This window comes from Sphingobium sp. PNB (assembly GCF_019873065.1).
In the GTDB taxonomy this organism is placed as follows: domain Bacteria; phylum Pseudomonadota; class Alphaproteobacteria; order Sphingomonadales; family Sphingomonadaceae; genus Sphingobium; species Sphingobium fuliginis.
The window spans coordinates 1-81,451 of the sequence record NZ_JAINEZ010000014.1 but is presented as its reverse complement, the minus strand read 5'-3'; the positions used below and the strand labels follow the sequence as shown (position 1 = coordinate 81,451).

The 81,451-nt window shown below is 66.1% G+C and carries 70 protein-coding genes, 1 tRNA gene and 1 pseudogene; 45 read left to right on the top strand and 27 right to left on the bottom strand.

All coding sequences use genetic code 11. The features are described from left to right. Positions 1-117: 117 nt before the first annotated feature. From K7W03_RS07415 to K7W03_RS07395, 5 genes are all read right to left on the bottom strand, one after another. Positions 118-1,128, bottom strand: a complete 1,011-nt coding sequence (locus K7W03_RS07415) for an aspartate carbamoyltransferase catalytic subunit (RefSeq protein WP_226869825.1) — start codon at positions 1,126-1,128, stop codon at positions 118-120. A gap of 64 nt (positions 1,129-1,192) precedes the next feature. Then, the gene (locus tag K7W03_RS07410) at positions 1,193-2,803 is read right to left on the bottom strand and encodes a phytoene desaturase family protein (protein ID WP_222885895.1); all 1,611 of its coding nucleotides are present in this window, start codon (positions 2,801-2,803) and stop codon (positions 1,193-1,195) included. Beyond that, positions 2,800-3,972: an aromatic ring-hydroxylating oxygenase subunit alpha gene (locus tag K7W03_RS07405; RefSeq protein ID WP_413469316.1), complete on the bottom strand. Its 1,173-nt coding sequence runs from the start codon at positions 3,970-3,972 to the stop codon at positions 2,800-2,802. The genes K7W03_RS07410 and K7W03_RS07405 overlap by 4 nt, the downstream gene beginning before the upstream one ends. Positions 3,973-4,041: 69 nt before the next feature. Beyond that, positions 4,042-4,557: a phosphoribosyltransferase gene (locus tag K7W03_RS07400; RefSeq protein WP_137709699.1), complete on the bottom strand. Its 516-nt coding sequence runs from the start codon at positions 4,555-4,557 to the stop codon at positions 4,042-4,044. A 4-nt stretch (positions 4,558-4,561) separates the two neighbouring features. Further along, positions 4,562-5,551: a bile acid:sodium symporter family protein gene (locus K7W03_RS07395; protein ID WP_061936797.1), complete on the bottom strand. Its 990-nt coding sequence runs from the start codon at positions 5,549-5,551 to the stop codon at positions 4,562-4,564. A 138-nt stretch (positions 5,552-5,689) separates the two neighbouring features. Between K7W03_RS07395 and K7W03_RS07390 the strand changes: the two genes are divergently transcribed. Next, positions 5,690-6,445: an enoyl-CoA hydratase-related protein gene (locus tag K7W03_RS07390; protein WP_025550838.1), complete on the top strand. Its 756-nt coding sequence runs from the start codon at positions 5,690-5,692 to the stop codon at positions 6,443-6,445. A 154-nt stretch (positions 6,446-6,599) separates the two neighbouring features. Here the strand turns inward: K7W03_RS07390 and K7W03_RS07385 are convergent, their stop codons facing one another. From K7W03_RS07385 to K7W03_RS07375, 3 genes are all read right to left on the bottom strand, one after another. Continuing rightward, positions 6,600-7,484, bottom strand: a complete 885-nt coding sequence (locus K7W03_RS07385) for a DMT family transporter (RefSeq protein ID WP_222885894.1) — start codon at positions 7,482-7,484, stop codon at positions 6,600-6,602. 108 nt (positions 7,485-7,592) lie between these two features. Further along, the gene (locus tag K7W03_RS07380; protein ID WP_048577121.1) at positions 7,593-7,907 is read right to left on the bottom strand and encodes a hypothetical protein; all 315 of its coding nucleotides are present in this window, start codon (positions 7,905-7,907) and stop codon (positions 7,593-7,595) included. Between the two features lie 74 nt (positions 7,908-7,981). Then, positions 7,982-8,503: a MarR family winged helix-turn-helix transcriptional regulator gene (locus K7W03_RS07375; protein ID WP_025550834.1), complete on the bottom strand. Its 522-nt coding sequence runs from the start codon at positions 8,501-8,503 to the stop codon at positions 7,982-7,984. Positions 8,504-8,631: 128 nt separating this feature from the next. Between K7W03_RS07375 and K7W03_RS07370 the strand changes: the two genes are divergently transcribed. After that, positions 8,632-8,706: transfer RNA gene (locus K7W03_RS07370), tRNA-Gln, on the top strand. A 292-nt stretch (positions 8,707-8,998) separates the two neighbouring features. Here K7W03_RS07370 and K7W03_RS07365 read toward each other — a convergent pair. The 4 genes from K7W03_RS07365 to K7W03_RS07350 all read right to left on the bottom strand — a co-directional run bounded on the left by K7W03_RS07365 (position 8,999) and on the right by K7W03_RS07350 (position 14,085). Further along, entirely contained in the window at positions 8,999-10,633 is a 1,635-nt protein-coding gene (locus K7W03_RS07365) for a precorrin-6A/cobalt-precorrin-6A reductase (RefSeq protein WP_222885893.1), read from the bottom strand. After that, complete coding sequence (locus K7W03_RS07360; protein WP_222885892.1) at positions 10,630-11,046, bottom strand: thiol-disulfide oxidoreductase DCC family protein; 417 nt, start codon at positions 11,044-11,046, stop codon at positions 10,630-10,632. The genes K7W03_RS07365 and K7W03_RS07360 overlap by 4 nt, the downstream gene beginning before the upstream one ends. Then, on the bottom strand, positions 11,043-12,275 hold the full coding sequence (locus K7W03_RS07355) for an FAD-dependent oxidoreductase (protein ID WP_222885891.1): 1,233 nt from the start codon (positions 12,273-12,275) through the stop codon (positions 11,043-11,045). Before K7W03_RS07355 ends, K7W03_RS07360 begins: the two co-directional genes overlap by 4 nt. 91 nt (positions 12,276-12,366) lie before the next feature. After that, positions 12,367-14,085, bottom strand: coding sequence for a histidine kinase famiy protein (locus tag K7W03_RS07350; RefSeq protein WP_222885890.1), 1,719 nt, complete (start codon positions 14,083-14,085; stop codon positions 12,367-12,369). Positions 14,086-14,251: 166 nt separating this feature from the next. Between K7W03_RS07350 and K7W03_RS07345 the strand changes: the two genes are divergently transcribed. Next, positions 14,252-16,849: a PAS domain S-box protein gene (locus K7W03_RS07345; RefSeq protein ID WP_222885889.1), complete on the top strand. Its 2,598-nt coding sequence runs from the start codon at positions 14,252-14,254 to the stop codon at positions 16,847-16,849. A 129-nt stretch (positions 16,850-16,978) separates the two neighbouring features. On the opposite strand, the gene K7W03_RS07340 is transcribed toward K7W03_RS07345, so the two are convergent. Next, positions 16,979-18,016 (bottom strand): DUF2332 domain-containing protein, encoded by a 1,038-nt coding sequence (locus K7W03_RS07340; protein WP_222885888.1) that lies wholly within the window; start codon positions 18,014-18,016, stop codon positions 16,979-16,981. A 78-nt stretch (positions 18,017-18,094) separates the two neighbouring features. Between K7W03_RS07340 and K7W03_RS07335 the strand changes: the two genes are divergently transcribed. Then, positions 18,095-19,264 carry a citrate synthase gene (locus tag K7W03_RS07335; RefSeq protein ID WP_226869818.1) on the top strand — a complete coding sequence of 390 codons (1,170 nt, stop codon included), beginning with the start codon at positions 18,095-18,097 and terminating at the stop codon, positions 19,262-19,264. Between the two features lie 33 nt (positions 19,265-19,297). On the opposite strand, the gene nhaA is transcribed toward K7W03_RS07335, so the two are convergent. Further along, positions 19,298-20,485: a Na+/H+ antiporter NhaA gene (gene nhaA / locus K7W03_RS07330; RefSeq protein ID WP_222885886.1), complete on the bottom strand. Its 1,188-nt coding sequence runs from the start codon at positions 20,483-20,485 to the stop codon at positions 19,298-19,300. A 383-nt stretch (positions 20,486-20,868) separates the two neighbouring features. On the opposite strand from nhaA, the gene K7W03_RS07325 reads away from it, so the two are divergent. The 3 genes from K7W03_RS07325 (at position 20,869) to K7W03_RS07315 (ending at position 24,704) form a co-directional block, all read left to right on the top strand. Further along, entirely contained in the window at positions 20,869-21,387 is a 519-nt protein-coding gene (locus K7W03_RS07325; protein ID WP_222885885.1) for an RNA polymerase sigma factor, read from the top strand. A gap of 106 nt (positions 21,388-21,493) precedes the next feature. Then, positions 21,494-22,441, top strand: coding sequence for a FecR family protein (locus tag K7W03_RS07320; protein WP_222885884.1), 948 nt, complete (start codon positions 21,494-21,496; stop codon positions 22,439-22,441). Further along, entirely contained in the window at positions 22,359-24,704 is a 2,346-nt protein-coding gene (locus K7W03_RS07315; RefSeq protein ID WP_222885883.1) for a TonB-dependent receptor domain-containing protein, read from the top strand. Before K7W03_RS07320 ends, K7W03_RS07315 begins: the two co-directional genes overlap by 83 nt. A 133-nt stretch (positions 24,705-24,837) precedes the next feature. On the opposite strand, the gene K7W03_RS07310 is transcribed toward K7W03_RS07315, so the two are convergent. Beyond that, complete coding sequence (locus tag K7W03_RS07310; RefSeq protein ID WP_222885882.1) at positions 24,838-25,875, bottom strand: endonuclease/exonuclease/phosphatase family protein; 1,038 nt, start codon at positions 25,873-25,875, stop codon at positions 24,838-24,840. Positions 25,876-26,096: 221 nt separating this feature from the next. On the opposite strand from K7W03_RS07310, the gene K7W03_RS07305 reads away from it, so the two are divergent. The 9 genes from K7W03_RS07305 (at position 26,097) to K7W03_RS07265 (ending at position 35,136) form a co-directional block, all read left to right on the top strand. Next, positions 26,097-26,834, top strand: a complete 738-nt coding sequence (locus K7W03_RS07305; RefSeq protein ID WP_222885881.1) for a DUF2334 domain-containing protein — start codon at positions 26,097-26,099, stop codon at positions 26,832-26,834. 1 nt (position 26,835) lies between these two features. Next, positions 26,836-28,005: a glycosyltransferase gene (locus K7W03_RS07300; RefSeq protein WP_222885880.1), complete on the top strand. Its 1,170-nt coding sequence runs from the start codon at positions 26,836-26,838 to the stop codon at positions 28,003-28,005. Beyond that, positions 28,002-28,946, top strand: a complete 945-nt coding sequence (locus tag K7W03_RS07295; RefSeq protein ID WP_222885879.1) for a hypothetical protein — start codon at positions 28,002-28,004, stop codon at positions 28,944-28,946. The genes K7W03_RS07300 and K7W03_RS07295 overlap by 4 nt, the downstream gene beginning before the upstream one ends. Then, on the top strand, positions 28,943-29,443 hold the full coding sequence (locus tag K7W03_RS07290) for a DUF2141 domain-containing protein (RefSeq protein WP_025547235.1): 501 nt from the start codon (positions 28,943-28,945) through the stop codon (positions 29,441-29,443). Before K7W03_RS07295 ends, K7W03_RS07290 begins: the two co-directional genes overlap by 4 nt. 3 nt (positions 29,444-29,446) lie before the next feature. After that, entirely contained in the window at positions 29,447-30,619 is a 1,173-nt protein-coding gene (locus K7W03_RS07285) for a glycosyltransferase (RefSeq protein WP_025547237.1), read from the top strand. A 474-nt stretch (positions 30,620-31,093) separates the two neighbouring features. Then, the gene (locus K7W03_RS07280) at positions 31,094-31,525 is read left to right on the top strand and encodes a spore coat U domain-containing protein (protein ID WP_226869815.1); all 432 of its coding nucleotides are present in this window, start codon (positions 31,094-31,096) and stop codon (positions 31,523-31,525) included. A gap of 14 nt (positions 31,526-31,539) precedes the next feature. Continuing rightward, positions 31,540-32,277, top strand: coding sequence for a molecular chaperone (locus K7W03_RS07275; protein WP_222885878.1), 738 nt, complete (start codon positions 31,540-31,542; stop codon positions 32,275-32,277). A 13-nt stretch (positions 32,278-32,290) separates the two neighbouring features. Then, a complete protein-coding gene (locus K7W03_RS07270; RefSeq protein WP_222885877.1) occupies positions 32,291-34,666 on the top strand; it encodes a fimbria/pilus outer membrane usher protein in 2,376 nt (791 codons plus the stop codon). Then, positions 34,663-35,136 carry a spore coat U domain-containing protein gene (locus tag K7W03_RS07265; RefSeq protein WP_025547243.1) on the top strand — a complete coding sequence of 158 codons (474 nt, stop codon included), beginning with the start codon at positions 34,663-34,665 and terminating at the stop codon, positions 35,134-35,136. Before K7W03_RS07270 ends, K7W03_RS07265 begins: the two co-directional genes overlap by 4 nt. On the opposite strand, the gene K7W03_RS07260 is transcribed toward K7W03_RS07265, so the two are convergent. Further along, a complete protein-coding gene (locus K7W03_RS07260) occupies positions 35,126-36,031 on the bottom strand; it encodes a PAS domain-containing protein (protein ID WP_146001629.1) in 906 nt (301 codons plus the stop codon). The genes K7W03_RS07265 and K7W03_RS07260 overlap by 11 nt on opposite strands. Positions 36,032-36,438: 407 nt before the next feature. On the opposite strand from K7W03_RS07260, the gene K7W03_RS07255 reads away from it, so the two are divergent. Then, positions 36,439-38,328, top strand: a complete 1,890-nt coding sequence (locus tag K7W03_RS07255) for a YadA family autotransporter adhesin (protein WP_222885876.1) — start codon at positions 36,439-36,441, stop codon at positions 38,326-38,328. Beyond that, positions 38,303-39,106 (top strand): OmpA family protein, encoded by an 804-nt coding sequence (locus tag K7W03_RS07250; protein ID WP_137709313.1) that lies wholly within the window; start codon positions 38,303-38,305, stop codon positions 39,104-39,106. Before K7W03_RS07255 ends, K7W03_RS07250 begins: the two co-directional genes overlap by 26 nt. Before the next feature lie 254 nt (positions 39,107-39,360). Here K7W03_RS07250 and K7W03_RS07245 read toward each other — a convergent pair whose 3' ends face one another. Both K7W03_RS07245 and K7W03_RS07240 read right to left on the bottom strand, forming a co-directional pair. Beyond that, positions 39,361-39,693 carry a hypothetical protein gene (locus tag K7W03_RS07245; protein WP_222885875.1) on the bottom strand — a complete coding sequence of 111 codons (333 nt, stop codon included), beginning with the start codon at positions 39,691-39,693 and terminating at the stop codon, positions 39,361-39,363. An 83-nt stretch (positions 39,694-39,776) separates the two neighbouring features. Then, positions 39,777-40,460: a GntR family transcriptional regulator gene (locus tag K7W03_RS07240; RefSeq protein WP_158501015.1), complete on the bottom strand. Its 684-nt coding sequence runs from the start codon at positions 40,458-40,460 to the stop codon at positions 39,777-39,779. A gap of 399 nt (positions 40,461-40,859) precedes the next feature. Here K7W03_RS07240 and K7W03_RS07235 point away from each other — a divergent pair, with 399 nt between their 5' ends. The 5 genes from K7W03_RS07235 (at position 40,860) to K7W03_RS07215 (ending at position 47,948) form a co-directional block, all read left to right on the top strand. Then, the gene (locus tag K7W03_RS07235; RefSeq protein ID WP_222885874.1) at positions 40,860-42,119 is read left to right on the top strand and encodes an MFS transporter; all 1,260 of its coding nucleotides are present in this window, start codon (positions 40,860-40,862) and stop codon (positions 42,117-42,119) included. A gap of 11 nt (positions 42,120-42,130) precedes the next feature. Beyond that, positions 42,131-42,871: an HpcH/HpaI aldolase family protein gene (locus tag K7W03_RS07230; protein WP_158230052.1), complete on the top strand. Its 741-nt coding sequence runs from the start codon at positions 42,131-42,133 to the stop codon at positions 42,869-42,871. Between the two features lie 56 nt (positions 42,872-42,927). Next, complete coding sequence (locus K7W03_RS07225) at positions 42,928-45,183, top strand: TonB-dependent receptor (protein ID WP_222885873.1); 2,256 nt, start codon at positions 42,928-42,930, stop codon at positions 45,181-45,183. 88 nt (positions 45,184-45,271) lie between these two features. After that, complete coding sequence (locus tag K7W03_RS07220; protein ID WP_222885872.1) at positions 45,272-46,669, top strand: FAD-binding oxidoreductase; 1,398 nt, start codon at positions 45,272-45,274, stop codon at positions 46,667-46,669. A gap of 76 nt (positions 46,670-46,745) precedes the next feature. Then, positions 46,746-47,948, top strand: a complete 1,203-nt coding sequence (locus K7W03_RS07215; RefSeq protein ID WP_222885871.1) for an alpha-hydroxy acid oxidase — start codon at positions 46,746-46,748, stop codon at positions 47,946-47,948. A 102-nt stretch (positions 47,949-48,050) separates the two neighbouring features. On the opposite strand, the gene K7W03_RS07210 is transcribed toward K7W03_RS07215, so the two are convergent. Beyond that, complete coding sequence (locus K7W03_RS07210; protein ID WP_222885870.1) at positions 48,051-48,419, bottom strand: YciI family protein; 369 nt, start codon at positions 48,417-48,419, stop codon at positions 48,051-48,053. A gap of 291 nt (positions 48,420-48,710) precedes the next feature. Between K7W03_RS07210 and K7W03_RS07205 the strand changes: the two genes are divergently transcribed. Beyond that, complete coding sequence (locus tag K7W03_RS07205) at positions 48,711-49,229, top strand: CYTH domain-containing protein (protein ID WP_226869811.1); 519 nt, start codon at positions 48,711-48,713, stop codon at positions 49,227-49,229. Positions 49,230-49,271: 42 nt separating this feature from the next. Here K7W03_RS07205 and K7W03_RS07200 read toward each other — a convergent pair whose 3' ends face one another. The 5 genes from K7W03_RS07200 to K7W03_RS07180 form a co-directional block, all read right to left on the bottom strand. Further along, on the bottom strand, positions 49,272-50,612 hold the full coding sequence (locus K7W03_RS07200; protein ID WP_222885869.1) for an alkaline phosphatase family protein: 1,341 nt from the start codon (positions 50,610-50,612) through the stop codon (positions 49,272-49,274). Positions 50,613-50,616: 4 nt separating this feature from the next. Continuing rightward, complete coding sequence (locus K7W03_RS07195) at positions 50,617-52,935, bottom strand: TonB-dependent receptor (RefSeq protein ID WP_222885868.1); 2,319 nt, start codon at positions 52,933-52,935, stop codon at positions 50,617-50,619. 242 nt (positions 52,936-53,177) lie between these two features. Next, on the bottom strand, positions 53,178-53,927 hold the full coding sequence (locus tag K7W03_RS07190; protein ID WP_222885867.1) for an SDR family NAD(P)-dependent oxidoreductase: 750 nt from the start codon (positions 53,925-53,927) through the stop codon (positions 53,178-53,180). A gap of 70 nt (positions 53,928-53,997) precedes the next feature. Then, a complete protein-coding gene (locus K7W03_RS07185) occupies positions 53,998-56,247 on the bottom strand; it encodes an amylo-alpha-1,6-glucosidase (RefSeq protein WP_103000993.1) in 2,250 nt (749 codons plus the stop codon). 107 nt (positions 56,248-56,354) lie between these two features. Further along, positions 56,355-57,449, bottom strand: coding sequence for a glycosyltransferase family 4 protein (locus K7W03_RS07180; protein ID WP_025550370.1), 1,095 nt, complete (start codon positions 57,447-57,449; stop codon positions 56,355-56,357). A 287-nt stretch (positions 57,450-57,736) separates the two neighbouring features. Here K7W03_RS07180 and K7W03_RS07175 point away from each other — a divergent pair, with 287 nt between their 5' ends. The 9 genes from K7W03_RS07175 (at position 57,737) to epsC (ending at position 66,415) form a co-directional block, all read left to right on the top strand. After that, entirely contained in the window at positions 57,737-58,261 is a 525-nt protein-coding gene (locus tag K7W03_RS07175) for a hypothetical protein (protein WP_226869803.1), read from the top strand. 155 nt (positions 58,262-58,416) lie between these two features. Further along, complete coding sequence (locus K7W03_RS07170) at positions 58,417-58,869, top strand: hypothetical protein (RefSeq protein WP_222885865.1); 453 nt, start codon at positions 58,417-58,419, stop codon at positions 58,867-58,869. Then, entirely contained in the window at positions 58,866-59,576 is a 711-nt protein-coding gene (locus K7W03_RS07165) for a response regulator transcription factor (protein WP_025550376.1), read from the top strand. Before K7W03_RS07170 ends, K7W03_RS07165 begins: the two co-directional genes overlap by 4 nt. 206 nt (positions 59,577-59,782) lie before the next feature. After that, positions 59,783-60,481, top strand: coding sequence for a carbonic anhydrase (locus tag K7W03_RS07160; protein ID WP_025550378.1), 699 nt, complete (start codon positions 59,783-59,785; stop codon positions 60,479-60,481). A 4-nt stretch (positions 60,482-60,485) separates the two neighbouring features. Next, complete coding sequence (locus K7W03_RS07155) at positions 60,486-61,982, top strand: SulP family inorganic anion transporter (RefSeq protein ID WP_222885864.1); 1,497 nt, start codon at positions 60,486-60,488, stop codon at positions 61,980-61,982. Between the two features lie 297 nt (positions 61,983-62,279). Beyond that, positions 62,280-63,125 carry a TorF family putative porin gene (locus tag K7W03_RS07150; protein ID WP_025549718.1) on the top strand — a complete coding sequence of 282 codons (846 nt, stop codon included), beginning with the start codon at positions 62,280-62,282 and terminating at the stop codon, positions 63,123-63,125. A gap of 166 nt (positions 63,126-63,291) precedes the next feature. After that, positions 63,292-64,002, top strand: coding sequence for a response regulator (locus K7W03_RS07145; protein WP_025549717.1), 711 nt, complete (start codon positions 63,292-63,294; stop codon positions 64,000-64,002). Further along, the gene (locus K7W03_RS07140; protein ID WP_025549716.1) at positions 63,999-65,318 is read left to right on the top strand and encodes an ATP-binding protein; all 1,320 of its coding nucleotides are present in this window, start codon (positions 63,999-64,001) and stop codon (positions 65,316-65,318) included. The genes K7W03_RS07145 and K7W03_RS07140 overlap by 4 nt, the downstream gene beginning before the upstream one ends. Positions 65,319-65,410: 92 nt before the next feature. After that, complete coding sequence (gene epsC / locus K7W03_RS07135) at positions 65,411-66,415, top strand: serine O-acetyltransferase EpsC (RefSeq protein ID WP_222885863.1); 1,005 nt, start codon at positions 65,411-65,413, stop codon at positions 66,413-66,415. A gap of 64 nt (positions 66,416-66,479) precedes the next feature. Here epsC and K7W03_RS07130 read toward each other — a convergent pair whose 3' ends face one another. Next, a complete protein-coding gene (locus K7W03_RS07130) occupies positions 66,480-68,132 on the bottom strand; it encodes an alkaline phosphatase family protein (protein ID WP_222885862.1) in 1,653 nt (550 codons plus the stop codon). Positions 68,133-68,211: 79 nt separating this feature from the next. Between K7W03_RS07130 and K7W03_RS07125 the strand changes: the two genes are divergently transcribed. The 9 genes from K7W03_RS07125 to K7W03_RS07085 all read left to right on the top strand — a co-directional run bounded on the left by K7W03_RS07125 (position 68,212) and on the right by K7W03_RS07085 (position 78,147). Then, positions 68,212-70,245, top strand: coding sequence for a protein-disulfide reductase DsbD family protein (locus K7W03_RS07125; RefSeq protein ID WP_222885861.1), 2,034 nt, complete (start codon positions 68,212-68,214; stop codon positions 70,243-70,245). Beyond that, the gene (locus K7W03_RS07120) at positions 70,245-70,982 is read left to right on the top strand and encodes a TlyA family RNA methyltransferase (protein ID WP_025549713.1); all 738 of its coding nucleotides are present in this window, start codon (positions 70,245-70,247) and stop codon (positions 70,980-70,982) included. Before K7W03_RS07125 ends, K7W03_RS07120 begins: the two co-directional genes overlap by 1 nt. A gap of 87 nt (positions 70,983-71,069) precedes the next feature. Beyond that, positions 71,070-72,128, top strand: a complete 1,059-nt coding sequence (locus tag K7W03_RS07115) for an efflux RND transporter periplasmic adaptor subunit (RefSeq protein ID WP_061936890.1) — start codon at positions 71,070-71,072, stop codon at positions 72,126-72,128. Between the two features lie 12 nt (positions 72,129-72,140). Further along, positions 72,141-75,245, top strand: a complete 3,105-nt coding sequence (locus K7W03_RS07110) for an efflux RND transporter permease subunit (RefSeq protein WP_222885860.1) — start codon at positions 72,141-72,143, stop codon at positions 75,243-75,245. A gap of 20 nt (positions 75,246-75,265) precedes the next feature. Further along, positions 75,266-75,814, top strand: a complete 549-nt coding sequence (locus K7W03_RS07105; RefSeq protein WP_222885859.1) for a TspO/MBR family protein — start codon at positions 75,266-75,268, stop codon at positions 75,812-75,814. Positions 75,815-75,860: 46 nt separating this feature from the next. Further along, positions 75,861-76,151: an accessory factor UbiK family protein gene (locus tag K7W03_RS07100; protein ID WP_007683948.1), complete on the top strand. Its 291-nt coding sequence runs from the start codon at positions 75,861-75,863 to the stop codon at positions 76,149-76,151. A 91-nt stretch (positions 76,152-76,242) separates the two neighbouring features. Further along, on the top strand, positions 76,243-76,749 hold the full coding sequence (locus tag K7W03_RS07095; protein WP_222885858.1) for a YbjN domain-containing protein: 507 nt from the start codon (positions 76,243-76,245) through the stop codon (positions 76,747-76,749). A gap of 11 nt (positions 76,750-76,760) precedes the next feature. Continuing rightward, positions 76,761-77,573 (top strand): pyrroline-5-carboxylate reductase family protein, encoded by an 813-nt coding sequence (locus K7W03_RS07090; protein ID WP_222885857.1) that lies wholly within the window; start codon positions 76,761-76,763, stop codon positions 77,571-77,573. A gap of 70 nt (positions 77,574-77,643) precedes the next feature. Then, positions 77,644-78,147, top strand: a complete 504-nt coding sequence (locus tag K7W03_RS07085; RefSeq protein WP_048577390.1) for an asparaginase domain-containing protein — start codon at positions 77,644-77,646, stop codon at positions 78,145-78,147. A 76-nt stretch (positions 78,148-78,223) separates the two neighbouring features. Here K7W03_RS07085 and K7W03_RS07080 read toward each other — a convergent pair whose 3' ends face one another. Next, positions 78,224-78,850, bottom strand: a complete 627-nt coding sequence (locus K7W03_RS07080) for a hypothetical protein (RefSeq protein WP_222885856.1) — start codon at positions 78,848-78,850, stop codon at positions 78,224-78,226. Positions 78,851-78,954: 104 nt separating this feature from the next. After that, positions 78,955-80,400 carry a sigma-54-dependent transcriptional regulator gene (locus tag K7W03_RS07075; RefSeq protein ID WP_222885855.1) on the bottom strand — a complete coding sequence of 482 codons (1,446 nt, stop codon included), beginning with the start codon at positions 80,398-80,400 and terminating at the stop codon, positions 78,955-78,957. A gap of 169 nt (positions 80,401-80,569) precedes the next feature. Here K7W03_RS07075 and K7W03_RS07070 point away from each other — a divergent pair, with 169 nt between their 5' ends. The 3 genes and pseudogenes from K7W03_RS07070 to K7W03_RS07060 all read left to right on the top strand — a co-directional run. Then, on the top strand, positions 80,570-80,677 hold the full coding sequence (locus K7W03_RS07070; protein ID WP_226869800.1) for an aa3-type cytochrome c oxidase subunit IV: 108 nt from the start codon (positions 80,570-80,572) through the stop codon (positions 80,675-80,677). Positions 80,678-80,706: 29 nt separating this feature from the next. Further along, positions 80,707-80,976: a proton-translocating transhydrogenase family protein gene (locus K7W03_RS07065; protein ID WP_061936908.1), complete on the top strand. Its 270-nt coding sequence runs from the start codon at positions 80,707-80,709 to the stop codon at positions 80,974-80,976. Next, positions 80,976-81,451: pseudogene (locus tag K7W03_RS07060) on the top strand (NADP transhydrogenase subunit beta); the annotation flags it as partial. The gene K7W03_RS07065 and the pseudogene K7W03_RS07060, both read left to right, overlap by 1 nt.

The following is an 81,451-nucleotide window of genomic DNA, read 5'->3' as shown; positions in this document are numbered from 1 at the left end:
CCGCCCCCTTCCCCGTCATCCCCGCCTTCGCGGGGATGACGGGGAAGGGGGCGGGGATGACTGAGGAGCGGGCGGACGTGGCGAAGGAACGGGCGGGGATGACGAGAGAGGGGCTCGTCATGCCCAACCCTCCACGCCGCGCGCGCCTCTGGTCAGCACGTCCAGGCAGGCCATGCGGATGGCGACGCCCATTTCCACCTGTTCCGTAATGGCGGAGCGTTGCGGGTGATCGGCGACGACGCTGGCGATCTCCACGCCCCGGTTCATCGGGCCGGGGTGCATCACCAGCGCGTCGGGTCTGGCGATGGCCAGCCGTTCCGGCGTCAGTCCGTAGAGCATGTGATATTCGCGCGGGGAGGGGATGAAGGCGCCGTCCATCCGTTCATTCTGCAGCCGCAGCATCATGACGACGTCCGCGCCCTCCAGCCCTTCGTCCATGCGGGTGTAGGGCGTCGCGCCCAGCATCTCGACCTCCGGCGGCATCAGCGTCGGCGGGGCGACGGCGCGGACCTGCGCGCCGAGGGCCGCGAGGCAGAGCATGTTCGAGCGCGCCACCCGGCTGTGCAGCACGTCGCCGCAGATCGCGACGATCAGCCCTTCGAACCCGCCCTTGCGCCGGCGGATGGTGAGGGCGTCGAGCAGGGCCTGGGTCGGATGCTGGTGCCAGCCGTCGCCCGCGTTCAGCACCGGGCAGTCGACCTTGTCCGCGATCAGCGCGACCGCGCCCGAACTGGCGTGGCGGATGACGATCACGTCGGCGGCCATGGCGTTGAGCGTCATGGCGGTGTCGATCAGCGTTTCGCCCTTCTTCACGCTGGACTGGCCGGCATGCATGTTGACGACGTCGGCGCCCAGGCGCTTGCCCGCGATCTCGAAGGACAGCAGCGTGCGCGTGCTGTTTTCGAAAAAGGCGTTGATCTGGGTCATGCCGGCCAGCCGGTCGTCATGCTTGCGCGCGCCGCCCCGGTTGCTCCTGGCCCAATGTTCCGCCTCATCGAGGAGGAAGCGGATTTCCCATGGCTTGAGGTCCGCGATGGAGAGCAGATGCCGATGCGGGAACAGCGCCCGGCCGGTCAGGTCGCCCCCTGCAAGATCGGACTGGGTGGAGGAAACGGGGATGTCGGGCATGAGCCGACGCTTTAGGCGAGGGTGGGGAAGAGGGCAAGTATGCTCCCCTTCCTGCGGGGCAGGTTCAGCCCCGTCCGAGCCAGCGGCCCAGCAGCGCGCCGTCCTTCATCACCTCCCGCGCGGCATTGTGGCCGGGCGCGCCGGTCACGCCGCCGCCCGGATGGGTGCCCGCGCCGCACATGTAGAGGCCCTTCAGGGGTCCGCGATAGGCGCCGTGGCCCAGGACCGGGCGCGCCGCCCAGAGCTGGTCCAGGGTCATGTTGCCATGCATGATGTCGCCGCCGACCAGCCCGAATTTCCGTTCGAGGTCGAGCGGGGAGAGAATGTCCCGCGCGATCACCGATCGGGCGAAGCCGGGCGCATGGGCGTCGACCGTGGCGATGATGCGATCCGCCGCCGCCTCCCGCTCATCGTCCCAACGGCGTCCATCGGGCAGGACCGGCGCGAATTGCTGGCAGAAGAGGCTGGCCACATGGCAGCCGGCCGGGGCGAGGCTTTCGTCCACGGTCGAGGGGATCAGCATCTCCACGATCGGCTCGCGCGACCAGCCTTCGCGCTTCGCGTCCATATAGGCGCGGTCCATATAGTCGAGCGTGGGCGCGATGATGATGCCCGACTGGTGATGTTCGCCCATGCCGGGCAGGCAGGTGAAGTCGGGCAGGGACGACAGCGCGACATTCATGCGGAAGGTGCCCGACGCCGTTTTGAACCCGCGGATGCGCCTCAGGAAATCCGGCGGCAGGTCGGCGGGGTCCATCAGCCGCTCGTAGAGCAGTTTCGGCCCTACATTGGCGATGACGGCCCTGCCCATCACCTCCTCGCCGCTTTCCAGCCGGACGCCCACGGCGCGCGCGCCGTCGACCAGCACGGATGCGACCGGCGCCTCCAGGCTGATTTCCACGCCGAGGCCACGCACCACCTGCGCCATGATCCGGGTGATCGTGCCCATGCCGCCGACGCTGTGGCCCCAGGCGCCCTTCTTCCCGTTCACCTCCCCGAAGACATGGTGCAGCAGCACATAGGCGCTTCCCGGCGCGTCGGGGGAGGCATAGTTGCCCACGATCGCGTCGAAGCCGAAGGCGGCCTTCACCGCCTCACTCTCGAACCAGCCGTCGAGGAAGCCGCGTGCCGAGCGGGTGAACAGTTCCAGCACGTCGCGCTGCTGTTCCAGCGTCAGGCTGCCGATCCGCCGTCCCTGCCGGAGCGCGGCGGCGATCATCGCCAGCCCGTCGCCCGCATTGGGCGGCGCCTTCAGCGTCATGTCGCGCAGCAGGTCCGCCACCACCTCCAGCGCGTCATAATAAGCGGGGAGGGTGGCGGCGTCTTTCTGGCTGAACTTCGCGAATTCCACCTGCGTCCGCTCCAGCCCGCCGCCCAGCTTCAGATAGCGGCCGTCCGGCTGGGGGAAGAAATTGCTGATCGGCCGTTCGAGCACGCGATAGCCATGTTCGGCCAGCCGCATGTCGCTTATCACCTTGGGGTGGAGCAGGCTGACCGTGTAGCTTGCCACCGAATTGCGGAAGCCGGGGTGGAACTCCTCCGTCACGGCGGCGCCGCCCACGATGGCGCGCCGTTCCAGTATCCGCACCCGGTAGCCGGCCCGCGCCAGATAGAAGGCGCAGACCAGCCCGTTATGCCCGCCGCCGATGATGACCGCGTCATAGGCCCCGGTCATGCCGCCCGGCTCCATCCCGGGGCCGGGGCGCGATGCAGCCGCGCCTGCGGAATGATCCGCCGCATCCGCGCGCAGAAATGGCGGAGCGCGACCTCCTGCGTCGACAGGGGGCCGACGGTGAAGCTGTCCGAGGAAAGGCCCGCCTGCACCCGGTCCAGCAGGGCGCTGTCCTCCGCATTCACCCGCCGGTTGATCCGCCAGTTGAGGTAGCGGGCGGCCTTCATTTCCCGCCGCTCGTCAGGAATCGCATAGGGAATCTCCCGGATCAGCGATCGGGTGGGGGACAGCGGCAGCCACTGCATGAAGTCCACCTGGTCGGGATATATGTCGAAGGCGATATTGGGCCACAGCCTGAAATAGGTCCAAAGCCGCTGCCGCTCATCCCCCAGATGCGGTATGCGCGGCAGGAAATGCTGATAGGCCCGCTCGGACGGGTTGGAGGAGGGCTGGCTGAGGATCGGCCCGCACATCCGGTCGGCATGGGCGCCGGCTTCCACCCGATAGCCATCCCCCATCAGGCGCCGCAGTCCGGGATGCGCGACCGAAATATGCAGCCCGTCCGAATAATTGTCCCCGATGATCTTCCAGTTCACCGCGCGGGGCCGCAGCGTCATGCGCCCCATGGCCCTCAAGTCCGCGAAGCGATAGGCCGCGATCTCCTGACCATGGGGCGCCATCATCTCCGCGACGCCGGGGCCGCCGTCATCCTCCAGCCTGACGAAGAGAAAGCCGTGGAAATCCTCGACCTCCACGGCGTGGAGCCCATGGCGGGCGGGGTCGAAGTCGTAGCCGGCCTTCAGCGGCACCCCGGTCAGGCGGCCCCGGTCGTCATAGGTCCAGCCATGATAGGGGCAGGTGAGCTTCCTGGCGCAGCCCGCGGCGGCGTCCACGATCCTCGCGCCGCGATGGCGGCAGACATTGGCGAAGGCGCGGATGACGCCGTCCCCGCCCCGGATCAGGATGACGCTTTCCCCGATATAGTCCAGCGTGCGGAAATCGCCGGGAGCGGGAATGTCGCTTTCATGCGCCACGATCTGCCAGGAGGGGCGGAATATCCGGCGCAGCTCCAGCTCGAAAAATTCGGGATCGCGATAGGTCCATGCCGGCAGGCTCCATGCCGCATCCGGGTCCGCCAGTTGCCCGCCTTCCTCCACTATCCCGCGCCCCACCCCAGCCGATAGATTTTACGTATGTATAACAACCTCGTTTTTCCGGCAATGGCGGCGGTCGGACCTGTCCTAAGCCGTTCTTTCCGGCACCTCGCCCCAGTCGGCCAATATGCTGTCCCGACTGGCCACCGCCTCCCACGGAAAGACGAACCAGTCCTTCGTCGCGTCCCGGTCGATCGTTTCCGCGCGATAGTCCACCGTGGCGGCGGACCGGATATTGTCGATCAGGACCGCGAAGCGCACCCCTGCGGCGGGAGCGGCCGCCAGGGCATTGCGGACAGCATTGATCGTCCGTCCGCTGTCGTTGATGTCGTCGACGAACAGCAGCGTTTCGCCTGTCGCTGCGCGCTGCGCCAGGCCGGCCAGCAGCGCCTCTCCGAAATCGGGCAGCTTCGCCGACAGGTCGACCGACAGCATGGCGAGGCCGGTCGCATGGCTGAGATAGGTGGCGGGCACCAGGCCGCCGCGTCCGATGCCCACCAGATAATCGGGCCGCCATTGCGACGCCGCCAGGGCGCGGGCCAGCGCATCGATCTGGGCCAGGAACGCATCCATGGTGACGGGGGTCAGGATCGGCTGGCCCATCGCGTCAGCCCGCCGCCGCCAGACGGGTTTCGGCATCCGCCGCCGCGCCGTAGCGGCGGGCGAGGAAGGCGCAGGCCATCAACTGTATCTGGTGGAACAGCATGACCGGCAGCAGGATCGGCCCCACCGCGCTGGCGGGGAACAGCACCCCGGCGATGGGCACGCCCGACGCCAGGCTTTTCTTCGATCCGCAGAATTGCAGCACGATCGCGTCCTCCCGCGACAGGCCGAGCAGCCGTCCCAGCAGGAAGGTGAAGACCAGCACGACGACCAGCATGGCGATGCAGATCGCGGCCAGCAGCAGCAATTCGCCGCGCGACACCTTCTGCCACAATCCTTCCACCACCGCCGCGCTGAAGGCGGAATAGACCACCAGCAGGATCGATCCGCGATCCACCCGCCCCAGCATCGCCCTGTGCCGGCTGACGAAGCCGCCGATCCATGGCCGGGACAGGTGGCCGATGACGAAGGGCAGCAGCAGTTGCAGCACGATGTCCTCGACCGAAGAGAGCGAGATCAGGCCGCCCGTCCCGTTCTTCTCCATCGTCAGCGCGACCAGCAGCGGCGTCAGGACGATGCCCAGCAGGTTGGAGAAGGATGCGCTGACCACCGCCGCCGCGACATTGCCCCGCGCAATGGCGGTGAAGGCGATCGAGGATTGCACCGTGGAGGGCAGCAGCGTCAGGAACAGCAGCCCCGCCCGCATCGAAGGCGGGATCGCCGCCGCCTGCTGAGTCGCCAGGCCGATCAGGGGAAAGACCGCGAAGGTCGTTCCCAGGGTCGCCAGGTGCAGCTTCCAGGCCCGGGCGCCGTTCCAGATCGCCTCCCGCGACAGCTTGGCGCCGTGCAGGAAGAAAAGCAGGACGATGCCCGCATCGGCCGCCGCCCCGGCCAGGCCGGCGGCTTCCCCGCGGGCGGGCAGCAGGGAGGCGAGCGCCACCGTGCCGATCAGCAGCAGCAGGAAGGGGTCCAGTATCTCGCGCAGGCGTTGCATGGGTCGCCTTTAGGCAGGATGGACGGAAAAGGATAGACGCGCTCGTGCCGATGCGCCAACAGTCGCGACGAACCACAAGGCCCGCGACACCGGCGACATCCGTGACAAGGGCGGAAGAACAGCAAGGAGACTCCGGTCGTGAGCGAAGGGATAGCCATTGTCGAAAATCAGGGCGTCGTCGAAATCCACATCGACCGGCCGGAAAAGAAGAATGCGCTGACCGCCGACATGTACCGCACCATGACCGCCGCGCTGGCCGACGCATCCGCGCGGGACGGGATCGGCGCCGTGCTGTTCGCGGGCAAGGGCGACGCCTTCTGCGCGGGGAACGACCTTAAGGATTTCATGTCCGGTCCGCAGGGCGGGGAGGCGGCCTTCGCCTTCATCCGCGCCATCGCCGCCTTCGACAAGCCGGTGGTCGCCGCCGTGCAGGGTCTGGCCGTGGGGGTGGGGACGACCATGCTGTTCCATTGCGACCTGGTCTATGCGAGCCCCGACGTGCGGTTCATCATGCCCTTCGTCAATCTGGGGATCGTGCCGGAGGCGGGCTCCAGCCTGCTGGCGCCGGCCATATTGGGCTATGCCAAGGCGGCGTCGATGCTGCTTCTGGGCGAGCCGATGGATGCGCAGACCGCCGACCATGCGGGTTTCGTCACGGCGATCGTCCCGGCAGACGCGCTGCTGGACCATGCCCGGCAGAAGGCGGCGTTGCTGATGACCAAGCCGCCCCAGGCGCTTGCCGCCACGCGCCGGCTGATGAAGGGCGACCCGGCGGCGCTGAACCAGCGGATCGAGGAGGAGGCGCGCCTGTTCCAGCAGACGATGCAATCCGCCGAGGCGCAGGAGGCGTTCGCCGCCTTCTTCGAGAAGCGCGCGCCGGTGTTCCGCCGCTAGAGCGCGCTGCGTTAAATCCTGCGCAGGCCGCGCGCGCATCGTGCGCAAAACCGGTTCCCGCTTTTGCGCACGATGCTCCTAGCGTCCCGCTGCTGCGGCGGATTCCGCTATGGCTGCATCGGATCGGCTGCGGGTCGGCTGCTCCCGGCGCGCCCTAAGGCTTGCCGAAGCGGATTTCGCTGACGATGACGGCGGCGACCACCAGCGCGCCGCCCAGCAGGGCGCTGGCGGGCAGGCGGTCGCCCGCGATCCAGCCGATCAGGCCCGCCCAGACGGGCTCTCCGGCATAGATCAGCGTTGCACGGGTGGCCGACACGCTGCGCTGCGCCCAGTTCATCACCAGCTGGATCAGCGCCGTCATCAGGCCCAGCCCGCAGGCCGACAGCATGACGATCCAGTTGATGGGCGGGACGGCCTCTCCGGCCGGAACCATGCAGGCGAAGGCGAGCAGGGACGTCACCGCCAACTGGATGAACGTCACCCGCGCCACATCGACGCGGCCCGCCCAGAGGCTGATGAAGATGATCTCCAGCGCGATGGCGAGCGTGCTGATGAGCGTCAGCGCCTCCCCCCGGCCGAGCGACAGCCCGTCCCGCGGCGCGGCGATCAGCAGCAGGCCGGCGAAGGCCAGCGCCACGCCGACCCAGCTTGCGAGGCGCGGCCGCCTGCGCAGGACGATCCATTGCAGGATGGGGACCAGCGGCACATAGGCCGCCGTGATGAAGGCGGAGGTGCTGCTGGGGATCGTCCGCAGGCCCCAGGTCTGGAGCGTATAGCCGGTGAAGATGCCGCAGCCGATCATCGTCCCCGCCAGCCATTCCCGCCGCGTGACGCCGCGCAAGACCGGCAGGGCGAGGGGGAGGGCGATCAGGGCGGCGGTGCCGAAGCGCAGTCCGACGAAGAACAGCGGTCCGCTGTGCCGCATCGCCTGATGCACGATCAGGAAGGTGCCGCCCCACAGCAGGGTGATGCCGATCAGCGCCAGTTCCGGGCGCCCGATCATCAGCCGGGAGGGGGTTTCGGGTGCGGCGCCGTGCATGCCGTCGCTGGTGCTGCGGATGGCCGCTCAGGTCAAGCGCCGCTCCCGTCCGGTCGGCAGGGCGCGGCGTTTTTTCCGATCCTTTTCCCCAGGTCCCTTTCCGTGCCGTCAGTCGTTGCGGATGTCGTTGCCCGCGCGTTCCATCGCCGCGCCGACATCCCGCTTCGCTTCGCGCGCCTCCCGCTCCGCATCGCGGGAGGCATTGTCCATGGCCGCGCCGAGGCGGCCGGAACCTTCGTCTATCGCATTGCCCGCCTCGTCCAGGCCGCGGTCGAGCCTGTCGCCCGCCCGGTCGACCGTATTGCCGACGTCGCTGCCGATCGCGGAGCCGGCATTTTCCAGATTGTCGGCCGCCTTTTCCGAACAGGCCGATGCGCCGAGGACGGTCAGCGCCGACATGGCGGTCAGGAATGATGTGCGCATGGGTTCACCCTTATCTTGCCTTCAACAAAGAGCAGATAAGCGCCCCTGCGGCGATAAGGTTGCGTAACGATCCTTCACCGGCCGCGCAGGCCGAACACCATGGACCGGTCCTGATCGGGAATCAGCCCCTCCAGCACGCGCCAGAAGCCGGTGACGGAGCCCTGCCCCGCCTGGGCATAGGCGGCGGCCATCTTTTCCCGCAGGGCGCGGAACAGCTCCGCCTCCAGCGCGACGCCGGCCGGGCTCAGCCGCAGCAATTTCTGCCGCCGGTCGCTGGCGCCTTGCCGGGTTTCGATATAACCCTGCTCGATCAGGTCGTTGAGCACGCGGCCCAGCGACTGCTTGGTGATGGCGAGCAGGCGCAGCAGGTCCTTGACGGTCAGGTCGGGCTGGCGCGAGATGAAATAAAGGGCGCGGTGATGCGCCCGGCCCAGCCCCTGCGCGGCGAGCCCTTCGTCGATCGAGCGGGTCAGCGCGGAATAGCCGAAATAGAGCATCTCTATGCCGCGCCGGATCTCATCCTCGCGCAGGAAAAGCGGTGAAGCGGGCGCGATCTGGGATGTCGGGACGGGGGATGGGGAATGGGGCGCGGACATGCCGGTCGGTTCCAGGCTGAGAGGAAAGGGCGCGCGCATATTGGCGGTTCCGGAAAATAATGACTAGGCTTTCCTTTCGCGCAACAGGCGCTATATGGCGGTCCGCGCCGGCGATGTCCGGGCGATGCTGGGGCGTAGCCAAGCGGTAAGGCAGCGGTTTTTGGTACCGCCATGCGCAGGTTCGAATCCTGCCGCCCCAGCCACATATCCCGACATGACGACGTACTTTTGGGCCGCTCGCTGGAGCTGGCTCAAATGGCGCGGTTCCGATGCGGAAGCGATCTGCGAGGCGTTGACCCGACCCACCATGCGTTTGATCGGGGCCTGAGACGCGCGAATGGCGTTATGGCGAGCGGCATCCAAAAGCCGCATAAACAGGTCGGACACATGGCCGCACCAACCAGCTGGGCAAAGTTCATAAACCCTTGCCAACGGAGGGCCGTCCACGCAGGATCGATGTTCCAAATTGCAGCCAGTGGTCGAAAGCGTGGTCTGCTATCCGATTGTCGACGGTTCCAGCCACCCGCGATAATGGACCAGCCGCCCGATCAGGGGCAATGCGATGGGCACATCGAAATGGAAGCGCCCGCCTTCGGCCCATTCGCGGGCGGGCGAACGCGGGGCAAGCCATGTTGGCAGGGGCAGGGGACCGATCCACCAACGCCGCATGACCATGGTCAATCCCTGAGCGTCGCCGGGAAGATCGAAGGCGAAGCGGAACGGGCCGAAGCGCTCGACAAGCCAGCGGCCCCGTTGGCTGAGGTGGCTCTGAAAGCGTCGCCCTCCAAAATTGCGGGTCCAGCTTTCGCGGCCGTCGGCTTCATGGAAATGAACATGCAGGCGATGAGTACCGGCTTTGGGAAAGCCCACGATCCGCGCGATCAATGCCGCGGCCGGGTTCGACGCGCCGGTCACCGCGGCTTCGCCTGCTGCGCCGCCATCGCGAAACACATCATGAATGGCGCGCACCTCCGGGGGGAGCTGTCCGAAGCGATCACCCATAATGCGGTCATATAGGGGCGGCAGAGCAGGCAGTTCCGCCCTATCGTGCTGGATGGCCAGATTTCCGAAGGCATCGGCATAATCGCTCAGCGTCAGCGCCTCTGCGGCATCGCGGGCGCCTGCGGCTTCCTGTCCCGACAGGATGCGCGCTACGATGGGCGCCACGGACAATGTCGGTATTTCCGGGCCATCGCCCCGGTCGGCGATCAGCGTCCATCGGCGCTCGACCCGTTGGCCAGCCACGTCACCGAACAGGCGCACGATCATGGCGGAGCGATCGCTGCCCAGCGACCGGGTCAGGGATTGGAAAGGGTGAAGGAAACGCGCGAGCGGCGCGAGAGTCGTGACGAGCCGCCAACGCACCAGCCAGCTGGCGAGCCAGAGCGCCCAATTCTGGAACCGGAGTTCCGTACCCGCCCGGAAGGTGACGGCCGGGCGTCCCGCCAGCCTTTCGGGCAGAAGGGCGAGGTCGGGCACATCGACAAGCGCGACCTTGCGACCTGTGATCGCCTCCGTTCCCGCGCATCGGAACTGGACGGAACGCATCTCCTGCCATCCGAAGGCTTTCGCCCAGTGCTGACCGCGCCAGATGCGCAGGGGCTGGCCGACCTGTCCTGCTATGGCGGCGGAAACCGCCGGACCTGCCGTCGCCTTGTTGGATGCGCTGATCGCCATCTCGACCGCGCGCACCCTGTCCATGCCTTGCGCCAGATGACGCACCGCCGCGCTCGACAGCGCCGGCACGCTCGAAGCGCCGGAGAGGAGGATGACGCCTGCGGCTCTGGCGGCATCGTCCAACGCCCCGATGCCGCACACGAAATCGCGGCTGTCGGCGATGTCGACATAGTGAACCCTGGCAGCAATGCAGGCTTTGGGGATGGCATGATCCATCGCCTGAAAGGGGCCTGAGGCATCCACCACTATGTCCGGCCTATGCTCCTCCAATGCGGTGGCGATCCGACTGCGATCCAGTGCCAGCGGCATCAGGCTGGGCGCATCCCCGCAAAAGGCGCGGGCCTTGCCGACGGACCGTCCAGCGACCAGCACCTCATGCCCTGCAGCGGCGAGACGCCGCGCGATGCGCCCGCCAAAGCCGCCATAGCCGCCAAGGAGCAAGATCCGGCTCACAGGATGCGGCGTGCCTGTTCCGTTGTCGGGATCCAACAGGTCGACCGCTTCCCGAACAGCCGATAACGATGGCGCGCAATCCAGCGATAGACGGGATCGCGCAGCCAGCGCGGAACGATACGGAATGCCGCCAGCCCATTCCAGGGGCGGTCCAGACCCGCCCAAATGGCCAGCACCGCATCGCTGTCCCGCAAGGCGCGGCCATCTTCCACCACGATCAGGGTTTCCGGATTGGCCGGGTCGATCCCGAACTGGCGGTAGAGCGCGGCCCCAATGTCACCTTGCGTGGACGCGAGCCGAAAGCGACCGGCTCGGTCATGGCGCAGCACGAAAGCGGCATTGGCCGAGCAGAGCACGCACATGGCGTCGAAGACGATGATGGGGCCGTCGCTATCGCTCGACGCATCGTTCATGCAGCCTCCGCCATGGGCATCCCAACCGTCCAATCGCCATCCAGCCCCAGTGGCGGCAGGGGATTGCCGACCAGCCCGCTGACCATCGCCGCCTGTATGGCGGTGGCCGGCCAGAGCTTGGACAAGGGGCCGACCACGCGGTCGCGGATCAACGGCAGCAGACGGCTGTTCGATTGATAGACCGGGGTGAACAGTGCGGTGAGCCATTGATAGGTCAGCACATGGCGACGGCGCAGTTCGATGGCGTGCCGAATCCCTTCATCGACACCATTCTTCTTTGCTAAACCCTGGGCCAGCGCCCAGGCGTCGAGCAACGCCATGTTGGCGCCCTGTCCCAGCTGAGGGCTGGCGGAGTGCCAGGCATCGCCGATATGGACCAGCGCCGGTCCCACTGGAGCCGCAAGGGTCCGATGGGCGTAGCGGGCGAAGGTCAGTTGGTCAGCATCATGAATCTGATCGAGCAGCGGCATGCAGTCGGGCCATAGCTTGGCAACCTGCGCCTTCCATGGCGCCAGCCCGGTCTCGCGCCAATCGTCCAGCCGGTCCGCGCGGAGCGACCAGAAGAAAGCAGCCTTGGGCATCGTCGCACCGGGCGGCGTTCCGATGGGTAGGACTCCCGCCATGACGCTGGCGCGCTCGTAACGCTGTGCGAGTGCGTGGGGATCGAATGCGGCGTTCTGCGGCCAGTCGAGGCTTGCCCACAGCGCGCCATAGGCCAGTTCCCGGCCCGTGGGCGGCGCCAGCGCTGTGCGCGTGCCCAGCGCATCGACGACGAGATCATAGGGGCCACTCGTCTCTCCATCGGCAAAGCACAAGGTGCGTTTGGTTCCGACGGGTGTACTCCCGATCATGGTGCGTCCGGTATGGACGGTGATTCCCGCCTGCTGGACGGCGTCATGCAGGATCGCGAACAGGCTGGCACGATGGATGCCAATGCCGAACATTTCCCGGTGGCGAAGGGCTGCATAATGGACGTCGAGGACAATCCGCCTGCCCGCCTTGCCGAAAAGGCGATCGACCCGCGCGCCCCGCGCCCGAGCCTCCTCCAGCAATCCCAATTGAAACAAGACCGCCATGCCCGTGGGCTGGAGCATCAAGCCGGACCCGATGGGTCGAGGCGTATCGAAGCGTTCGAACAGCGTTACATGATGTCCGGCACGATGAAGCAGCAGCGCCGCTGCCAGTCCGCACGGCCCGCAGCCCGCGATCGCAATGTCCAGCCCCCGCATGGTCGCTGTCTAGCTGAGTAGACCGTCCTATCCAATAGGAGTGCCACAAGCTTTTAAATCAGCATTCTAGGGCGTGTGGGGATTCAGCCCATCACCCCTCCTTGGCGCCAAAAGGACTTTCCTCCCGCCTGACGACGGTGCGGCGTGACAGAGCCGTCCTTACGCGATCCGCCAGCTCCTCGCGGCGATAGGGCTTGCCGATCACGTCGAGCCGCGTGCCGCGCGGGATGTCGGCGACCAGATCCTCATTATAGCCCGTGGTCATAAGCACTGGCGTTTCCGGATATAGTTCGTTGAACTTCTCGACCAGTTCCAGGCCGCTCATGCCACCCGGCATGACCATATCGGTGAAGAGCAGGTCGACCTTGATATTCTGAAGCTTCAGGAGCGCTTCCTCGCCGCTTGCGACAGGAATGACCCGGTACCCGATCGCAGCCAGTTGCTCGCTCGCCAGCGCGCGGACATCGTCACTGTCTTCGACCAGCAGGATCGTCTGTCCTCCGGCTTCGCCTGAAATCGCCGGCGCTGGCATGGGCCGCACGGGGCCGGACACGACCTCTTCGGGCGGCGCGACGGGAAAGAGCAGCCGCATCGTCGTTCCCTGCCCCGGCTCGGAGTCGATTTCCAGACGGCCGAGCGACTGCTGCACAAAGCCGTGGACCATTGCCAGGCCAAGGCCGGTGCCGCGCTCCTTGCCCTTGGTGCTGAAGAACGGTTCGGTGGCGCGCTGGCGAACCTCGGCGCTCATGCCATGGCCTTCGTCGCGGATGCTCAATACGACATAATCCCCTTCGGGAAGGCCATGCGCCGCCGCGTTGCCGTTCAGCTTCCAAAGCTCGGTCGCGATCGTCACGGTGCCGCCGCCCGGCATCGCGTCGCGAGCGTTGATCAGGATGTTGAGCACCGCCATCTCAAGATGCGTGGGGTCGATCTGCACCGCCGGGAGCCGACGCTCCAGCGCGGTGACCAGCCTGATCTGCGGCCCCACGGTATTGTCGATCAGATCGCCGAATTCGTGGATCAGCTCGTTCATGTTGATCCGGCGCGGCTCGAGCCGGGTCTTGCGCGCGAAGGCAAGCAACTGGCGCGTCAGCCTCGCGCCCCGCTCCGCAGCCCGAGCAGCGTTGCTCAGCATCCGTCGTTGGGCATCGGTCAGATTGTCTCCGAGCACAATATCGAGATTGCCCGTCACCACCTGCAGCAGGTTGTTGAAATCATGCGCCAGGCCGGCAGTCAGTTGTCCGATCGCCTCCATTTTTTGCGCCTGACGAAAAGCCTGTTCAGAGGAGCGCCGACGCGTGACATCAAGCTGGCTGGCGAAGAAATAGATAAGCGTGCCGTCGTCGTCATAAACTGGCGCCACGAACACCGCGTTCCAGAAGGGACTGCCGTCGCGACGATAGTTCAGGATTTCGGTCGAAATCGCTTCCTGCGCCCTTACGGCTTCGCGAAGGGCGCGGACGGTTTCCCTGTCGGTGTCGGTCCCCTGCAGAAAACGGCAATTGCGGCCGACGACTTCGCTTTCCTCATAGCCTGTCAGATCAAGAAACGCTTTGTTGGCAAAGACGATGGGATTGTCGTCCTGGCGCGGATCGGTAAGGATCATCGGCATCCGCGTCATCTGCAAGGCAGCAAAGAACACCGTGCCGCGCTGGTCGAGCCCAGGTTCCGCCACGGTCGATCGCTTCCAGTGATGCGTCGGTCGATTGCCTGTCGGACTGTAGGAACTGGTGTCTTCCAGATCGCCGGCTGGCTCGCCGGTCGCTTCATTGGGAGTGACGGGCGCTTCTGCGCCATCCTTGTCGGCCACGGGCTACCTCAAATCAGTTTTAACACCGCAATAAATCTTCACCAGCGATCTGGTTGCCACGTATCTTCATCCGAGATCGTCAACCGGGCCTGACCATCCCGTCTGCAACCACTTCAGGCGTTTTGCGTTTGCTTCCAGCATCAGAAGAATTTTTCCCGGGGGATCGATGAAAAAGCCAGAACCGTCGCGCGCGATCAGCGCTGACGAATGGCGTCAGATCGTCGATGGCGCGGTTGGAACGGCGATCATCACCACCGATCTAGAAGGCCGGGTGACGAGTTGGAACGAGGGCGCCTTCCGGATGCTGGGCTGGACCGCCCCTGACGTTCTGGGTGAGACGCTGGAGCGCCTGTTTCCCCCCGGCGAGGGCGCCTCAGCGCTCCGACAAGAGATGACCGACGCGCTGACCGTCGGCCGTGGCGGAGGAACAGAAGGTTGGCGCATTTGCCGTGACGGATCTCAAATATGGGCCGTAGGCGAAATGTCGCCGATCCGTGATCGGGCCGGTTCCGTGGTCGGATTCACGAAGATTTTGCACGATCGCACGAAAAGCAGGGAAGCGCAGGAGGCGATATCTGAAGAGCGCCGTGCGCTCGGGATACTTAACCGGGCCGGCTCCGCCCTGGCGGCCAAGACCGATCTTCAGGAACTCGTCCAGATCGTCACTGATGCAGGCGTTGAGCTGACCGGTGCCGAATTCGGCGCCTTCTTCTACAATGTCGAGAATGAGGCGGGGGAGAGCTACATGCTCTACACCCTGTCCGGTGCACCCGCCGAGGCCTTCTCCAAATTTCCGATGCCGCGCAACACATCGGTGTTCGCCCCGACCTTCTCGGGTGAAGGGATCGTTCGGTCCGACGATATAACCAGGGATCCGCGCTACGGGCAGAATGCGCCACGCATGGGCATGCCCGAGGGACATCTGCCCGTTCGCAGCTATCTGGCCGTGCCGGTCATTTCGCGTAGCGGAGAGGTAATCGGGGGCCTGTTCTTCGGCCATGCCGATATTGGCGTCTTCGACCATCGATCGGAAAGGGGCCTGGAAGGCCTGGCGGCGGAGGCAGCCGTCGCAATCGATAATGCCAGGCTGTTTCAGGCACTCGAACGCGAGCTTACACAACGGCGGAAAGCGGAGAGCGAGCTGGCCGACAGCGAAGCGCGCTTGCGGCTGGCCACTGAAGCGGCCGAAATTGGCACCTGGGACTACCATCCCGCGTCGAACCAACTTCGGTGGGACGTTCGGTGCAAGCAACTCTTCGGTTTATCCCCGGAGGCGGCGGTCACCTACGAGGGTTCCTTCATCGCAGGAATTCATCCCGACGACCGTGAGCGCGCGGATGAGGCCGTCCAACGAGCGATCGATCCCGAGGGCTTGGGCCGCTACGACATAGAATATCGCACCATCGGTATCGAGGACGGACGGCAGCGGTGGATTTCGGCGAGCGGACGCGCGCTCTTCGATGCCGATCAGGGAACGCGGTTCGTCGGGACGGTGATTGACATTACCGAGCGGAAGGCGATCGAAGACAGGTTGCACCAGCTTAACGAGCGGCTGGAAGAGCAGGTCGAGGCCGAGATCCGCAAACGCGCTGAGGCAGAAGAGGCCCTGCGCCAGTCGCAGAAAATGGAAGCGATAGGACAACTCACCGGCGGGATCGCCCACGACTTCAATAATCTGTTGGCAGGCATCATTGGCAGCCTTGAAATCATCGAGAGGCGCCTTTCCGAAGGCCGAACCGAGGACATCGAGCGCTTCATCAACGGTGCGCAGACCTCCGCCCAGCGCGCCGCCGCGCTGACCCAGCGGCTTCTTGCCTTCTCTCGTCGCCAGACTCTCGATCCCAAACCGACCGACGTGAACCGTCTGGTCTTTGGTATGGAAGAACTCATCGCCCGCACTGTCGGCCCGGCCATCAAGGTCGAGGTTGTTGGCGCCGCAGGTCTCTGGCCAACGAGGATCGACACCGTCCAGCTCGAAAGCGCGCTCCTCAATCTCGCCATCAACGCTCGCGACGCCATGCCCGACGGCGGCAAACTGACGATCGAGACGGCAAACAAGTGGCTGGACAATCGCGCCGGGCGAGAACGCGACCTGCCACCAGGCCAGTATATTTCGGTCTGCGTCACCGACACGGGAACAGGCATACCGAAGGATATCGCCGACCGGATCTTCGATCCGTTCTTCACGACCAAGCCGATCGGTCAGGGCACGGGTCTGGGTCTTTCGATGATCCATGGTTTCGTGCGGCAGTCCGGCGGCCAGGTTCGCGTCTACAGCGAAGCGGGGCAGGGAACGACGATGTGCCTCTATCTGCCCCGCTACTCCGGCGATGTCGCGGACGATGCCGTGGCGGCGGAATCGCCGATCCCGGAAACGGGCGCCGGGGAAAGCGTGCTCGTGATCGACGACGAACCGACCGTTCGCATGCTCATAATAGAGGTGCTCGAAGAGGCTGGATATGTCGCACTCGAAGCCGAAGATGGCCCCTCAGGGTTGAAAATCCTTCAGTCCGACGTCCGGGTCGACCTGCTCATCACCGATGTCGGATTACCCGGAGGCATGAACGGCCGACAGATCGCCGACGCGGCCCGCGTCGGTCGCCCGGACCTGAAGGTGCTTTTCGTGACCGGGTTCGCGGAGAATGCCGCTGTCGGCAACGGTCATCTTGAGAGGGGCATGGAGGTTATCACCAAACCATTTGTGATGACCGAACTCGCGAACAAGATCACCGACATGATCGAACATCGGCACCTCGGCGCCTGATCGACGCCGATCTCCGGCCGCGTCGGCCAAAGGTCATCTTGAGGGGCGTGGCGTGAGATAGCTGACCGTCCCGACCTGAGGACTGAAAATTGGCGATAGCGCGTTGTTTTCGTCTGTTTGGATGGCTGATTACTGCCAGACGGCATATTCACCATGGGGATGGACGACAGCCAGCAGCCGATCGTGCCCCGGTCCCGACCATAGCCGCAGTTCGAACTGCCGCGCGGTCTCGTTCAGTTCCATCCGGAGCCAGAAGAACGGAGCATCGGCCGTCGCGGCAGCGGCATGGCTCTCCAACGTCGCAAGGATTTGCGCCTGCTCGACCGGCAGGATATATTGCCAGACCACCGAGTGGAACACGACCGTCGCGAAGCCCGTCTTAGGTGCCGCGCGCTCCACGAAACGCGCTGCATTCTCCGCCTCGACCACCAGCGAACCGCTTTGACCCAGCGCGACCGCCGCCTGCAGGCGTTCCATTCTCTCCCGCTGCTCAGCCCAGCAATAGGACAGCAGACGGGTGGCATCGGCCGTCTGCCGGATGTCGATCGGGCGACGGTCGCAGGCATGCCGCTCCGCCACGATCAAGTCCCGGTCCGGCGAGGGTGCCGCTCCTTCCCATCGGCTTGGGACAATCACGGAACTGGCCGGATCGCCCCAGATCGTCCCGCCGATCTCATAGCGAAACGCATCCCACAGGCTGTTCAGCCCCGCGCTCGCGCCCAGTTCAAAGCAGCGTAGCGGGAGCCGGGCCTCGCGCCCGATCGTCAGGAACCCGCCCAGCAGGCATGCCGAGCGCCGCACCTCATTGGTCTGCGGCTCATGTGTCAGAATGGCGGCCACCGGCCCGGCATGGTCGATCAGCACCTGCTCCGCCGTCACCCAGGCCTGCTCCGGATCCTCTGCCGCAGGCGGGTAGCAGGCTGCCAGAGCGGGCGCTTGCCCGCTCAGCACCAGATAATGCAGGCTCGCCAGCAGCCGGAGCGCGACGGCATCGCGCACCAGTCGATCGGCCGGAACCCCGCTCCAGTCCGCCAGCAGATGCGACACTATCCCGCCCGGGATGATGGCCCTGCCCGCCCGTTCCAGCACAGCCGCGCTGAACGGCGCACCCAGCGTCGCGCAGGCATGAGATTGGCGTTCAAAGGCTTCCAAAAGCGTGTTCGACATGGCGGTCTCCCGGATATTCGCTTGCCCGGAAAAGCCCCCATCGACATTGATCGGTCAATCTTGATAAATATAATCAATATGAAAGAGAGCGATTGGATATCCGCCGAGGACGCGCAGTTGCGCCTGGGCGTTCGCGCGCAGACGCTCTATGCCTATGTCAGCCGCGGGCATGTTCAGGTGCGTGCCCATCCAGCGGACGCGCGCCGCAGCTTGTATCGTGCGACCGATGTGGATGAACTCGCCGTCCGCAACGGGCGCAGCCGCAAGCTGGCGGATGTGGCGTCCGCCGCCATCGCCTGGGGCGAGCCCGTCCTGAGTTCGGCGATCACCACGGTGCGCGCCGGCCGTTTCTTCTATCGCGGCCATGATGCCGTCGGACTAGCGGAGGATCGGCCGCTCGAAGCCGTCGCTCGCCTGCTGCTCGGCGAAGACCAACCCGGCGCCGACAACATGGAGCGAACCCCACCGCCCGACCATGTCGATCTCCACCATCGCCTCTACCAGATGCTGGCGGGGCGTGCCGCGGCCTCGCCGCCGATGCTGGGGTCGAGCGACGGTATGATCGCTTCCGAAGCGGCGCTGCTGCTGGACCTCGTCGCGGATGCGGCCGCTGGCGCTGTCCTGCCTGGCCCGATCCATCAGCGGCTGGCGAACAGTTGGGGCGCCGACCCCCATGGCGCGACGGCCGACATCATCCGCCGCATGCTGATATTGGTCGCCGATCATGAATTGAACGCCTCCACTTTCGCGGCGCGCGTGACCGCATCGACCGGCGCCTCGCTGGCCGCCGCTGTCCTGTCCGGTCTTTCGACGCTTTCCGGCCCGCGCCATGGCGGCATGAGCGCCATGGCGCGGCGTTTCGCTGTGGAGGCTGAGCTGCATGGCGCGCGGGACGCTGTCCACGCGCGGCTGGTTGAGGGGCGGTCCCTGCCGGGTTTCGGCCATCCACTCTATCCGCAGGGCGACATAAGGGCGAAAGCGCTGCTCGACGGCTTCGAACTGCCCGCCTCGCTGGCGGCATTGCGGGCAGCGGCGAAGGATCTGGCCGATGTCGAACCCAATATCGACTTCGCCATGATGGCTATCTGCCTGTCCTGCGGCATGCCTGCCCAGGCGCCCTTTGCCCTGTTCGCGACAGCGCGCAGCGCAGGCTGGATCGCCCATGCCGTTGAACAAAACCGGACGGGCAAACTGATCCGGCCTCGTGCTCGCTATGTGGGACCGGAACCGCTGATCGGGTCGGATTGACGGACCGGGCCTTGGCCGCGACACGGCTGTGCTTCAAGCCTCCATGCGGTCCGGCGTGTCTCCCTTGGCGACCCGCAGCAGCAGATAGCCCAGCAAGCCGGAAAACAGGGAGCCGGCAAGGATGCCGATCTTTGCTTCGGCCTGGAGCATCGCGTCGTTCGAAAAGGCGAGAAGCGTGATGAACAGGCTCATCGTGAACCCGATCCCGCACAGAAGCGCCGTGCCCAGCATCTGGAGGCGGCCCGCATGAGCAGGCATGTCGGCCATGCCGAGCCGGATGGCGAGCATCGATGCGCCGAACACACCCACCACCTTGCCGACCAGCAGGCCTAGCCCGACGCCCAGCGTGACCGGCGCGACAAGGGCCTCCGCTCGAAGGCCGAGAAGGGGAACGCCCGCATTCACCAGCCCGAAGAGCGGCACGATCAGGAATCCCACCGGCCAGTGCAGCAGATGTTCGAGTCGATGGAGCGGGCTATGTTCCTCCAGATCCGGTTTGCCGGGCGTCCCTTGCAGCGGAATGGCGAAGGCGAGGATCACGCCCGCCAATGTCGCATGGATGCCCGAGCGCAGGACGAAGAGCCACAATAGCGTGCCGATGAGCAGATAGGGAATGAGCCGGCGCACGCCGGAACGATTGAGCGCGAACAACAGGATGGTGACAGCCGCCGCGCCGCAAAGGTCGATCAGCGAGAGTTTTGCCGTGTAGAAGAAGGCGATGATGACGACCGCGCCAAGATCGTCGATGATGGCGAGCGCCGTCAGGAAGACGCGCAAGGAAATGGGAACGCGGTTGCCCAGCAGCGCGATCACGCCCAGTGCGAAGGCGATGTCCGTCGCTGCCGGGATCGCCCATCCCCGCGCGGTCGCACCGCCGTTGAACGCCAGATAGACGAGCGCGGGCACCGCCATGCCGCCCGCCGCCGCAATGCCGGGCAATATTCGACGGGGCCAGCTGGAGAGTTGCCCGTCCATCACCTCGCGCTTGATCTCCAGCCCGACGAGCAGGAAGAAGACCGCCATCAGCCCGTCATTGACCCAGTGATGCAGGGATAATGGGCCAATCCGGCTGTGCAGCAGATGTTCATAAGCCCGACCGAGCGGTGAATTGGCGATCAGCATCGCCAGCGCGGCCGCGACCATGAGAATGATGCCGCCGGACGCCTGTCCTTTGAGAAACTGGCGCAGGGCGCTGAGCGGCTTCACACGCAAGAGGGCCATCGAGAAAACTCCCGGCAAGTCATCAGCCCGCTGGCGGCCCGACCAACGGCTATCAACCTGCCCGCCCGACAGCCGAAGCGAACACCCGTCGCCGCTATGGCAAATGCGCTCGCGGCGCACAACCATATCCCGAACTCAGGCGACGGGTCGCGGAGGATGAGGAGGGAGCATGGGACGCTTTCCTGATCCCTGAACCGGGCGCGGCAACTGAATCGACGCTGTCGCCTCTTCCGCATGCAATGGATTGTGCTCGATCAATGATGATCGGCCCAACGGTCTGCTACCCTTGCCGGGCAGGTGGGACAGAAGATTACAGCCAATTAAATTGCGCAATCCCGCTGGAGGGGCGAAGGAGGGGCATCGGATCGGAAAGGCGCCCAAGGATGGAAGGCGGGCTGGAGACTGTCTATCATAGCTGCCGCGCCGAACTGCTGCGCTTTCTGCTGGCGCGCACCGGCAGTGCGGCGGAGGCCGAGGATATTCTGCAGGACATATGGCTGCGGGTCGGTCATGGCCGAAGCGGTCCTGTCGCCAATGGGCGCGCCTATCTCTATCGGGTCGCGCAGAATCTGGTGCTGGACCGCCTGCGGGAGGCGCGGCGGCGCGCGGTGCGGGAGCAGGGTTGGATGGAGATGGCCGCCGGCGTGGACCTGCGGCATGCCGATCCCGCCGATCCGAACGCCGACGCGCTGGCGCAGATGACCGAGCGGGAGGAGGTGGCGCGGCTTGCTTCCGCGATCGCCAACCTGCCTGCCGGGGCGCGACGCGCCTTCCAGTTGCACAAGCTGGAGGGGCTGTCGCATGACGAGGTGGCGCAGCGGCTGGGGATCAGCAGGAGCGGGGTCGAGAAACATATGGCGGTCGCGATGAAATATCTGCGCCGGGCCCTGAGCGAGGACTGAGGCGGAGCGGGCATGATGGCGTCACAGCGGGACACGGGAGCATGAGCGGGAGGCGGCGCCCCGAACGGGCGGGCTTCGATGGGACCGGCTTTGGTGGGATAGGGCCATGACGGAGACGATCCTCGACCAGGCGATCGCCTGGCACCGCGCGCAGGATGACGCGGATTTCGACTGGGACGGCTTTACGCTGTGGCTGGAGGCCGATCCCGCGCATCGAACCGCGTTCGATTCCATTGCGCTGGTCGATGCCCGGATCGTCGAGCATCGTGCGACGCTGGCGGCGCTGGTGCCGCCGGTGGATATGCCGGGTCCGGCCATCGCGGCGGAGGCGCCGCGCCGGCGACGGCGGTGGGTGGGCGGTGGAGTCGCGGCGGCGCTCGCGCTTGCCGTCGCCATTCCCGCCTTGCGATCGCCCCCGCCGCAACCGGCAGACTATCGCACCGGGCCGGGGCAGGGGCGCACCATCCTGCTCAAGGACGGCTCCCGGATCGCGCTTGCCGCCTCCAGCCATTTGCGCGTGGAGGGCGCCGCGCAGGACCGGCTGGCGCTGGAGGGCAGCGCCCTGTTCGACATTCCTCACCGGCCCGGGCGGACGATGACGATCGAGGCGGGCGGGCAGCGGATCAGCGACATCGGCACGCGTTTCGACATATTGGCCGACGCCCGGACGATGCGGGTGGCCGTGGCGGAGGGCAGGATCAGCATCGCGCCGCGCGATGGCGGGGATGCGATCCCATTGCCGGCCGGGCGGCAACTGCTGGTCGATCGGGTGACGCATCGCGGCGCGACCAGCGCCGTATCGCCCGGCACCGTCGGCAGCTGGCGGCAGGGACGGCTGGTCTATGAGGCCGTGCCGCTCTCTCTGGTGGCGTCCGATCTCAGCCGCTATGCAGGGGTGCCTGTCAGGGTCGGGGCCGACGTTGCCGACCGGCCATTTTCCGGTGTGTTGATCGTGGGGGACGGATCGGGCCTTGTCGGGGAAGTCGCGCAGTTCATGGACCTTCGCACCGTGCATCAGGGCGGCGCTGTGCTGTTGCGCGCTGGCGCCCGCTAGCGTCGGGGCTGAGGAGCGGCCGATCCATGTCGAACCCGCGCCGCTGGCCGAGGCGCTGACGGCGCTGTCGAAGCAGACCGGGATAGCGATCGGCTTCGAAGGCCGCCTGCCCGGCCTTCGGTCGCGCCGCGTCGACGGGCGGATGACGGTGGAGCAGGCGCTGGCGCGGATGCTGGAGGGAACGGGGCTGGAGGCGCGGCGTCTCTCCCCCACCGCCTATCGCCTGGTGCAAGCCGCGCCGCCGGCATCGCGCCGCGACCCCGTCCGGCCAGCGCATCCGCTTCCGCCGGAGGGGTCGGTGGATATCATCGTCACCGGCACCAAGCGGGAGGAGCCTCTTGCCCGGCTGCCGATTTCGGTCGCGATCGTGCAGGCGCCCGGCGAGCAGGGCGGCGCGCTGCTTCCGGGCACAGAGGAGGTTGCGCAGCGGCTGGACGGCCTGACGCTCACCAATCTGGGACCGGGGCGCAATCGCCAGTTCATCCGCGGCGTGGCGGACAGTCCCTTCAACGGAAACAGCCAGTCGACCGTCGCCATCCTGATCAACGATGCGCGCGCCACCTATAATGCGCCCGATCCCGACCTGAAGCTGGTCGATGTCGAGCGCGTGGAACTTTTGAAGGGACCGCAGGGGTCGCTTTACGGCACCGGCACGCTGGGGGGCGTCTATCATATCGTCACGCGCCCGCCCGATGCGGGGTCGTTCGCGGCAATGGCGGGCATGGGCGCATCACTGGCCACCCACGGCGAAATGGGCGGCAGCGCGGAGGCGATGGTCAACCTGCCGGTCGTGGCGGACCGGCTGGCGTTGCGCGCCGTGGCCTATGCGGTCCGCGAGCCGGGATGGATCGACACGGCGGGCCGGGGGGATGCGAACCGGGGTGAGTTGCGCGGCGGGCGCGTGGCGTTGCGCGCGCTGGCGGGGGACTGGACCGTCGATCTCAACGGCATGGCCCAGATGCGGGACGTGGCCGACAGCCAATATGTCTATGCCCGCCATGCGTTGGAGCGGCCCGCCCAGCCTGCCGAGCCGCACGACAATGATTTTGCCCTGATGGCGCTGCGCGTCGCGGGAAAGCTGGGCGGCGCGGACCTGGTCTATGCCGGCAACTGGGTCGATCATGACGTATCGAGCACGCTGGACGCGAGCGATCTTTCCGCCTCCGCCTTCGGCATTGCTCCCCCGGCGCTTTATCTGGAGCAGCGCCGCAATCGCCTGTTCGACCAGGAAGTGCGTCTGTCGCAGACGCGGGATGACGGTCTGTCCTGGCTGGCGGGTCTCTCCTTCGTGGATGTGCGCAACCATCTTTCCGGCGTGGTCCGGGGGGTGCGGGATGAGACGGTCGGGACCGGCATACAGGGCGTGGTCGAATTTTCGGCCTTCGGCGACATGCGCATGCCGCTGACCGGGGCGCTGTCGCTCAGCGTCGGCGGCCGCCTGTTCCATTCCCGCATAGAGGAGGAGCAGGGCGCGCGCCACGCACGGATCGAGGCGTCGGTTGCGCGCAGCGGCTTTACGCCTTCGCTGGCCCTGTCCTGGCAGGCGGGCGCGCATGATTTCCTCTATGCGCGTTATGCCGGGGCGCTGCGGCCCGGAGGCCTTAGCCGGACCGGCGCCGCTTCAGCCGAGCGGTTCGAGTCCGACGAGCTGCAGACGGTCGAGATGGGCTGGCGGCATTCGGCCTCCGCCTGGCTGACTGTCAATCTCGACGCCTTCCTGACGACATGGTCGCATATGCAGTCGGATTATCTGCTGGCCGATGGGTTGATCGGTACGCGCAATGTCGGCGATGCCCGCATCCGGGGGGTCGAGGCGTCGGTGGACTGGAAACCGGCCGCCGGATGGGCGATCAGCGCCGGGCTGGTCGGGCAGAGCGCGCTGTTGACCCGCACGAACGAGGGCTTGCGGCTGGAGGACCGGCATTTGCCTGTCATTCCCGACTGGAAGGCGCGGCTGGGGGTGAACCGCCATTTCGATCTGTCCGGCTGGAGCGGCAGCATGGGCGTGAACCTTGCCTATCTCGGTCCTTCCCGTCTCAGTTTCGATCCGGGCCTCGACCGGCGGATGGGCGACTATGCGCTGGCGAATGCCGATCTGGCGCTGCGCCGGAAGGATTGGAGCATCCGGCTGTCGGGCAGCAATCTGCTGGACTGCAAGGCGGACAGCTTCGCCTTCGGCAATCCCTTCGCGCTCGCCAGGGGCACGCAATATACGCCGCTGCGGCCGCGGCAATGGGCGATCGGGTTCACGAAAAACTGGTGACCGGCCTTCGCCCTGGAGCCAATCGACATTCGGAAGATGACGAGCCGAAAAGGGTGGTTTTCCGTGACCCGGAGCGCAGCCTACTCAAAGCAGGTGAGCACCGGAAGCACGGAAAAGCGTCATTTGCAGGCCATCAGGGCTGAATGTCGATTGGCTCTAGCGCATAGGTCGCGGTACAGCCGACATGGTCTGAAAGCATGGTGCCGTCCGCCCCATGGCCGAAGGGAATGTCGATCCGGCGCAGCGTCAGAGTCATCTGCCGGCCCGACGCGAAAAACTCCCAGTCGCGGGCGCGACGTTCCGACAGGCGGGCATCGGCGGAGAAGGGCAGGTGCAACCCTTCGGCAGCGGCATAGGCATTGTCCATGGGCGTGCCGAAGCTCCAGTCCCGCGCCGCATGGTCCATAAGGTCGACGCGCCGCTCGACCGCCTGGCCTGCATTGAAATCGCCGCCGACGATCAGCGGGTCGTGAGGGTCGTGCCATTGGCGGATGAAGGCGGTGAGGCTGGCGATCTGAAGGCTGTGGGCATGGTTGGAGCGGGCATCCGGCACGTCGGAGGCGCGACGGCTGTTGAGATGCGTAGTGACTATATCGATCGGCCCGGGCTGGCCGGGAAGGCTGATCCGCACCAGCATGGCGCCCTTGTTCGCCAGGCAGTCGAACCCGGCACAGGCGAAGCGCGGAAAAGCCATGCGGTGGACGGCTACGATGGGAAAGTCGGACAGGATCTGCAGGCCGCTGCCGACATATTTGCCGATGCCCTCGCCGTGGAGCGGGCTCTCGCCGGCGACGAAGCGCTGCTCCGTGACCGCCGGTCGCGCATCGTTCGTCGTCCGGTCGTCCGGGCCGTCCGCGACATAGGCATAGCCGGCCGCCCGCCCGATCGCCCTCGCATCGTCGGTAAAGGCTTCCTGCAACAGCACGACATGGGGATTGCGTCCCTCCGCGCGCATGTCGCGCAGCGTCGTTGCGATGCGGTCGAAATCGGCTTCGCGCCCCCAGGCCAGCGGCCAGGGCAGGCCATGGACATTATAGGTCATGACCGACAGGGCGCCATCGAAGCCGATGGGGACGGGCGGCGGCGGGAGGGCGCGCGTGTCAGCCGGAGGCGCCGCCGCGATCAGTGCGGCGACGGCGATCATGCGGAAAGTCCATGTCGGAATGCGCACAGCCTCTTCTCCTGTGGCGCAACGACGATGCCGGCAGAGCAACACCGCAGTTGTCGCCGGACGATAAAAATATTCATGCAGCAACTGCGGTCCTTGGCGGCGATGGCGTCTTCCCGATGAGGGCGAAAGGCGGATATGGCGCAAATTGTCACAGGCAGGTCATCACCCGGCATCATAGCGGCGCTCGATAGGCGCAGGCGTGCTGGGGGTGTGGACCTGTCATGAAACGACTTCTTCTTTCCCTTCATGATGTTGGTCCATGTTTCGAGGGTGAAGTCGATCGCCTGCTGGATCGGCTTTCGATGCACGCCGCGCCCGGCACGCTCGCGATGCTGGTGGTGCCCAATCATTGGGGCGTGCACCCGCTGCTGCCCGGATCGCCCTTCGCGACGCGGCTGCGTGGCTGGGCGGAGGCCGGCGTCAGCATGTTCGCCCATGGATGGTTCCACAGGGACATGGCGACCCATGACAATGCCCTGGATCGGTTCAAGGCGCGGCGCATGACCGCCGGGGAGGGCGAGTTTCTGGGTCTGGACGGGGCGACCGCTGCACGGCGGATGACCGACGGCCGCGATCTGATCGAACAGGTTACGGGCCTGCCGGTGGCGGGCTTCGTCGCGCCCGCCTGGCTTTACGGCAGCCCTGCGCGCGCCGCGCTTGGCCGGTGCGGATTCGCCCTGGCGGAGGATCATATGAAGGTGTGGCATCCGCCATCGGGCAGGATATTGGCCCGTGGACCGGTCATCACCTGGGCCAGCCGCAGCCGGGCGCGCATCGCATCCTCCCTGCTGGCGGCGCGGCTGTTGCCGCCTGCCCTGCGCCATGCGCCGGTCGCGCGGGTCGCGGTGCATCCGGGCGACGCGCATGTGCCCGCCCTGCTGGACAGCATCGACCGGGTGGTGCGGCGTCTGGGGCGGACCCACCGCCCGGCGCGCTATGGCGATCTGCTGGCAGGCTGAAATGCGTATCCTGACCTTCCTCCACAGTTTCGAGCCGGGCGGCGTCGAGCGGGTCGCGTTGCGGCTGGTGCGCCGCTGGCGGGACCAGGGCATCGACGCGCCACTGTTCCTGGGGCGCGGCGATGGCGCGATGGGCGCTGAACTGGGCCATGACCTTGACCCTCATGTGCCGCGCGGGCCGGGCTTTTCCGTTGCCGGGTTCGAGACCCTGTGGATGATCATGACATTGCCGGGCTTCATCCGCCGGACGCGGCCGGACGCGATGTTCTGCGCGGGCAACAGCTATGCGGTGGTCGCCGTGGCGATGAAGCTGCTGCTGGGACGCCATTGCCCGCCCGTCCTGGCGAAGATCAGCAATGACCTGGAGCGGCGGGACATGGTCTGGCCGGTGCGTACCGCCTACCGGTTGTGGCTGCGCATCCAGGGGCGGTTCATCGATCATTTCGTCGCCATGGCGCCGGGGCTGGAGCGCGAGATTGCCGCGCTCGTCCGGCCGGGGGCCGGGGCGATCAGCATCATCCCCGATCCGGCGCTGTCGCTGGACCAGATCGACCGGCTGCGCGCCGTCCGGCGGAAGAGGGCGGGCAAGGGGCGCCGGTTCGTCGCCATCGGCCGGCTGGCGCGACAGAAGAATTTCGGGTTGATGCTGGACGCCTTCGCGCGGGCCGCGGGCCCCGACGATCGTCTGCTGATCTTCGGCGAGGGCCCGGAACGCGGCAGGCTCGCCGCGCGGTCCCGCCGGCTTGGCATTGCCGGACGCCTTTGCTTCATGGGCCATGTTCCCGATCCCGCCCTGAGGATCGGGCAGGCCGACGCCTTCCTCCTCTCGTCCGATTATGAAGGAGTTCCCGCCGTGGTGCTGGAAGCGCTGGCGGTCGGCCTGCCGGTCATCGCGACGGAGTGCAGCGCCGCGATGCGGTCCTTGTTGGGCGACGGCGCGTTGGGGAGGCTGGTGCCGGCAGGTGATCTTGCCGCCTTCGCAAGGGTTCTGGCCGACGCGCCGGGGCCCCAGCATGCCGCCGCCAGTCTGGCCCAGGCGCGGCGCTTCACGCTGGAGGCGGCCGCCCCCGCCTATCTGGAAAGCTTCGCCCGAATTGCCGCGCGACCGACTGAGGCGTTCCTCATTGCGTGTCGTCAACCCATCCCGTCCACAATGACGAGTTCCTTATGACCGGCAACAGCTCCACCGGCCTGCTTCCTCCTCCCGTCGTGCCGCTCGACCCGCCGGTGCTCGACCCCAAGCCGCTGATCCAGTCGGGCCGCAACTGGACCCGCTGGGCCGGGCCGCTGGTGTCGGTGCTGATCCTGGTCGTCGCGCTGCACCAGTTCCATGGAATCGACCCGTCCAGCCTGTGGGCGATGCTGCCCGGCAGCATCGCCTTCTGGGCGGCCTTCGCGCTTTACTATCTGGCCGGGCCGCTTTCCGAATGGGTGATCTTCCGCCGTCTCTGGGTGATCCCGGCAGACGGCTTCGCAGCGCTGCTGCGCAAGCTGGTCAGCAACGAGATACTGCTCGGCTATCTCGGCGAAGTCTATTTCTACGCCTGGGCGCGGCGCAGCGGGAAGATCACGACCGCGCCGTTCGGCGCGATCAAGGATGTGACGATCCTTTCCGCGCTGGTCGGCAACGGCGTCACATTGGTCATGGTCGCCTTCGCCGTGCCGCTGCTGGGGGCGGTGGACGCGCGGCTCAACAGTTGGGAAGTGGGCGGGTCGATCCTGTTCGTGCTGGCGACATCGCTGGTGGCGATGCTGCTGCGCAGGCGGCTGTTCACCCTGCCGCGCGCGGAATTGCGGGTCGTTGCGGGCATCCATCTGGCCCGCATCGTCGCGACCACGGTGCTGGCGGCGATGATGTGGCACATGCTGCTGCCCGACATCGAACTCAGCTGGTGGATCCTGCTCGGCACGCTGCGCCAACTGGTATCCCGCCTGCCCTTCCTGCCGAACAAGGATGTGGTGTTCGCAGGCATGGCCGCCTTCCTGATCGGGCGCGACAGCGAGATCGTGTCGGCGATGGCGCTGATGGCCTCGCTCATCCTGGTGGCGCATCTGCTGGTCGGCATGGCGCTGGGCGCGACGGGCCTCATGAAGGAGAGCGAGGCGCAATGATCGCGACGCTGCTGCTCGCCGCCGCCATCCCCTCCACCCCCGACCTTGGCAAGGCGGAGGGCCAGTGCCGGGTGGATGAAAAGGGCCCGTCCTTTCTGGTCGACGTCAACGGCCTCAAGGACCGCAAGGGACGGCTGAAGCTGGAACTGTACCCCGCGGACGACGCGGACTTCCTGGCCGACGACAATCTGCTGGTCGCGGCCGGCAAGCCCTTCCGCCGGGTGGAGGTGGCGGTCCCGGCCACCGGGCCCGTGCAGCTCTGCATCCGCGCGCCCGGTCCCGGCACCTATGCGCTCAGCCTGCTGCACGACCGCGACGCCAACCGCCGTTTCTCGCTTTCGGTCGACGGGATCGGCTTTCCCGGCAATCCGAAGCTGGGCTGGTCCAGACCGTCCGCCGCCGCCGCCAGGGCGGTCGTCGGCAGCGGCCCCGCCCATATCGGCATCATCGTCAATTATCGCCGGGGGCTGCTGTCCTTCGGCCCGGTGGAGAAATAGGCCATGCGCATCGTCGACGTCTGCGCCTTCTACGCGCCCAGCGGCGGCGGGGTGAAAACCTATGTCGAGCGCAAGCTGCGCGCCGGGGCGCTGGCCGGGCATGAGGTCATCATCCTCGCGCCGTCCGACAGCGATCGGGTGGTGGAGGCGGGCGGCGGCAGGATCGTCATGCTGCCCGCGCGCCGCTTTCCGCTGGACCGGCGCTATTCCTATTTCGACGACGAAGCGTCGCTCCATGCCATGCTCGACCGGTTGCAGCCCGATCTGGTCGAGGCATCCTCGCCCTGGGCCAGCGCGGCGATGGTGGCGCGGTGGCGGGGCGGCGCGCCGCGCGCGCTCATCATGCACGCCGATCCGCTGTCGGCCTATGCCTATCGCTGGTTCGGATCAGTGCTGAGCCGCGAGGCGATCGACCGGGGGTTCGACTGGTTCTGGCGCCACCTGCGCCGGCTGGACGAGCGGTTCGATCTGGTGGTCAGCGCCAGCGACAGCCTGTCGCGCCGGCTGGAGGCGGGACGGCTCCGGCGGGTGATGACGCTGCCCATGGGCGTCGAGCCGGGGCATTTCAGCCCCGCGCATCGGCATGAGGGGCTGCGCGCCCGCCTGCTGGAGCGCTGCGGGCTGGGGCCGGAGGCGACGCTGCTGCTGGGTGTTGGCCGTCACGCCCCGGAAAAGCGCTGGCCGATGGTGATCGATGCGGTGACGTCGGCGGGCTTTTCGACACCGGTCGGTCTGGTGCTGGTCGGTGACGGGCGGGAGAGAGGGCGGGTGCGCCGGGCGTCGGCCCATAATCCGCACATCCAGCTGCTGGCGCCGATGCATTCCCGCCCGGCGCTGGCCGAGCTGCTCGCCAGCGCCGACGCGCTCGTCCATGGCTGCGAGGCGGAGACCTTCTGCATGGTCGCGGCCGAAGCGCGCGCCAGCGGCCTGCCGGTCATCGTGCCCGACGAAGGCGGCGCGTCCGATCAGGCGCGCAGCGGCGGCGGACTGCTCTATCGCGCGGGACAGGCGGACAGTCTGGCCGGCGTGATCGCGAAATTCGCGCGCGCCGATGCAGTGACGCGGCGCCGGGCGGCGCTGGAGTCTGCGCCGGCCGTCATGACCATGGACGACCATTTCGACCGGCTGTTTGCGGCCTATGACGATATTGCAGGGGCACGACGCCATGTTGCTTGACCGACGCATCACCCGCCCCCTGCGCCCGCACATTCCCTTTCCGGCCTTTCGGAAATCGCCGCAGGATGCGGTGGAAGTCCATCCCTGCGGCCTGCGCCATCGATCGACTTGCGAGTGCTGGTCGTTCGTGGCCGCCATTCTTTGGTGGTTGTTGCGTGCCGATCGGCAACATGGGAAGCGGCCGGGACAACCCTGACCGCGGCATCAGGTCGCGCGGGAGCCAATTCCTGACATTCAAATAAAGATAATCGGTCTTCTTCGATATTTCGAAAGTTATATATCCATCCCGCAAATTGTGATCGGAAGTGAATATAATCCCCTTTGCATCGGAAACAGTAAACACTGCTAACGTTTCTCTAACCTTTCCTGCTCCAATATTGGTTCAGATCAATAGGTGTCGAAATCACCGGAGGGGGAAACGTCATGCGCAAATATTGTGCGTTGTTCCTTTTGGGTCTCTTGCCGAATGCGGCGATGGCAACGGATGCCACAACGACGATGGGCGTGTCGGCCACGGTATTGAACGTCTGCCTGGTGTCGGCGACGAACATGGCGTTTGGCAGCTATGATCCGACATCGGCGTCTCCGACCGATGCGACCAGCACGATCAATGTCACCTGCACGCCGGGCACATTGTTCAACATAGGATTGAACGCCGGAAGCGCCGTCGGAGCGACGGTATCGACCCGGAAGATGCTGAGCGGCGCCAATCCGCTCGGCTACGCGCTCTACAGCAATTCGGGACGCAGCACGAACTGGGGCAACTCGGTGGGGTCGGACACGGTCGCCCAGACCGCGTCGACGATCCTGCCGGCGGCGTTCACCGTTTATGGCCGCATCCCCGCCCAGCAGAGCGTGGCCGCCGGCAGCTACACCGACACGGTGACGATCACCGTCAGCTACTGAAGGCAGGCCCGGTCATGACAATCAGGCGGCATGGCGCAGGACTCGGACGGGTTCTGGCGGTGATGGTCGGCGCCCTGTTCTGGGGGATCGCGCCGTCGGCGAATGCGGGCGCGCTGCGCATCCTGCCGGTGCGGATCGAAATGGCGGCCGAGAAACAGTTTTGCAGCCTGACCATCGCCAATGATGACAAGGCGCCCGCGACTGTCCAGGTCAGGGGTTTTGGCTGGCGCAAGGATGCGAACGGCGTCGACCTGCTGGACCCGGACGGGGGGCCGGTCGTCAATCCCTCCATTCTCAGCATTCCCGGCGGGTCGAGCCGGCTGGTCCGGTGCAGCCTGCCGGCGCGCAGCGGGTCGCGTGAAGAGAGCTACCGCCTGATCATCGATGAATTGCCGATGGCGACGGTTGCTCCCGGTACCGTGCGGACGTTGCTTCGCATCAGCATGCCGATATTCCGCGCGCCGTCCGGCGCGGCGCCCCTGCTTCGCTGGTCGGTCGGAAAGGGCGCGGATGGACGGCGGACGCTCATTCTGTTCAACCAGGGCGACCGGCATGTCCAGGTCACGGCGATCGACATGACGCCTGCCGGAGCTGGCGGGAAAGTCACGCGGCTCGACCGTGGTTTCTACCTGCTGGCGGGCGGGCGCATCGACCTGCCGCTTGAATCCCCGGATGGCGATGCGATCAGCGGAGTGCAGGTGGAGACGGCCACTGGCCCACTCGCCGCGTCAACCGCCGTCGCCGAGCGGTGAGGGTGGATGATCGATGCCGCTCGCTGCTGCATTGTCCGGCGCAGGGCAGGCCGGCTGGCAGCCGGGCAGGGCATCGGTCCTGCTATGGCTGTCGCTGGCGCAACCGGCGGCGGCGTCCGATCTTCCGTTGGCCCTCGCGGTTCCGGTGGCGGTCGAGCCGGACGGCAGTCCGCGCCCCATGCCCGTGGGCGTCGTCATCAATGGCCAGCCCCTTGAAGAGACGGGCCTTGTCGTGCTGAGCGCGGGCCGCCTGTTCGTCCGGCAGGACATGCTGAGCCAATGGGGTTTGCGGTTGCCCGCGCCGCTTCGGCAAATGGAGGTGGGCGGCTGCGACTATGCCTTGCTGGACGGGCTGCCCGGCCTTTCGGTGAAACTCGACGGTTCGGGCGGAACCCTGCTGATCGACGCCGGGCCGTCCTTCTTCCCGACCGCCCATATCGGCCCGGAACAGCGCGGACGGCCGGTGATGGAAGCGGTGCCGGTGCAATTTGTCGGCTATGATCTGTCGGTCGCGCGCTGGGGCGGCGGCTGGGCCGCTTCCGCCCTGCTGGATGCCGGGATGTCGGGCGGCTGGGGCGTCGCCGGCATCACCGCCCTGATGCAGCAGGGCGGCGGCGGGCCGGGGGCGGTTCGTCTCGACAGCAATGTCATCCGCGATTTTCAGGATCGGCGTTTGCGGCTGGTCCTGGGCGACACATTGACGCGCGGCGCCGACTGGAACCGGCCGGTCCGGTTCGCCGGGGTGAGGCTGGGGACCGATTTTTCGTTGACGCCGGAAGCCGTCACCTATCCGGTGCCCCGGCTTTCCGGCTCCGCCGCCTTGCCCTCGGTCGTGGACCTTGCGGCGGCCAGCAGCCGCCAGAGCATGGCGGTTCAGCCCGGCGATTTCAAAATCGATTATCAGCCCGTCTTTACCGGCGCGGGCGAAGTGACGATGACGATCAGGGACGCCAATGGCGCCGCCCGCACCGTCACGCAAAGCTTCTACACCAGTCCGCGGCTGTTGCAGGAAGGGCTGGACGATTTTTCGCTGGAGGCAGGGTTTTTGCGCAGGGACTTCGGTGCGCGCAGCTTTTCCTATGGGGCTCCCTTCGCCGCCGGTTTCTGGCGGCATGGGCTGGGCCAGGGCCTGACGCTTTCCGGCCGCATGGAGGCAAGCGAGGATGGGCAGATGGCCGGGCTGGGATTTGGCGCGCTTCTGTCTTCCTGGGGCGAAATATCGTTGGCGGCGGCGGGGTCGCATGGCCGTTCGGGTGATGGTTTCCTGTGGCGCGCGCAGGTGCAGCGGATCACAGCCCGCTATTCCGTGACCGCCAGCTACATGCAGGAAGATGCGCATTTCACGCAGGTCGGGGAGGATGATCCCGTGCCCGCCGGCCGCCGGGAATGGGTCGTGGCGGGAAGCCTGGCCCTTGGCGGGCGCGGCACCATCAATGCCCATTATCTCGACAGTGAGGGCGGCCAAGGCGACCGCTTCTCCACCGGCTCCCTTTCCTATGCGGCCAGCCTGGGGGCGGCCTGGGTCACGCTGGGCGCGCGGCGGACGCGCTTTTCGGACAGCCGGACCAACGGCCTTTTCGGATCGCTGACCCTTCCCCTCGGCGCGCGGTCGAGCGCGGGCCTGTTCGTGGAGGGTGGCCGCACCGCCGCCAGCTTCAGCCGGAACCCGCCGCCGGACGCGGGGTGGGGCTATCGCTTCCTGGCGTCGCGTCAGGCGGATGCGCCGGTACAGATGGAAGGCGGCGTGACATGGCGCACGGCGGCCGGCGATGTCGATCTGTCGGCGTCGCGCATGGGGGAAATGGAAGCGATGCGGTTCCAGGCCCGCGGGGCGTTGCTGCGGGTAGGGGGGCGCATCATCGCGACACCGCAGCTCGATTACGCCTTTGCCGTGGTGGATGTGGCCGCCGATCAGGACGTGACGGTCTTCTTCGAAAACCGGCCGGTCGCGCGCAAGGCGGAACCGGGCAGGCCCGCGATCGTCACGGGGTTGCAGCCCTATGCGGCCAACCGGATCGCCATCGACCTGGATGCCCTGCCGATCGACACCGTCGTGACATCGGCGGAGCAGGTCGCGGTTCCGGGATACCGGCAGGCGGTGAGGATCGGTTTTGGGGGTGCGGCCGCTCACCCCGTCACCTTGCGGCTGGTGGACGGCGGCGGCGCGGCCATTGCGGAAGGACTGACCGTCACCATGGAAGGAGCGGCATCCGGCATTTCCGGACATGGCGGCGAAGTGTATCTGGCCGACGCGCATGAAGGGCAGGAAATCCTGCTGTCCGGCCCGGCGGTCGCCTGCCGCGCGATCGTCCCGGCCCTGCCGGGCAATGCCGGTGCGGCACGGATGGGGCCGGTACGCTGTGTGCCGGATCGGGAGGGGAAGCGATGAAAGCTGCGGGATTCGTTCTGGCCGCGCTGGCCGGCATGGGGCTGGCGACGCCGGCATGGGGCTGCACCCTGTGCAGTTGTTCGGCGTCGACGACGGGGATCGGCTTTGGCGGCTACGATCCCACTTCGCCCGCGCCCAAGGACGCCGCGGGCAGCGTGACGCTCAGTTGCACGGGCCTGGTCTCGCTGGCGGGGACCATCGACATCGCGATCAGCCCGGGCTCGTCGGGCGATGCGCTGGCGCGCCAGATGACGCAGGGTGGCGCACGGCTCAACTACAACCTCTATACAAATGCCAGCCGCACGACCGTCTGGGGAACCGGATCGTCGGGGACCGGCACGGTCACCGCCTCGTTGAACGGGCTGTTGTCCTTCAGCCAGACCGTGTCCGTTTATGGCCGCATCGCGGCGGGACAATGGCCGCAGGCGGGGGCCTATGCCGACAGCCTGATCGTCACCATCAGCTACTGATGCCGACCGGTTTCGTTCCCATCATGAAGACGCCGCCCGCCTGCCCGTCGGCGGACAAGAGCGGCGCGGCATTGACCCAGACGGTCTGGCCGTCGGGACGGCCGCCCACCAATGCCGCCGCCATGCCGAACGGTTTCCCCACGGTCAGCAACTCTTCCACGGCATCGCTGATCGTGCCGCGGTTGGAAGCCCCGAACAGGGTCGCAAATCGGGTGCCGACGACCCGGCTTTTCTCCGTTCCGACCAGCTCCGCGAGCGCGGGCGAAATATCGGTGACGATGGCCCGGACATTGAAGGTTCCGCGGGCCAGTCCGGGCAGCCGGTCGATCAGATCCTCATAGGCGGCGATCCGCGCATCCTGGGCGCGGAGGGTCACGCGATCCGCGATTTCGTCGGCAAGCACGGCAAAACCGCCCGGAAAGGCCGCAGCCTGGACGCGATGGACGAGCGGCGGCGGCCCGGCGGCGTTCTGCTCGAACGCTTCCGGAATGCCCGTGTCGCGCACGCGTTCAAGCGCCCGCAACAGGGAATGGGAGTCGGAGCCCGCCAGCATCTGCGCCAGGGGGACTCCCAGCACCTGCTTCTCGCTGACGCCAAAGCGGCGGCGGGCGGCCAGATTGATCCGGGAGAGTTTCAGATCCCGATCCGTCAGGATCACCTGCGTGGGGATCATGTCCAGCAGGATGTCCAGTTGCGTTTCCGGATGATCCGGTCCGCTGGAGCATTGCCGGCCACTGGCCAGACGCTGGAACAGGTCCGTCGCAAGGAGCGTCAGGCCGACATGGCCATGGTTCATGATATGGATGGGTTCGCCCATTGCCTGTCGGGAATGCACGGCGAAATGCCGAATCAGCGCCGTGGCCGTGACGACCTGACCGGGCGGTAAATCATCCACCGGCTTGCTCCCCTTTTCCCATCATCCCGTCAGTGTCCGCATAATGCGTACAATATCGGGCCTGTCATTAAAACGGAATCGTAACGAGTGCGCTGCCGCCGATCAAATGCTTCCTCAACCCATTGTGTTGCCGGACGAATATGGACGGGGTCGGGGAAGGGAAAAATCCGGCGGGCCGTGCCGATACATATATTGCGTAAAATTCCCTGTCTTCGCCTTCGCGCGCCCTTAGCCGTGGCGCTTCCATCTTCCGTCCGGGGACGTGGGATGCCGGGCTTGCGCTACCGCTGGACGGGCGCGTGGGGGGCACCCGTTCAGGGGACGGATCCATGAGGCGCGACGCATCGCGATATTCATCCGGGACTGCCGGAATAGCGAACCCGGCGAAGGGGCGAGGCAGGAAGGCCATGCGATGGCTGACGGGCGCTTTGCTGCTGGCAGGCGCGGGGTCGGGCGTGACCGCCCGAGCCAATGTGGTCAGCGCCTGCTCCGGCGTCAGCCTTCCCAAATCGGTGCTGACGCAGACCATCGGCGATGTCATCACGCCCGTTCTGGCGCCGGTGGAATCGACGCTGAGCATCCTGACCTTCGGATCGGTCGACCTCGGCATCAACGCCGCATTGTCCAATGCGGCGTCGGGCGCGCCGATCAATCTGAATGTGCTCGACATCAACGGCAATGCCGTCGACCTGCTCTCCGACCCGAGTTGCGAAACGACCTCCGACAGTTTCAGCCTTCTTACGCCCAGGGGCATTTCCTTTGGCGGCAACAAGATCACCGGTCTGGGTACGCCGGGTCTTGAAGCCAGCGCGGGCGAGCTGGATGCCATCGCCATCGGCAACCTCGCCAGCACGGCCACGGGCGCCTATGAGGCGGTGGCGATCGGCGCGGGGGCATCTGCCACCCACATGCGCAGCGTGGCATTGGGTGCGGGATCGGTCGCCAACGGCCTCAGCCTGAACCTGCCCGCCTATCTGGTCGGCGGCACTGCCAGCGCGGAGGTGAATATCGGCGGCCGCCGCCTGACCGGGCTCGCGGCCGGGGCGAATCCGACCGACGGCGTCAATGTCGCGCAATTGCAGGCCGTCAACGACGCGCTGGGCACCCTGGCCGGCAACGCGGTGCAATATGACGGCAGCGCGCGGTCGATGGTCACGCTGCAGGGCGCGACCGGCACCGGCATCACCAACCTCAGCGCGGGAGCGGTGAACGCCACCAGCACCGATGCGGTCAACGGCTCGCAATTGCAGGCGACGAACGACCTTGTGGCCCAGAACAGCGCGGCCATCGTCCAGCTAGGCTATGATCTTGCGATATTGAACGATCTGGCCGTCAAATATCAGGATGGGACGAAATCCTCCATCCTCCTCGGCGGCGCAGGCGGCACGGCCATCACCAATCTGGCCGCCGGCACCACGAGCAGCGACGCGGTCAACCTGTCGCAGTTGAGCAGTTCGGGGAGCGGCAGCGGCAGCGGCGGTGGCGGTGCGGCGCAGGACGCGCTGCCCTATGATCCGGCGATCCAGGCCTATAATGCCGCGCGCGGCGGCGTCGACCAGAAGATCGGCGGCGTTGCCGCAGGCGAACTGAGCGCGGCATCGGCCGAGGCGGTCAATGGCGCGCAACTCTACGCGACCAATGTGCAACTGGCCTATAATGTGACCGCCATCGCCGACCTTCAGGAAGCAAGGGCAGGGTATCTCCAGGTCAACAACAGCTCCGGCCATGCCAAGCCCGTCGCGAGCGGCGCGGACACGCTGGCCGCGGGGGCAGGCGCCGTGGCGTCCGGCAGCGGCAGCCTGGCGCTGGGCACGCAGGCGCAGGCGATTGCGCCGGGCAGCGTCGCGCTTGGCTATGCTTCTGTCGCCGACCGGGCCAATACGGTGTCGGTCGGCAGCGCTGGGGCGGAGCGGCAGATCACCCATGTCGCCGACGGCATCGCGCCGACCGACGCGGTCAATCTGCGCCAGCTGCAAGGCGGAATGGGGCAGGCGGTGGATGCCGCCAACGCCTATACGGATGTGCGCTTCAATCTGTTCGACAGCGGCCTGCGCAATTTGCGCCGCGATGCGGAGGGCGGCATCGCCGCGTCCATGGCGATGGCTGGCATACCGCAATTTTCCGAGGCCGGCGGCGGCACCCTGGGCCTGGGCGTCAGCACGTGGCAGGGGGAACATGCGGTCGCCATGGGAATATCGAAAGTGTCGGATAATGGCCGTTTCATCATGCGGGCGTCCGCAACCTATAGCAGCCGCAATCAGGGAGGCGCCAATGCCGGCATGGGCATCGCGTTCTGAAAGGCGCCGGTATCTGGCCCTGCTGGCACTGGTCCTGTGTCCGTCGCCCGCGGCGGCGGCCGAGCCGGACTTTCTGCCGGACATCGCGCCCTTGTCGGATTTCCCCGATCCCGGTCGCGCCACCCGCCGCGAGGGTGTGTTTCTGTTGCCCCAGACGCCGCGCCTGTTAACGCCCGGCATGACCAAGCGGCAGGTCTATGCCTTGCTGGGCGTGCCCCATTTCCATGAGGGTTTGATCGGTGAGCGGCGCTGGAACTATATCCTTGATTTCTATACCGGTTCTGGAACGGAATATCGGATTTGCCGCCTGCAATTGCATTGGGACCGCAGGATGCGCCTCGAAAAAATGGCCTGGAGCGACAAGGCGTGCCGGGACATGGTTTACGCGCCGCCGCAACCGCTGGCCAGCGATCCGCAACGCCCGGTTACGGTGCGGAAGCTGCCGACGCTCACGGTCTATTTCGATTTCGACAAGGCCGATGTGCGCGAAGACGCGCATCGCGAACTGACCGCATTCCTGCAGGGGAATGAGCGAAGCATCCAAAAGCTGTCGGTGACGGGTTTTACCGACAGCGCGGGGCCGGATGCCTATAATGACCGGCTGAGCCTGATGCGGGCGGATGCCGTGGCCAGGGATCTGGTGGCGATGGGGGTGCCCCTGTCGAACCTCCAGGTCTCCGGAGCGGGGGAGCGCACGCCCGCGCACCGGTCCGAGGGAGGCGCTGCCGATCCTCTCAACCGGCGGGTGCTGGTCCGCATGATGTCGAATGACGAATGATGATAAATCCCTGCGCTTCGTAGCCGGATCGCTGGCATGTCCGGCAAAGCCGGTGCGCGGGAGCGATGGTCGCTGCGTCCCGCCGAAAAGCTAGAGCCATCGACATTCAGCCCTGACGGCCTGCAAAAGAAGCTTTTCCGTGCTTCCGGTGCTCACCTACTTTGAGTAGGCTGCGCTCCGGGTCACGGAAAACCACCATTTTACCTTCGGTGGCCTTCGGCTCGGCTCGTCATCTTTCTGAATGTCGATTGGCTCTAGGCGTCAGTTGGGCCTCGCGCCGATTTCAGGGTGACGGGACGCAGGCTTTCCTTGTCCTCCGGAGCGACCGTTGCATGAATGTCGGGCCGGTAATGTTCGTCCGCGCGTTGCGATCCGTCAGGATGTTCGGGACCTTCCAGATCGACCGGACGATGTCCCACTTCGCCGGGGGCGTCGGCCTGTTGCCGATGCGCCGCGGTCTGTTCATCATGCTCCGCTGCTGAATCCCGGTTTCCGGTACCGGGCGTGGACCAGGTTGGGCGTCCGCCTTTCAAGAGTTGCCGCCCGGCCAAGGCCGCGACGCCGAGCAATGCCAAAGTCTTCAACATGACAGGTCTCCTTCGTGATGAAGGAACGCGGCGGAGGAGATAGGTTTCCCATGGCGTTCGATGCCCTTTGTTCGATCCGGCGCTCAGGTCGGGTCGTCATCGTGCAAGGGAATGATGTGATCTGCCGGGTTCATGGAAAAGAAGACATGTTCTTCCCACAGGCGCAGAAGGTCGGCGGCGCGGCCGCTTTGCTGGGCGTTCAGCAATGCCGTCAGCAATTCCTCATGCATGACCGCCTGGTCCTGCAAGACACGGCCGTGCAAATCCTCGACCGAGAGCATGGCGAACCGAATTTGATCTCTCAGTTGGTCGTAGCGTGAGATCAATCGCGGAAGTCCGGTGAGCCGGACCAGCGTCATATGGAATTCGATGTCCAGCGCGGAGATGGTTTCCACATCGGAATTGGCCTGCGCCGCCCGCATTCCATCCACCACGGCGGCTAGCGGACCGAGATCGGTCTTGCGCTGCACAAGGATGCGAATGGCCAATATCTCGTCAGCCGCCCGAAGCGCGGCCAGTTCGGGCATGTCGCCCGGCGCGGACGGAGCAACGACATAGGATCGATTATGCGCCTTCACGATCAGTCCGGATTGTTCGAGCAACCGAAGCGCTTCGCGCACGGGGGCGCGGCTGACGGCCATCCTCGTCGCGAGCACGGACTCCCGCAACGGTTGCCCGGCGAGGAATTCCCCTGACAGCAGCTTTTCCCTGATCTGGGCATATACCTCGCTGACGATCGAGCTGGTTCGAACCGCGGTGAAATTCATGTCATCAGTGCTCGCGCGTGCCATTGCCGTTCCACCGCCTTTATGACGATTTCCATCCGATCGTCTCACATTGAGGTGCTGGCTGTAAGATAAGGTCCTTGTCCTGTTCAAGGTCGAACGGCAAGCCAGGCCTCCGCCTGACAATGGACGGATCATTGTCATGTCATATGCTTACATATCGAATCGAGGAAATAGGGCTGAATCCCTCAGCTATGCTTTTCCGGCGTGCGACGGCGCCCGGCGCGGAATCAGCGCTCTTTGAGAGTAATCGATTGAAAAAAAATGATATTTTCGGGGGTTTCGGACTTCCTCTTCTCAGCATTTGAAAAAGCAAAAAACTGTCGACAGTCTACAGTTGATAAGATATGCATGCGTACAAATATAAACAGGAGGGGCGAGTTGGAGAAATCTCCGGTCGATCTCGCGGCGCGGCATATTCTGCCTACGCTGGCGCTGTGCGTTTTCGTGAATATCGTCGATCGCACCAATGTGGGCATCGCCGCCCTCAACATGCGCGCGGATATCGGCCTGTCGGCATCGGCTTACGGGATGGGGGCGGGCCTCTTCTACATCGGCTTCTTCTTCGCCGGCGTACCCGCCAACCTGCTGCTCGCCCGAATAGGCGCGCGCCGGTGGATCGCGGCCCTGCTGGTCGCCTGGGGCCTTATCGCGATTGCCACCGGGTTCATATCCGATGCCGGAAGCTTCTATGCGGTTCGTCTGGCCCTGGGCATTGCTGAAGCGGGGTTCGTGCCTGCCATCGTCTATTATCTCGCGCAATGGTTCGACCGGCGCGCAATGTCGAAGGTCATGGGGCTGATGATCGCGATGATGCCAGCGTCGCTGGCGATTGGCGCGCCGCTGACCACGGGTCTCCTGATGGCGGTGGATTGGCGCTGGCTGTTCATCATCGAAGGCGCGCCGGCGTTTCTCGTCGCCATTCTGGTGCTGAAATCGCTGCCCGAGCGCATCGACGACGCGCCCTGGCTTTCCGACGATCAGAAAAAGGCCCTGTCCGCCCGGCTGATGGCGGACGGCGCCGATCGTCAGGCCGGGTCCTGGCGGGACGCATTGACGCATCCCCAGGTGCTCCTGCTCAGCCTGCAATATTTCTGCATAGGGCTGAGCAGCCAGGCCATCATCTTCTGGTTCCCCCAGATCATCCGGTCGACCGGCATGTCGACGCTCGAGTCCGGGCTGTTCAGCACGGTGCCATGGGTGCTTGCGGCACTGCTCACGCCGCTCTGGGCCTGGCATTCAGCCTCGACCAACGAGCGTTATTGGCACGCCATCCTGCCCTGCTTGGCGTCGGGAGCGATCACGATGGCCGGCGCGCTGCTCCTTGACGACAGCGCGCTTTCCGGTTTGTGGCTGCTGTCGCTGGGCGTTGCGCTGAGTTCGATGGCGTCGGCATCCTATTGGGCCATTCCGCGGGTCCATGTCTTTGGCGCGGCAGCCGCAGCGGCGGGTGCGCTCACCAATTCTTTCGGCAATCTTGCCGGTTTCGTGGCGCCGGTCGCCGTCGGCATTTCAAAGGATATGACCGGCGAATTCAGGCTGGTGCTCATCCTGCTGGCCATGCCCGCCTTCCTCGCGGCCCTGTGTTCCACCTTTGCCGGCCGAATGGCCGACCCGGTGGACCGGCGTTCGATCCCATGAGGCTGCACCGCATGCGCGATCGATTGAGGCAGGGCGGTCTGATCGGCATGTTCATCTCCCTGCCTGCTCCCTCGCTCGTCGAATCCCTGGGCGGCATCGGCTTCGATGCGCTGGTGCTCGACGCCGAACATGCCGCGTTCGGCATTGCGGAGCTTGAGGCGCTGATCCGCGCCGCCGACGTCGCCGGTCTGCCCGCGCTGGTCCGCGTGGCGGCGATCGGTCCGGACATCGGCAGAGCCCTGGACCTGGGGGCGGCGGGCGTCATCGTGCCGCGCGTGGAAAGCGTCGCCCAGGCCGAAAGGATCGTCGCTGAAGTCCGTTTCCCGCCGGACGGCGCGCGGGGCGCTGGGGCAGTCCGCGCATGCGATTATGGGGCTTCGCTGCAGCCATATCTGGAACAGGCAAATGATCATCTGGCCGCGATCGTTCAGATCGAGACCCTGGCCGGACTGGACATGGTGGAGCAGATCGCCGCTGTTCCGGGCATCGACGGCCTGTGCATGGGACCGTTCGACCTTGCCGTGTCGATCGGCCATCCGGTGGGGTCGCCGGCGCATGCCGCCGCGATGGACCGGATCTGCCGCGCGGCGCGCGATGCAGCCATTGCCGGCATCGCCGTGTGCGCCACCGCCCGGCAGGTCCGGCATGCCCGCGATGCCGGAGCAAAGCTGGCGATCTTCGGCATGGATCGGATGTTCGCGCTTCAGGCGGCCGCGGCGGCTGCCGCTTCCATCGAGGCTAAACCCGGATAGACGCACCGAAAAAGACGCGGCCTTGCCCGCGACGAATATCAACAAGGGGAGGTATCATGACAAAAAACACGATCCACCGGACAATATTGGTCTGCGCCAGCCTGATCGCCATGCCGGCCATGGCGCAGGGGACGACCGAGGCGGAGCAAGAGGGGGCAAGCCTGGCCGACATCGTCGTCACGGCGCAACGCCGGTCGGAAAATCTGCAGAACGTCCCGATCTCGGTAACGGCCATCACGTCGGAACAGGCGATCAAGCTGGGCATCACCCAGCCGGACGTGATCGCTCAGATGGTTCCCGGCCTGCAACTGAACCACTCCGCCTGGGGCCTTACGCCGTTTCTTCGCGGGGTGGGCACCAATTCGGTCGCCATCGGCAATGAGCCTGCGGTGGCGCTGTTCGTGGACGACGTTTATCTGCCGACCGGTTCGGCTGGTGTCTTCCAGCTCAATTCGATCAGCTCGATCGAGGTTCTCAAGGGCCCTCAGGGCACCTTGTTCGGGCGGAATGCGACGGGCGGCGTGATCCACATCCGCACCAGAGACCCAAGCTTCGACCCCTCCGCCAGCGCGACCGCCAGCTATGGAAATTACGACACGATCTCTGGCCAGCTCTATGGATCGACCGGTCTTACCGACACCGTCGCGATCAATTTCGCCCTGCAGGGCATCGACCAGCGCAAGGGCTGGGGCGTCAACGGCACGACAGGGAACGAAGCCAACAGCATGTCGGGCTGGGGAGGGCGCGCCAAGCTGCTCTGGAACATGGGCGAAGAGACGTCGCTGCTGGTCGCGGGCAGCTATGACCGGCGCAGTTCCGATCAGGGGCAGCCGGGGCGCTCGATTGCAGGAACCTTTACGCGGGACGGTTACAGCGCGGATGCGGCGGGACTGGGATTCTACGACGTCATGTCCAATCTCGACACCGTGCAAAAGTCGACCACCCGGTCCCTGAGCGGCAAGTTGACGCATGATTTCGGATATGCGCGGCTCGTGCTGATAAGCGCGTTCAGCAAGACCGTCGTCGATCCCGTGGTCAGCGACAGCGACGGATCGCCCAGCCCCTTCTTCCAGACGCGCGAATTCGCCATGGGCGGGCGCACGTTCACGCAGGAAGTGCAACTGCTCTCGCCCGAAGGTTCTGCGGTCAAATGGATTTTGGGCGCCTTCTACCTGCATGACCGGTCCTTCATGGACGCGACCTATGAGGGGCAGGCGTTCGGCACCTCCAAATCGCATACCGACGCGGTTCAGCGGACCAATTCGATCGCCGGCTTCGGGCAGGTGACAACGGAAATCCTGCCGAGGACCAACCTGACGCTGGGCTTGCGCTATACTTCTGACCGCCGGTCGCTGGATGCCGTTGCCCGATTGCTGCCGGCCACGGGCGCGGCTGTCACATTCGGCCCGTTCGAGGATGCAAAGACATTCAACAGCGTGACCGGCCGGGCTTCGATCGATCATCATTTCTCCGACGATCTCATGGGCTATATTGCGTATAATCGGGGCTTCAAATCGGGCATATATAATTTTACCGGCATCGTCGCGGGCACGACCACTCTGCCCCCGCCGGTAAATCCCGAGACGCTGGATGCCTATACGATAGGTTTCAAGTCCGAATTCCTCAATCGCCGCCTGCGCGTGAATGCTGAAGCCTTCCTCTATGAATATTCAGACCTTCAGGTGCAGATCGTCCTGCCGACGGGAACGACCCTCACCAATGCGAGCAAGGCCACCATCAAGGGGATCGACTTCGAAATATCCGCGATCCCGGTCCGCAATCTGACGGTCAGCGCCTCCATCGGATTGCTGGACGGGCGGTACAAGGATTTCCGGAATGCCCCTTCCTTCTTCCTGCTGCCGCCGAACGCGCCCACGCCCTATGATCCCGCCAGATGTAGTGGACCCAATCCCTATCCCGCGGTCCAGGGTTCCGCCCCGGCGACGCAACGAAGCTGCGACGTATCGGGCAACAGGCTGATCCAGGCTCCGCCCTTCTCCAGCAATCTTCAGCTTCTCTATACGCTGCCGACCGACCTTGGGGATTTCGACCTGTCGGCATCCTGGGCGCATGGCGGCAATTATGAATATGACGTCTTCAGCAGTCCGCTGACGCGCCAGCCCAGGACGGACATCGTCAATGGATCGGTCCAGTGGACCGCGCCGGGCGGCACTTTCAACGTGCGGTTGTGGGCGAACAACCTGACGGGCGAGAAATATTACACCATCGCCACGACCGGGTCGACGGCCGGCGCCAAATATGCGGCCGCCGCACCCCGCACCTATGGCGTCACGCTGGGCGCGAACTTTTGAGGTCGAGGCGGCTTGCGGGGCAAGTTCCCGGAAGCCGCCCCTGGCGCAGTCCAGGGAAATATTCGCTGAAAGGAAGCCAATTCTCGTGATGGATCATAGGGAAGAACTTCGATCCATCGTCGGCAGGACCCATTGCTTTGCCGGGGATGAAATCGACCAGCGCTATCGAACGGACCTGCTTGGCCTCTACACCTGCTCTCCATCCTGCGTCGTCCGCCCGGGAAGCACGGGGGAGGTGGCGCGGGTGATGGAGGCGGCGCGCAAGGCACGCATCGCGGTCACCGTTCTGGGCGGCGGGACAGGGGGCGTCGGCGGCACGGCCTGCACGGATGGCGGCATCATCCTGTCGCTCGAACGGATGAACAGGATCCTTGAGATCGACGAGGATGCCATGACCATCACCGCCGAAGCCGGCGTCACTCTCCAGTCCCTGCAGGAGGCGGCCGCTGGCAAAGGCCTGCTGATGCCGCTGGACATCGGATCGCGCGGCAGCGCGACGATCGGCGGCAACATAGCGACCAATGCGGGCGGCCTCAGAACCCTGCGCTGGGGCATGATGCGCGATATGGTGCTGGGGCTGGAAGCGGTCCTTGCCGATGGCACGGTGGTGTCGAGATTGGGCAAGGTGCTGAAGGACAATGCCGGCTATGACTGGAAGCATCTCTTCATCGGCAGCGAGGGCACGCTGGCCATCGTCACCCAGGCGGTCCTGCGGTTGCGGCCGCTTCCCACGACGGCGCAGACCGCCCTGTTGGCGTTCGATACGGTCGAGCAGGCAAGCCGGCTGCTTCGCCGGTTGCAACGGGATCTGGACGGGCGGCTGTCCAGCTTCGAACTGATGTGGAGGGATTTCTTCAACGTCATCGGCCTGGCGCAATCGGCCCGCCGTCCCTTGCCCATGTCGCCGGAATATCGGCTATATGCGATAGTCGAAGCGCTGGGTTCTCACCCGGAGCGCGATCGGCAGGTGTTCGAGGAAGTCCTGTCGGCCATATTCGACGGCGGGCTCGTCCATGATGTCGTCATTGCCCAATCGGAGCGTGAAAGGCAGAATATCTGGGCCTTGCGGGAAGATCTGCTCGAACCGCTGGCGGCCCTCTCCCCTTTTGCGGGCTTCGACATCAGTCTTTCGCTGCTCGATATGGACCGGTTCATCGAACAGACCGATGCGAAAATGGGCGAGATGCTGCCGGGCGCCGTGGTCCTGCACTATGGACATGGCGGCGACGGCAACATGCATCTGATCGTGAGCCACCCCGCCTTGCATGATCCGCAGGTCATGCATGCGACCGAATGCCTGGTCTATGACGCTGTCCGTCAATATCGCGGTTCGATAGCCGCCGAACATGGCATCGGGCAGGCGAAGCTGGAATTTCTCGATCGATCGCGCTCCCGGGAGGAAATCGCGCTGATGCGGTCGCTCAAACAGGCTCTCGACCCGCTGAACCTGCTGAACCCCGGCAAGGTTTTCCCTGCCGCCGGATAAGGCCGGGCAGGTCGGCCCGGCGGCCTTCCGGCGCGGGCATGGGGACGATGCGGTCAGGCGCAGATTTGGAGATTCAATGGCGTTTCGATATGCTTGGCGGGATTTCAGCGCGCTGCAGAACATAGAGGATTACCGGAAGCGGGCGCGCCGCATCCTTCCCGACATGATCTGGACATATGTGGAAAGCGGTGCGGGAGATCATCTGACGCGGCTCGACAATGAGGCCGCCTTCACCCGCTGGAAATTGCGGCAGCGCTGTCTGACAGGACAGGCGGCGCCGTCCTTGGGCACGATCATGTGCGGCGTCGACGTCAGCCTTCCGGTCGCGCTGGCGCCGACCGGGCTGGCCGGCGCCTCGCATTGGAGCGGGGATGTCGCAGCCGCCCGCGCCGCGGAAGCGGCGGGCACCCGACTGGCGCTGAGCACGGCGTCCTGCTATTCGATCGAGGAGGTCGCGCAGGCCACGAAGAGCAACCACTGGTTTCAGCTCTATCCCTTTGCCGACCGGCCGGTGGCGTCCTGGTTGATGCGGCGCGCGAGCGATGCGGGCTATGGCGCCCTGATCGTCACCGTCGACGTGCCCGTGCCGGGAAATCGCGAAGGCGAGCGCCGAGCCGGAATAGGCATGCCTACGGTCCTTACACCCGCGCGTATTCTGGACATCGCGCGCCGGCCCCGATGGATGGCGAACGCGCTGCTGCATCGCCGCAATGTGCCGGTTCATTATGTCGAGGCAGAACGGTTGCGGTTCGACGGGGCGGCTGGGGCAAGGCAGGCTTGGCGCGCCATGCAGCAGGATCTGGGCTGGGACGACCTGCGATGGATGCGGGACCAGTGGCGGGGACGTTTCTACATCAAGGGCATTCTGGACGCCGATGACGCGGAAAAGGCGATCGATCTTGTCGGCGCCGATGGCATTGTCGTGTCCAACCATGGCGGGCGTCAGCTCGATCGGGCCATGGCGTCGATCGATGCATTGCCGGCCATTTCCGACAGGATCGGCGGTCGGTCCGAAATCTATCTGGATGGCGGGGTAAGGCGGGCGGCGGATATTGTGACGGCCCTGTGCCTTGGCGCGACCGGCGTCTTCCTGGGCCGCCCCTATCTTTACGGTTTGGCGGTGGCTGGAGAAAAGGGTGTTGGGGAGATCATCGAACTGTTGCGATCGGATTTGCATCGCACGCTCATTTTGATGGGATGCCGCTCGGTCCGCGATCTGGACCGATCCTGGATATTGAAAACAGGCGAAGAGGTTCCGCCAATCCGTCATCGCGGTTAGGGCCCGGCAGCTTCGAACCGCTCCCAGCCACGGGCCCCTGGCGCGGGGGGAGGGGATATGCGCCCTTCCCGTCGAATCCTTGACCTGTTGCCCCCCGGCATCTCAGGAAAGATCGGCCAGGTCGTAAATCGGCCGGATTTCGATCTCGCTCGGTCCCGGCATGGGGTTGGGGCAGCGCTTCGCCCAGGCCACGGCCTCTTCCATGTCCTTGACTTCCCACAGCCAGAAGCCGGCGACCAGTTCGCGGGCCTGTGCGAAAGGGCCGTCGATGACCGTCCGGTTCGGACCGTCGAAGGCGATCCGCTTGCCTTGGGAAGAGGGCGTCAGGCCGTCGGCGGCGAGCAGGATGCCGGCCTCCGCCAGTTCGTCGTTGAACCGGCCCATGGCTTCCATCGCCGCCTGAGTCTCTGGAGTCGCGACGAAACCTCGTTCGCTGTCCTCAGTGGCCTTTACGAGCACCATCACGCGCATGGCTTTTCTCCTGTCAGGGCTGGCTGTCGATACAGCCTATATGCTGCCGTTCCGTCCTGGAGCATCGTGCAGAAAAGTGGGAAAGGGGTTTCTGCCTGAAAGGATGCGGCAACGGAGACCGGGAGGACCTGCCCCCGATTTAACGCAGCGTGCCTTAGAATGTAGGAGAAAGCGCGCCGGATCAACCTATGACCGCATGGGGCGGCCGCCCTTCCATGCCGGCCGGTCCGGGAAGAGTCATTGCTCAATCGCGACGAACCGACTCCCGTTCATGTCCGACATGCGCTAAACATGGATCAGTTCGCCGGCCGCTGGCGATCCTTCGTCGGAGCGTTCATGGCAGTCGAGATCGAACGGAAATTCCTGGTCGTGAGCGATGAATGGCGGGCGATGGCGGACGCGGGGCGGGACTTGCGGCAGGGTTATGTCGCGCATGACGGCCATGCCAGCGTGCGGGTGCGCCTGTCGGCGGACGGGGCCTGGCTTACCGTCAAGAGTGCGCGGGCGGGCCTGGTCCGGGACGAGTTCGAATATGCGATACCCGCGGCGGATGCGGAGGACATGCTCGACCGGCTCTGCGTCGATACGCTGATCAGGAAGACCCGCTATCGCGTGCCGCATGATGGCAAGGTCTGGGAAGTCGACGTCTTTGCCGGGGCGGCGGAAGGGCTGGTCCTGGCGGAGGTCGAGATGCGGTCGATTGACGAACGCTTCGACCTGCCGGACTGGGTCGGGGACGAGGTGACCAGCGACCCCCGCTTCCGCAACTCCGCCATCGCGCTGATGCGGGGGTTCGAGGCGGCGGTCTGACCCAGAGGATCAGACAAGGACTCATCCGCCATTGCCGCCGGGTCAGGGGCGCAGATCGATCGCCGGCTTTTCGGCATCGGGCAGACTGGCGCCCATGATCCGCGCCAGGGTGGGGGCGATGGCCCGCATGTCGATCTGTCCCAGCTTCCGCCCGGCGGGTACGCCTTCGCCCATCAGCAGGAAGGTCGATTGCAGATTGGCCGGTCCCGGAAAATAGCCATGCATGCCCCTGATCGGGGCGGGCGCCACCAGGGGCGCGGCGGGGCCGCGGAAGATGTCGGTCACGAAGCCGGGCTGGAGATCGACGTAGAAGGCCGCCTGCGGATTGCCGCCCATGCGGGCGATCCGTTCGCGGTCGGCGATATGGGCAATGCCATGGGCGGGATCGGCGGCCAGCCTGTCGAGCAGCGCCCTGACCCGCGCGGCGAGTGCCTCATCCCCCGGCCGGGCCAGCATGATCGCGGCCGATCCGCCGGAAATCCAGGGCATGGCCAGCCAGGATGCGACCTTGCCGTCCTTGTCCAGCACGATCAGCTTTTCGTCGATAAAGGGGCGGAACAGGTTGACGGCGCTGTGCGTCGCCTGGAAGCCATGGTCGCTGACCAGCGCGATCACCGCATCGGGATGCGCCTTGCGCTCCGCCGCGACGATCCGGCCGACGATGCCGTCGATCCTTTCCAGCACGGTCTTCGCTTCGGCCGTGTCCGGGCCCTTCGCATGTTGCTCATGGTCCAGCGCGGTCAGGTAGACGGTCAGGAAACCGGGTCTGTGGCTTTCGATCAGGGCGGTGGCGAAGCGGCCGCGATTTTCATCGCCCGACAGGCTTTCATCGATCCCCATGGCATAGGGCCTGCCGGTCGCGCGTTCCAGTTCCGCCCTGAGGCCCGGCGTCGCCAGCGCATCCAGCAGCTTCACGTCGTCGGCATGGCCGGTGCGCCAGATCTGCGGCAGGTTCCAGGTCACGCCGCTGGCCGCGACGCTGACCGGCCAATGGACGTTGCCGGTGGTGAGCCCTGCCTTGGTCGCCGCTTCCCACAATGTCGGCACCCGGATGTCGGAGGCGTACCAGGTCCAGCCGCCCTGGTTGATGCCATTGGGATCGAAGCTGTTATTGGCGGTGATCCCGTGCCGCGCGGGCGCAACGCCGGTGATCAGCGTCGTATGGCTGGGGTAGGTGAGGGTGGGCAGCACCCCCGTCACGCCCGAAGCGGAGGCCCCCTCCTTCACGAAGCGGCGCAGATTGGGGATGGCAAGGCCGCGCCTGTCCGCTTCCAGCACGTCGCCCGGGCGCAGCCCGTCGATGGAGATCAGCAGGACCGGGTTCGCCAGCGCCGCGCCCGGAAGGGCGGCGAGGGCGGCGAGGAGCAGCGCGGCCTTGTTCATCGCCTTAGAATCCCGCCTTCAAGGTGGCGAAGAATTGCGAGGGAGCGCCGACCAGCAGGGTCTGCGCATCGCCGCTATTGCCGAAACCGCCCGAACCGATGGTGCTGACGTAGCGCTTGTCCAGCAGGTTGGTGGCGTTGAGCTGCAATTCCAGATTCTCGTTGAAATGATAGCCGACGCTGGCGTCCACGATCACCCGGCCCGGCACCGATTGATCGTTGGTGTAGGTGTAATAGCGGCGCGACATGTAGTTGACGCCGATCCGGCCGAACGCGCCCTCATGGTCGTAGCTGATCTCGCCCCGGGCGATATGCTTGGGGCTGTCGACGACGGTCCTGCCCTTGATCGGCGTGACGGCGCCGCTGTCGTCCACCACATCGTCGCGATAGGTGGAGTCGGTGTAGCTGTAGGAGCCATAGAGGCTGAAACCGCCGCCCAGCGCCAGCGTGCCCGCCGCTTCCACGCCGATCGCGCGGACATTGCCGACATTCTGGAGCGCCGAGGCGAAGCCCTGAATGGGGCTGCCGACCTGCACCGCGAGAAGGCGGTTGCGGAAGTTGACCAGATAGGCGCCGATCACGCCGTTGAAGATGCCGTCATGGTAGCGCAGGCCCAGTTCATAGGTGTCCGATGCTTCGGGCTTCAGCCTGCCCTTGATCGCGTCGAAGCCGGTCTGGTTGGTCGAGAAGGGACCGGTGGTCGTCGCGCTGGCGAAGGCGCGGGTCGCCTGGGTGAAGCCGCCGAAGACCTCTGCGTTTTGAGACAGTTCGACCGCGAAACCGGCATGGGGCTGGAACCAGTCCTCGGCCTTGATGCGGCCCTCCGGGAAGCTGGCCTGCACCACGGCGTCGGCCTCGTTCGTGACCTTGAACCCCTTCCAGCCCAGGTCGATCTTCACCATGCCAAGGTCGATCCTGTCCTGCACATGATATTGGATGGTGTCGGTGGTGAAGTCGAATTCCCACTGGGTCGCGAAGGGGTTCTTCGGATAGTCGCGGAAGCTGAGGCCCGGCTCGGTCCGGCTGGCGAAGGCGTAGAAGCGGCGGGCCTGGTTGAATTCGTTGTTCTCATACCAGCCGCCGACCGTGAAATTCTGGATGCCCAGCGCGAAGTCGACGCTGCCGAAGACGCCGATCCGGTCCATTTCATATTCGGTGGTGCGGACCGACATCGGCACGCCGTTGGGGCTGGGCACATAGGGCGTCGCCCACAGGCCCATGCCCTTGTTGTGGTGATAATAGCCCTTGAGCTTGAAGCTGGCCCGCTCGCCCAGTGGGGCGGCGATGCCCAGAGCGCCCAGCCAGTCCTTGCGCAGGCCGGCTGCGTCATAATAGGCGTCGTCCGCGCTGGTGACGTTGCCGGGATAGACCTGCCCGCCGGAAACGAGCGCGCCGCTATAGTCGTAGCGGCCATCGGGGAAGGGCGACCCGCCGCTGTTGCTGACCCGATCGACATCGTTCAGGCGGCTGGCATAGTCGATGGCGCGGGCATAATCGGGATAGGTGTTGTCCCAATCCCAGCCCAGCCGCCGGATCATCGACATCGACATGTCCTGATAATCCTGTTCCCGCCGGTCGGAATAGCTGAGCCAGCCGTCGACCGTCACGTCGCCGACAGGGATCACGACCTTGGCATTGCCCATATGCTGGTCCTGCGTGCCATTGCCCTTATATTTGTCGGTCGAGCCATAGGCGTAGGAGACATAGCCCCGGATGCCGTCGCGGCTGCCCAGCGCCAGACGGGCGAAGCCGCGCCAGCTTTCGTCGCTGCCATAGGTGAGGTTGCCCTGGCCGGCCAGCGCGCCGCCGGTCAGATAGTCGGCTGGATCGGCGGAGAAATGTTCGATCGTGCCGCCCAGCGCATTGGTCGCCTGGGTGCCGATGGAGCCGGCGCCCTGCGACACGCGCACGCTGCCGATATTTTCCGAGCTGATCGCGCGGGTGATGTGCAGGCCGTTGTGATTGCCATAGCTCATGTCGCCCAGCGGAATGCCGTCGAAGGTGAAGCCGAGCTGGTTCTGGCTGAAGCTGCGGATGGTGACGCGCTGCGACCATTCATAGTTGCCGAAGGGATCGGCCGACTGGAAATTGACGCTGGGCAGCTTTTCAATGGCCTTCAGCGGGTTGGTGCCGGGCGTCAGGGTGACGATGTCCTGCGCCTGGATTTCCTGAACCTGACGGGTTTCGCCCCGGCCGAAGACGATGATGTTCGCACCCTCGGCCGCCGCGTCGGCGGCGGACGGAACAGGCGCGGCTTCCTGCGCGAAGGCTGGCATGGCGGCCATGGCCGTCGAGGCCATCAGCAGGGCGGTGGCGATACGCATGTGGACTTCCCCTTTTTCCGCAATCGTGGATTGGGGGGCGCCCTAGCGGTTCAATGTTGCACTGCGATGTGGGCTGTTTGACTGGAGGGAGACGTTTTTGTGACGGGGATGTCACAATGGCGTGGCGTGATGGGCAAGTTGACGGATGAGGGAATAGGTTCCCGGCCGCGTGGACGAATTCGGAATGTCTTGCAGCCACCCGATCAATCAGTCCGGCGAGGTCATGAACATGTCCACGCTGCCTAGCCCTCGCGAGCGACCTGGAAGCCGGCCAAGGACTGGGTGACCGGCATCAGTTCGATGCGGTTGAGGTTCAGATGGGGCGGCTGGCTGGCGACCCAGAACAGGGTTTCCGCAATATCTTCCGCCGTCATCGGATTGGCGGAGCCATAGAGCGCGTCCGATGCCGCCTGGCTGCCAGTGCGGACCAGGGTGAATTCGGTTTCGACCATGCCCGGTTCGATGGACGTCACGCGGACCCCCGTGCCATGCAGGTCCGACCGCAGCCCCAGCGAGAACTGGCTGACGAACGCCTTGGTCCCGCCATAGACGTTGCCGCCCGCATAGGGATAGGTCGCCGCGACCGAGCTGATGTTGATGATCGCCCCCCTGCGCTCGATCAGGCGGGGCAGCAGCTTGTGGGTGATGGTGACGAGGCTGGTGACATTGGTGTCGATCATCTGGCGCCACTGGTCGAGATCGGCCTGCTGCGCCGGCGCCGTGCCCAATGCCAGTCCCGCATTGTTGATCAGCAGGTCGACATCGGCAAAGCCCGGAGGCAGGGCGGCCAAGGCCGCGTCGATGGCGGCTTCGTCGCGCATGTCGAAGCTGATCGCATGCACCCTGTCCGCGCCCAGTTCCTCAACCAGCGCGTCCAGCCGTTCTGCGCGGCGCCCGGTGACTATCGCCTTCCACCCGGCGGCGACGAAACGCCGCGCCGATGCGGCGCCTATGCCCGCGGTTGCTCCGGTGATCAGCGCCGTCCCTGCCATGCTTCATTCCATCCTGTCAGCCAATGGCCGGGGATGTAAGCCCATTTGCGGCAATGCCAAGCGCCATTTGTCAGGCAATGGTCACGACGCGCGCATGCCCCTTCCGGTCGAGCGGCTTCACCACCACCTTGTCGCCCATCCGGTCGAAGGCGATGTCCACCGCCGCGTCCCCTAGGCGCAGGCCGTAGAGCGTCAGCTCGTCGATGAAGCGGGGCAGGGTGGGATCGCGCAGGGCAATCTCCGCCCCCGCGACATCGAAGGTCAGGCCCAGGCTCGACTGGATCAGCGACAGGGGCGCCGCCGCGGACCAGGCCTGCGGGCTGCACGCCACGGGATAGAATGTCGGCCCCTGCGCCCGCCGCCGGGGAAAGCCGCAGAACAGTTCGGGCAGCCGCATCAGGTCGACATAGGTCGCGGCCGCGAACAGCCCCTCGAAGATCTGGGCCGCCTGCGTCCGGTAGCCATAGCGGGAAAAGCCCGCCGCGATCAGCGCATTGTCATGCGGCCAGATCGATCCGTTATGATAGCTCATCGGATTGTAGCGCGCCTCCGTCGAGGCGATGGTCCGCACGCCCCAGCCGGAAAAGGAGGCCGGCGCCATCAGCGTGTGCACCACCATGTCGGCGCGCGCCTCCTTCGCGAGGCCGGTGAACAGCACGTGCCCGGCATTGGAGGAGCGGACGCGGCACGGCCTCTTATCCCCATCCAGCGCCAGCACATAGGTGCCGATCCCGGCGTCGAAGAAGGCGGCGTCGAAACGATCGCGCAGATCGTCCGCCCGCGCGCGGTGGTTCAGCGCCCTGTCCGGATCGCCGAGGGCGGTGAAGATCGCCTCCGCCGCCCGCCACGCGCCATAGACATAGGCCTGCACCTCCGCCAGCGCGATCGGGCCGCGCGCAATGCTGCCATCGGCATGGAAGACCGAATCATGGCTGTCCTTCCATCCCTGATTGACAAGCCCCTGGTCGGTCAGCCGGCCATATTCGACGAACCCGTCGCCGTCGCGGTCGCCATGCTCGTCTATCCACCTCAGCGCAGCCTCGACATGGGGCAGGATGGAGGCGATGAAGCCGCTGTCGCCCGTTCTTTCCAGATAGGCGCCGGCCAGCATCACGAACAGAGGCGTCGAATCGATGCTGCCATAATAATGGCGGAAGGGGACTTCGCCCAGTTCCGCCATTTCGCCATGGCGCACTTCATGCAGGATCTTGCCCGGTTCGGCATCGGCGGCGGCGTCATATTCGGTTGCCTGATGCGCGGCCAGATAGCCGAGCACGCCGCGGCTGATCGCCGGGTCCAGCCACAGCGTCTCCAGCGCGGTGATGATCGCGTCGCGACCGAAGACGGTGCTGAACCAGGGAATGCCGGCATAGGGATAGGGCCCATATTCGGTGTCGGTCGACAACATCGTGATGTCGGCCACGGACCGCCGGGCCACCTCGTTGAAAAGCTGGTTGGAGGAGCGCACGGTCGCCCCGCGCGTGCGCGCCTGCTTCAGCGCCTGCATGGATTCGCGCAGCGTCTTCAGGAAATGCTTGGACAGGTCGCCCACCGGCTCGTCATCCTGCGGCTGGCAGCAGATTTGCAGATATAGCGTGCGCCGCTCGCCGGGCGGCACGGCCACCTCGAAGCGTGCGCGGCTTTCCGTCAGGATCTGGGGAGCGGGATCGAAGCGCAGCAGCGTTTCGCGCCGCTTGTCGTCGCGCCCGTCATAGCCCAGCAGCACGGACTTTGGGCCGATCACAGGTTCCCGCACGGCGCCGCGCCGCAGACGGGTCATGCCGCGTATCTCGAACAGGTCCGCGAAATCGGCGGCGAAACCGATATTCACCGCCACGGTGCGGACCTCCGTATCGAAATTGCGGATCGTGATCCGTTCATGCACCGCGCCTTCCCACAGGAAACGGGTGCGGCGCAGGTGGATGAGATCGTGTTCGACCGCCACCCGGCCGTCCCCGCCCGGAAAATCGGGATTGGTGAGGTCGCAGGTCAGCATCGCATTGTCGTCGCGAAGGCCAGAACTCAGCAGGATCGGCCGGGTGTCGTTGATGGTGAGGTAGAGGTGCGACAGATGCCGGGTGTCGCGATGATATAGTCCTTCCGGACTGCCCGGACCGGCAATCGCATCGCCGCTATGGTCGAAGACGGCGAAGCTGTCCCCATGTTTCAGCGTTCGCGGCCGCCGCTCATGCAGCGACGCCGTCGCCGGGATGAAGAATTGCGTCTGCGCCTGCGACAGCGCCTGTCCCGGATCGACGCCGTGACCGGCGTTCGGGACCGAAGGGCTGGGGTTTTCCGGCTGCAACTGGCTTGCCGTCATGCCTCTCTCCTGATGCCGGAGCGTTTTCACGACGGGTGAAAACGCTCCTGTCCTTTGATGCCGCATTTTCCGGGCTGTCGACCGTAAACGGTCCAGTTGAAAATGCCCTATCCCACGACCTGAAGTTCCGAACCTTCTCCGCGTAGCCGGCGCAGCATCGCGGCCTGCGTCCGCGCGCCGGGAAGATCATGATAAAGCTGAACATAATCGGCCGCCATCCGCTCTGCCGTGAAGCGTGCGTCAAAGGCGGCGCGCACCTGCGCGCGGTCGAGTTCGTGGAGTCGGCGAACCGCCGCGACCGCTTCATCCTCGCTCTCGACGATATAGCCCGACTGGCCATGGTCGATCACCTCGGGGACGGAGCCGCAGCGGAAGGCGACGACCGGCGTGGCGCAGGCCATGGCCTCTATCATCACCAGGCCGAAGGGTTCGGGCCAGTCGATGGGGAACAGCAGGGCGCTTGCCCGGCCCAGGAATTCGGCCTTCTGCGCCTCGTTGATCTCCCCGATATAGTGGATATTGGGATAGCGTTCGACCAGCGGCGCGATCTCCTCCTCCCAATAGGCGCGGTCCACCGCATCGATCTTCGCCGCGATCCGCAGCGGCAGTCCGGCGCGGGCGGCAATGCGGATCGCCCGGTCGGGGCGTTTTTCGGGCGAAATCCGTCCCAGAAAGGCAAGGTAGCCGTCGCTGGGGCCGGTGCGGGGCGGCAGCAGGTCGGCGGGCAGCCCGTGGTGGATCGTCCTTGCCCAGTTCACCGGCGGCATCGGCAGCCGCTGATGGTCGGAAATCGACACCAGGCTGTGATCGGGAAAGGCGCGGTAGAAGGCGGGAAGATCGGGCAGGTCCAGCCGGCCGTGCAGCGTCGTCACCGTGCGGCCGATGAAATCCTGGACCAGCGGCATGTGCAGCAGGTCGATATGGAAATGCAGCGCGTCGAATTCGTCGGCCCGGCGGCGCACGGCGTCCAGCAGGATCATGTGATAGGGGATGGGGTCGCGCACGTCGGGATTGAGCCGCAGCGCCATGTCTGTCACCGGCACCAGTTCCGCCGCGGTCACGGAGTCGCCACTGGCGAACAGCGTCACCTCATGACCCTGACGCACCAGTTCCTCCGTCAGGTAGGACACGATGCGTTCGGTACCGCCATAGAGGCGCGGCGGCACGCTTTCGGCAAGCGGAGCAATCTGTGCAATTTTCATGGTCGGGCATCCCTTCGAAGATCGCGCCGCCACCGATCCCCCGACCTGCGGTGGGCGCCCCCGTTAAAAGCGTGAAAGGCCCGCAGGTTGCATGGCGATTGCGCTTCCATGTCGGGATTTTCCGGTGGGCGGGCGTTTTTCGGCCGGTCGACGGAAAGCGCCCGTCCGCATCATTTTTCGCGCCGCTGACTTCGGACTGACATAGTCGCCGCTTAGGTGAGCGACAGCGAAAATCTGGCCGGCCGGTCTGAAGAGGGGCGACATGGCCTTGAAATATGGAGAGCAATTTGACGGTCATCACGATCGATTTCGAGGCATCGTGCCTGCCCCGGCACGGCCTGTCCTATCCCATCGAAGTCGGTATCGCCCTCAAGGGCCAGGCGCGAAGCTGGCTGATCCGGCCGCATGACGATTGGGCCGGATGGCATTGGTCGGCCGAGGCGGAGGCGCTGCACGGCCTGAGCCGCGACCGGGTGGAGCGCGAAGGCCTGCCCGTCGAAACCGTGCTGGCCGAACTGGCCGACGCCTGCGCGGGGCAGCGGATGGTGGCCGACAGCATGATCGACCAATATTGGCTGGACACGCTGGCCGACGCGGCGGGGCAGGCGACGCCCTTCCTCATCGATCATGTCTCGCTGCTGCTGGACGAGCATCGCGCGGACGAGCGGCAGATCATGGAAGCGGTCGCCCTTGCCGACTCGGTCCAGCCGCATCGCCACCGCGCGGCGAGCGATGCGCTGTGGCTGGCGTCGCTGCTGGATCATATCGCCGGCCGGACGATCCATGCCCCCGCCCTGATGCGCATGGCCTGATCCGCCCTCCCATCGGAAGACCGGGAGGATGTTCCATGCGCCTGCCGCAACCGGAAAATGCTTGAGCAACAATTTGTAACGCTCGGCAAATTTCGGAGACATTCAGTGCGCCTAAACCCTGACCGACCATGTCCGGTCGTCAGGGAGAAGGCCCCATGTTGCTCATTCTCGCATCCAGCGCGGCGGCCCTTGCCGTCGCCACGCCGATCCACAGCGCTGAAATCACCCATGCTTCGAACGCCTATCAGGCGAGTTACGAGACCGAATCGACGGTCCGCTTCCGCGAGGTCGAATCGCGCTTCGCCAACCGGCCGTCCATGCCGGTGTGCCGCTGGCAGGCCGAACTGGTCGTGAACCGGGACGTCGCGACGCAGGGCCGCACGCTGGCCGCCGTCGCCAAGCCGATCCATCGCTTTGCCCCGCTGTCGGGCAGCCATGCCGGCGGCTGCACTGCCGCGCGCGACGAGATCGAGGCGGAAGTCGCCCGCCACGCCAGCGCTCGCGCCGCCGAAGCGGTCGCCGTGGCGCAGCGGGACCGTTCGGTATTGCTGGGCGAGCTTGACGGCATTCATGCGCTGTCCGCGAAGGACGCCGTAACCGGCGGATGAGTCCACCGCTGATATTGATCGCGGAGGCCCAGCAGGATGTGCGCCATGAAGTGCGCCAGTCGCTGGAGGAAAGCGGGTTTCGGGCCCTGGCCGCCGCCTCTGCGAACGAAATCTGGAATGCCATGGACAGCATGCCCGTGGGAGCGGTCGTGCTGGACGCCGCGCTGCGTGGCCCGGACGGCATGGACCTGTGCCGCGACGTCCGGGACCGCAGCGACGTGCCGATCATCCTGGTGGGCGCCAACAGCAGCGAGGTCGACCGGGTGGTCGGGCTGGAACTGGGCGCCGACGATTATATGGCGAAGCCCTATTCGACCCGCGAACTGGCCGCCCGGCTGCGCGCGGTGCTGCGCCGTGGGCGCAACGAGCGCGCCCTTGGCGTGCGCCGCCCGGCCGAGGCGCGGTTCGAAGGATGGGTGGTGGATTCCTCCCGGCGCGAAGTTCTCGATCCCGACGGCGCGCAGGTCGATCTGACCGCCGCCGAATTTTCGTTGCTGCTCGTGTTGCTCGACCATCCGCAGGTGGTGATCGCCCGTCCGCGCCTGATGGAACTGGCCGGCGTGCGGGACGCGCCCTCGTCAGACCGCAGCGTCGACGTGCTGGTCAGCCGGCTGCGGCGCAAGCTCAGCCATGGCGGCCGGCCCGCGCCCATCGTTACGGTGCGGGGCGGCGGATATATGTTCAGCGCCGTGGTCGACCGGCGCTGAGCCGAACCGGCGCGGTCGAATGTTTCCCATCCATTACATTGATTCCGTGGGGAAATCGGACGAGCCGTCCTGTCGATCGCGCTTTCCATCGCTCAGACATATTATTTAACAAAGCCGCTGCGACGCAGCAAAAACGCTTCCCTATTGTGCATCCTCAAGGCCGGTCTGCCCCCTGACCGGCCATCAGATAAGAAGGATGCAACGACATGAACGATCTGATCGGTCGCGTCTTCAGCTTTGAAAGCCATGTCTTTCCGAACCAGAGCGCGCTTTACAACCGCCTCGCCAGCGACGGGCAGAGCCCCAAGGCGCTGATGATCTCCTGCGCGGATTCGCGCATCGTGCCGGAACATATCATGCAGGCCGATCCGGGCGACCTGTTCGTCTGCCGCAATGCCGGCAACATCGTGCCGCCCCATGCGACGCAGAATGGCGGCGTGACCTCTACGGTCGAATATGCCGTCATGGTGCTGGGCGTGCGCGACATCATCGTATGCGGCCACAGCGATTGCGGCGCGATGAAGGCGCTGTCCACCAATGCCGACCTGAGCGCCATGCCCAATGTCGCCGCCTGGCTGCGCCACAGCCATGCCGCGCAGAAGGTGTGTCGCGAAAGCTACCCCGCCGACCTCAGCGATGCGGAGAAGCTGCGCAACATGGCGCTGGAGAATGTGGTGGCGCAGCTCGCCCATCTGCGCACCCATCCCTCGGTGGCGTCGGGCATCGCCCGTGGCGAGATCGCGCTGCACGGCTGGTATGTCGACATCCATGCCGGCCAGGTTCTGGGTCTTGACGGCGAGACCGGCCGTTTCCTGCCGCTGCGCGAAGGCCAGCCGCTGCCCGTGGCGCTGCCCCATGCCAGGCGTCTGGCGGTCGACATCGCCTATGCCGAGGCCGCGGAGTAAGCTCATGCTCAAGGCATTTTTCGGCGGCACCTTCAGCCGCGACTTCACGGCGTCGATCGTCGTCTTCCTGGTGGCGATGCCGCTCTGCATGGGTATTGCCATTGCTTCCGGGGTGCCGCCGGAAAAGGGCCTGATCACCGGCATGATCGGCGGCCTGATCGTCGGCCTGCTGGCGGGTTCGCCCCTTCAGGTCAGCGGCCCGGCGGCGGGTCTTGCGGTCATCGTCTTCGAAATCGTGCAGAAACAGGGGCTGTCCGCCCTTGGGCCGATCCTGATCCTGGCCGGCGCCATTCAGGTGATCGCCGGGCTGCTGCGGGTCGGGGGCTGGTTCCGCGCGATCTCGCCCGCGGTGGTGCACGGCATGCTGGCGGGCATCGGCGTGCTGATCGTCGTCGGTCAGTTCCACGTGCTGTTCGACGACAAGCCGCTTTCCAGCGGCCTTGCCAATCTGATCGCCATGCCGGGGCAGATTTTCGGCCTCAGCAACCAGGACGCGGCCACCGCCTTCGCGGTCGGCCTTGTCACCATCGGCGGCATGCTGGGGTGGGAAAAGCTGCGTCCGGCCTCCATGAAGCTGCTTCCCGGCGCTCTGGTGGGCGTGGTGCTGGCGACGCTGGTCGCCTTCTTCCTCGGCCTTCCGGTCGCGCGCGTCGTGGTGCCGGAATCGATCGTTTCGGCCATTTCGCTGCCGGGCGACAATCTGGTCCAGCAGCTCCTGAACCCGACGATCATCACCACGGCCATCGCCATCGCCTTCATCGCCAGCGCGGAAACGCTGCTGTCGGCGGCGGCGGTCGACCGCATGCATGACGGCGTGCGCACCAATTACAACCGCGAACTCAGCGCCCAGGGCGTGGGCAACCTGCTTTGCGGCGTGGCCGGCGCGCTGCCCATGACGGGCGTCATCGTCCGCAGTTCGGCCAACGTCCAGGCCGGCGCCAGGACGCGGCTGTCGACGATCCTGCACGGCATCTGGATTCTGGGTTTCGTCGCCCTGCTTCCGTGGCTGTTGCGGGAAATCCCGATGGCGGCGCTGGCGGGCATCCTGGTGGTGACCGGCGTGCGTCTGGTCAGCGTGGACCATGTGAAGCATCTCCTCCACCGCTATGGCCCGCTGCCGGCCGTGGTCTGGGCGGCGACGCTGATCTGCGTCGTGGCGACCGACCTGCTGACCGGCGTTCTGGTCGGCATCGGCCTCTCGTTGATCGAGCTTCTGCCCCATGCCCGGCGTCTCCGCCTGGGCGTGGACGAGGAAGCACGCGACGACGCGCATGAAGTCGCGCTGCATGGCACCGCCACCTTCCTCAACCTGCCGAAGCTGTCGGCCAGGCTGGAGGCGCTTCCCGCCGGGCGGCTCGTCATCCTGAATGTCGAGCGGCTCAGCCATATCGACCATACTTGCGCGGAAATGGTCCGCGAATGGGTCGACCGCCGCCGCGGGACCGGCGCGCAGGTCGAACTGTTCGGCGCCACCGGCCGCATGCGCCACCTCGCCGCCTGATCCTTCACCCCCTCGTCAGGCGTTGAACGAACCGCCGCATCACCCTTGGGCGATGCGGCGGTTTTTCGTTAAGATGCAAACTGGAAACATAATAGAAATATTCAGAAGACTGTAAGACAATAATCGTGTTGCGGACATCACAGTGCCTTCATGTCCTTTCGCATTTGCGAAAAAGCCATTTCCCCAATTCGCCTTATCCCCATAACCTGCTCTCGATCCGCCGGTATCGAAGACGATAAGACAAGAGATCTTCGGACGGAGCGGACGCAGGACGGAACATTCTTACGTAAAAGGGGAATGTTCATGAAGTATCAGATTGCCTGTGCCGCGCTTGCGCTGCTTTCCAGCGCTCCGGCTTTCGCTCAGGAAGAGCCCGCAGGCCCCGTCACCGTCACTGGCAGCGTCGGCCTGGTTTCCGACTATCGTTTCCGCGGCGTGTCGCAGAGCGACCGTGGCATGGCCATTCAGGGCGGCATCACCGCCACGCATGAAAGCGGCTTCTATGTCGGCACCTGGGGTTCGAGCCTTGGCGGCTGGGGCCGTTTCGGCGGGGCGAACATGGAACTCGACCTGGTCGCCGGCTATTCCGCCGCGCTGGGCGAGGGCACCACGGTCGACGTCGGCCTGACCTGGTACATGTATCCGTCGGGCGCCGACAAGACCGACTTCGCCGAACCCTATGTGAAGCTGTCCCACCAGTTCGGCCCGGTCAAGGGCCTGGTCGGCGTCGCCTATGCTCCCAAGCAGGAAGCGCTCGGCAAGTGGCAGAGCAGCGCCACCAGCGGCATCGACGATCCGGGCGACAAGGAAGACAATTTCTACGTCTGGGGGGATCTGAGCGCCGCGGTTCCCAACACCCCCGTCACGCTGAAGGCCCATATGGGCTGGTCGAACGGCAATTCGGGCCTGGGGCCCAACGGCACCTCGATCGCGCCCACCGGCAAATATCTCGACTGGCTGGTCGGCGCCGACCTGGCCATTCCCGGCACGCCGCTGACCGTGGGCGTCGCCTATGTCGACACCGACATCGCCAGGGTCGAGGAAGAATATCTGCGCCCGAACTTCATGGTCAATGACAGTAAGGACTTCGGCAAGTCGATCGCGCGCAGCACGATCCTCTTCTCGCTGAGCGCCGCTTTCTGATCCCATGCGCCGGGCCCGGTTCGCCGGGCCCGGCGCATGCTTCTTTCCCGGTCGTGACAAATTGTTTCTGCTGTCGCATCCGGGCGCTTCCCGCCGGCCCTGCGGTTGACCCGGGGTCCGGCCGTCCTTATCCCGCTGTCATGCCCATAGCCGTGCCGACATTTTCATGACCGCGCCGACCATCATCCTTGTCGAAGACGACCCGCCGCTGCGCACACTGACGGCGCGGGCGCTGCAGGAGCATGGCTATCAGGTCCGTCCGGCGTCCTCCGGGCCGGAGATGTGGGTGGCGTTCGATGCCGGGCCGGTCGACCTTGTCGTGCTGGACGTCATGCTGCCGGGCACCAACGGCATCGATCTCTGCCGCCAGATCCGCCGCAAAAGCGACGTTCCCATCATCTTCATCAGCGCCAAGGGCAGCGAGACCGACCGCATCGTCGGGCTGGAGCTGGGCGCGGACGACTATCTGCCCAAGCCCTTCGGCACGCGCGAGCTGATCGCCCGCATCCGCGCCATATTGCGCCGCGTCGGCGTGGAGCGCGGGCCGGACGAGCATCGCGAGAATGAAGCGCGCTTCGACGGCTGGATCGTCAACTTCCCCCGGCGGGAACTGCGTTCGCCGACCGGCGCCATCGTCGACCTGACCGGCGCGGAGTTCGACCTGCTGGGCAGCTTCCTCAGCCATCCGCAGCGCGTCATCGCCCGCGAGCGGCTGATCGAGCTTTCGCGCACCCGCATGGGCGACAGCAGCGACCGCAGCATCGACGTGCTGGTCAGCCGCCTGCGCCGCAAGCTGTCGACGCAGGATCGCACGGCGCCGATCACCACCGTTCGGGGCGTCGGCTATATGTTCAACGCGGAGGTCAGCCGCGCTTGAGACGGCATGTCAGCCTGGTCGGCCAGATTTTCGCGATCCTGCTGCTGACCCTGACGCTGGAATTCGCCGTCGGCATCTTCCTGAACGAACGGTCCAACCACCTCTCGCTGCAGGATGACGAGGCCCGGCGCCTGGCCGAACATCTGGTCATCGCGCGCAAGCTGCTGACCGAACATCCGCCGGACGAGCGGCATGCGCTGTCGCTGCAACTCACCACCGATCGCTACGACGTGCACTGGACCCCGTCCTCGCCGCCGCCGCCGGCCCTGGCGCCGGGGCTGGAGCGGATGCGCCGGCAGATCGTCAACTGGGAACCGACGCTGGAACAGTCGGGCCTGTGGCTGCGCCTCGCTTCGCCCGGCCGGGTTTCGGAGATCAATGGCGGCCTGCGCCTGGCAGACGGAAGCTGGCTTTATTTCGGCATGCGCCATAGCGGCGGCAAATGGACCTTCGCCATCGGCCGCATGGGGCTGGCGCTGATCCCGGTGCTGGCGCTGCTGATCGTCGGCGGCATCATGATCCGGCGGACGCTGGCGCCGCTGCGCGACCTGACCCGCGCGACCGAGCGCATTGGCCTGAGCGACGAAGTGATCGTGGAGGAGGGCGGGTCCAATGACGTCCGGAACCTCATCCGCGCCTTCAACGCCATGCAGAAGCGCATCCATCGCCTCATCACCGAACGGACGGAGACTCTGGCGGCGGTCGGCCACGACATGCGGACCCCGCTCGCCCGGTTGCGGCTGCGGCTGGAGAACCTGCCCGACAATGAAGCGCGGGAGGCGATTGAGGGCGACCTCGCGGAAATGGGCGAGATGATCGACTCGCTGCTTGCCTTCCTGGGCGGTGAGAAGAATGGCGAACCGCCGGTGCGCACCGACCTGGCCGTGCTGGTGGCGACGGTGGTCGACGCCTTCCAGGATCAGGGCAGGCAGGTCGATTATGCGGGGCCCGACCATCTGGAAATGGCCGTGCGGTCGCTCACCCTGCGCCGGGCGATCGTCAACCTGATCGAAAATGCGCTGCACTATGGCAGCCGCGCCCGCGTCACGCTGGAGCGCCGCGACCGGGAAGTGCTGATCCGGGTCGACGATGACGGGCCCGGCATTCCGCGCGACAAGCTGGACGAGGTGTTGAAGCCCTTTGCGCGTCTGGACGAGGCGCGGCAGCGCAACACGCGCGGGCTTGGCCTGGGTCTGGCCATCGTCGCGCGGGCCGTGGAACTGGAAGGGGGCGAACTGACCCTCGCCAACAGGCCCGAAGGGGGATTGCGGGCGGAAATATGCCTGCATCTTCCGGCCGATGCCCAGAAGCGCTGACAAAAGAGAATCTGCCTGCCCCCAAGCAAAACTCATTTACTGGCGGGCGGGATGCCGCGCTATGCCGGGCGTCTGTATGAAAAGAGGCGCTTATGACGGCAGAAGGCGAAAAGGAAATCGCCCAGGGTTATTGGGATATAGACAGGCTGGCGACCGAGCTGGGCGCGGTGCGGCGGCGCTGGCGGCAGGGGCAGGACCACCACGCCGAATATGGCGCGGAGGGATTTCCGTCGCGCGCCACGCTGACCAGGATCATGGAGGCGCTGTGCGGTGCGCTGTTTCCGCTGCGCCTTGGCCCCAGCTTCGTGCGCCTGCATAATGAGGACGCCTATGTCGCCCAGACGCTGCAGACGGTGCTGAGCCGGCTTTACGGACAGATCAGGCTGGAACTGATCTATGCGATGAAGGACGAGCCGATCGCGCATGTGGACCGGGAAGCGTCGCGCATCATCGGCGCTTTCGCGGAAAGCCTGCCGACCTTGCGCGAACTGCTCGACAGCGATGTGGAGGCGGCCTTTCTGGGCGATCCCGCCGCGCGCAGCGTGGACGAGGTGCTGATCTGCTATCCCTCGATGATGGCGATCACGCACCATCGTCTGGCGCACCGGCTTTATCAGCTTGGCGCGCCGCTGGTGGCGCGGATCATCTCCGAAATCGCGCATGGCAGCACCGGGATAGACATTCATCCGGGTGCGAGGATCGGGCACAGCTTCTTCATCGACCATGGCACAGGCGTGGTCATCGGGGAAACGGCGATCGTCGGGGACCGGGTGCGCGTCTATCAGGGCGTGACGCTGGGCGCGCGCAGCTTCCCGGCCGATGAGAAGGGCGCGCTGGAAAAGGCCCTGCCGCGCCATCCGATCATCGAGGACGATGTGGTGATCTATGCCGGCGCGACGATATTGGGGCGCATCATCATCGGCAGCCGGTCGGTGATCGGCGGCAATGTCTGGCTGACCGACAGCGTGCCCGCGGACAGCAACGTCCGCCAGGCCAAGGCGCATTATGAAGTCACCAGCCGCGTGGAAGTGTCCGCGCCCCATCGCGTCCACGCGCTGCTGGAGGAAGGGCGCGATGGGATAGCGGAGAATATCTGAGGCGGCAGCGAGCCTCCAAAAACTTCGTCATTCCCGCCTTCGCGGGAATGACAGGTTTATTCATTTACTCCGCCGCGCAGCTATCCCCGTCCCCGGCGATCAGGTCGAGGCAGCGTCCGTCGATCTGGTCCTTCGGCACCGGCAATTCGATCAGCGCGGCCAGCGTCGGCATGATGTCCACCGTTTCCACGCCGAGCGGCTGTTCGAAATGGGCCAGCCCCTTGCGCCAGAACAGGATCGGCACGCGGCGGTCGGTATCCCAGGGCGAGCCATGGGTCGCGACCGATCCCATCACCGCCGCTTCGGGGATCGACATGACGCGCGGCTTCAGCAGCAGCAGCAGGTCGCCCGAACGCTGCGGGTCGAAGCTGGCGCGGGCTTCCTGGATCAGCGACCAGCTTTCCGGAGGGCCGGAGGGGGAGGGGGTGGCGGCGATTTCCGCCCTGGTGAAGACGGTCTGCACCTGCGGGTGAGCGCGGAGAAGGGCCAGGGCCGCCGCTTTCACCCTGTCGTGCTGGGCGGCGGTCAGGCTGCGGTCGAAATAGAGGTCGCCCGCCGGGCCATCGCCCCAGATCAGCGTCTTGCCCATGATGCCGGTCCTTTCCGCGACCGCCGCCGACAATGCCTTGGGCGTGAGCGCCCTGTCGACGCGCTGCTCCATCGGCATGGCGTTCATCCGGTGCCGCTCGGGCAGGTCATGGCCGCCATGGTCGGCGGTCAGCACCACGGCATAGTCGATGCCATCCTTGTCCAGCCGGTCGAAGAAGGCGCCCAGTTCGCGGTCCAGCCGGTCGACCTGGATGCAGCTTTCCGTACCCTCCGTGCCGTAGGTGTGGCCGATATAGTCCGTCGCGGACAGGCCGATGGAGATGATGTCGGTCTGCGCCTGCCTGCCCAGGGCCGTGCTCTCGATGGCGGCGGCGGCGAAGGCGAGGGTCATCGCATCCTGCTCCGGCGAGATGCGGAAGGCCTTGTAATCGCCCGCCTCCCGCGCGAAACGGCCGGTGCCGACGATCCGGTCGCCCGCCTTCACCGGAAAATCCTTGGCCGCGCATTGCGGCGGCAGTTCGAAGCCGGGATTGCCCTCTGCCAGACGCTGGGCCATCACCTCATTGACCCTGGCGACCAGCGGCGGCGTCGCCACGCCCTTGTAGCTGACATAGCCCTTCGGCCCGCCCAGCCACCAGACCTGATCGGCCGTCGGTCCGCCCATCATGATCGCCGCGCGGTCCTTGCCCGCGACCGATACGACGCGCGTCGCCGGATTGGCCGCCTTCATCCGCCCGCCCAGCGTCGGCACCCTGAGATGCATGGGCGAGGCCTGGTAATTTTCGCTGTCGGTGCCCGGCTGCGTCTCATCCTCCGCGCAATAGACCAGCTTGTCGGTGCGGGCGGTGCGCAGGTCGAACCAGCTATTGGCGATGATGCCGGTGCGCGACGGGCGGCTGCCGGTCAGGATGGTGCTGTGGCCGGGGCAGGTTTCGGTCGCGGCATGGCTTTGATAACCGCGCGGGAAGACGATGCCCTGTTCCGTCAGCCGCTTGAGGCCGCCGCTATAATATTGGCGATATTCGCTGAACAGATCGGCGGAAAACTGGTCGACGGCGATGGCGACGATCAGCCTGGGCGGGGCGGAAGGCGTGGGGGTGGCCGCTGGTTGGGCCAGCGCGGGCAGCGAACTGGCGATGAGCAGGGCGGCGGCGACTTTTTTGAACATGGGGGAGGAGACCTTCTGATGCCTTGACGGCGCATGCAAGCGGACCTAGCCCCCTTGCGTCCACCGGAACAGAGGCCCGATGCGGATTTTTCATGTCCTTCTGATGACAGTGCTTTTGCTGTTCGCGCCAGCCATGGCGCGGGCGCAGGGCGCGTTCGGCGGGAGCGCGCCGCATATCGCGGCGGAACTGACCGCCGAAAGCGCCGTGCCGAGGCCGGGCGAGGGGCAGGCGTCTGGCACGACGATCGCCTTTTCCATGACGCCGGAGCCGGGCTGGCACGGCTATTGGGAAAATCCGGGCGATGCGGGGCTGGGCATGACCGTGAAATGGACGCTGCCCAAGGGGGTCGCCATCGGCCCGCTGCGCTATCCGGTGCCGGAGACATTGTTGATCTCCGGCCTCATGAACCATGTCTATGAGGGCCCCTATGGCGTGCTGGCGAAGCTGACCGTCGCGCCGGACGTGCCCAAGGGCACGAAGCTGCCGATCCGCGTCCGCGCCGACTGGCTGGCCTGCACCGACAAGGTCTGCGTGCCCGAGGGGGCGGAACTGGCGCTGGACCTGATGGCGGGCGACGGCTCCGTCCTGCCGGGCAGCAGGGCGCAGTTCGACGGCTGGCACAGCCACCTCCCGCGTCCGCTGGGCAGCGAGGCGGCCTATGCCATGGCTGACGGTCGCCTGCGCCTGTCCATTCCTTTTCCCGCGGCGGCGAGCGCCCGCGACGTCCATCTTTTCGCGCTGGCCGACGGCCTCATCCGCTATGCCGCCCCGCAAAGCGTCATGCGGCAGGGCGATCGGCTGCTGATCGAAACCGAAGCCGGACAAGGCATGAAATCCGGGCCGGTCCAGGCCGTCCTGCGCACCGGCGACCATGTCGGTTTCCTGCTGACGGCACGGCCCGGCGCGGTTGCCGCCGCGCGGCCCGCCACCTTCCAGACGGTCCTCCTCGCGCTGGGCGGCGCGCTGGTCGGCGGCCTGCTGCTCAACATCATGCCCTGCGTCTTTCCGATCCTGGGGCTGAAGGCGATGAAGCTCGCCCGCGCGGGGGGCGATGAGCATGTCGTCCGGCGGGAGGCGCTGGCCTACAGCCTTGGCATCATCCTCACCTGCCTCGCGCTGGGCGGCCTGCTGCTGGGCCTGCGCGCGGCGGGCGCGGCCGTGGGCTGGGCGTTCCAGTTGCAGGACCCGCGCATCATCCTGCTGCTGTTGCTGCTGGTGACGGCGATCACGCTCAACCTCGCGGGGCTGTTCGAACTCAGCGCCTTCGGCGGCGGCGACAGGCTGGCGGACAAGGGCGGCGCGTCCGGCGCCTTCTGGACCGGCGCGCTGGTCGCCTTCGTCGCCACGCCCTGCACCGGGCCGTTCATGGGCGCCGCCATGGGCGCGGCGCTGGTCCTGCCGCTCGGCGCGGCGCTGGCGATCTTCGCGGGGCTTGGCCTTGGCCTGGCGCTGCCCTTTCTGGCGCTGGCCTATATCCCGCCGCTCCGCACGCGGTTGCCCAGGCCCGGAGCGTGGATGGGGCGGCTTCAGAAGATCCTCGCCATCCCGATGGCGTTGACCGCGCTGGGCCTGCTGTGGCTGCTCGGCCAGCAGCGCGGCGTTACCGCCATCATGCTGGGCGTCGCCGCGGCGCTGATCCTCGGTGCCGGCCTGTGGTGGCTGGGGCGCAGGCAGCGTCACGGCCGGCGCGGCGGGCTTGCCATGATCTGCGCGGCGCTCATCCTCTTCGCAGGAGCCGCCATTTTGTTGCCGGCGCATGCGCCGGCCGCCGCGGCATCGGCCCATGGCGTCCCTTTCGACGAAGCCCGCCTCGCCAGCCTTCGCGCCGCGAAAAAGCCGGTTTTCCTTTATTTCACCGCCGATTGGTGCCTGACCTGCAAGGCCAATGAAGCCGCCGCCATCGATCGCGAAGAGACCCGCGCGGCCTTCAAAAGGGCGGGCGTCACGGTGATGGTGGGCGACTGGACCAATGCCGACCCCGCCATCACCCGCTTCCTGGAAGGGCAGGGGCGTTCCGGCGTCCCGCTCTACCTCTGGTATGCGCCCGGCCGGGAGGCGCAGACATTGCCGCAGCTTCTGACGCCCGCCACGCTGACGGCGCTGGTGCCCTGATGGCCAAGGTCCGCGCCGATCAGCTGCTCGTCGACAGCGGCCTTGCCGAAAGCCGGGCCCGCGCGCAGGCGCTGATCCTGGCCGGTCTCGTCTTCCTGGGCGACCGGAAGATCGACAAGGCCGGGCAGCAGGTCGCCGCCGACGCCGGGCTGGAGGTGAAGGGCCGCGACCATCCCTGGGTGTCGCGGGGCGGCATCAAGCTGGCCCACGCGCTGGAGCATTTCCATATCGACGTGACCGGCGCCGTCGCCATCGACGTCGGCAGTTCGACCGGAGGCTTCACCGACGTCCTGCTGACCCATGGCGCGGCGCGGGTCTATGCGGTGGACAGCGGCACCAACCAGCTTGCCTGGAAGCTGCGTTCCGACCCCCGCGTCATCGTCCATGAACAGACCAGCGCCCGCATCCTGACCGCCGATCACATCCCGGAGCCGGTGGACATCATCGTCTGCGACGCCAGCTTCATAGCGCTCGCCAAGGTATTGGACCGGCCCTTGAGCTTCGCCCGTCCCGGCGCGCGCCTGGTCGCCCTCATCAAGCCGCAGTTCGAGGCGGGGCGGGAGGAAGTCGGCAAGGGCGGTGTCGTGCGCGATCCCGCGATCCATGAACGGGTGTGCAACGACGTCCGGGAATGGGTGTTGTCACGCGGGTGGCAGGTCGAAGGCATAACCGCCAGCCCGATTACCGGCCCACAGGGCAATGTCGAATTTCTCCTCTTCGCAATATTTGGCGGATAATCCCATCCTGTTCGTTTCGCCGCTATAGTCATCATCTGCGACAAATGCCCATTTGAGTCGCTTGCAAAGGCCGATTAGCCCGATCCCATGCGCACCATCCTGCCTGTCTTCCTGATCGCGCTGACCCTTTCCGCCTGTGGCGGTCAAAAGGAAAAGAAGCCGCGTCCTTCCGCACTGGTCGAAGCCGCGCCCATATTGCGTGAAACCTTTACCGACAATCTGGACGCGGTCGGCACCGCCTTCGCCAATGAGCAGGTGGTGTTGTCCGCCCCGGTGACGGAGCGGATCGTCTCCCTCAATTTCAGCGACGGCGGCTATGTCAGCAAGGGGCAGGTGATCGCGTCCCTGGCCGTGGGTCAGGAGAAGGCGGAACTCGCCGCCGCCCAGGCGCAGGCGCTTCAGGCGCAGCAGCAACTGGAGCGCATCAAGGCGTTGAAGGAGCGGGGCTTCGCAACCGCCGCCAGCCTCGACAGCCAGGTCGCGCTGGCCAATGCCGCCCGCGCCAGCGCGCAGCAGGCCCGCGCCTCCATCGGGGACCGCGTGGTGCGCGCGCCCTTTTCCGGCTGGGTCAGCCTGCGCATGGTGTCGCCCGGCGCCATCGTCACCGCCGGCACGCCGATCGCCACGGTCAGCGACATCTCGCGGATCAAGCTGGACTTCACCATCCCCGAAACCCGCCTGGCGCTGGTGCGGGAGGGGCAGCCGATCAGGGCGGTCTCCGCCGCCTGGCCCGACCGGCCCTTCACCGGCACCATCGCCACCATCGATCCGGTGATCGACCCCGCCACCCGCGCCGTCCGGATACGCGCCATCCTGCCCAATCCCGACCGCGCGCTGAAGCCCGGCATGCTGCTGACGGTGAATGTGCTTGCGAAGCAGCGCCAGTCGCTGGCCGTGCCCGAGCTGGCGGTCGTGGGCGATGGTGAGGATCGCTTCGTCTTCCTGGTGGAGGATGGCAAGGCCAGGCGGACCAGGGTCGATACCGGCATCCGCCAGAACGGGCTGGTCGAGATATTGGGCGGGGTGAAGCCGGGCCAGACGGTCGTCACCGACGGCGTCGTCAAGCTGACCGACGGCGTGCCCGTCCGCCTGCCCGGCGACAAGCCGGAAGCGAAAAGCGCCAGCGCCGGCCGGGCGGCCGGTTAGGGAGGCGCGGCCATGCAGCTTTCGGACCTGTCCGTCCGTCGCCCGGTCTTCGCGGCGGTCGTCGCGGTGCTGCTCTGCATCGTCGGGGTGGTCGGCTATCTCAGCCTTTCCATTCGCGAATATCCCGATACCGATCCGCCCATCGTCTCGGTGGAGACGACCTATACCGGTGCGGCGGCGTCGGTAGTGGAAACCCGTATCACCCAGATCATCGAGGATGGCGTCGCGGGCGTACAGGGCATACAGAACATCACCTCGACCTCGCGCGACGGCGTCTCCTCGATCAGCATCGAATTCGATCCGTCGCGCGACATCGATTCCGCCGCGAACGACGTGCGCGACCGCGTGGGCGGCGTGGTAGAGGATCTGCCGGAGGATGCGCTCGCGCCCGAAATCCGGAAGGTCGATGCGGATGCGCGGTCGATATTGTTCATCGTGTTCACCAGGGACGGCTGGACCCCGACGCAGATCGCCGACTATCTCGACCGCAATGTGCTGGACCGTTTCTCGGCCATTGACGGCGTCGCCCGCGTCACCGGCGGCGGCGACGAACGGCCCTCCACCCGCATCTGGCTGAATGCGGAGAAGCTGACCGCCTTCGGCATCACGCCGGGCGACATAGAGGCCGCCCTGCGCGCGCAGAATGTCGAACTGCCCGCCGGGCGCTTCGAATCGAAGGACCAGAACCAGACGCTGCGCGTCGAGCGCGCCTTTTCCACGCCCGAACAATTCGCCCAGCTTGTCGTCGGGCGCGGTGCGGACGGTTATCAGGTGAAGCTGGGCGACGTCGCGCGGATCGAGCAGGGCGCGGAAAACCCCTATACCTCCTTCCGTTCCAACGCCGCGACAGGCGTCGGCGTGGGCATCATCCGCCAGTCGGGCGCGAACACGCTGGAGGTCGCGGAAAAGGCGAAGGCGCTGATCGCTGAACTGCGGCCCACGCTTCCCGCGGGCATGAAAGTCACCATCGGATCGGACGAATCGCTGTTCATCAGCCGCGCCATCGACAATGTCTACGACACGCTGGCCGAAGCGGCGCTGCTGGTCGTGCTGGTCATCTTCCTCTTCCTCGGCTCCCTGCGCGCGACGATCATTCCGTCGGTCACAGTGCCGATCTGCCTGCTGGCGACCTGCGCGGTCATGTGGCTGCTGGGGCTGTCGATCAATCTGCTGACGTTGCTCGCCTTCGTGCTGGCCATCGGCCTGGTGGTGGACGACGCCATCGTCGTGCTGGAGAATGTCTATCACCGCATCGAACAGGGGGAGGACCCGCTGGTCGCCTCCTATCTCGGCACGCGGCAGGTGGGCTTCGCCATCATTTCGACCACGCTGGTGGTCTGCGCGGTGTTCGTGCCGGTGATGTTCCTCGCCGGGCAGACGGGCCTGCTCTTCCGCGAACTCGCCATCGCGATGATCGCCGCCATCGCCTTTTCGGGCTTCATTTCCCTGAGCCTCGCGCCGATGCTCTGTTCGAAGCTGTTGCGCCATTCCGAACGGTCCCACCTGTCGCGCTGGGTCGACGACCGGTTCCAGCGGCTGGAGGCGGGCTATGCGCGGCTGCTGGACCGTGTGCTGAAACGGCCCGTCCTCGCTCTCGTGCCCGTGCTGCTGTTCCTGGCGGGGGCGGGCGTGCTGTTCACCACGCTGCCGACCGAACTGGCCCCGGCGGAGGATACCGGCGTCGTCGATGGGCAGGTGACAGCGCCCGAAGGCACCGGGTTCGACCGCATGAACGCCTATATGCATAGGATCGAGACCGATCTTCAGCCGTTGCGCGATGAAGGCACGCTGCAGGTGCTGAACATCCGTGCCCCCGCCGGCTTCGGCACCAGCGACGATTTCAACGGCGGCAACATCATCGCCTTCCTGCGGCCCTGGGAGGACCGCACGATCACCACGGCGCAGGTGGCCGACACCATCAACAAGGTGATCGCCAACCAGCCGGGGGTGCGCGGCAATGTCGCTCCGCGTTCCGGGCTGGGCCGTGGCCGTGGCCTGCCGGTCAATCTGGTGCTGGCCGGTGCGACCTATGAGGGGCTGGTCGCCGCGCGCGACCGCATCATGGCCGCCGCCGCGACCAATCCGGGCCTGATCAACCTCGATTCCGACTATAAGGAGACCAAGCCGCAGATGCGGATCGAGGTGGATCAGCAGCGGGCGGGCGACCTGGGCGTGTCTGCCAACGACATCAGCCAGGCCTTGCAGACGCTGCTCGGTTCCCGCCGCGTCACCACCTATGTCGACCGGGGCGAGGAATATCGCGTGCTGGTGCAGGCAGAGCGGGAGGGGCGGCAGACCCAGGCGGACCTCGAACGCATCAATGTGCGCAGCCGCACCGGCGTCCTCGTGCCGCTGTCCGCCGTGGTCACCGTCCGCGAGGTCGCCGGTCCGCGCCAGCTCAACCGCTACAACAAGCTGCGCGCCATCACGCTGACGGCCGCGCTCGCGCCGGGCTATTCGCTGGGCGAGGCGCTGGGTTTCCTGGAGGAACAGGCGCGCCAGTCGCCTGAGGTGCTGGCGCTCGGCTATCGGGGCGAGAGCCAGTCGCTGCGCGAGACCGGCGGGTCGATCTGGCTCGTCTTCGGGCTCACCATATTGATCGTCTATCTGCTGCTCGCCGCGCAGTTCGAAAGCTTCGTCCATCCCGGCGTCATCATCGCCACCGTGCCGCTGGCGGTGGCGGGCGGCGTGCTGGGGCTGGCGCTGACGGGCGGATCGGTCAATCTCTACAGCCAGATCGGCATCGTCATGCTGGTGGGGCTGGCGGCGAAGAACGGCATATTGATCGTCGAATTCGCCAACCAGCTGCGCGACGAGGGGCTGGAGATCGGCGCGGCCATCCGTCAGGCCGCCGCCCGGCGCCTGCGCCCGATCCTGATGACCTCCATCGCGACGGTCATCGGCGCCGTGCCGCTGGTCATTCGCGGCGGAGCGGGCGCGGCGGCGCGCCATTCCATCGGCGTGGTGGTGGTTTCGGGCGTCAGCCTGGCGACGCTGATCACGCTGTTCCTGATCCCGATCCTCTATTCGCGGGTTGCAGGACGAACCGTTTCACCGCAAACCGTCAGTCGGCGGCTTGACTCGGCCTTGAAGGATTCGCCCGAAGCCGCCGAATAAAAGGTGGAGCTTCGTTGCCGATGAACGAGATTGCGTCTCCGGGTCAATTACGTCTTGCCTATGCGCGCTGGGCGCTGGTTACTGTGCCTGCGATTGTTTTCCTTGGCTTTCTTTCGGGCAGGCTCGCCAATAGTGGCTATGGCAATCGCTGGTTCGCCGCCCTCGCCAAGCCGGAGCTGATCCCGCCCGGCTGGGTCTTCGGCCTTGCCTGGACCGTGCTCTACATATTGATGGCGCTTGCCTTCGCCATCGTCCTGCACGCGCGGGGCGCACGAGGGCGGGGCATCGCGATTGCGGCCTTCATCGTGCAACTGGGCCTCAACCTCCTCTGGTCCCCGCTTTTCTTCCGCGCGCATCTGGTGGACCAGGCGCTGCTGCTGATCGTCCTGCTGTTCCTGCTCGTCGCCGTCACGACCGCGCTGTTCTGGCGCGTCCGCCGCGTCGCGGGCCTGCTGCTGCTGCCCTATCTGTGCTGGCTGGCCTTCGCCTCCTACCTCAACTATGAGATCGGCCGCCTCAATCCGGACGCGGAAAGCCTTGGCAAACCCGCGCTCCAGACCCAGATATGATTTTTGGCGCCGCCCATCGCGGCGCCGCACGGAAGGATAAAGCATCATGCAGAGCGAAAACCGCTTTTTCGACGACCTTGCCAAGCTGGTGAACGGCGCGGCCGGAACCGTCGCAGGCATGAGCCGGGAATTCGAGACCAATGCCCGCGAAAAGGCCAAGCAGTGGATCGGCGGCATGGATTTCGTCAGCCGCGACGAATTCGACGCGGTCAAGGCGTTGGCCGCCGCCGCCCGGGAGGAGGTGGAATTGCTGAAGGCCCGGCTCGACGCGCTGGAGGGCAAGGCGTCCGAACCGGTCAAGCAGACGGTCCGGGCCAAGCCCAGGGACGGCGAATAACCGGCTGATTTCCGGCGGAAGCGGAGTTGTCCACGCATTTTCCATGCCGCCCCGGTTTCCACCGGCGCAAAAAATGCTTTAAGGCGCGCAGATGATGGACAGCGACGAATATGAAAATGGCGGTCAGGAGGCCGCGCCGATCGACATGCTGGCCGCCTATTTCGAGGCGCATGGCTGGAGCTACGATCAGGTCGGTGAGGATGAGATCGTCGCCAGCACCCAGGGGTCCTGGGCGCAATATGAGCTGCGCGGCATCTGGCGCGACGAGGACCAGGTGCTGCAAATGCTCGCCTTGCCCGACATCAGGGTGAATGAGGACAAGCGCAGCGCCATCTACGAAACGCTGGGCCTGATCAACGAACAGCTTTGGCTCGGCCATTTCGAGCTCTGGTCCTCCAGCGGCATCGTGCTGTTCCGCCACGGCGCGCTGCTGGGGGCGGGCGGCACGCTGACGCTCGACCAGGCGCAGATATTGGTGGAAACCGCCATAGACGAATGCGAGCGCTTCTATCCGGTGTTCCAGTTCGTCCTCTGGGGCGGCAAGAGCCCGACGGAGGCGATTTCCGCCAGCCTCATCGAAACGCGCGGCGAAGCCTGAGACCCTTTCCCATGACCGACATCTGGCCCGACCATCTTTTCCTTGTCGGCTGCGGCAATATGGCGGGGCAGATGCTGCGGCGCTGGCTCGCCTGCGGCCTCGATCCGGCGCGGGTGGTCGTGTTGCGTCCCAGCGGCAAGGCGGTGGCGGAAGGGGTGAGGGTCGTCACCGACTATCCGGCCTCCCTGCCCGCCGGCACCACCATCCTGCTGGGCATGAAGCCCTATCAGCTTGGCGATGTCGCGGGCCTGCTTGCGCCGCTTTGCAGCGCCGATATGCGGATCGTTTCGATCCTTGCGGGAACGCGGCTGGCGGATCTGCGCGCCGCTTTCCCCGCGGCGGCGGAAATCGTCCGCGCCATGCCCAACCTGCCGGTGGGCATAGGGGAGGGTGTCACCGCGCTCCATGCGGATGCCGCATTCCCGGCGGCGTCGCGCAAGGCGGTGGAGGCGTTCATCGCCCCGCTAGGCCTTGCCGAATGGATTGCGGATGAAGGCCAGTTCAACGAAGTCACCGCGCTGTCCGGCTGCGGACCCGCCTTTCTGTTCCGCTTCGTCGATGCCCTTGCGCGGGCGGGCGAGGCGATCGGCCTCTCCGCCGAGCAGGCCGGGCGCATGGCGCTCGCCACCGTGCGCGGCTCTGCCAGTATGGCTGCCATGGCGAGCGAAAGCCCGGCCGTGCTGGCGGATCGCGTGGCCAGCCCCGGCGGCATGACGCGGCAGGGTCTGAACGTGCTCGATGCCGACGACCGGTTGCTGAAGCTGCTCACCGATACGCTGGTCGCCGCGCGCGACCGGGGCGAGGCGATGGCCCGGGGCGAATAGGGCCGGGGCGGTTCACCTCTTCCCGCAAATCCCTTAGAGAAACGACATTCCCCTCCTTTGGAGTCCTGCGATGCTGTCCCCCGAAACGCCCATCCTTGTCCTCACCACCGGGGGGACGATCGACAAGATCTATTTCGATGCGCTGTCGGATTATCAGGTAGGCGAAACGGTGGTGGCGAAGCTGCTGGACATCGCCCGCGTCAAGCGGCCCTTCCGCATCGAGGAAGTGGTGCGCAAGGACAGCCTGGAACTGGACGATGCCGACCGCGCCCTGATCCGCGACCGTGTGGCCGCCGCGTCTGAAAGCCATATCGTCATCACCCACGGCACCGACACGATGACGGAGACGGCGAAGCTGCTTTCCGCCATCGCCGGCAAGACGGTCGTGCTGGTGGGCGCGCTCGCCCCGGCGCGTTTCGGGGAAAGCGACGCCAGCTTCAACCTCGGCATGGCCTTTGCGACGGTGCAGCTTGCCGCGCCGGGCGTTTACATCACGATGAGCGGGTCGGTCTTCCGGGCCGACAGGGTGGTGAAGGATCGGGAAAAGGGCGCCTTCGTCCCGATTGGCGAGTGAGTTTGCGTTGGGGGTGTTCCTGGTCGATCAGAGGTCATTTCCCCTCTCGCCCATGATCCCTTCATGACCGGCCGCTTCAGCGCGTGCCGGCCTTCTCCGCCGCCACGGGAACCGCGCCGCCCTCCGGCGTCTGCGCCTTGGGCGCGAAGATGCGGAGGCTGTCGAGCGTCTTTTCCGCCATCGCCTGATATTGCTCGCTCAGCATTTCAGGATAGACGAAGCTGGCCGTGACGATAGAGCCGTCCGGCTGTTTCATCAGCCGCAGCGCGACATTGTTGCCCTCGCCGTCATTGGCGGTGCCGCGATATTCGTTATCGCCGATATAATCGCCGCTCACCCCTTCGGAGCCTTCGCTCACCGTCTCGACGATCTGTTGCAGCGTCTGGTCGCCCTCCTTCTTCTGCCAGAAGATGCGGACGTCCGCGCCCGCGCCGGGGTCCTGATAGACCACGCCGTCCGCATTGCTGGAGGCCGCGTCCTTCTGCCAGCCTTCGGGGAAGGTGATGGAAAAGCCGCGCTCGACATTGACATAGTTGCGGGATGCGGGCGTGTCGGCCTTCGCTTCGGCCATCGCCCTGGCCGCGGCGGCATTGGCGGCGGCGGCGAGTTCGTCCTGGCTTGGGAGGTCCTCCACCGGTTCCGCGCGGCCGCAGGCGACCAGCAGGAGGAGGGGCATGGCGGCGGCGAGGATGGCGCTTTTCATCGCTCCCCCAAAGCATAGCCGCCGCGACATTTCAACGCCGCAACCGCGTGTGGCGCGATGGGACGACGGCAGTGCGGGGCGTCCGCCCCCGTCAGCCGGTCCGATCAGGCAGCGCTGTCGATGCCCAGTTCGGCGAGCTTGCGGTAGAGGGTGGAGCGGCCGATGCCCAGCCGCCGGGCCACTTCGGTCATGCGCCCGCGATAATGGCCGATGGCCAGGCGGATGACGTCCGCTTCGATCTCCGCCAGTTGGCGGACATGGCCGTCGCCTTCGAACAGGGTGATGCCGGCGGCCTCCCGATGCGGCTGCGGCACGGCATGAAGCCGGCCACGGGACTCGCCATGGCCGCGCCCGCGAATATGGGCGGCGATCTGTGGAAAATCCTGGGGCGTAAGAGCATCGCCCTCGCACAGCACCGCGGCGCGGAACAGGGCGTTCTGAAGCTGGCGCACATTGCCCGGCCAGTCATGCTGCATCAGCAGCGCCAGCGCGTCGTCGGTAAGGCCAAGGCCGCGCAATCCCGGCTGGGTCGCGATGCGGGCGAGCAGATGGCGGCACAGCGCCGGCACATCGCCCAGACGTTCGCGCAGCGGCGGAATGGTGAGCTGCACGACGTTGAGGCGGTAATATAGGTCTTCGCGGAAGCGCCCCGCCTCGATCTCGTCATGCAGCCGCTTGTTGGTGGCGGCGATGACGCGGACATCGACATGGATCGGGCGGCGCGCGCCTATGGGCTGGACTTCGCCGTCCTGAAGCACGCGCAGCAGCTTCACCTGCGCGTCCAGCGGCATTTCGCTCACTTCGTCGAGGAAGATCGTGCCCATGTCGGCCGCGACGAATTTGCCGACCTGCCGGTCGAAGGCGCCGGTGAAGGCGCCGCGTTCATGGCCGAACAGGTCGGATTCCACCAGATTGGCCGGGATCGCGCCGCAATTGACGGTGATCATCGCCTGCTTGTGGCGGGGGGAAGCGGCGTGGATCGCGCGGGCGATCACATCCTTGCCGACGCCGCTTTCGCCCTCGATCAGCACGGGGACGCGGGCGCGGGCCGCCTTGGCCGCGATGGCGAGCGCGGCGCGGAACTGCGGCGCGGCGCCGACCACATCCTCGAAGGACAAGGCGGCAGGGATCTTCTCGGTCAGCGGGCGCAACTCGCCCTTGCCATGTTCGCCGTTCAGCGTGGCGTTGAGCGCGGCGAGCAGCCGCTCAGGCGCGATCGGCTTGGCGAGATAGTCGGTGGCGCCGGCCCGCATCGCCTCCACCGCGACGGCGACATTGTTATGCGCGGTGAGGATCAATATGGGCAGGGCCGGCCGGCGGGCACGCAGTTCGCGGATCAGGCCGGTCGGCTCATAGCTCGGGCTCCACTGGTCGAGCAGCACGGCGTCGAGCCGCATGCCGTCCTGCGTGCCCAGCATCGCAATCGCGGTGTCGCCGTCATTGGCGAAGATGGTGCGCCATCCCGCACGGGCGGCGAGAGCCGACACCAGCCTGCGCTGCGCCGGCTCGTCGTCGATCAACATCAGCATCGAAACGCCGTCGCGCGCCATCCTTACCCCTCATAAGCGAACTGGTGCCGAAGGTAGGGAAGAGGGGTAAAGACCGGCTTAACCGGAAAAATTTTCTTGTCCGCTGACGGCTTGAGGGGGAGAGGGCTTGGCGATAAGAGGATGCCGCGAAACGGACAGAGAGGGACAGTGCATGGCTTCGGACGGGAATATGAACAGCGCAACCCAGACCTATGAAGGGTTCGTAGCCCTCATCAAATGGGGAACCATCGCCAGCGCCGTCGTCGCCGCTCTGGTCGTGCTGCTGATCGCCAGCTGAGCCAGGCTTGATCGCTGAAGGGGGAGCAGATGACGCCGTTCCTTCTCCCCTGCTTTTTGGCCGCCTGTATCGTCGGGGCGCTCGTTGCATGGCGGGCGCGGCCGGACGAGGGCTGGGCGCTCGTTTCCGTTCTTCAGATGCTGTCATCCGCCATTCTGGTCGGCGCGCTGATCGTGGCGGCGGAGGCGGGCAGCAGTATCGCCCGGACATTGGGCCTGCTGGCGATAGTGGCGGGCAGCGCCGGGTTTTGCGGCGGTTTGGTGGCGGCGCGGCGGATCGGCATGCCGCCGCGGCCATGATGGAAGGCGTGAACGCGACGATCCTCGCCGGCTGGTCGCTGGCCGCCTTATTGTTCGCGGCGGCTCTGCTGGCCCCGCTTGGCGGCGGGTTGCGGCGGGGCGCGCATCTGGCGGGCGCCGCGATGATGGTTGCGGGCACCGTGACCCTCTACAGCCATGATGTCATGGCCCTGCCGCAAATCTGCGCGGCGCTGATCGCCGGAAGCGCGATCGGGCTGGCATTGGGGCGCGGCATGCCGCGATCCGCGCTTCCATCGCTGATGTGCGGTCTCATCGGACAGGCCGGCCTGGCGGCCGTCTTCATCGGCGGAGCGGCCTTGCGCGATCCGCATGCCTTCGGCCTGCTCGACGATGCGACGGACCGGCTGCGCATCGAGGGCGCCGCTGCGATCGGCGCCGCCGTCGCCTGCGGTGCCATGGCCTGCGCGGGGGCGGCGGCGGTCCTGTGGCGCGGGGCGGCGGGGCGGTGGCATCC

Coding starts and splice junctions, on each gene's coding strand:
- K7W03_RS07415 (WP_226869825.1), bottom strand. CDS start 1,128: ATGCCCGACATCCCCGTTTCCTCCACCCAGTCCGATCTTGCAGGGGGC.
- K7W03_RS07410 (WP_222885895.1), bottom strand. CDS start 2,803: ATGACCGGGGCCTATGACGCGGTCATCATCGGCGGCGGGCATAACGGG.
- K7W03_RS07400 (WP_137709699.1), bottom strand. CDS start 4,557: ATGGGCCAGCCGATCCTGACCCCCGTCACCATGGATGCGTTCCTGGCC.
- K7W03_RS07395 (WP_061936797.1), bottom strand. CDS start 5,551: ATGCAACGCCTGCGCGAGATACTGGACCCCTTCCTGCTGCTGCTGATC.
- K7W03_RS07385 (WP_222885894.1), bottom strand. CDS start 7,484: ATGCACGGCGCCGCACCCGAAACCCCCTCCCGGCTGATGATCGGGCGC.
- K7W03_RS07380 (WP_048577121.1), bottom strand. CDS start 7,907: ATGCGCACATCATTCCTGACCGCCATGTCGGCGCTGACCGTCCTCGGC.
- K7W03_RS07375 (WP_025550834.1), bottom strand. CDS start 8,503: ATGTCCGCGCCCCATTCCCCATCCCCCGTCCCGACATCCCAGATCGCG.
- K7W03_RS07360 (WP_222885892.1), bottom strand. CDS start 11,046: ATGAACGATGCGTCGAGCGATAGCGACGGCCCCATCATCGTCTTCGAC.
- K7W03_RS07355 (WP_222885891.1), bottom strand. CDS start 12,275: ATGCGGGGGCTGGACATTGCGATCGCGGGCTGCGGGCCGTGCGGACTG.
- K7W03_RS07345 (WP_222885889.1), top strand. CDS start 14,252: ATGAAAAAGCCAGAACCGTCGCGCGCGATCAGCGCTGACGAATGGCGT.
- K7W03_RS07340 (WP_222885888.1), bottom strand. CDS start 18,016: ATGTCGAACACGCTTTTGGAAGCCTTTGAACGCCAATCTCATGCCTGC.
- K7W03_RS07335 (WP_226869818.1), top strand. CDS start 18,095: ATGAAAGAGAGCGATTGGATATCCGCCGAGGACGCGCAGTTGCGCCTG.
- nhaA (WP_222885886.1), bottom strand. CDS start 20,485: ATGGCCCTCTTGCGTGTGAAGCCGCTCAGCGCCCTGCGCCAGTTTCTC.
- K7W03_RS07325 (WP_222885885.1), top strand. CDS start 20,869: ATGGAAGGCGGGCTGGAGACTGTCTATCATAGCTGCCGCGCCGAACTG.
- K7W03_RS07320 (WP_222885884.1), top strand. CDS start 21,494: ATGACGGAGACGATCCTCGACCAGGCGATCGCCTGGCACCGCGCGCAG.
- K7W03_RS07305 (WP_222885881.1), top strand. CDS start 26,097: ATGAAACGACTTCTTCTTTCCCTTCATGATGTTGGTCCATGTTTCGAG.
- K7W03_RS07300 (WP_222885880.1), top strand. CDS start 26,836: ATGCGTATCCTGACCTTCCTCCACAGTTTCGAGCCGGGCGGCGTCGAG.
- K7W03_RS07295 (WP_222885879.1), top strand. CDS start 28,002: ATGACCGGCAACAGCTCCACCGGCCTGCTTCCTCCTCCCGTCGTGCCG.
- K7W03_RS07290 (WP_025547235.1), top strand. CDS start 28,943: ATGATCGCGACGCTGCTGCTCGCCGCCGCCATCCCCTCCACCCCCGAC.
- K7W03_RS07285 (WP_025547237.1), top strand. CDS start 29,447: ATGCGCATCGTCGACGTCTGCGCCTTCTACGCGCCCAGCGGCGGCGGG.
- K7W03_RS07280 (WP_226869815.1), top strand. CDS start 31,094: ATGGCAACGGATGCCACAACGACGATGGGCGTGTCGGCCACGGTATTG.
- K7W03_RS07275 (WP_222885878.1), top strand. CDS start 31,540: ATGACAATCAGGCGGCATGGCGCAGGACTCGGACGGGTTCTGGCGGTG.
- K7W03_RS07270 (WP_222885877.1), top strand. CDS start 32,291: ATGCCGCTCGCTGCTGCATTGTCCGGCGCAGGGCAGGCCGGCTGGCAG.
- K7W03_RS07265 (WP_025547243.1), top strand. CDS start 34,663: ATGAAAGCTGCGGGATTCGTTCTGGCCGCGCTGGCCGGCATGGGGCTG.
- K7W03_RS07255 (WP_222885876.1), top strand. CDS start 36,439: ATGCGATGGCTGACGGGCGCTTTGCTGCTGGCAGGCGCGGGGTCGGGC.
- K7W03_RS07250 (WP_137709313.1), top strand. CDS start 38,303: ATGCCGGCATGGGCATCGCGTTCTGAAAGGCGCCGGTATCTGGCCCTG.
- K7W03_RS07245 (WP_222885875.1), bottom strand. CDS start 39,693: ATGTTGAAGACTTTGGCATTGCTCGGCGTCGCGGCCTTGGCCGGGCGG.
- K7W03_RS07240 (WP_158501015.1), bottom strand. CDS start 40,460: ATGAATTTCACCGCGGTTCGAACCAGCTCGATCGTCAGCGAGGTATAT.
- K7W03_RS07230 (WP_158230052.1), top strand. CDS start 42,131: ATGCGCGATCGATTGAGGCAGGGCGGTCTGATCGGCATGTTCATCTCC.
- K7W03_RS07225 (WP_222885873.1), top strand. CDS start 42,928: ATGACAAAAAACACGATCCACCGGACAATATTGGTCTGCGCCAGCCTG.
- K7W03_RS07220 (WP_222885872.1), top strand. CDS start 45,272: ATGGATCATAGGGAAGAACTTCGATCCATCGTCGGCAGGACCCATTGC.
- K7W03_RS07215 (WP_222885871.1), top strand. CDS start 46,746: ATGGCGTTTCGATATGCTTGGCGGGATTTCAGCGCGCTGCAGAACATA.
- K7W03_RS07210 (WP_222885870.1), bottom strand. CDS start 48,419: ATGCGCGTGATGGTGCTCGTAAAGGCCACTGAGGACAGCGAACGAGGT.
- K7W03_RS07205 (WP_226869811.1), top strand. CDS start 48,711: ATGGATCAGTTCGCCGGCCGCTGGCGATCCTTCGTCGGAGCGTTCATG.
- K7W03_RS07200 (WP_222885869.1), bottom strand. CDS start 50,612: ATGAACAAGGCCGCGCTGCTCCTCGCCGCCCTCGCCGCCCTTCCGGGC.
- K7W03_RS07195 (WP_222885868.1), bottom strand. CDS start 52,935: ATGCGTATCGCCACCGCCCTGCTGATGGCCTCGACGGCCATGGCCGCC.
- K7W03_RS07190 (WP_222885867.1), bottom strand. CDS start 53,927: ATGGCAGGGACGGCGCTGATCACCGGAGCAACCGCGGGCATAGGCGCC.
- K7W03_RS07185 (WP_103000993.1), bottom strand. CDS start 56,247: ATGACGGCAAGCCAGTTGCAGCCGGAAAACCCCAGCCCTTCGGTCCCG.
- K7W03_RS07180 (WP_025550370.1), bottom strand. CDS start 57,449: ATGAAAATTGCACAGATTGCTCCGCTTGCCGAAAGCGTGCCGCCGCGC.
- K7W03_RS07170 (WP_222885865.1), top strand. CDS start 58,417: ATGTTGCTCATTCTCGCATCCAGCGCGGCGGCCCTTGCCGTCGCCACG.
- K7W03_RS07165 (WP_025550376.1), top strand. CDS start 58,866: ATGAGTCCACCGCTGATATTGATCGCGGAGGCCCAGCAGGATGTGCGC.
- K7W03_RS07160 (WP_025550378.1), top strand. CDS start 59,783: ATGAACGATCTGATCGGTCGCGTCTTCAGCTTTGAAAGCCATGTCTTT.
- K7W03_RS07155 (WP_222885864.1), top strand. CDS start 60,486: ATGCTCAAGGCATTTTTCGGCGGCACCTTCAGCCGCGACTTCACGGCG.
- K7W03_RS07150 (WP_025549718.1), top strand. CDS start 62,280: ATGTTCATGAAGTATCAGATTGCCTGTGCCGCGCTTGCGCTGCTTTCC.
- K7W03_RS07145 (WP_025549717.1), top strand. CDS start 63,292: ATGACCGCGCCGACCATCATCCTTGTCGAAGACGACCCGCCGCTGCGC.
- epsC (WP_222885863.1), top strand. CDS start 65,411: ATGACGGCAGAAGGCGAAAAGGAAATCGCCCAGGGTTATTGGGATATA.
- K7W03_RS07130 (WP_222885862.1), bottom strand. CDS start 68,132: ATGTTCAAAAAAGTCGCCGCCGCCCTGCTCATCGCCAGTTCGCTGCCC.
- K7W03_RS07125 (WP_222885861.1), top strand. CDS start 68,212: ATGCGGATTTTTCATGTCCTTCTGATGACAGTGCTTTTGCTGTTCGCG.
- K7W03_RS07120 (WP_025549713.1), top strand. CDS start 70,245: ATGGCCAAGGTCCGCGCCGATCAGCTGCTCGTCGACAGCGGCCTTGCC.
- K7W03_RS07115 (WP_061936890.1), top strand. CDS start 71,070: ATGCGCACCATCCTGCCTGTCTTCCTGATCGCGCTGACCCTTTCCGCC.
- K7W03_RS07110 (WP_222885860.1), top strand. CDS start 72,141: ATGCAGCTTTCGGACCTGTCCGTCCGTCGCCCGGTCTTCGCGGCGGTC.
- K7W03_RS07105 (WP_222885859.1), top strand. CDS start 75,266: ATGAACGAGATTGCGTCTCCGGGTCAATTACGTCTTGCCTATGCGCGC.
- K7W03_RS07100 (WP_007683948.1), top strand. CDS start 75,861: ATGCAGAGCGAAAACCGCTTTTTCGACGACCTTGCCAAGCTGGTGAAC.
- K7W03_RS07095 (WP_222885858.1), top strand. CDS start 76,243: ATGATGGACAGCGACGAATATGAAAATGGCGGTCAGGAGGCCGCGCCG.
- K7W03_RS07090 (WP_222885857.1), top strand. CDS start 76,761: ATGACCGACATCTGGCCCGACCATCTTTTCCTTGTCGGCTGCGGCAAT.
- K7W03_RS07085 (WP_048577390.1), top strand. CDS start 77,644: ATGCTGTCCCCCGAAACGCCCATCCTTGTCCTCACCACCGGGGGGACG.
- K7W03_RS07080 (WP_222885856.1), bottom strand. CDS start 78,850: ATGAAAAGCGCCATCCTCGCCGCCGCCATGCCCCTCCTCCTGCTGGTC.
- K7W03_RS07075 (WP_222885855.1), bottom strand. CDS start 80,400: ATGGCGCGCGACGGCGTTTCGATGCTGATGTTGATCGACGACGAGCCG.
- K7W03_RS07070 (WP_226869800.1), top strand. CDS start 80,570: ATGAACAGCGCAACCCAGACCTATGAAGGGTTCGTAGCCCTCATCAAA.
- K7W03_RS07065 (WP_061936908.1), top strand. CDS start 80,707: ATGACGCCGTTCCTTCTCCCCTGCTTTTTGGCCGCCTGTATCGTCGGG.